Genomic DNA, 110,750 nt, shown 5'->3' with positions numbered 1-110,750 from the left:
CAAAAGCTGCTGGACTACACGCTAGAACTGACCAGCGAATTAGGTGTTAACGATCCGACTGGCTTGGCCAAGCAACTCCTTTTGATTATAGAGGGCACCATAACCGTGGCCCACGTCATGGGTGATCACACCGCGCTCGACAGTGCGCGGGAAATCGCAAAGGTCTTGCTCAAGGACGTGCAGCGCGCAAGCGCTTAAAGTTAAAGAAATACCCACCCAACTGAACCATCCAAAAGATTGGAGGCACCACCATGTCCAACGAACACACTCGTCCGCCACTTCCTCCTTTCACTCGCGAATCGGCGATTGAAAAGGTCCGACTCGCTGAGGATGGCTGGAATACCCGCGAACCCGAAAAGATTGCGCTGGCCTATACGGTGGACACCCAATGGCGTAACCGTGCCGAGTTTGCAAACAACCGTGAAGAAGCTCGGGACTTCCTAACTCGCAAGTGGAAGAAAGAACTGGACTATCGGTTGATCAAAGAGCTCTGGGCCTTCACCGACAACCGCATCGCGGTCCGTTACGCCTACGAGTGGCACGACGATTCGGGCAACTGGTTCCGCTCCTATGGCAACGAAAACTGGGAGTTTGAAGCCGATGGCTTGATGCACCGCCGTTTCGCCTGCATCAACGACATGCCCATCAAGGAAAGCGAGCGCAAGTTCCACTGGCCACTGGGTCGCCGTCCGGATGATCACCCAGGGCTGACTGAACTGGGCCTGTAAGTCAGGTTAAACCTGATCCTTTTACATAAAGGATCAGGTGTTTTGTGCAACCCAGCCCGGGGGCAGACGGCGGGGGCTATACCCAGCTGTTTGACTGGGCACGTCGCTGTGCTTAGGCATATTTCCTGGCCCCGTAAACACAGATGACAGCCCCCATCGTCACGATCAGCATCGTCCAGCTGACATGCTCGTGCAGAAGCAACGCTGCCAGCCCAAGCCCCATGAACGGCTGAAAGAGTTGCAATTGGCCCACTGCCGCAATCCCCCCCTGGACGAGCCCTCGGTACCAGAACACAAACCCGATCAGCATGCTGAACAGTGAAACGTAGCCAAAGCTGAACCACGCAGGGGCACTTACCCTGGCAAAGTCATCAGGGGCTGGAAGATTGACCACCGTCAGCAGCAGCATGAACGGCAACGCTACCAGCAACGCCCAGCTGATCACCTGCCAACCACCCAATGTCCGCGAGAGGCGCGCTCCTTCGGCATAGCCCAACCCACAGACCACAACCGCAGCCAACATCAGCAGATCGCCCACCGCCGACGCCTCGCCTCCATTCATCAACGCATAGCCAGCGACCAACCCGGCACCTGTCAACGAGAACAGCCAGAACAATGGCCGAGGTCGTTCACCGCCCCGCAGAACCGCAAATCCTGCAGTACACAATGGCAGGAGCCCGACAAAAACAATGGAGTGAGCAGAGCTTATGTGCTTAAGGGCAAATGCTGTCAGTAGCGGGAAACCGATAACAACGCCGAGCGCTGTTACGGCCAAGGGCGACAAATCCCGCCGTTTGGGTCGAGGCTGGCGTAGCACGATCAGAAAAAGTGCGCCCAGCATGGCGGCAATTGTTGCCCGGGCACAGGTGAGGAACGTCGGTTCGAAGTCGGCCACTGCCACTCGGGTTGCCGGCAACGAACCCGCAAAGATGGCGACGCCTATGAAACCGTTGATCCACCCGCTTGCTGATTTTTCCATCGGTAAGTCCTCGATAAGCCAAGGCTCAGTACATCACCGACAGGCTCACCCAGGCCATGTACAATCCAATACACTTCAACCAAACTGTTATGCATATGACTCCAGCACAGTTGAGGGTGCGATGAAACGGGACGGAACGCGAATTCGAACAGTCATGGGTGAAATCCAGTCGCGGATAGCCTCTCGAACCTACACACCTGGCGCGAGAATTCCCTCGGTGCGTGCGATGGCTCAGACCATGCAGGTGTCGGTTTCTACGGTGCTTGAGGCCTATGAAAGGTTGATGGCAGAGGGTGTACTCAATTCTCGTCCTGGCTCCGGCTTTTACGTAGCCGGGCCAGTGGCGCCCTTGGTACTCACCGAACTCGGCCCAAGGCTTGATCGTGAAGTGGACCCGCTGTGGATCTCGCGCCAGTCTCTTGACACCGCTAGCGATGCATTGAAACCAGGGTGCGGGTGGCTACCTGCCTCCTGGATGTTCGAAGCCGGCTTGCGCAAAGCGCTTCGCACCGTTGCCCGTTCCGACACGTCGAAACTGACGGAGTACGCCTCACCACTTGGGCATCTGCCGCTCAGGCAATTCTTGTCACGGAAGCTGCCAGGCATCGGGATCGAAGCCCCTCTTGAACAGATCATGCTCACTGAGTCCGGCACCCACGCCATCGACCTGATCTGCCGTTTTCTGCTGGAGCCGGGGGACACTGTGCTGGTCGACGACCCCTGCTATTTCAATTTTCACGCATTGCTGAAAGCGCACAGGGTGAACATCGTAGGCGTTCCCTACACCGCGACGGGCCCGGACATCGATGCTTTTGGCGCTGCCCTGCTCGCGCATTCTCCCCGGTTGTACATAACCAATTCAGGTATCCACAACCCGACCGGCGCTACCCTGTCTCCGGTCACGGCACACAGGTTGCTGAAGCTGGCCGACAACTCCAGCCTGGTGATTGTAGAGGACGACATTTTCGGGGATTTCGAGAATGCGCCAGCGCCACGGCTGTCTGCCTTCGATGGCCTCTCTCGTGTCATCCAGATCGGTAGCTTTTCCAAGACCATCTCTGCTTCGATTCGATGCGGCTACATCGCGGCTCGCAGTGACTGGATCGAGAGCCTGGTCGATCTCAAGATTGCGACCACATTCGGGGGTGGCCGCCTGGCCGCGGACATCATCCATCTGGCGATTACCGATAGCGGGTACCGGAAACACGTGGAAAGTGTTCGCCTCAGGCTGGCAGAGGCTATGGACAGAACGGTGGCGAGGCTTCAAGCCATTGGTATCAAGCCCTGGATAACGCCCCAGTCAGGCATGTACGTCTGGTGCCAACTTCCTCAAGGCAAGGATGCAGCAACGCTGGCTCGGGCTTGCTTGAATGAAGGTGTAGTACTGGCGCCCGGAAATGCGTTCAGCCAGTCGATGGCTGCGGGTGATTTCCTCCGTTTCAATGTCGCCCAATCGGCTGATGCCAAAATTTACGAAGTATTGAAACGGACACTGAGCGCTTAGTGGCGAAACTTCCTGTTTAACCACGTCAGCTCATTCCGCCCACCCACGATGAACGCCCTGTTTCGAGGAGGCGACGCTGTCGCTTCCTCGAAAAAGAACAAGGCGTTTCAGATAGCGCAATGAGGGCGACATCAGCACAAATCAGGACACCCAGGATTCCACTTCTTCTGCCCCGTACTGGGCTTTCCATTCCTTGAGCAGCTTGTGGTTGCCACCCTTGGTCTCGATGACCTCTCCATTATGCGGGTTCTTGTACTGCTTCACTTGCCGAGCACGGCGTGGGGCTTTCTCTGTAGCCGCAGGAGCTGCGGAACGGCGACTGGCCTGAGGATCCAGGATGTTGATGATATCGCGCAGGCTGTAACCGTATTTGCTTAGCAGGTCACGCAACTTGGTCTCGAACTCGATCTCTTTCTGAAGCTCACCGCTGCTTTTCATGGCTTCCAGTTCGGCCAACTGGGCCGCCAACTTCTGTTCAAGCTGTCTAAACTCTGCCAAACGCGACATGTGCATACTCCTGAATACGTGGATGCTGTTTAGAGAATCCTAACGCAGTTCAAGTTCAAACCAAAATTAAAAATCAGCGGCAAAGATCTACCGTCAGCTCGACGACATTGGGTATATCTCCTTCTTGGCGCTGTATGAAATACCTTGATACTCGGTAAGGCCGCGTTGAAAACAGCCTCGGAATGCTCAAATACAACCCGTAAACTCCGCTTCCTCGGCTGTTTTCGCCTTGCCTGAACTTCGTCTCAACGCTGTTCATACAGACACTAGAACTCCACCTTCCCCCGCCCCGCCTTGACAGTGCTCCGCCTGGCTTTTCCTTCGAGGCGGCGGGTCTTCGAGCCGAGGGTCGGCTTGGTGGGGCGGCGTTTCTTTTCGGTCTTGCCTGCGGTGATGATCAACTCGGCAAGACGCGCCAATGCGTCAACACGGTTCTGCTCCTGGGTGCGGTACTGCTGGCCCTTGATGATCAACACGCCGTCGCCGGTGATGCGACTGTCACGCAGCGCCAGCAGCCGCGCCTTGTAAAACTCGGGCAACGATGAGGCCTGGATGTCGAAGCGCAGGTGTACCGCGCTGGACACTTTGTTGACATTCTGCCCACCCGCGCCTTGCGCGCGGATGTATGTGAGTTCGATTTCGGCATCTGGCAGATGCACGTTATTGGAGATAGTCAGCATGATAGGGCCCTTGTCATTGCCCATTATCACAGACTGCGCCGCTCCCCCATAGCACAATGCAGGGTTCTTTGAATCAGTGCGCAAGCCGACCCAAGCGAGCCCTCCCCTCGTCGGGGCCCTGCACTTCATGCCAGCCAGCGGTAGCACGCGTGCGCCATCACAGCGTTGCGCTCTGCTTTACCGGCAGTTGTACACGAAACGTTGTTCCCACTCCGACCTGGCTTGATACGGTTATCTCCCCACCGTGTTTCTTTACAATGCCATAGGAAAGGGACAGGCCTAGCCCGGTACCTTGGCCGACGGGCTTGGTGGTGAAAAAAGGATCGAAGATTTTCTTGATGTTCTCCGGTGCTATCCCCGCGCCTGTATCTGCAACTTCGATGCACACCCAGGCGCCTTGATGAGCAGTGCCCAATGTGATGGTGCCCCGCTCGGGGCCCATGGCTTGGGCGGCGTTGAGCACCAGGTTCATTATCACTTGGTTGATCTGCGACGGCAGGCATTCGACAGGGGGTAACGGCTGGTACCGTTTTACCAGGTCGGCTTTATGTTTCAGCTCGCTCGCGACGATGTTAAGCGTGGAGTCAATGCCCTGCTGCAAATCGGCTAATTGCCACTGCTGAGCGCTATCAACGCGCGAGAAGTCTTTGAGGTCCTTGACGATATGCGCCACTCGACCGATTCCGTCCTTGGACTCCTTGATGAGGATCGGGATGTCTTCCATGAGGAACTCCAGTTCCGTCTGCTCACGAAGTCTTTGCAAGCGCCCAGTGGTTTCGTTTGCGCCGAGCATCAGTTCGGCCTCGCGATAGGCGTCGAGCATCGCTACCAGTTGCTGGAAGTACCCTCCCAGAGTGCCCAGGTTGGAGGACACGAAACCGATCGGATTGTTGATCTCGTGCGCCACGCCGGCGGCCATCTGCCCCAACGAGGCGAGCTTCTCCGATTGCACCAGTTGGCTTTCCAGCTGCTTGCGCTCCTCGATCTCCTGCTGCAGCGCCTCGCTGGCCTGGGTCAGTTGCTGGGTACGCCGCTCTACCCGCTGTTCGAGCTGGTGCATTTTCAGCGAGGCTCGTTGGGTCATTTCCCACTTGGTCAGCAAGGTGCTGGCCATTTGCTGGACCTCGATGTTGTCGAACGGTTTTTTCAGGATCAGCAAGCGATCGTGGGCCTGCAGCCGGTCGAGCAACTCATCCCAGGAATAGTCCGAGTAGGCAGTGCAGACGACTACCTGCAACAGCGGGTCCTCTTCCCACAGGTGCTCAATGGTCTGAGCGCCATCCCATCCACCTGGCATTCGCATGTCGACGAAGGCTAACGCGTAGGGCTTGCTGGCCTGCAGCGCACGCTTCAGCAGGCCGAGACCTTCCTCACCGCCATAGGCTGAATCGAGTTCGAATACCGGTCGTTCGTTCTTGACCTGCTCGCCGAACAACAACCCTTCCATCTCGTCCAGCTCAGAGTTCTGCGATCTGGCCGGGGCAAGGATCTTGCGAAAGTCCTCGTGGATAGTCGGCATGTCATCGATCAGCAGGATCCGGCGATTGATCATGTCACTCATGCAGGCTCCGTCACCGCGATCAGCGGGATCCTCAGGGTAAAGACAGCACCCAAGCCAGGGCCGTCGCTGTGTGCGGTCAGGTGACCATTCATCTCGATGGCGGCCAGGGCGCAACTGTGCAAGCCGAAGCCATGCCCGTCCTTGCGCGTGGTGAAGCCATGGGCAAAGATCTTCTGCAGGTTTTCAGGGGCAATGCCTTCGCCCTCGTCCAGCACGCTCATTTCCAGCAAGCCCCCCTCAACGATGCGCGTCCTGAGGATCATCGTCCGCGGGTCGCTGCCGGGGCCGGACATGGCGTACTTGGCGTTGCTGATCAGGTTGATCAGAATCAGCAACAGCCGATGCCGGTCGCCCATCACCAGAGGCAGATCTGCGAAGTCGCGCACTACCCTCACTTGATGCCGGGTCAACGCGCCTGCGTTCATGCGCAGCGCGTCCTCGACCAGGTCGTTGACCGACAGCGGCTCTGGCACATTTTTAGCGCCGGCATAGGATTGCTGGGTGGCCACCACTTCCTTGATGTGGTCGATGCTCTTGTTCATTCGTTCCAGCTCGATCGCCATCTCCTTCTGTTCATCGGCAATCGCCTCGGTCAGCTGGTTGAGGTAGCCGGGAAGCAACCGGCCTCGGGGATCCTCGTCGAGAAACCGACCGATGTCAGTGGCATGCTCGCGGAACAGTTGCATGGCCTTGCCCAAACCCTGGGTTTTGCTGCTGCGCAACGTTCGAGCGATGAGATCAGAGGATGTGTTCACACTGTTGAGCACGTTGCCCACATTGTGCAACACATTGGTGGCGATCTCCGCCATACCTGCCTGGCGCGCGGCGTTGAACAGCTCGCTCTGAGCGTTCCGGAGCGCCAGGGTGCGCTCCTCGACCCGCTGTTCCAGGACGTCATTGGCGCTTTGCAATGCGTTGTTGACCCGTCTCACCTCGGCGAAGCTGCGCACCAGCAGCGCAGCCAGGCAAATGACCGAGAACATCAGCAAGCCTGATAGCCATAACGTGTAGAGATGGTTTTTACGGTTGATCTTTTCAACCTGCTGTTGATCCCTGTCCAAAAGGCTGGTGATCGTATCCAGGCGCTCGGCAACCGGAATCGCCTCGATCTGTTCGAGCAGGCGGTTGACGACAGGTTGCTCGCGCAGGATCAACGCCACGTGATTGCTCAACAGATTGAGGGGCGTCTGGAATTCTTTGGGCAGGTTCTCCGTGTTAACAGCCAAGTTGCCTAACCCCACCTCTATCTCGGCAGCCCTTTCCACAGAGGTAACCTGCGCGAACTCCAGGGCACTCAGCAAGAGGTCATAGGTGTCCGTGACGAATACGTGTACCTCCTGCCGATTCGGGGCCAGCATGGTGTTGATCTGGGCCTGAATACCGTCCTCGGCGGTGGGTAGAAATGCCAACGAATTTCGCAGCAAGGCATTGTGCGACTTGAATTGCTCCACGAGCCGAGCCTTTTCCCCGAACGCAGAAAGAAAACCGTCATGGGCATCGCGCCACTGGTCTGATTCATCGCGCCCTTGCTCGGCTTCCCGGCGGTCGAATCGTGCCCATAGCCGCTTCATCTCCTTGAGAGGGATCACAAGTGGATCGTAGTTATGGGAGACGGCTACCCGGGCCTTGAGCACCTCGTTTTCCCATACAGCATCCTGTTGCTTGAGCTGACGAATGAGATCTCGGGATTCGTTGTAGGTCTGGGTCTGCTCTGACCCGGAATTCAGGTACAAGTGCAGCAGCATCGACGCCAGTACAAAGACCAACCCGCTGAATAGAATCAGGCTTGTACGCCGGGAAATCACCCTCATGGCTGACCCGCCTTTTCAGCAGTAAGGGTTTTGAGGAACAGCATGATGAGCCTGCGGTCCTCATCGCTTGGGATTCGTCCAAGCTGATACTGGAACATCACGTCGATCGCACGCTCCAGCGTAGGCGCCGAGCCATCGTGGAAATAGGGCGCGGTCATCGCCACATTGCGCAGGCTCGGCACTTTGAACACACCCCGGTCGGCCTCCTCTGCGGTCACGTTGAAGCGGCCCTGATCCGCCTCGGTGGGGTTGCCGCGGTCAGCGATGTAGTCGCCGAACACGCCAAATTTCTGGAACATGTTGCCCCCAATATTCACCCCTTGGTGGCAGGCGATGCAGCCGTAGTCCTTGAAGCGCTGATAGCCGTATTTTTCCTCCAGGGTAAGCGCCTCGGTATCGCCCTGCAGGTAGCGATCGAAACGTGCGCCAGGGGTAAGAAGCGTCCTTTGGTAATCGGCCAACGCGCTGAGGATGTTGTCCTTTGTCACCGCGTCCGGGTAGGCATCCTCGAACGCCTGGCGGTAACGCACGTCTGCGGCGATGCGCTGCTCGATCACGCGCCAGTCTCCGCCCATCTCGTGAGCGCTGGTGATCACGGCATCCCCCTGCTCCTCGAGTGACTCGACCCGGCCATCCCAGAACTGCCGGAAATTAAGGCTGGCATTGAGTACCGTTGGCGTATTGAGCGCAAGTGGCAGGCCATCTGCACCCATGGAGAACGCCCGGCCATCGACCCCGTACGTGTCCAGACGGTGACAACTGGCGCAGGACAGTGTGCCGTTGTGCGACAACCGCGGATCGTTGAACAACTGGCGGCCCAGCTCGACACGCCCAGGTGCCAGAGCGGGAATCGGAGGCAGTGGCTTGAGCGGCTCGTCCAGCAGCTCGGCCCCGCTGTCCACACTCAGAACGAGTAGCACCCACAGGCTCAGGCAACGTCGCAAGCGCTGCGGGTGAAGAACGGAACGAAAACGACAGGTTGTCTGCGCGAACATCCGGGAGAATCCTTTTCCCTGGGCTTACGGATATACAGAAAGGTGGTGCCATGCCGTCAGGTTAGATGCCTTCCAGACAATTTGCCTGCCACCCGCCACGCCTTGCTCCGACACCTGTCGCGGAAAAATGATCTAGCCTTTGACCTAAGCGCTCGTTGAGCTCGAGTGCCTCCATCGATCGACCGCGTGAGGCCTGCCATGGAAGTGCAACCGAACCCGAACCCACCCTACCGGCCGACCGTGTTGCTAGTGGACGACGAGGAGTCGATCCTTAGCAGTCTGCGTCGGCTATTGCGTGGCCAACCCTATGACGTGAAGCTGGCGACCAGCGGCGAACAGGCACTGGCGCAGATGGCCGAGGGCCCGGTAGACCTGGTGATGAGCGATGCGCGCATGCCTGGTATGGACGGCGCCACCTTGTTGGCACAGATCAATCAGCATCACCCATCGACCGTCAGGATCTTGCTGACCGGCTACGCCGACCCGAGCGCAATCATCAAGGCCGTCAATGACGGTCAGATCCACCGTTACATCAGTAAGCCCTGGAACGACGACGAATTGCTACTGACCTTGCGCCAGGCCCTGGAGCACCAGCATTCCGAACGCGAGCGCCAACGCCTGGAGCTGCTGGCACGTCGGCAGAACGCCCAGTTGAGACTGCTCAATAACGACCTGGAGAAACGCGTTGCAGCCCGTACTGCGGAGCTGCAGCAGACCGCTGACATGCTCGATCTGGCCTATGAAGAACTGAAACACAGCTATGTGACCGGGACTGAAGTGTTCTCGATGTTGGCTAATCTGCGGCTGCCTCCAGCCAAGCAGACCAATCGACAGATCATCGAACTGGTGCGTTGCTACTGTAGGGTCCACGCCTTGGACGAGGCGATCAGCCGCGATCTGGCCATGGCTGCGGCGCTGTACAACATAGGCAAATTGAGTTGGCCGGATAGCATGATCGTTGCCCCTTCGGACCAGTTGATGCACAGCGACCGCGACCGCTATCGCGACTACCCACGCCAAAGTGAAGCGCTGCTGATGACCCTTGAGCCCATGAAAGATGCCGCGCGCCTGATCCTGCATCACCAGGAGCACTGGGACGGCAGCGGTTTCCCCGACCGGCTCAAGGGTGAAGCTATCCCGTTCGGCGCTCGCTTGCTCAAGCTGGCCGTGGACTTCGTTGAGCTGCAACGGGGTTTGATTCTTGAACGGCAGATGAACAGTGACGAGGCCTTGCTCTACCTGCGCAAGTACGCCGGCCGGTTGTATGACCCAGCACTCCTTGAGGACTTCGTCCAGGTTTGCGCCTCGTTCCACAGCGATCTCACCCTGGTGGACCCTGAAGTCCAGGTGTGTACCACCCGTGACCTGGCGCCGGGAATGGTGCTTGCGCGCAACCTGAACGCCGACAACGGCATGTTGCTGCTTAACGCCGGCAAGGTTTTAAGCGCCGCGCTGGTGGAAAAGCTGGTGGCCTTTGAATCGATGGAGGGTGGTAAGTACTGCATTTTCGTTCGGGTCCCCTCGAACGAGCCTATAACGCCTGGAAGATCAGACTTGGCGCCGTGCTGAATGGCGGTGGGGCGTTCATTCAGCCCTGCACCGCCAGGACTGCGCGTACGGCACGCCGTCGCCCCTCCACACCGGCGATACACCCAAGCGCTATGCTTGCTCTGGCAGGAGGGCCGCGCATGTGTGGAAGGTTGAGTCAGTACCGAGGCATACACGACTTTGTCGAAACCCTGAGCCTGCCAGAGGCCTGGCGGAACAACGTCGGCGACCAGCCACTTGGCCGGTACAACGTCGCGCCGACCACGCCGGTGGCACTCTTGCGAGTGGATGAAGCAGGCCCGCGGGCGGACCTGGTGAGATGGGGCTGGCGACCGCATTGGGCGACCGACCGTGCCGCGCCGATCAACGCCAGGGTCGAAAAGGTGGCACACGGCCCCTTCTTCCGGGCGATCTGGCCGCACCGAGGCATAACGCCGATCGACGGCTGGTATGAATGGGTCGATGAAGGCGGACCGAAGAAACAGCCGTACTACATCCGACGCCGGGACGGGCGCCCTTCCCTTTGCGCCAGCATCGGCCAGTTCGCTGGCAGCGAGCATGACGGGTTCGTCATCATTACGGCCGATGCCCAGGGCGGAATGGTAGATGTGCACGACCGCAGGCCAGTGGTTTTGGCCCCAGACCTTGCGCGTGAGTGGATGCAACCCGCGACGCCGGGCGAACAAGCCGAGCAGATGGCGCTCAACCTGGGCGAGCCAGCCGAGGCCTTCGAGTGGTATCGAGTGAGCACAGCCATTGGCAATGTTCGCAATCAAGGCGCTGAGCTGATAGAGCCGCTTCAGTGAAGCGGCTGCACAGATTCGCAGGTGGTCGACCTGCCCGTGGTTGCGGTGGGTCCGATCAGACCTCGGCGAACTCACCTGGCAGCACAAGCTCCGCTTTTCTGACTTTCCACGTACTGTTCAGCCATAACCTTCCCTTCGAGAATGGCTTCTGTCGAAGAGGAGAATGGTCGACTCACACGCAGGGTTCGCGCCGTTGCACCCGGCTTCCCTACCTCGACCAACATCCCCGTGGGAAATTCGACGCTCGACTCCCACAGCACGTAAATCGATGCCTGGTAACCAAGGTAGGAATGCACGTAAAGGTCATGACTGGTGGACTGAAGGCTCATCACTTTCTCCAACTGGGCGCCTCAATGCGCTTTTGATGGAGATACGACTCAAGCGATCTGACGAGCGTTCCGTTTTCCCTGCATCGTTATCCGTGAAGACGCGAGCCTCTGCGCGGGAGTGGTTCAGGCCCTGGTGCTTTGGGCACAGGAAACGCCTTGGCGACCCAGTCGTGAGCACGCTCGAGCGCCCAGGCCATCGCCGCGGACAGTTTCTGTCCACGGCAGTCAGGGTGTACCTCTTCGAGCAAGAGCACGCCTTTTTTCCCGTAGATACCCAGGAAAAGTTGAGTGACGTTTTCAAGTGAGAGTCGGGCTTGGATGTTGATTAAAGTGCCGCAGGGAAGGCGCTCATCGTAGTTGCGGGAATGCAACGCAGAATTGGCCCATTCCCAATAGATTTTACCGCGATTACGCATGGAACGGACCTAGAACTCATATTCTTGACTGGAGAGACAGAATACACAGCTGTTCCAATGAATCCACTGCTTAAGGTGTGTGTTACATTTTTTTACAGCTGCTTTTCGTTTAACAGCCGTGATCGCACCACCAGCCCCCTTCATTCGACTGGAGCATGATCCGGGGAAGATGAAGGTGCGCCGCCAGACTGTTGAGCATCCTTTCGGAACGCTCAAAATCGGAATGGGAAGTACCCACTTTCGCCGACTGAGTGCTCTATACCGCCTGGCTGCAGATTTGTTCGGGCATTGGGGTATCAGGCGGCGCTAGCTGAAGGCCGTACGGCATACCAAGCCCTAATCCGAAAGTCGGTTTACTGCCTTGTACAACGTTAGGTACAATGGCTGCGTTTGCCAGCGACGGCTGGATCCATCTGGACACCTGTGGCCTGTGGCTACTGGAATGACGATTCTGATCCAGCTGAGAGAACACGGTGAGTCAATACGGAGCCGCCGTGCGGGTCGACAGGCTTCACTTTCTTAGAACTTTGGGCGTCACCTGTGGCGGTCCAAAGAGCAACCCTTACCCGGGCAGAGCCTGGAGGATGGACAAATGCACGTACTGACTTTTAGCCAGGCTCGCGCCGAACTGAAGCAGACAATGGATGATGTTTGCCGGGACCATGAGCCCGCCGTAATCACGCGACAGCGTGGCGAACCCGTAGTGATGATGTCTCTGGAGGACTACAACGGGATGAACGAGACCATTCACCTGTTGGGATCGTCCAAAAACGCTTCGCGCTTGCGCTCATCCATCGCTCAGCTCCGGGACGGCCAGGCCTTGACGAAGGAACTGGACCTCAATGAGCAAGAACCAGAAGCAGCGGAACAAGAATGAAGACCGCGACAAGGTAAGCGTGAAGTTCACCAAGGAGGGCTGGGAGGATTACTGTCACTGGCAGAATGCCGACCTCACCATCCTCGGCAACATCAACCGCCTAATTGACGTGTGCCTACGCACCCCCTTCACGGGTATTGGCAAGCCTGAGCCGCTGAAAGGCGATTTATCTGGCTTGTGGTCCCGCCGCATCACCCGTGAGCACCGCCTGGTCTACTTCTTCGAGGCCGGTATGCTCACCGTTCTGCAATGCCGCTACCACTACGACGACTAAAGCACTGTACTGTGCTGTGCGCGAGCCGCCTCCGCCCCTGGCAAAGGGGCGGTCGGTAAACGAATGGACGCGCGCGGTCCTTTTGTAACGGGGCGGCCAAGGGGTCAGCTGCGTGCTCGTTTCACGATGCGGGCAGCCATGAGCGCGGCGCCCGGTATCCAGAGCCCAGGATTTGAAGTGCCTAATCCAACGGCAAGAAGCGCAATTCCGACAGCAAACATAAGCGTTATCCCTCGCTAGGAAAATCCATTTCAACAATCGCCCATTAAAGCACAGGCCGGTCGCAAGAACGGCCAAGGAATCGTCATGCCCGAAACAATTGAGCAGGAGTGACCATGAAAGAACACCATTACGCTGTCACCGTAAATTGGATAGGTAACACGGGTGAAGGTACTGCCAGTTACACGGCGTACCAGAGAGACTTCAACGTGGAGGCTCCAGGCAAGGCACCTATCCTTGGCTCTGCCGACCCAGCCTTTCGCGGGAACCCTGAACGCTGGAACCCTGAAGACATGTTGCTGGCCTCGATCTCGGCCTGCCACAAGCTTTGGTATCTTCATCTGTGCGCAGTCAACAACGTGAACGTCTTGGAATATGTCGACTACCCGGTGGGCCGGATGCTTGAAGGGGATGGCCAGCGCAAGGGCCATTTCAAAGACGCTGAGTTAAGGCCTCTGCGTCTGTCCGAGGGTCTGGCATTGAGATGGGATGCGGTCGACACGGCCAAAAAGACCGCCCACGTTCGAAGAACGATTGCACTGGGGGTTGTGGAGGAACGGACAAAGACGGGGAAGGATAGATTTGTGCTACTCAACGACAGGGCCTTGCACGCCTTGGAGTTTGCCAAGCAGTACGCTGAGCGCCGCAGGCAGGGCAAAGGGCAATTCACTGAATCGCCGTTCGTCTTCCCGCCCGGGAAGAATGGAGAGCACGTCAAGCAGACCTCGGACCTGCACCACCAGTGGCGGCCGATCCTGAAAGGTTTAGGGATCAGGTACCGCCCCCCGTATAACTGCCGCCACACCTATGCGACAATATGCTTAATGTCTGGTCTCAATCCCGCATTTATCGCCCAACAGCTCGGGCATAGCGTGCAGATGCTCTTATCGACTTATGCGCGCTGGATTAACTCGTCCAACGACTGGCAGGAGCTGGAAAAGCTCCAAATTGGTCCGAAATTGGTCCGTAGCTGCGAAGAAGCCACGTAAGTTATTGATAGGTAAGCTCCTTGATCTCCACCGCTAACATCACCATGCAGTTCGGCTCCAAGCCGCTGTTCGAAAACGTTTCCGTCAAATTCAACAACGGCAACCGCTACGGTCTGATCGGCGCCAACGGTTGCGGCAAGTCGACCTTCATGAAAATCCTCGGCGGTGACCTGGAGCCGTCCGCAGGCCAGGTCATGCTCGAGCCGAATACCCGCCTGGGCAAGCTGCGCCAGGACCAGTTCGCCTACGAGGAATTCACCGTGATCGACACGGTGATCATGGGCCACGGCCAGCTGTGGAAAGTCAAAGCCGAGCGTGACCGTATCTACTCGCTGCCGGAAATGACCGAAGAAGACGGCATGGCCGTCGCCGAGCTGGAAACCGAATTCGCCGAAATGGACGGCTACACCGCCGAGTCCCGCGCCGGTGAACTGCTGCTGGGCCTGGGTATTCCGCTGGAGCAGCACTTCGGCCCGATGAGCGAAGTGGCACCGGGCTGGAAGCTGCGTGTCCTGCTGGCCCAGGCGCTGTTCTCGGACCCGGACGTGCTGCTGCTCGACGAACCGACCAACCACCTGGACATCAACACCATCCGCTGGCTGGAAACGATCCTCACGGCGCGTAACAGCACCATGATCATCATTTCCCACGACCGGCACTTCCTCAACAGCGTCTGCACCCACATGGCTGACCTGGATTACGGTGAGCTGCGCCTGTTCCCGGGCAACTATGACGAGTACATGACCGCGGCCACCCAGTCGCGTGAGCAGTTGCTGTCGGACAACGCCAAGAAGAAAGCCCAGATCGCCGAGCTGCAGACCTTCGTCAGCCGCTTCTCGGCCAACGCCTCCAAAGCCAAGCAGGCCACTTCTCGTGCCAAGCAGATCGACAAGATCCAGCTGGCCGAGGTCAAGCCGTCCAGCCGCGTCAGCCCGTTCATTCGTTTCGAACAGGCGAAGAAACTGCACCGCCAGGCGGTGGTGGTCGAGAAAATGGCCAAAGCCTTCGACGACAAGGTGCTGTTCAAGAACTTCGACATCACCGTCGAAGCGGGCGAGCGCGTTGCGATCATCGGCCCCAACGGTATTGGCAAGACCACCCTGCTGCGCACCCTGGTCGGCGAGATGACCCCGGATGCGGGCTCGGTGAAGTGGACCGACAGCGCCGAAGTGGGCTACTACGCCCAGGACCACGCCCACGACTTCGAAGACGACATGACCCTGTTCGACTGGATGGGCCAGTGGACCTCTGGTGAGCAGGTTATCCGCGGCACCCTGGGGCGCATGCTGTTCTCCAACGACGAGATCCTCAAGTCGGTGAAGGTGATTTCCGGTGGTGAACAAGGTCGCATGCTGTTCGGCAAGCTGATTTTGCAGAAGCCGAACGTGCTGGTGATGGACGAGCCGACCAACCACCTGGACATGGAATCGATCGAAGCGCTGAACCTGGCGCTGGAAAATTACCCGGGTACCCTGCTGTTCGTCAGCCACGACCGCGAGTTCGTGTCGTCGCTGGCCACGCGCATCATCGAGCTGTCGGCCGATGGTGTGGTGGACTTCAGCGGTACCTACGACGACTACCTGCGTAGCCAGGGTGTGCTGGTCTGATTGATCGGACGGCCTGGCCATCTCGGATGGCCGGGCCTCTTCGCGGGCTTGCCCGCTCCCACAGGGACCGCACAGGTATTGGACGCTTGTGGGGCCTTGGGAGAGCGGGCAAGCCCGCGAAGAGTACATCCCCATCCCACCTACCGGCACGGCCCGACGAATAATTCGTTAGCCTGCTGTCTTTTCCTTCGCGCAACGGCCATGATGGGACCACGCCCAACCGCCCGCCCGCGAAAGAGCCCATGACCGCGCAACAACCTGCCCCCGCCAGTAACACCCTGCACATCACCCTGCAGATCCTGTCGATCGTTTTCTATACCTTCATTGCGTTCCTCTGCATCGGCCTGCCGATCGCGGTGCTGCCCAGCTATGTGCACGACCAACTCGGCTTTGGCGCAGTGATCGCCGGTGTAACCATTGGCCTGCAGTACCTGGCCACGCTGCTGAGCCGCCCGTTTGCAGGGAGGGTGGCGGACACCTTGGGAGGGAAACAGGCCATCCGCTTTGGCCTGCTGGGGATTGCCGGTTGCGGGGTGTTGACGTTGCTGTCAGCCTGGACCCTCACCTTGCCGCTGCTGAGCCTGGCACTGCTGCTCGGTGGACGCTTGCTGCTGGGCATCGCCCAAGGGCTGATCGGCGTGGCCACCTTGAGCTGGGGCATCAGCCAGGTCGGCCCCGAACACACTGCCAGGGTCATCTCGTGGAACGGTATCGCCTCCTATGGCGCGATCGCCATCGGTGCGCCAGTTGGCGTTCTGGCCGTGGACGGGCTGGACTTCAGCGTGCTGGGGCCGGCTTTGCTGGTGCTGGCAACCCTTGCCCTGCTGGTGCTTCGCAAGCGCCCCGACGTGGTCGTGGTACGCGGCGAGCGCCTGCCCTTCTGGTCGGCGTTCGGCCGGGTTGCCCCGTGTGGCCTGGGTTTGACCCTGGCCTCGATCGGCTACGGCACCTTGACCACCTTCGTCACCCTGTATTACCTCGAGCGCGGCTGGGCCGGCGCGGCCTGGTGCCTGAGTGCGTTTGGTGTGTGCTTCATCATTTCGCGGCTGCTGTTCGTCAACGCGGTCAACCGCTTTGGTGGGTACAACGTGGCGGTCGCCTGCATGGCCACCGAAGTGCTCGGCCTGAGCCTTCTGTGGCTGGCGCCCTCGCCGCCCTGGGCGCTGGTTGGCGCCGGGCTGACCGGTTTCGGGCTGTCGCTGGTTTACCCGGCATTGGGCGTGGAAGCGATCAAGCAAGTCCCCAGCAGCAGCCGCGGCGCAGGGCTGGGTGCCTATGCTGTGTTCTTCGACATGGCCTTGGCCATTGCCGGCCCGGTGATGGGCGCCGTGGCGGTACACCTGGGGTATGCCTCGATCTTCTGCGTGGCTGCCCTGCTCGCCTTGGCCGGGGTCGGCCTAACGTTGTGGCTGGCGCGGCGCGCCCGTCGCAGCTGAACGCTCAGCCGGCGCTGGCGACCCCAGCGCCTGGCTGAAGAACGCTGCCGTTTCTCGCTGCAGCGAATGATGGATATACCGGCGGTCGACGCCGTCGGCGTCCTTGCACAGCGCCGGCATTCGCGCGTACTGCTCGGCATCGCAGTGGGCCATGAATACGAAATGCCCGGCACCGGCCAACAGGCGGTAGTCCGGTGTGACCGGCAGTTTGCGGGCCAGGGCCTCGGCATTACGGTCTACGGCCACAAGCTGATCGCTGTCGCCACTGTAGATCAGTGCGGGTACCTGCACCCCGGCCAGCGCATGGCGCCCGAACAACAGGCTCAGCGGCGCCATCAACATGACCGCCCCCACTCGCGGGTCGGTCTCGGGCGCCAGTTCGCTGCGGTCGGCAATCAGTATGCCGTGGGTCTTGCAGGCGTCTGCGTCATGCGGACGCTCCAGGCAGTACTGACGCAGACGCTCCAGGTCGGGGCGTGCGCCAGACAGGATCAACGCGGTTTCTCCGCCGGCCGAGTAGCCGATCACACCCACCTTGCCGTCATTCAGATAAGGCCCGACCACTGCATCATCACGCGCTGCGGTGATCGCCGCGCTGACTTGCAACGGCCGTCCATAAAGATTGCTCAGGGTGCCAAGGCGACTGTGGTCGCGCACGTTGTCCCCCGGGTGCACCACCGCCACCACCACGAACCCTTGCCGCGCCAGCGACGTGGCCAGGTAATGCAAGGCCAGTGGGCTGCCCGTATTGCCGTGAGACAGTACCAGCAACGGGAATCGCCCCATGGCGACGGGCGCCTCTTCGGCCACGTCGACGGGATACCCGTCTATACGGCTGATACGGGTTTTGCCAACGGCCGGGTAGAACGCCAGGGCTTGCATCGGGCGGCTATCGACCGGGTCGGTCAAGGTCATAAGGTGCAGGCCGGCAACCCACGGCGCGGCCTCGGCGCGGGCCAACAGGCCGCCGAGCAGGACCAGCGCCAACACGCAGCGTGCAAGGGTCATCGGCCAGCGGTTCCTTGCAGGACGAAGGGATAACCCAGCATAAAACCGGCCGGCGTTGTGCCGGATGAAAACTGGATGAAACCGCCGTCATGCAAGCTGCGCCTGCACCCTGTGCATTTGCGCATTGCGTCGAACCCGTGGCATAGATGCAGGTCAAGGTTTTCACGTGACCGTTTTCGCGCCTTTGAAGGAGATTCATGCATGAGCAAGCCTGCCTACGTGCCACCCAAAGTCTGGCGCAACGACGCAGCCTCCGGCGGCCAGTTCGCCAGCATCAACCGCCCGGTAGCCGGCCCGACTCACGACAAGGACCTGCCGCTGGGCAAGCACCCGCTGCAGCTGTATTCCCTGGCCACGCCCAATGGCGTCAAGGTCACCATTGCCCTTGAAGAGCTGCTTGCCCTCGGCCACGCCGGTGCCGAATACGATGCCTGGCTGATCCGCATCGGCGAGGGTGATCAGTTTTCCAGTGGCTTCGTCCAGGTCAACCCCAACTCGAAGATCCCTGCCCTGCTCGACCGCAGCGTGGAGCCGCCGGTGCGGGTGTTCGAGTCAGGCTCGATCCTGCTGTACCTGGCAGAGAAGTTCGGTGCTTTGCTGCCAAAATCGCCGGCTGCGCGCACCGAATGCCTGAACTGGTTGTTCTGGCAGATGGGGGCGGCGCCTTACCTGGGCGGTGGTTTTGGCCACTTCTACGTGTATGCACCGGAAAAGTTCGAGTACGCCATCAACCGCTTCACCATGGAGGCCAAGCGTCAACTGGACGTACTTGATCGCCGCTTGGCCGAAAGCCGTTATCTGAGCGGCGAGGAATACAGTATCGCTGATATTGCCGTGTGGCCGTGGTATGGCCAGCTGGTGCGCGGCAACCTGTATGACGCCGCGCAGTTCCTGGCGGTTGACGAGTACCCGAACGTACAGCGCTGGGCCGAGGACATCGCCCTGCGCCCTGCTGTGCAGCGCGGTACACGCGTGAACCGTACCTGGGGAGATGAACACAGCCAGGTGCCGGAGCGCCATAGCGCCGCAGACCTGGAAGGTTGACGCAAACCGTGTGGGAGCGGCCCTTGGGTGACTGAAAGGCCGCCCCCACAATGGGCCGTGCAATACCTGCGAATGCCCCCGACAATGCCCCCTTGCATAAAACCATTTGCCCCTGCGCAAACCTGCGTCCGCCAAGCCCTTCTTGTACACTCCTCGCATTAGCCCCCACCTGCACATTTTTTGGTGAACGCATGATCGAGGTAACCGAGGTTTCCATTGCCGAGCTGCGCGACGCGCTCGAGACGGGCCGCACAACGGCGGTCGAGCTGGTCAAGGCCTACCTGGCGCGCATCGACGCCTACGATGGCGCCGACACGGCCACTGCCCTTAACGCCGTAGTGGTGCGCAACCCGGAGGCGCTGAAAGAAGCCGAGGCCTCCGATGCCCGCCGCGCCAAGGGCCAGGTGCTTAGCCCGCTGGACGGCATCCCCTACACCGCCAAGGACAGCTACCTGGTCAAAGGCCTGACTGCCGCCTCCGGCAGCCCTGCCTTCAAGGACCTGGTCGCCCAGCGCGACGCCTTCACCATCGAGCGCCTGCGCGCCGCTGGTGCCGTGTGCCTGGGCAAGACCAACATGCCGCCCATGGCTAACGGTGGCATGCAGCGCGGCGTCTATGGCCGCGCCGAAAGCCCGTACAACGCCGACTACCTGACCGCGCCCTTCGCCTCGGGCTCGTCCAACGGTGCCGGTACCGCCACCGCCGCCAGCTTCAGCGCCTTTGGCCTGGCCGAAGAAACCTGGTCCAGCGGCCGTGGCCCGGCGTCCAACAACGGCCTGTGCGCCTACACCCCGTCGCGCGGGGTGATTTCGGTGCGTGGCAACTGGCCGCTGACGCCGACCATGGACGTGGTGGTGCCCTATGCCCGCACCATGGCCGACCTCCTTGAAATCCTCGACGTGGTGGTAGCCGATGACGCCGACAAGCGCGGCGACCTGTGGCGCCTGCAGCCGTGGGTGCCGATCCCCGCTGCCTCGACGGTGCGCCCAGCGTCGTACCTTGAACTGGCGGTAGATGCCAGCGCGCTCAAGGGCAAGCGCTTTGGCGTACCACGCATGTATATAAATGCCGATCCCGAAGCGGGCACCGCCGAGAAGCCAGGCATCGGCGGGCCGACCGGCCAACGCATCAACACCCGCGCCACGGTGATCGACCTGTGGCAACAAGCACGCCAGGCCCTGGAAGCGGCGGGTGCCGAAGTACTGGAAGTGGACTTCCCGCTGGTGTCCAACTGCGAAGGCGACCGCCCAGGTGCGCCGACCGTGTACAACCGTGGCATCGTCAGCAAGGCATTCCTGCATGACGAACTGTGGGAACTGTCGGGCTGGGCCTTTGACGACTTCCTGCGCGCCAACGATGACCCCAAGCTTAATCGCCTGGCCGATGTCGACGGGCTGAAGATCTTCCCCCACGACCCGGGCACCCTGCCCAACCGTGAAGACGACCTGGCTGCCGGCATGGACGAGTACGTCAACATGGCCAAACGTGGCCTGAAGACCTGGGACCAGATCGAGACCCTGCCCGACGGCCTGCGCGGCCTGGAGCAGACCCGCAAGCTGGACCTGGAAGACTGGATGGACAAGCTGGGCCTGGACGCGGTGCTGTTCCCCACCGTAGCCGACGTTGGCCCGGCCGATGCCGATATCAACCCGGTATCGGCGGACATCGCCTGGAGCAACGGTGTCTGGGTAGCCAACGGCAACCTGGCAATCCGTCACCTGGGCGTGCCGACCGTGACCGTGCCGATGGGCGTGATGGCCGATATCGGTATGCCGGTGGGGCTGACCTTTGCCGGGAAGGCCTATAGCGACAACGCGCTGCTGAGTTTTGCTGCCGCGTTCGAGGCCACCGGCTCGCGCCGGATGGTTCCGCCGCGCACGCCGGCGCTCGGCTGAGTCTTACAGGGCCCGCGAAAGCAGATCGCGAATTTCAACTATATGTGTAAAAATGCACAAACAGTTGATTTTGCGGTCTGCCATGCCTATCCCCCCCAGCGAAGAACGCCAACTCACCCTCACCGTGCTCAAGGCCGCGATCCAGGCACTGGGCAGCGTTGCCGCACGCAACATGGAAATACTCCTGCACGACCTTGACCACCCCGAACACTCGGTGGTGGCGATCGTCAACGGGCATCTTTCCGGCCGCAGCGTGGGCAGCCCGATCCTTGCCGCACCGGAGCAGGACCAGGGTTTCAAGGCACTGATGCAGGCCTCGGCCGACCAGCACGGCCGTGAGCCGGTGGTGCTGCCCGATTACCCCACTACGCTCAAAGGCCGCACGCTACGAAGTGCCACGGCAATCTTCCGTGACAGCAGCGGCCACCCGTTCGCCAGCCTGTGCGTCAACACCGACGTCACCGGCCTGGATGCTGCCATGAACTTTCTCCAGCAGCTGCAGCCGCTGGGGGCCATACCTGCGGTCAACGAACCTGCCGACATGGAGCTGCTGATGAGCGAGATCATCCAGGCCGCCCTGCAGCGCAGCGGCCAGGGGCGGATGAACAAACAGGCCAAGGTCGAGGCCGTGCGCGTCATGCAGGAGCGCGGCCTGTTCATCGTCAAGGGCGGCGTCGAGAAGGCTGCCAGCGCCCTCGGCGTGACGCGCTACACCATTTACAACTACCTCGAGCAACTACGCGGAGCCAGCCAATGACCTTGCACATTCATACCCCCCTGATCGAGTCGCGCCCGCTGTCGTTGGCGGCCGGTCGTAATATCTGGCTCAAGCTCGACGCCCTGCAACCCTGCGGTTCGTTCAAACTGCGCGGTGTAGGCCACGCCTGCGAGGTACACCACGCGCGTGGCGCCCGGCACTTTGTGTCCTCGTCAGGTGGCAATGCCGGTTTGGCAGTCGCCTATGCCGGACGCAAGCTGGGGGTGCCGGTGACCGTGGTGGTACCCGAAACCACCACCGAACGGGCCAAGCAGTTGCTGCACCTGGAAGACGCCAAGGTGGTGGTGCAAGGCAGTTCCTGGCAAGAGGCCAACGCCCTGGCAAAGACACTGGTAGGCCCGAACGATGCCTTCATCCACCCATTCGACGACCCACTGCTGTGGGCCGGGCATGCCAGCCTGGTGGATGAAGTGGCCGAGGCCGGCCTGAAGCCGGACGCGGTGGTGTTGTCAGTCGGCGGGGGCGGCTTGCTCAGTGGCGTGGTGGAGGGGCTCAAGCGCAATGGCTGGGGCGATGTGCCTGTGCTGGCGGTAGAAACCGAGGGCGCGGCGTCGCTGCATGCGGCCATGCAGGCGGGGCATTCAGTGGAGCTGGAGCGCATCGCCTCGGTGGCGACGTCGCTGGGGGCCAAGCGTGTGGCTGATCAGGCGCTGATGTGCGTGCAGCAGCATCCGGTGCACAGCCATCTGGTCAGCGATCGCGCAGCGCTGGAGGCCTGTGAGCGGTTCTTGCTGGACCACCGTGTGCTGGTCGAGCCCGCGTGCGGGGCGGCGTTGGCAGTGGCCTATGATGCCAAGGCTCTGGGCGCCTTGCGCAATGTCCTGGTGGTGGTCTGTGGTGGCGCTACCGCAACACTGGAGCAGATCCAGGCCTGGCTGCAGCAGGCAGACTGAAGCTGCCATCTGTCGGGGGTGATTACGACAGTCACATGCACCTGATCTACTAGGCTCGCCGCAACCGAAAAGGCCCTCGCAATAGCGTCAACCCTGACGAAATGCGTATCCCGCCCTTTCGGTCTGCGGCAAGTGAAGGCACAATGCGTGTCCTTTTTTTGGCCGGCCTGGCCGGGGGCCTTTAAATGATCAAGACGCCGTATTACCTCATCGATAAAACCAAGCTGCTCAGCAACATGGAGAAGATCGCCTACGTGCGCGAACACTCCGGTGCCAAGGCGCTGCTCGCCCTCAAGTGCTTCGCCACCTGGTCGGTGTTCGACCTGATGCAGCAGTACATGGACGGTACCACCTCGTCCTCCCTGTTCGAGCTCAAGCTCGGCCGCCAGAAGTTCGCCGGCGAAACCCATGCCTATAGCGTGGCCTGGGCCGACGACGAGGTCGAGGAGATGCTTGAGAACTGCGACAAGATCATCTTCAACTCGATCGGCCAGCTGCAACGCTTTGCCGAACAGTCCGAAGGCAAGGTGCGTGGTCTGCGCGTCAACCCGCAGGTCAGCAGCTCCGACTACCTGCTGGCCGACCCGGCCCGCCCGTTCAGCCGCCTGGGCGAATGGGACCCGGCGAAGATCGAACAGGTGATCGAACAGATCTCCGGCTTCATGTTCCACAACAACTGCGAGAACGGTGACTTCGGCCTGTTCGACAAGATGCTCACGCACATCGAAGAGCGTTTCGGTCACCTGCTGCACAAGGTCGAGTGGGTCAGCCTTGGTGGCGGCATTCACTTCACCGGTGAAGACTATGCAGTAGACGCCTTCTGCGCGCGCCTGAAGGCGTTCTCGGAAAAATACGGCGTGCAGGTTTACCTGGAGCCGGGCGAAGCCGCCATCACCAACAGCGCTTCGCTGGAAGTGACCGTGCTCGATACCCTGTACAACGGCAAGCACCTGGCCGTGGTCGACAGCTCGATCGAAGCGCACCTGCTCGACCTGCTGATCTACCGCCTCAACGCCAAGATGGCCCCCAATGACGGCGAGCATACCTACATGGTCTGCGGCAAGTCATGCCTGGCCGGTGACATCTTCGGCGAGTACCAATTCGACCGTCCGCTGGCCATTGGCGATCGCCTGTCGTTCATCGACACGGCGGGTTACACCATGGTCAAGAAAAACTGGTTCAACGGGCTGAAGATGCCTTCCATCGTGGTCAAGCAGCTCGACGGCAGCGTCGAAGTCGTCCGCGAGTTCGGTTTCGAAGACTACGTTTCCAGCCTGTCGTAAGACCGGCTTTCAAGTAAGGAGCAAAGGGTAAATTGAAGAAGAACGTTCTTATCATTGGTGCAGGAGGTGTCGCCAAGGTGGTGGCCCACAAGTGCGCGCAGCATAACGACGAACTGGGTCGTATCGCCATCGCGTCACGGAACATCTCCAAATGCCAGGCCATCATCGACAGCGTCAAGGCCAAGGGTAGCCTCAAGGTACCCGCCGACATCCAGGCCTTCTCGCTCAATGCCCTCGATGTCGAGGCAACCAAGGCGCTGATCCGCGAAACCGAATCGCAGATCGTGATCAATGTGGGTTCCGCCTTCCTCAACATGTCGGTGCTGCGTGCTTGCATCGATACGGGTGTCGCCTATCTGGACACCGCCATCCACGAAGAGCCGGGCAAGATCTGCGAGACCCCACCGTGGTACGGCAACTACGAGTGGAAACACCTCGAAGAGTGCCAGGCAAAGAACATTACCGCCATTCTCGGCGTCGGTTTCGACCCGGGTGTGGTGAACAGCTACGCCAAGCTGGCGCAGCAGCAGTATTTCGACAGCATTGATTCGATCGATATTCTCGACGTCAATGCCGGTTCGCATGGCAAGTACTTTGCCACCAACTTCGACCCGGAAATCAACTTCCGCGAGTTCACCGGACAAGTGTGGAGCTGGCAGAACAGCCAGTGGACCAGCAACACCATGTTCGAGGTCAAGCGTACCGACGACCTGCCAGTGGTAGGCTCGCAAAACCTGTACCTGACCGGCCACGATGAAGTTCACTCGATTTCGAAGAACCTCAACGTCCCGAACGTGCGCTTCTGGATGAGCTTCGGCGAGCACTACATCAACGTGTTCACTGTTCTGAAAAACCTGGGCCTGCTCAGCGAGCAACCGGTGAAAACCGCCGAAGGCCTGGAAGTGGTACCGCTGAAAGTGGTCAAGGCCGTACTGCCAGACCCGGCCTCGCTGGCCCCTGGCTACACCGGCAAGACCTGCATCGGCGACCTGGTCAAAGGCACCAAGGATGGCCAGCCGCGCGAAGTGTTCATCTACAACGTGGCCGACCACGAAGAAGCCTACGCCGAGACCGACAGCCAGGGCATTTCCTACACCGCCGGTGTACCGCCAGTGGCCGCTGCCCTGCTGGTCGCTCGTGGCGAGTGGGATGCCAAGCGCATGGTCAACGTCGAGGAGCTGCCAGCCGAGCCGTTCCTCAAGGCGCTGGACGTGATGGGCCTGCCGACCCGCGTCAAAGATGAAAAAGGCGATCGTCCCTGGGACGCTGAAGCCTAAGCGACAAACAGAAGGGGTGCCATGCAGGACCCCTTCTGCTTTCCAGGTCCAGGATCGCCACAGCCCTGAAACAAGCACGTAACCTGTGGGAACGGGCAAGCCCGCGAAGAGGCCGGCGCAAGATCACGCTCTACTTGCGGGCCTCCAGAATCAGGTTGAACGGCGTCTGCGTCGCGCGCCGGAAGCGGCTGAACCCCGCCTCCTCGAAGACGGCCCGCAATCGCGCCTCCCCGGCCTGCGCACCCAACCCCAGTCCCACTTCCTGCGACAACGAATTGGGCGTGCAGATAAACGTCGACGCCGCATAGAACAAGCGCCCGACCGGTGTCAGGTTACCCTCCAGCGAGTCCTCGGCATATGGCTCCACCAGCATGACCGTGCCATCAGCTTTCAAAGCATGGTAGGCATGCCTGGCTGCCCCGACCGGGTCACCCATGTCGTGCAGGCAATCGAAGAAGCACACCAGGTCATGATCATGCCCCGGGTACTCCTTGGCGCTGGCCTGCTGGAAGCTCACCCGCCCCTCCAACCCCGCTTCCCGTGCACGCGCGTTGGCGGTGACGATTGAAGGCTGATGATAGTCGTACCCCACGAAGGTCGACGCCGGAAACGCCTGCGCCATCACCAGCGTCGAGGCACCATGACCGCAGCCCACGTCCGCCACCTTGGCGCCCGCCTGCAGCTTGGCCACCACACCCTCCAGTGCCGGCAGCCAATCCGCAACCAGGAAGGTGCGATACCCCGGCCGGAAAAAGCGCTCGGTACCGCTGAACATGCACGGGTGGTGATCGCCCCAGGCCAACCCGCCATCGCCGCGCATGGCGGCTACCAGCTTGTCCTTGTCATGGAACAGCGCCGCCACCACTGCCGCGCCGCCGGCCATGTAGGCCGGGGAGTCCTCCAGCGCCAGGGCCATGGCCTGTTCTTCAGGCAGCACAAAACGGCCCTTGTCATGGACCATGTAGCCCGATGCCGCCTGGGCATTCAACCATTCTCGCACCAGCCGCGGGTGGCAGCCGGTCTTTTCCGCCAGTTGCTCAGGGGTGACCGCCTGGCTGTCGGCCATGGCCCGGTACAGCCCCAGTTCATCGCCGAGAATGACATTGGCCAGCGTCGCCGCTGCGCCCATGTCGCCCACCAGCTTGCCCATGAAATCGTGAAGCCTTGCCTCGTCCATGACCTGCCCTCCTCTGCAAGAAGGCCATCGCCAACGAGGGACGTCCGCTCCGGGAAGGCGGTGGTCGGTTCAAGGGTTTTCGTTCGCGGTACAACACGCTACCGCGAGCTGTCAGTAAGTTTAGATGCTCTGCCTGGGCGACGTGGAATAACGGCCATATGGCCCACGAGCATTTCCCTCAGGTCACAATTCCTAAACAACGATGTGACATTTTTTTTCAGCTTTCCTATCAAGGAGCTGTCAAATGAAGGTCACGGTTTTCGGAACCGGCTATGTCGGCCTGACCCAGGCAGTGTGCCTGGCCCAGGTAGGCCATTCGGTGTTGTGCATGGATGTCGATGCCGATCGGGTGGCCAGCCTGAGTGAAGGCCATTGCCCGATCTTCGAGCCCGGCCTTGCGCCGCTGCTGGAGAAGAACCTCGCCTGCGGTCGGCTGCGCTTCACCACGGATGCCGCAGCGGCTGCCAACTATGCCCGGTTGCAGTTCATTGCCGTCGGTACTCCGCCGCAAGCCGATGGTAGCGCCGACCTGAAGCACGTTTTCGCCGTGGTCGACAGCATCCTCGAACACGCTGACGGGCCCAAAGTAATCGTCAACAAGTCCACCGTGCCGGTGGGTACGGTACACCGCATCAAGGCACGCATCGCCCAGGCCGTGGCCGATACCAGCCGCTTCCAGGTGATCAGCAACCCGGAGTTTCTCAAGGAAGGGTCTGCGGTGGATGACTGCATGCGCCCCCAGCGCATCATCATCGGCGGCGCAGAAGCGGCCGAAGTGGAGTTGCTACGCGAGCTTTACCTGCCGTTCAACCGCAACCGCGAAAAGTTCATGGTCATGGACGCGCGCAGTGCCGAGCTGACCAAGTACGCAGCCAACTGCATGCTGGCCACCAAGATTTCCTTCATCAACGAAATCGCCAACCTGGCCGAGCACCTGGGGGCCGACATCGAAATGGTGCGCCGTGGCATCGGCTCGGACCCGCGCATCGGTTACGACTTCATCTACGCCGGCTGCGGTTTTGGCGGCTCGTGCTTCCCCAAAGACCTGCAAGCCCTGCGCCACAGTGCCGAGGCGGAAGGCTTCGAGACACAGTTGCTGCGGGCAGTAGAGTCGGTCAACGAGCAGCAGAAGGGCCGGCTGTTCAGCAAGATCCAGCGCCATTACCCCGGCGGCCTGCGGGGCAAGGTGTTTGCCCTGTGGGGGTTGTCGTTCAAGCCCAATACCAATGATATCCGCGAAGCTTCCAGCCGGGTCCTGCTGGAAGCACTGTGGGCCGCGGGCGCGCGGGTGCAGGCTCACGACCCTCAGGCCATGGAAGAAATCCGGCGCCACTACGGCCCGCGTGCCGACCTGCAACTGGTGCCCTGCAAGGACGATGCGTTGCGGGGCGCCGATGCCCTGGTGATCGTCACCGAATGGCAGGACTACCGTGTGCTCAACCTGGACGAGGTGCCGCAGCAGCTGGCCGACCGGGTGGTGTTCGATGGCCGCAACCTGTACGAACCCGAGCACATGGCCTCGGCAGGGCTGGCTTACTACGGCATCGGACGTGGCAAGATTGCGCCAGCTTGACGGCAATGATTACCGGCTGGCCACTCCCTGGCTGTCAGCCGGCCTTATCGACTCAGGGCGCTGCGGACTGACAGGCGGCTCAAGCTGCAGCACCTCGTTGGTATATGCCCACTCCTTCTCTAGCTGATCCGGGTGGTCGTTCAGGCGGATGCCATAGGACGGGATGATCTGTTTGATCTTGGCCTGCCACTCGGGCGACGCCACCTTGTTCTTGAACACCTTGTTCAACACATCGAGCATGATAGGCGCAGCGGTCGACGCACCGGGAGAGGCCCCCAGCAAGCCGGCGATACTGCCGTCCCTGGACGTCACCACCTCGGTACCGAGCTTGAGCACGCCGCCCAACGCTTCGTCTTTCTTGATGATTTGCACCCGCTGGCCCGCCTGCCACAGCCGCCAGTCTTCTTTCTTCGCCTCGGGGAAGTAGGTGCGCAGCGCTTCGAAGCGGTCATCGTCCGATTGCAGCACCTGCCCGATCAGGTACTGCACCAGGTCGAACTCGCGTACCCCTACCCGCACCATCGGCCAGGCATTGTGCACGCTGGTACTGGCGAGCAGGTCAAGCAATGAGCCCTGCTTGAGGAACTTGGTCGAGAAGGTGGCAAACGGCCCAAACAGGATCAGGCGCTTGCCATCAAGTACCCGGGTGTCCAAGTGCGGCACCGACATGGGCGGCGCACCGGTTGCGGCAATGCCATAGGCCTTGGCCATGTGGCGCTGGGCGATAGCCGGGTTGTCAGTGACCAGGAACGAGCCACCGACCGGGAAGCCGCCATAGTTCTTGGCCTCGTCGATACCCGACTTCTGCAGCAGCGGCAGTGCCGCCCCGCCAGCGCCGATGAACAGGAACCGGGCATCGGTGGCTGCCTTGCTGCCATTCTTCAGATTCTTGTACTCGACGTGCCAGGAACCGTCGTCGTTACGGGTGATGTCCTGCACTTCGCTCGACAGCTTGAGATCGAAGTTCGGCCGCGTCTGCAGGTAACCCACATACTGCCGGGTGATCTCGCCAAAGTTGACGTCGGTGCCGATCGGCGTCCAGGTCACGGCCAGCTTCTGGTTGGGATCGCGGCCTTCCATCATCAGCGGGACCCATTTGCGGATCTGCTCGTGGTCTTCGGAGTACTGCATGGGTTTGAACAGGGGGCTGGCCTGCAGCGCCTCGTAGCGCTTCTTCAGGAAGCGGATATTGTCATCGCCCCAGACAAAGCTCATGTGCGGGGTGGTGTTGATGAACGAATGCGGGTTTTTCAGCACGCCCTGCTTGACCTGCCAGGCGAGAAACTGGCGCGTTACCTGGAACGACTCGTTGATTTCAACTGCCTTGCTGATGTCGATCTTGCCGTCTTTTTCCGGGGTGTAGTTCAGCTCCGCCAGGGCCGAGTGGCCGGTGCCGGCGTTGTTCCAGCCGTTGGAGCTCTCCTCGGCCACCTTGTCCAGGCGCTCGACCATTTCCATCGACCAGCCGGGCTCCAGCTCGTTGAGCCACACGGCCAAGGTAGAACTCATGATGCCGCCGCCCACAAGCAGCACATCGACCTTTCGGGTTTCCGCCGCTTGGGCATTGAGCATGCCGATGGCCAAGGCCAGCCCGGCCATCGCCAGTTTTGGCTTGATGGTGATCTTCATAACCTCTCCCGCGCCTCGTTGCTGTCCGTGGTTCAGCCACAAGCTTAGCCGACGCGTTTAGTCGGGTATGACGACGCACAAACACTTGCAATCGGCCACATCTCAAAATACTGTATGAATACTCAGTATCGCAGGTCAGCCACCATGCAACTCATCGCCAAACTCGGCATCCTTGCCGACGCCGCCAAGTACGACGCCTCCTGCGCCAGCAGTGGTGCGCCCAAGCGCAATTCGCGCGGCGCTGACGGCCTGGGTGCCACCAACGGCATGGGTATCTGTCACAGCTATACCCCGGACGGCCGCTGCGTATCACTGCTCAAGGTACTGCTGACCAACTTCTGCCTGTACGACTGCCAGTACTGCGTCAACCGCCGCTCCAGCAACGTGCCGCGCGCACGCTTCAGCCCCGAGGAAGTGGTGCGCCTGACCCTGGACTTCTACCGGCGCAACTGCATCAGCGGCCTGTTCCTCAGCTCCGGCATCATCCGCTCGGCGGACTACACCATGGAGCAGTTGATCCGTGTGGCCCGGCTGTTGCGCGAAGAACACAGCTTCCGCGGCTACATCCACCTCAAGGCCATCCCCGATGCCGACCCGCTGCTGATAGAAGAGGCCGGGCGCCTGGCCGACCGCCTCAGCGTCAACATCGAACTGCCCACCGACGCCAGCCTCAAGCGCCTGGCGCCAGAAAAGCAAGGGCACACCATTCGCCAGGCCATGGGCGTGATTCATCAGGGCCAGCAGGCCGTGGCCAACGAGCCCAGGGCGCCGCGCTTTACCCCGGCCGGGCAGAGCACCCAAGTCATCGTCGGCGCCGACAGCACCGACGACAGTACCTTGCTGCGCAATGCCGAGTCGCTGTACCAGGGCTACGGCCTCAAGCGCGTGTACTACTCTGCCTTCAGCCCGATCCCCGACAGCCCCGGCAGCGTACCCCTCGCCGCACCACCGCTGCTGCGCGAACACCGCCTGTATCAAGCCGACTTCCTGCTGCGTGGCTATGGCTACAAGGCTGGCGAGCTGCTGGGCCACAGCGGTAACCTGGCACTGGACATCGACCCCAAGCTGGCCTGGGCGCTGGCCAACCGCGACGTGTTCCCGCTGGACGTGAACCGCGCCGAACCTGCGCTACTGGCGCGTATCCCCGGCATCGGCCTGCGCAGCGTACAGCGTCTGGTCGCCCTGCGCCGGGAGCGGCGCATCCGTTATGACGACCTGATCCAGCTGCGCTGCGTGCTGGACAAGGCACGGCCGTTCATCGTTACAAGCGACTACCGACCCGCCCAGGCCGAGCTGCGCAGCGGCTTGCTGCGAGCGCGCTTGAGTGAGCCGCCAGCGCCCGTGCAGATGGGGTTATGGGGGTGATCGCACTCGACTGCGACGACCTGTTCGCCACCTGGCGCGAGCAGGCCCGGGGGTTGTTGAGCCATGGCATCGACCCGTCGGAAGTCACCTGGTCGCAAGGCCCGATGGCGGACCTGCTGGCCGTGCTGGCCGTGCCGGCAGCGCCGCCTGACGGGCCGGGCCCTTTCCGGGCCAAAGTCCCGGCCGCACTGCTGAGCCAGTTGGAGCAGGCCTCTCGCTACCGTGGCGAGCAGCGCTGGAACCTGCTGTATGAAGTGCTGTGGCGCGTCGCCCATGGCGACCGCACGGCAATGCTGGCCGGTGACCGGCTGGGCAGTGAGCTGCAACGGCGCATCAAGCAGGTAACCCGCGAGGCGCATCACTTGCACGCGTTTGTACGCTTCGTGCCGTTGCCAGAGGAACTGGCTGAGCACTTGCAGCTGGATCTGGTGGCCTATCACGAGCCGGCACACGACATTCTGCACAGTGCCAGCGCCCACTTCGCCGACCGTCTGGGGCGTTTGCGCTGGTTGATTGCCACGCCACAGGATGGCATTCGCTTCGACGGCCAGTCGTTCGACTACCAGCGACAGTGCCCCGAGCCCTGGCGCCAGTGGGCCCGCAACGCCGAAGACCCCGGCGCCGAACTTTGGCGCACCTACTACCGCCACACCTTCAACCCGGCCCGCCTCAACCCGGATGCCTTGCGCCTGCACATGCCAGGGCGGTTCTGGCGGCATTTGCCGGAAGGCATGCTGATACCGCAGCTTGAAGGCCTGGCGCGCCAAGGCAAACAGCGAGACGGCCAAGCCCTTGAGGTGGCCTCGCAAACCGGCAAGACCATCAGCAAGCCTGCGCGCTCGGTGTAGCTGCGGAGCCTGTTGCGGCCCCGTCGAGACGCAAGGCAGCGGCTACAGCGAAAACATGATGCTCAGCTGAAGAGCCTGGCCAGGCAGGCCAGCTTCTTCTTGTACGAACGCCGTGCCTCCAGTGCCTGCTCCAGGCTCACCGGCAGGAACCGCGCCTGCTGGTTGGGCTGCATCTGCCCGATCAGATCGAGGTCGGCGCTGATCACCGTGCCGATCATGGCGTAGCCGCCCCCCGACACTGCATCGCGATGCAGGATGATCGGTTCCAACCCTGCCGGCACCTGGATCGATCCGATCGGGTAGCAGCTGTCGACGATATTGGAGGGGTCCGACCCCGCACCGAACGGCTGCTCGCGCGGTTGGAAACTCAAGGCGCTGCCGCCTTTGTAGCGATAACCGATGCGGTCCGCTTCGGTCAGGCGGTGGAAGTACAGCCCAGGCACCACCCGCAACACCACCTCCCCCCCCAGGGCCTGACGCAGGGCCATGGGCAAGCTTGCACCGGCACGGGTCTTGCCGCTGGGCACGCCGACCGGCAGCAGGTCGCCCGCCATCAGTTTGCGCCCATGAAAGCCACCCAACGCGCCCAGCGCGTAGGTGGACCGGCTACCCAGTACCTCGGGCACATCGATGCCTCCGGCCACTGCCAGGTAGGCCCGGGCGCCCGCTGTTGGAAAGCCGAAACGCAACACTTGCCCCGCCCGCACGGCAAACGCAGTGTCCGGGCGCTGCTCGCGGCCATCGAGCAACGCTGGCATCTGCGCACCGCACACAGCGACCAGTGCGTCCTGCTGGAACTCCAGCTCCGGCCCCACCAGCGCACACTCCAGGCCCGCAGCGCCGGCCGGGTTGCCCACCAGGTGATTGGCTGCGCTCAAGGCGTACTGGTCGAGTGCGCCGGACGGTGGGATACCCAGGTGGTAGTAACCTTCGCGGCCCAGGTCCTGTACAGAAGTGGACAGCCCCGGTTTGAGTACCTTGATCATGCCAGCACCTCCTGCAACGATTTGGGGTAGCCGACCGGGTCGGCGAGGAAGGCGTCCAGGGAAAACGCCACCGGGCGAATGCGCAGGTCGAAGCAGCCATCCTCCACTTCCGCCACCGCCTGGTCGTAGGTGCGGCGGTCGATAGGCTTAAACTGCACGATGTCACCTGGGCGGAAGAACACCATGTGCTCTTTTAGGTAATTCAAGGTCTGCTGTGGGTCGTAGATCGGTGCCGGGGTGACGCCGAACATCTGGTAGCCCCCGGCCCCGCGCACCGAGTAGATGCAACCAAAGCAGCCGCCATGGCCCAGGGTGAGCTTGGGCGTGTCGGTACGGGGGCGCAGGTACTTGGGCACCTGCAGCTGCCGCTCGCGCTCGACCATCTGGAACATGAACGGCAGGCCGGCGACAAAGCCGACCATCGATACGAACCATGGCGCGCCACTGTGGGCGGCGATGAAGGCCTCGACATCGGCCAGGCCGTTGATGCGCGCGGCGTACTCCAGGTCTGTGCTGGTCGGGTCCTGGTGGCGATCCCGAAAGCGCATCAGGGTTTCATGGGTCCAGGGGTCGTTGTACAGCACCGGGATCTCGATGATCCGCGTCTGCAACGAACGCTCGGCCACCGCCTGCGCCTCGGCGCCGCGCACGGCTTCGAGCAGTGCCTCGGGGGCGATACGGTCCGGGTCGAAGCGGACCTGGAACGACGCATTGGCCAGGCACACATCAAGCACGCCATCCAGGGCCATGCGCTCCACCGCACGGGTGACGGCCATACCCTTGAAAAAGGCCTCCAGCGACATGCTTTCGCTGACTTCGGCAAACAGGTGCTCGTCGGCGCCGAAGCTGTAACGGATCGGGGTTGTAGCAAGCGGTTCGGCCATGACAGTTCCTTTTCTTGGAATCTTTATAGAAAGGCAGGCGAAAACAAAAGGCACGGGCTCCGGCTTGTCGGTTTGCCGGATGCCTGACGGGTTCAGCGCGGTGCCCGCACCACGATGCCGGCCGCATCCAGTGCCTTGCGCGTGGCCTCGACCAGGTCCAGCGCGCCCGGGGTGTCACTGTGCAGGCAAATGGAATCGAATTCGATCGCCAGGTCCTGCCCTTCGACCGTGCGCACAACGCCTTGGCGACAAGCACGCAGTACCCGCTCGGCGACGGCTTGGGGCTCGTAGCCACGCACATTGCGGGTAAACACGATCGACCCGCTCAGGTCGTACTCGCGGTCGGCATAGAACTCGCGAATCACCGGCTGCCCCAGTTCCTGGGCAATGCGGCAGATCACCGAACCCGGCATGCAGTACAGCAGCAACTCGGGCTCGATCACCCGCAGGTTTTCCACCAGCAAGCGCGCCGCTTCTTCGTCACGCGCCAAGTGCATGTAAAGCGCCCCATGCGGCTTGATGTGCTGCAGGCGCACGCCCTGGGCACGAGCGATTTCACGCAGCGCGCCCAATTGATAGAGCATGTCGTCCACCAGTTCCTGCGCCGAGGCATTGATATGCCGGCGGCCAAAGCCGACCAGGTCACGGAACCCCGGGTGTGCCCCCACAGCGACGCCCAGTGCCTTGGCGCGCTCGACGGTGCGGCGCATGGTGCCGGGGTCGCCGGCATGGAAACCAGTGGCGATGTTGGCGCTGCTGATGTAACCCATCAGCTCATTGTCGACGCCATCGCCAATGGTCCACGGGCCAAAGCCCTCACCCATGTCCGAGTTGAAATCCACTGCTTGCATGACCGCGTCTCCTGGCACTTGTGACTGCATGCAAGCCACGTTAGATTCTCCGCACCCCCTTGGGAAGATCTATAAACAGATGGGGTACCTTCTGAAAAACAGATACCCCGGGAGCCTACCGTGTCACTCACCCTGCGCCAGGTCCGCTACTTCGTTGCCACCGCTGAAATCGGCCAGATCTCGCAAGCGGCGATCCACCTGAACATCTCCCAGTCGGCAGTCACTACGGCCATCAAGGAGCTGGAAGCGATGCTCGGCGTGCTGTTGTTCCAGCGCTCGGCCCAAGGCATGAGCCTGACCGAAGCCGGCCGGCACTTCTTGAACCGTGCCTACGTCATCCTGCGCAGTGTCGACGATGCGTTGAACAGCCCGCTTCCGGACGTGCGTGCCAGTGGCCTGTTGCGCCTGGCGGCGAGTTACACGGTGATCGGCTACTTCCTGCCGCACCACTTGCAGCGCCTGGAGCACTGGCATCCGGGCGTGACACTGGAGCTGTACGAGCAGGAGCGCAGCGCCATCGAGCAAGGCCTGCTGGAGGGGCGTTTCGACATGGCGGTGGTGCTCACCGCCAACCTCACTCACCCCGACATCGTCTCGGAAACCCTGTTCAACTCCGAGCGCCGGCTGTGGCTGCCCGGGCATCACCCACTGTGCGAGCGATCGGCCGTGAGCCTGGCCGAGGTGGCCTGTGAGCCGTTCATACTGTTGACCGTGGATGAGGCCGAGCAAAGTGCCATGCGCTACTGGGAGCAGGCCGGGCAACGGCCAAGCGTAAGGGTGCGCACCAGCTCGGTGGAGGCCGTGCGCAGCATGGTCGCCAATGGCAGCGGAGTGGCGATCCTGTCGGACCTGGTGCACCGGCCGTGGTCGCTGGAGGGCAAGCGCATCGAGACGGTGACCATCAGCGACCCGGTCACACCGATGAGCGTGGGGTTGGCCTGGCACCGGGAACGGGCATTCAGCCCGGCGATGCAGGCGGTGCGCAATTACTTCCATGATGCGTTTCTGGCACCGCAGCAGTTGTCGGCAAGGCGCTGATCCTACCTTTGCAGGCCCGGCCTCTACGCGGGCGCGCCCGCTCCCACAGGTGCAGCGCAAATCTTCAGCGGTATGTCCAGCCTGTGGGAGCGGGCAAGCCCGCGAAGAAACCAACACCCATCTTGAGCCGAACGTTCAGGCCGCAGCGCCGTCATAACCTGAGCCGGTGCCGACACGCAAAGAGGACGCGAAATGACCCAGCCCGACCCGTCATACGTCAAATGGCTCGAAGACCGCGCCATGCTCAAGGCCTCCCAGGCGCGTGCCAGCCTGTACTCAGGCCAGTCGCGACTGTGGCAACACCCCTATGCCGAGGCCCAGCCCCGCCGCGCCACCGAAATCGCCTCGGTGTGGCTGACGGTCTACCCCGACGCCATCATCGCGCCCGAGGGTTGCTCGGTGCTCGGTGCCCTGGCCCACGAAGCGTTGTGGAAGCGCCTGTCGGAGATCGGCGTACAGGGCCTGCACACCGGCCCGATCAAACTGTCCGGTGGCATCCGCGGCCGCGAACTCACCCCCAGCGTGGACGGCAACTTCGACCGCATCAGCTTCGACATCGACCCACTGTACGGCAGCGAGCAGGAACTGATCCAGATGAGCCGCATGGCCGCTGCGCACAATGCCGTGACCATCGACGACCTGATCCCCTCGCACACCGGCAAGGGCGCCGACTTCCGCCTGGCCGAGCTCGCCCATGGCCCCTACCCGGGGCTGTACCACATGGTCGAGATCCGCGAAGAAGACTGGGCGCTGCTGCCCGAGGTGCCCGCCGGGCGCGATGCGGTCAATTTACTGCCAGCGCAGTGTGACGAGCTGAAGGCGCGCCATTACATCGTTGGCCAGCTGCAACGGGTAATCTTCTTCGAGCCGGGCGTGAAGGAAACCGACTGGAGCGCCACGCCGCCGATCACAGGCGTCGACGGCAAGACCCGCCGCTGGGTGTACCTGCATTACTTCAAGGAAGGCCAGCCCTCGCTGAACTGGCTGGACCCTACCTTCGCCGCCCAACAAATGATCATTGGTGACGCACTGCACGCGCTGGACTGCCTGGGTGCACGCGGCCTGCGCCTGGACGCCAACGGCTTTCTCGGCGTGGAAACCCGCGCCAGCGGCACCGCCTGGTCGGAAAGCCACCCGCTGTCGCTCGTCGGCAACCAGCTGATCGGTGGCATGATCCGCAAGGCCGGCGGTTTCAGCTTCCAGGAGCTGAACCTGACCCTCGATGACATTGCGCAGATGTCCAAGGGTGGTGCCGACCTGTCCTACGATTTCATTACCCGGCCGGCCTACCAGCATGCGCTGCTGACGGGCGACACCGAGTTCCTGCGCCTGATGCTCAAGGAGATGCACGCCTTCGGCATCGACCCGGCCTCGCTGATCCATGCCCTGCAAAACCATGACGAGCTGACCGTGGAGCTGGTGCACTTCTGGACACTGCACGCGCACGACATGTACCTGTACAAGGGCCAAACCCTGCCTGGCAGCATCCTGCGCGAACATATTCGCGAAGAGATCTACGAACGGCTGTCGGGGGAACATGCGCCGTACAACCTGCGCTTCGTGACCAACGGCATTGCCTGCACCACCGCCAGCCTGATCGCTGCTGCACTGGGTATTCGCGACCTCGAACAGATTGGCGTAGCGGATATCGAACTGATCAAGAAGGTGCACCTGCTGCTGGTCATGTACAACGCCATGCAGCCGGGGGTGGTCGCCTTGTCCGGCTGGGACCTGGTCGGTGCCCTGCCCTTGCCCGCCGAAGCGGTTGCCGAACGCATGCTCGATGGCGATACCCGCTGGATTCACCGGGGCGGCTATGACCTGGCCGGGCTTGACCCACAGGCAGAGGCTTCTGTGCGGGGCATGCCGCGTGCCCGGGCGCTGTACGGCAGCCTGGACAGGCAGCTGGAGGAGAGTGATTCATTTGCCTGCAAGGTGAAGAAACTGCTGGCTGTGCGCCAGGCCTACGGCATCGCCACCAGCCGTCAGGTGCTGGTACCTGAGGTGAGCAGCCCGGGGCTGCTGGTGATGGTGCATGAGCTGCCAGCCGGGCGCGGTATCCAAATCACTGCGCTGAACTTCGGCCAGGACGCGATTGCCGAGGAACTGCTGTTGACCGGGTTCACACCTGGGCCGGTGGTCGACATGATCAACGAGACGGTCGAAGGCGATTTGACCGAGGACGGGCGCCTGATGGTGAACCTGGACCCGTACGAGGCGCTGTGCCTGCGGATCGTCAACAGCAGCGGGCATGTTTGAATCTGGCGTGGCCATGCCGTCGGCAAACCGGTTTCGCCCACAAGCACGCCGCCTGCTCCGCGCAGGCGCCAGACTCGCAAGCCGGCTTGCCAGCCAGCAAGCCTGGTCTTGCATTTACTGCGCTACGGGCATAGCGTTCGGAGGTTTTCTTTTCCGTGCCCAGGAGCAACTCCATGTACACCGGCATCGTCCAGGCCGTCCGCCCTCTGCTTGATGTGACCACCTACCCGGGCCACAACCAGTTCACCATCGACCTCACCCCGGAACTGCTCGACGAGCTGAAAATCGGTGCCAGCGTCAGTGTCGAAGGTACCTGCCTGTCCGTGACCGAAATCGACGGTAGCCAAGTCAGGTTCGACGCCATGACCGCTACCCTCGAACGCACCAATCTGAGCAGCTTCAAGCCTGGCCGGAGCGTGAACATCGAACGTTCGGCGAAGATGAACGCCGAAGTCGGCGGCCACCTGATGGCCGGCCACATCGCCACCACTGCCGAGATCGTCGAGCTGTCGATCAAGGAAACCGGCGCCTTCATCAAGTTCCGCATGCCGCCGCAATGGGGCAAGTACGTGTTCCCGCGTGGTTTCATCGGGGTCAATGGCTGCAGCCTGACGGTCGCTGATGTGGAGGACAACGTGATCACCATCAACCTGATCCCGGAAACCCTGCGTCAGACCACCTTCGCCAGCTACCACCCAGGTGAGCTGCTCAACATCGAGGTCGACCATCAGACCATGGTGCTGGTCGATGTGGTAGAGCGCACCATCAAAGGTACCCTGGCCCGCGAAAACCTGCTGCCCTGAGGCCTGCACATGCTCCCTAACGCCCTCCCCGCGCGCTCAGCCAGGCGTTTGCGCCTGCAGGTAATGCGTGGTCGCGTCGGCCTCGGCCTGGTCGCCGCCCTGTCGGTGCTGGCCGGCATGACCGATGCCATCGGCTTGCTGGCACTGGGCGATTTCGTGTCGTTCATGAGTGGTAACACCACACGCCTGGCGGTGGCCATCAGTGAAGCTGACCTGGCCCTTGTGCTACGCCTCAGTGGCGCCGTACTGGGTTTCGTCGCGGGCAATGCGCTGGGTGTTCTCCTGGCTCACGGATTGCGCCGTCGAGCCTGGCCGGTGCTGTTGGTGGTTGCCGCACTGCTGGCTTTCGCCGCAGCGTGGCCGTTGCCGGCCACCTTCCCTGCGCTGTTGGCGGCCACGCTGGCCATGGGCATGATCAATGCGGTCGTGGAACAGGTGAATGGCCTGCCCATCGGCCTGACTTACGTGACGGGCGCCCTGTCGCGTTTCGGCCGCGGCCTGGGGCGTTGGCTGCTGGGCGAGCGGCGCAACGGCTGGCGGGTGCAGTTGGTGCCTTGGGCCGGCATGTTGCTGGGCGCCGCGCTCGGCGCCTGGTTGCAACAACACCTGGGCCTGCAGGCGCTGGCCGGCAGCTGTGCGCTGGCCTGCGTGCTGGCGCTGATATCGCGGTTCATTCCGCGGTCCTGGCAGCGTGGCTACATGCCGCGCTGATCATTCGATACGCGGGTGCTGCAGTGCCAGTTTCTCGCGCTTGGCTTCCAGCTCGGCGATCTGCGCATCGATGTCCTCGATCTTCTGCTCGATGTTGTCGTGGTGCTCCTGTAGCAGTTCACGCGCCTCTTCGATGTCCGATGCCGCGGGTGCCGCGCCGCGCAGTGGCTTGTTGGCGGTTTCCTTCATGGTCAGGCCGGTGACCAGGCCGACAGCGGCGATCACCATCAGGTAATAGGCCGGCATGTACAGGTCGTTTGTGGTCTCCACCAGCCACGCAGCGAGGGTTGGGGTAAGGCCGGCGATCAGCACCGAGATGTTGAAAGCGCTGGCCAGGGCGCTGTAACGGATGTGCGTGGGGAACATGGCCGGCAGCGTCGAGGCCATCACACCGATGAAGAAGTTCAGCAGCACGGCAATGATCAGCAGGCCGGCGAAAATAAGCCCTAGCACCCCACTGTTGATGAGCATGAATGCCGGAATGGCCAAGGCCAGCAGGCCGACACTGCCGACAATGATGAACGGCCGTCGGCCAAACTTGTCGCTGAGCAGGCCGATGATCGGCTGCACGAACAGCATGCCGACCATGATCGCGATGATGATCAGCACGCCATGGTCTTCGCTGTAGTGCAGGTTGTGCGACAGGTAGCTGGGCATGTAGGTAAGCAGCATGTAGTAGGTGACATTGGTGGCAATTACCACGCCGATGCAGGTCACCAGGCTGCGCCAGTGCTGGGTGGCCACCTCCTTGAACGACACCTTGGGCCCGGACGCCAGGCCTTCACGATCGCCCTGCTCCAGCTTGTCGACGTGCTGCTGGAACGCAGGTGTTTCTTCCAGCGCATGGCGCAGGTAAAGGCCGATGATGCCCAGCGGCAGGGCCAGGAAGAACGGCAGGCGCCAGCCCCAGTCGAGGAATTTTTCTTCACCCAGCACCGTGGAAATGAGCACCACCACCCCTGCGCCCAATACAAAGCCGGCAATCGAACCGAAGTCCAGCCAGCTGCCGAGAAAGCCGCGCTTGCGGTCAGGCGCGTACTCGGCAACGAAGATCGAGGCACCGGTGTATTCGCCACCCACCGAAAAGCCCTGGGCCATCTTGGCGAGCAGCAACAGGATCGGCGCCCAGATACCAATGCTTGCATAGGACGGTATCAGGCCGATGGCGAAGGTGCTCAGGGACATGATCACGATGGTCGCGGCGAGGATTTTCTGCCGCCCGAACCTGTCGCCCAAGGCGCCGAAGAACAACCCGCCAAGAGGCCGGATCAGGAACGGTACCGAGAAGGTGGCCAAGGCCGCGATCATTTGCACGCTGGGGTCGGCGTTGGGGAAAAACACCTTGCCCAAGGCATAAGCGACGAAGCCATATACCCCAAAGTCGAACCACTCCATGGCGTTGCCCAGCGCGGCGGCTGTGATCGCCTTCTTCATCTTGGTGTCGTCGACGATGGTGATGTCCTTCAGGCCGATTGGCTGGACGCTTTTCTTGCGAGGTTTCATACCCGTATCCCTGTCGATGAATGCTCTAAGGGATCAGATACAACAGGACACTAAATAATTCAGCGCTTACTGTTTTTTTGTGCGTTTGCGGCACCACCCAACGGCGCACAAAGAAAAGCCGCTGCAATGGCAGCGGCTTTCATGACCAAGGCCTGGCTTCAGATACCTTCGCGCGCCAGGTCCATGGCGAAGTAGGTCAGGATCAGGTCTGCACCAGCACGCTTGATTGCGCCAATGCTTTCGCGCACCACCCGGCCTTCGTCGATGGCACCGGCCAGGCCACCGAACTTGATCATCGCATACTCGCCACTCACCTGGTACGCCGCCAGTGGCAGGCGCGAAGCGGCGCGGATGTCGGCGATCACATCAAGGTACGCACCGGCCGGCTTGACCATCAGCACGTCCGCCCCTTCCTGCTCGTCGAGCAGCGACTCACGCACCGCTTCGCGGCGGTTCATCGGGTTCATCTGGTAGCTTTTGCGGTCGCCCTTCAGTGCGGTGCCGCCGGCCTCACGGAACGGGCCATACAACGACGAGGCGAACTTGGTCGAGTAGGCCATGATCGCGGTGTCGTGGAAGCCGGCACCGTCCAAGGCACTGCGGATAGCCTGCACCTGGCCGTCCATCGCCGCCGAGGGGGCAATGAAGTCGGCACCGGCAGCAGCGGCAATGACTGCCTGCTTGCCCAGGTTGGCCAAGGTGGCGTCGTTGTCCACGCCATGGTCATGCAGCACGCCGCAGTGGCCGTGGCTGGTGTATTCGCAGAAGCAGGTGTCGGACATCACCACCATTTCCGGCACGGTGTCCTTGCAGATACGCGACATGCGCGCAACCAGGCCGTTTTCGTTCCAGGTGTCGCTGCCATCGGCATCCAGGTGGTGCGATACGCCAAAGGTCATCACCGACTTGATACCGGCGCGGGCATAGCGCTCGATTTCCTGGGCCAGCAGCTTCTCGGGGATACGGTTGACACCGGGCATGCTGGTGATCGGCACGAAATCATCGATGCCCTCTTCGACGAAGATCGGCAGGATCAGGTCTTCAAGGCGGAACTCGGTTTCCTGGAAGATCGTGCGCAGGGACTCGTTCTGCCGCAGACGGCGGGGACGAACGGAGGGGAATTGGTTGGACATGACAGCTCCAGGGAATTTGAACGGCGTATACCTTATGCCTGTCGCGCGCCAGTGAAAAGGCTAAATGACGAGATTGTGTCTTGCGTCAATGGCAACGGCCGGGGTTTGCCTGTGTTGGCCTCTTCGCGGGTAAACCCGCGAAGAGGCGGTACAGGAATAAACTACTGCAGCCAGGGCGGCGTTACCTCCTCTGCCTTGGCCGGCCCATGCTCGGCCTCGGCGCGTGCTGCACGGCGGCGAGCGTCGTCCATCCGGGCGGCGTCGATCTCGCGCATCACCCCGGTTACGTCAGCTTCATGTTCGTCATCCTCGAACACCCCGGTCAACGGGCTGTCGGGCAGCAACTCGCCGGCCTCGTACAACGCCCACATCTCCTGCGCATAGCGGGTGCTTTTCAGCTCCGGGGCAAAGCGCCCGAAATAGTGGGCCATGTTGTCCACATCGCGCTGCAGCATGCTGAAGGCATGGTTGTTGGCGGCTGCATCCACTGCCTGCGGCAGGTCGATGATCACCGGCCCGTCCGGGCCGAGCAGCACGTTGAACTCGGACAGGTCGCCATGCACCATTCCGGCGCACAGCATCAGCACGACCTGGCGAATGACGAAGGCGTGGAACGCACGGGCATCCTCCGCTTCGAGGTGTACGTCGTTCAGCCGCGGGGCCGCATCGCCATCGGCATCGGTGACCAGCTCCATCAGGAGCACGCCGTCCTGGAAGTCGTAAGGCTTGGGCACCCTCACACCTGCGGCGGCCAAACGGAACAGCGCTGCCACTTCGGCGTTCTGCCAGGCATCTTCGGCTTCTTTGCGGCCGTACTTGCTGCCCTTGGCCATGGCCCGGGCCTGACGGCTGTTGCGTACCTTGCGGCCCTCCTGGTATTCGGCGGCCTGGCGGAAACTGCGCTTGTTGGCTTCTTTATAGACCTTGGCGCAGCGTACCTCGCTGCCACAGCGCACCACGTACACAGCGGCTTCCTTGCCACTCATCAACGGCCGTAGTACTTCGTCGACAAGGCCGTCTTCGATCAACGGTTCGATTCTTTTAGGTGTCTTCATCAGGCTGCGTTCAGGGTCCTGGCTTTGTTGGCGGACATCCTCTCACAGCCTGATGCGACTTGCTCGTCTGTCTTCAGGCCAGACGAATCAGGCGCCCTGCCCTACGCCAGCCACGGCCCCGCCACGCGCCCGGCGCCGGGTCACCAGCACCCCCGAGCACACCACCAACACCGCCAGCACCATCGTCGAGACCACTTCCAGGCGATGATCCGGGCGGAACAGCATCAATACCAGTACACCGCTGATGAACAGGATCACGCCCCAGGTCAGCCACGGGAACAGCCACATGCGATAACCCAGTGTCTTTCCCTGTGCCGTCAGGCGCTGGCGCAGGCGCAGCTGGGAAATGGCGATGACCAGATACACCAGCAAGGCAATGGCGCCGGAGCTTGCCATGAGGAAGCCAAACACCTTGGCCGGCACCAGGTAGTTGGCGATCACCGCCAGGAATGCAGCCCCCGTCGACAACAAGACTGCCACCACGGGTGTACCACTGCGGCTGGTTATCTGGGCACAGGCCGGGGCATCACCCCGGCGGCTAAGCGAATAGACCATGCGCGAGGCGGTGTACAGCGACGAGTTGAGGCAGCTGGTCACCGACGTCAGCACCACGAAGTCGATGATGGCCTTGGCATTTGGCACGCCGAGGGTGTCCAGCACCGTGACATAAGAGCCTTCGGTCGCCAGGCGTGGGTCAGTCCACGGTACCAGTGCGATGACGATGAAGATCGACAGGATGTAGAACAGCGTTATCCGCCAGATCACCGAATTGGTAGCCTTGGAAATATGCTTGCCCGCCTCGTCGGATTCAGCCGCAGCAATGGTCACCACCTCGGCCCCGAGGAACGAGAACATGGTGATCAGCATCGCGCTCAGCACCGCACCAAAGCCGTTGGGCATGAAGCCCCCCGTATCCCACAAACGCGAGACGCCGCTGACGCCGGCCCCCGGCAACAGGCCGAAAATGGCGCAAACACCCAGGGCGATGAAGCTGACGATGGCCACCACCTTGACCAGTGCCAGCCAGAACTCGAACTCACCGTAATTCTTCACGCTGAACAGGTTGGTGGCCGTCAGCAACAAAGTGATCACCAACGACAACACCCAGATCTCCAGCTGCGGGACCCAGGAGTTGATGATGGTAGCGGCGATATTGGCCTCGATCGGAATGATCAGCACCCAGAACCACCAGTACAGCCAACCGATGGTGTAACCGGCCCATTTGCCGATGGCGAGGTCAGCGTAGGTTGAGAACGAGCCGGTGTCCGGGGAGGCAACCGCCATTTCGGCCAGCATGCGCATCACCAGCACCACCAGGCCGCCCGCCAGGATATAGGCCAGGATGGTGGCAGGCCCCGCTTCGGCGATGGCGCGGCCAGAGCCGACAAACAGCCCGGCGCCGATCACGCCGGCAATGGACAGCATGGTGACATGCCGTGATTTCAATCCATGACTCAAATTGTTCTTGTGGGTTTGCATGGCGCTACCTTGTTGTTTTTGTCATGCCCACGCAGGGGCCGCCGGCTGCACGTCACCGACGCAGGCGCGAAAAAGCCCGCCCTGCCCTGAATGGTGAGCAGGGCAGTACGGGTTGAGTAAAACGAAACCGCAGAAGGTGTTACCGGGCTGTCAGCTGGCAGCCCTCTGGCTAGCCGACCGGTCGGCCTTGGGGAAGTTGCCGCCCTGCAGGCCGACCTGCTCGCACACTTTCTCGACGATGTAGGCGCCGATCGGTATGGCCGAGGTCGCGGCTGGCGACGGTGCGTTGCACACATTGACAGTGCGCGCGGTGTTGACGAACAGGAAATCGTCGATCAGCTTGCCGTCGCGCGACACCGCCTGGGCACGCACGCCGGCCGGGTAAGGCGTGAGGTCGGCTTTGGTAATGCTCGGGCAGTACTTCTGCACCTGCTTGAGGTACCCGCCCTTGAACAGCGAGTTCTTCATCTCGATCAGGCCCGGGCGGAAGTTCTTCGCCAGCACCTTGAGGATGCCGGGCGTGGTCAGGGTCTGGAACAGGTCGCTGGGGCTGACATCGGTCTTGCGGTAGCCCTCGCGCTTCATCGCCAGCACAGCGTTGGGGCCAACGGTGACGGTGCCGTCGATCATGCGGGTCAGGTGCACCCCCAGGAAGGGCATCGACGGGTCGGGAATCGGGTAGATCAGGTGGTTGACGATCTGATTGTGCTGCTTGGGCAGCAGGTAGTATTCGCCACGGAACGGGCAGATCACGAACTCGGTACGCAGCCCGAGCATGCCCACCACGCGGTCAGCCATCAGCCCCGAGCAGGTCACCAGGAAACGGCTGTGCAGTTCATCACGCTGGGTGCGCACGATCACTTCATTTGCCTGCTCCTGCAGGCCGACCACTTCTGCGCCATAGCGGATTTCGCCACCGGCACGCTGGAACTCAGCGGCCATCGCAGCCGTCACCTGGGCGTAATTGACGATACCGCTGGACGGCACGAAGATGCCCCCCATACCGACGATGTTGGGCTCACGCTCGCGCAACTCGTCGGCCGACAGCCAGTAGCGTTCCAGGCCATTGGCCGCCGTCCGCTCCCACAGCGCCTTCATGCGCTGCATTTCCAGATCGTTGGTGGCTACCAGCAGCTTGCCGCACTCATCGAAGCGAATGCCGTGCTGGGTGCAGAAGGCTTTGGTCGCCTTGTTGCCTTCCAGGCAGAAGCGCGCCTTGAGACTGCCGGGGGTGTAATACACGCCGGCGTGGATCACGCCGCTGTTATGGCCGGTCTGATGGCGAGCCGGGCCAGACTCTTTCTCCAGCAGGAGCATCTTCGCGTCCGGGTAGACCTTGATCAGGTGCATGGCCGTGGACATGCCCACAATCCCGCCGCCAATAATGATGAAATCGTACACAGCCTTACCTCACACGCAGGCATTGCCTGGCAGGCTCACCATAAGCCCGCACGGGGCCTGGTGGCATAGTTTTGTGCAAAAACGCGTGGGCGGGCGCCCGCCCCGCGCCCTGTCATTATTGCCCGCGCTGGTACAGCGGCTTGGGGAAGGCGACGTAACCACGCTGGCGCATCAGTTCGCGGCGCAGGCCCTCGTGCGGGGTGAAGCGATCGCGGCCATGCAGCCAGAACAGGTTGTTGATCAGCAGGAAACTGCCTACGCCTACCGGTACCGAGACCTTCTTGCCGCTGCCTTCCAGCGACTCGGACAAGGCGTTCAGCCAGATACCTTCCTCGTAGTTTTCCGGCTGCACGAACTGGTCAATGTAGCGCATGGTCGGCCGGCCTTCGGCATCGGTGTCGAATACCGAATGGAACACATCTTCGGCAACCTTTTTGCTCGGCGGTGCGGTCCAGCGCATTTCGCGGCGGGCCAGAGGGTGACGGAAGAACGCCTCGCACTGCTCCCAGTCGTCCAGGTGCAGCAGCAGCGAGTTGCCGCCTTCCATGTTCTTTTCGTCGATCTTCAGCATCAGCACGTAGTCGGTGATCTGGTTCACGAACGTGCCGTCGTTGTGCAGCTCCATGACCCGGTGCGGCTGGCGCAGGTAGCTGTCGGAGTTGTCGCTGTTGACCACCACGAAGCGCGCATAGAACTGGCCACTCATGGCGTCATAGTTGGAACGGCCGATCAGGTGAGCGCAGGCAGTGGTGAACTTGACCATGTCCTCGGCCTGGCTCACGTCATCCAGGCCGATCGGAGTAATCAGCATACCGCCTGTGGCACGGTCGAGGATGGTGTTGAGCAGCACCGGACGCAGCGTGCCCTGGCACAGCTCGTCAAGGATTTCGCCTACACGAAAACGCAGGAACGACTTGTACTCCAATGCCTGCACCGGCCATTGGGCAACGGCCTGCACGAACGCTTCGACGGTTTCCCGGGCAAAGGTCAGTTCCAGCAGGCGCGGCGACTGTTTCGAGGGGGCGATGGTGTAGCCCTGCGGTTCGAGAGGCAGTGGCATGACAAGTTCGTCGATCTGCGTAAAGGCGTTCATGGCAGTGTCCTGGCTAAAAAAGTAGATGGCGCCGTCCGGTCATGACCTGGATCAGTGCGGGCGAGGTAAAAATATCGCCACTAACTGAAAATGTCTACATTTTTATGTTTCAACGACACTGTCGGCGTTTGTCCATTGTTTTTCGTCAGCAGAGGGTTTCGGTATGATCGGCAAAACGTTTTGAGGAACAGGATCTTGGAAGCGCTCGCCCCCCGACAAAACTCAGCATTCAGCGGGTATGAGAGGCTCAAGAAGGACATCATCCGCGGGGTGTTCAAGCCCGGTGAAAAGCTGTTGATGAGCACCCTCAAGGAACGCTACGACCTGGGTGTGGGCCCGCTGCGCGAAGCACTGTCGCAACTGGTGGCCGAGCACCTGGTCAACGCGATCAGCCAGAAAGGCTACCGGGTAGCGCCCATGTCGCTGGATGAGATGAACGACATCTACGACGCCCGCGCCAACCTGGAAGCGATGATCATTGCCTTGGCCATCGAGCGCGGCGATGACGCCTGGGAGGCATCGGTGCTGGCCCACTCGCATACATTGGCCAAGGTGGTGGAAGTAAAAACCCGCGAGCAGCGGCTGGATGTGTGGGACGAGCGGCACAAGGCGTTCCATACTGCCATTGCCTCGGGCTGCGGCTCCAAGCACCTGCTGCAGGCACGCACCTACCTGTTCGACCAGGCCGAGCGCTACCGCCACCTGTGGCTGACGCAGACGGTGTTTTCCGAAGAGGCGCTGGCGCTCAAGCGCCAGGAGCATGCGGCACTGGTCGAGGTGATCCTCGCCCGGGATGCCAAAACTGCCAGCGCCATGATGCGCTCGCACCTGATGACACCGGTACCGATCATTGCGCAGATCATGCACGCCGAAGGCATCGGTGCCCGCTAGATGAATTTTTCTTAAATCGCCGGTTGTCTATTCTTTGGCACAATCAGATCTCCATTAGATGCCCAGGAACCAGCATGCCTCGCGTACTGACCATCGAAGACGACGCCGTCACCGGCCAGGAAATCGTCGCCGAACTGACCAGCCACGGTCTGGAAGTGGATTGGGCCGACAATGGCCGTGAAGGCCTGGCCAAAGCCATTGCGGGCGGCTACGACCTGATCACCCTGGACCGCATGCTGCCCGAGGTCGACGGCCTGACCATCGTCACCACCCTGCGCAACCTCAAGATCGCTACGCCGATCCTGATGATCAGCGCCCTCTCCGACGTCGATGAGCGGGTGCGCGGCCTGCGTGCCGGCGGAGACGACTACCTGACCAAGCCGTTCGCCTCCGACGAAATGGCCGCGCGAGTCGAGGTATTGCTGCGCCGTAACAGCGTACCCACGACCCAGACCCGCTTGCAGGTTGCCGATCTGCAGCTGGACCTGATCAGCCACGAGGCGCGCCGCGGTGACAACACCCTCAACCTGTTGCCCACCGAGTACAAGCTGCTGGAGTACCTGATGCGCCACAGCGGCCAGGTGATCACGCGGATGATGATTTTCGAGGAAGTCTGGGGCTATCACTTCGATCCGGGCACCAACCTGATCGACGTGCACATCGGCCGCCTGCGCAAGAAGATCGACTCACCCGGCCAGTCGCCGCTGATCCGTACGGTACGGGGCTCCGGCTATGCCATTGCTGAACCCGTCTAAAGGCTGGAGTTCTTCTACCAGCCGCCTGCTGGCGCTGTACAGCTTTCTGTTCGTGGCCTGGAGCAGCATCCTCATGGGGGTGCTGTACTTCGAGGTCTCCAGCTACCTGAACAAACTCACCCGTCATTCCATGCTGCAGCGCCAGCACCTGTTCGCCCACATGAGCGGCAAGCAACTGGACGACGCCCTGATCGCCAGCCAGGCCTTCGAGGAGCGCAGCTTTGACGCCTACGGCCTGTTCGATAGCCAGCTCAACCCGATTGGCGGCACCGTGCGAGCCCTGCCCCCAGAGCTCAGACTGGATGGCAAGATCCATGAGCTGGAACGCTGCCTGGATGCCGACGACCCACGCATGCCCCGCGACAGCTGCGACGCGGTGGCAATCAAGGTACAGGATGGCCGGTGGCTGGTGCTGGTGCGTGACAATGGCTCGCTGTTCGTGGTTACCCGGATCATCCTGCACGCCCTGCTCTGGGGCATTTCGCTGACCCTGATCCCGGGTTTTGCCGGTTGGTACCTGCTACGGCGCAGGCCGCTCAAGCGTATACGGGCGATCCAGGCCCAGGCCGAACTGATCGTCGCCGGCGACCTGACCCACCGCCTGCCACTGTCGGCCCGCCGCGACGAGCTGGACATGCTTGCGGCGATCGTCAATGCCATGCTCGACCGTATCGAACGGCTGATGCATGAGGTCAAGGGCGTGTGCGACAACATTGCCCATGACCTGCGCACACCGCTGACCCGCCTGCGCGCCCAGCTGTACCGTATTCGCCAGCAAAGCGACGTGGATTCTGCGCAAGCCGAAGCGCTGGACCAGGCCATTGGCGAAACCGACACCTTGATGGCGCGCTTTCGCGGGTTGTTGCGCATCAGCGAGCTGGAAGACCGCCAGCGCCGCGCCGGCTTCATCCAGCTTGACCCGCATGAGCTGCTGGTAGAACTGCATGATTTTTACCTGCCATTGGCCGAGGATGGCGGCATTCAACTGCAATTGCACCAACCTGCGCAGCTACCGGCGTTGCACGGCGACCGCGAACTGCTGTTCGAGGCCTTGGCGAATCTGGTGGGTAACGCGATCAAGTTCACGCCCGAGGGTGGTCGGGTGCGCATCACCGCCACGCAGGATGACAGCGGCGTACACATGGCGATCGAGGATAGCGGGCCTGGTATTCCCGAAGCAGAGCGAACGGCTGTACTGAAACGGTTCTATCGCAGCGATGAAGGCCACCGCCATGCCGGCTTCGGGCTGGGGTTGTCGATCGTGGCGGCGATCGTCGACCTGCATGGTTTCGGGCTGGAGATTGGGGGAAGCGAGTTGGGTGGGGCCAGGCTGGTATTGCACTGCCCGCTTGCGGGTCTAAGCAAATAAAAGCTGGGGCTGCGGTGCAGCCCCAGTTACTTCAGTCAGCCAGACGCCAGGTAGTCGTGCCCTTGCTGTCCTCCAGCACTACACCCATGGCGGTCAGCTGATCGCGAATGCGGTCAGACTCAGCCCAGTTCTTGTCCGCACGCGCCTTCAGGCGCGCCTGGATCAAGCCTTCGACTTCAGCCGCATCGACCTTGCCTTCGGCACCAGCACGCAGGAAGTCATCGGCCTCCAGTTGCAGCACACCCAGTACATCACCCAGCTCGCGCAGTCGACCGGCCAGGCCAGCAGCGGCCTCCACGTCGCTGTCGCGCAGGCGGTTGATCTCGCGCACCAGGTCGAACAGGACCGCACAGGCTTCGGGGGTGCCGAAGTCGTCGTTCATCGCCACGCTGAAGCGCTCGACAAACGCTTCGCCACCCTTGGCCGCCACCCGTGGCAGGCCGCGCAGGGCGTGGTAGAAGCGCTCCAGCGCGCCCTTGGCGTCACGCAGGCTGTCTTCCGAGTAGTTGATCGCGCTGCGGTAGTGGCTGGCCACCAGCAGGTAGCGCACCACCTCCGGGTGGTACTTCTCGAGCACGTCGCGGATGGTGAAGAAGTTGTTCAACGACTTGGACATCTTCTCGCCGTTGATACGGATCATGCCGCAATGCATCCAGGCGTTGGCGTACTGCTTGCCAGTGGCCGCCTCGCTCTGGGCAATCTCGTTCTCGTGGTGCGGGAACTCCAGGTCGCTGCCGCCACCGTGAATGTCGAAGCTCTCGCCCAGGCAGCAGGTGGACATGACCGAGCACTCGATGTGCCAGCCCGGACGACCCGGGCCCCATGGCGATTCCCAGCTTGGCTCGCCCGGCTTGACGCCCTTCCACAGGACGAAGTCGAGCGGGTCCTGCTTGGCTTCGTCGACCTCGATGCGTGCACCGATACGCAGGTCTTCGATCTTCTTGCGCGACAGCTTGCCGTAGCCGACGAACTTGCCAACCCGGTAGTACACGTCGCCATTGCCTGGCGCGTAGGCGTACCCTTTGTCGATCAACGTCTGGATCATCGCGTGCATGCCGGCGATATGGTCGGTGGCACGCGGCTCCTGATCCGGCGGCAGAATGTTCAGGCGACGCTCGTCTTCGTGCATCGCGTCGATCATGCGGGCAGTGAGGGCGTCGAAGGTTTCGCCGTTCTCGTTGGCCCGGTTGATGATCTTGTCATCGATGTCGGTGATGTTGCGCACATAGGTCAACTCGTAGCCGCTCTTGCGCAGCCAGCGGGTGACCAGGTCGAACGCCACCATGCTGCGGCCATGACCAAGGTGGCAGTAGTCGTACACGGTCATGCCGCACACGTACATGCGCACCTTGTTGCCATCCAGCGGCTTGAAGGTTTCCTTCGCTTTGCTCAGGGTGTTGTAGATGGTAAGCACGGCGGTTCCTCAGCTGCCCCAGGAGTCACGCAGGGTGACAGTGCGGTTGAACACCGGGCGACCCGGCTGGCTGTCTTTCAGGTCGGCGCAGAAGTAGCCTTCGCGCTCGAACTGGAAGCGGTCCTCGGGCTGCGCCTGGGCCAGCGACGGCTCGGCACGGCAACCGCTGAGCACTTGCAGCGAAGCAGGGTTGATGTTGTCCAGGAAGCTGCCGCCCTCCTCGGTCTTTTCCGGGTTCGGCGAGCGGAACAGGCGGTCGTACAGGCGCACTTCGCACTCGACGCTGCCTTCGGCCGGCACCCAGTGGATCACGCCCTTGACCTTGCGGCCTTCAGGGTTCTTGCCCAGGGTGTCGGGGTCGTACGAGCAACGCAGTTCGACGATGTTGCCGTCGGCGTCCTTGATCGCTTCGTCAGCACGAATCACGTAGCTGCCGCGCAGGCGCACTTCACCGGCCGGTTCCAGGCGCTTGTAGCCCTTCGGCGGTTCTTCCATGAAGTCGTCGCGGTCGATGTACAGCTCGCGGGAGAACGGCAGCACACGCACGCCCATGTCTTCCTTCGGGTGACGTGGCAGCTCAAGCTGCTCGACCTGGCCTTCCGGGTAGTTGGTGATGACCACTTTCAGCGGGCGCAGCACGCACATCGCGCGTGGCGCGGTGCGGTCCAGGTCGTCACGGATGCTGAACTCGAGCATCGACATGTCGACCACACCGTCGGAACGGTTGGTGCCGATCATTTCGCAGAAGTTGCGGATAGAAGCCGGCGTGTAGCCACGGCGACGGAAGCCGGACAGGGTCGACATGCGTGGGTCGTCCCAGGCGTCGACGTGCTTCTCGTCCACAAGCTGCTTGAGCTTGCGCTTGGAGGTAATGGTGTAGTTCAGGTTCAGGCGGCTGAACTCGTACTGGCGCGGGTGTGCCGGCACCGGCAGGTTGTCGAGGAACCAGTCGTACAGCGGACGATGCCCTTCGAACTCCAGGGTGCAGATCGAGTGGGTAATGCCCTCGATGGCGTCCGACTGGCCGTGGGTGAAGTCGTAGTTGGGGTAGATGCACCACTTGTCGCCGGTCTGGTGGTGGTGAGCATGGCGAATGCGGTACAGGATAGGGTCGCGCAGGTTCATGTTTGGCGAGGCCATGTCGATCTTGGCCCGCAGCACACGCTCGCCGTCCTTGAACTCGCCGGCCTTCATGCGGGCGAACAGGTCGAGGTTTTCTTCCACGCTGCGCTCGCGGAACGGGCTGTTCTTGCCCGGCTCCTTGAGGTTGCCGCGGTATTCCTTGGCTTGCTCGGGAGTAAGGTCGCAGACGTAGGCCTTGCCGCGCTTGATCAGCTCGACCGCCCAGTCGTGCAGCTGGTCGAAGTAGTCGGAGGCGTAACGCACGTCGCCGCCCCACTCGAAGCCCAGCCATTTGACATCGCTCTGGATGGCGTCGATGTACTCCTGGTCTTCCTTGGCCGGGTTGGTATCGTCGAAACGCAGGTGGCAGACGCCGCCGAATTCCTTGGCCAGGCCGAAGTTGACGCAGATCGACTTGGCGTGGCCGATGTGCAGGTAACCATTGGGCTCCGGCGGGAAACGGGTGACGATGCTGCTGTGCTTGCCCGAGTCCAGGTCGGCCTGGATGATCGGCCGCAGGAAGTTCGCAGGGACAGCGGGGGCGCCTTTGGCAGCGGCGTTGGGCGCGTTGTCGGCAGTGGGCTTGCTCATAGGATCCTTGAATGCGTGTGTCCAGCCTGGGTAGGCCGATTGAATCAAAGGGCCTATCATAGCCGAAGCAGTCAAGCTGCTGACAGCCGCGCCCGGACAAACTGATGTGATTTATCACGGCTTTTTGCCGCAGCCTGGCAAAATGGCCAGTGCGCGCCATGTGTCGCGATCGCCTGATCCTGCGTCTGGTGATAACCCGCGCCCTGCGCACCCTAATTTCTGATTGCCTTGAAAGAGCGAGTTTCAGCATGTCCAAAGTCAAACTGAGCACCAACCACGGCGACATCGTCCTGCAACTGGACGCCGAGAAAGCGCCGCTGACTACCGAAAACTTCGTTCAGTACGTCAAGGACGGCCACTACAATGGCACCGTATTCCACCGTGTGATCAAAGGCTTCATGATCCAGGGCGGCGGCTTCGAGGCCGGCATGAGCCAGAAGAAAACCCGCGCCAGCATCCAGAACGAAGCCGACAACGGCCTGAAGAACAAGAAGTACAGCATTGCCATGGCCCGTACCATGGAGCCGCACTCCGCCTCGGCGCAGTTCTTCATCAACGCCTCCGACAACGACTTCCTCAACCACAGCGGCAAGAACGTGCAAGGCTGGGGTTATGCCGTATTCGGTGAAGTGATCGAAGGCCGTGAAGTGGTCGACGCCATCGAAAAAGTGGCCACCGGTTCCAAAGCTGGCCACCAGGACGTACCGAAGGACGACGTGATCATCGAGAAAGCCGAGATCATTGAGTGATTCTGCTGATCTCTGATCTGCACCTGCAAGAAGAACGCCCGGATATTTCCCGGGCGTTTCTTGATCTGCTCGATGGCCGCGCCCGCCATGCCAAGGCCCTGTACATCCTTGGTGACTTCTTCGAAGCGTGGATTGGCGACGATGCCATGACGCCCTTCCAGCAGTCGATCTGCCAGGCCATGCGCCGGCTGAGCGACAGTGGCACGGCCATCTACCTGATGCATGGCAACCGTGACTTCCTGATTGGCCAGGCCTTTTGCAAAGCTGCGGGCTGCACGCTGTTGAACGACCCCAGCGTGATCGAGCTGGGTGGTGAACAGGTGCTGCTGATGCATGGCGACACCCTGTGCACCCGCGACCTGGGCTACATCAAGATGCGCCGCCTGCTGCGCAATCCGCTGAGCTTGTGGATCCTGCGCCACCTGCCGCTGTCGGCCCGCTACAAGCTGGCACGCAAGCTGCGCAGCGAAAGCCGCACGCAAGTGCGGATGAAGTCCACCGAAATCGTCGACGTCACGCCGGAAGAAGTACCCAAGGTGATGGCGGCGCATGGCGTGCGCACCCTGGTGCATGGCCATACCCATCGGCCGGCGATTCACAAGCTGGTGGTCGATGGCCAGCCGGCACGGCGTATAGTGCTGGGCGACTGGGACCGCCGCGGTTGGGCCTTGCAGGTTGACGAACAGGGCTTTCAGTTGGCGCCGTTCGAGTTTTCCTGACATTACAGGGCCTCGCGGGCAAGCCCGCAGGCCCCTGTAGGAGCGGGTTTACCCGCGAATGGGCCGGCGCAGGCTGACGCCTCAGGGCTGGCTGACTACCGCCCCCTTGTCCCGCTCACTGATCACCACTTCCCGGTACTCAGGATCTGCCTTGATCTGCGCCTCGGTAAACGGAATCAGCGCCAGTTGCTTGGCCGCAAAGGCCTTGGTCTGGTCACTGGCATGCGCCGAAGCCTTTTCACTCGACTGGGAAAACGCAAGCAGGCCACGGGCTTCTGGCCCCTTGTCGGTAAAGCTGACCAGTTGCAGGTAGCTGGTGCCACTCACCACCAGCCGCTTGCCCTGCCCGTGCGGCACGCTGTAGATCGCGTTGTACACCCCTAGCGCCTGCGGGCCGCCTGGTACCGGCGTACCATCAAGGGCCTGTTGCACCTGCCCCCAGCGTGCCGCCCCGGCAACGCCGCTTTCACTGACCTGCTTGAGCGACGCCAGTGCTGCCTGATGAACCAGCCTGCTTACCGCCGCCTGCTCGACAGCCAGGCCGCGCGGGGTGTGCTGCGGATCGGCCGGGTTGAATGCCACTCGCCAGCTTTCAGGGTGCTCGGCCAGCGCATTGAACAGGTTCTGGAAGTGCACCAGGCCCATACCACTGTCGAGGTCGGCCTTGCCGTTCCAGGCGGCCAGGCTGCTGCACACGGCCTGCACATCTGCGCTGGCGCCCTTGCACCATTGCAGCAGGTCTGGCAACACCAGGCTGGCCAGGTACACCTCTTCATCGGTGACCATGCGCTGCAATTCATCTACACCTAACCGGGCTTTGCCCTGCAGGCGTTGCAAGGCAAAGCGGCCACGCATGCCCAGTGGTTGGTCATTGCGGCTGACCAGTGGCGAGTAGCCGGTCAGCGGCTGCGCCGGGTTGGCCATCCAGGCCGGGTCGTTGGAGTTCTGTACGAAGTCTTCACGCTCCAGGCTTGGCAGCAGCCGCGCCGGGAAGATGCCCGGTTGCGCCGCCTGCGCGTCAACCTTCCACTGGCATGCGCTACGCGAGCCATCCAGCACCACCAGGCGCCCTTGCGCCTGCGGGTTGCTGCAGGTATCCAACAGTTGCTGGTCGACATAGGGCACTACCGACTGGTTCAGGTACAAGGCCCGCCCTCCCTGATCCACGGCCAGCGTGTTGACCCAAGGGATACCTTGCAACTGCTCGACCGATCCCTTCAATGCCGCCAGGCTGTCGGCTCGGTTGATCTGGTACCACTGCTGCAACACCCGTGAGTTCTCGAGGTTGGCGTCTCGCACGCTGTAGGCCGCCTGCGCATCCCAGTCCAGGCGGCCTGGCCATTGCACCACCGGGCCGAACTGCGAACTGTAAACCTGCCGCTCAATCTGGCTCAGGCTGCCATCCGTGCCTTTTACCGCGACACGGATGGTTTGCCGGGCCATAGGCAGCGACTTGCCATCGAGCACATAGCGGGTCGGGTCTTTGGGGTCGAGTTGCAGGCGGTAGAGCGTGAAGTGCTTGGAGGTGTCGACGGTGTGCGTCCACGCCAGGTGCTGGTTGAAACCGATGTTGACCACCGGCAGGCCCGGTAGCGCCGCGCCCATCACATCAAGCTGGCCGGGAATGGTCAGTTGCATCTGGTAGAAGCGCATGCCGCCCATCCACGGGAAGTGCGGGTTGGCCAGCAACAGGCCGCGGCCATTGGCTGAACGCTGCGCGCCTACTGCCACCGCATTGCTGCCGCGCTCCGCGGCGAACCGCTCCTGCCGGGCCAACGCGCTGGCAAAGCCCGCTGACGATTGCGCACGGGCCAGCGTTGGCGGTTGCGCCCCTGCCAACGCCTCGACGAACTGCCCGACACCGCCCTCGGCCAGTAACCGGCGGGTCAGTTTGACCAGATCCTGGCTGCTGATGGGCCGCACCCACTCACCATCGCCACACTCGGCGGGCAGCCCTTGACGACGGCGTTCGACCAACGCCCGGTTGTAGCCGCTGGCGTATCCCGCCAGCAATGCCTGCACCGACGCGGGTTGCGCCTGCAGGAAGGCATCGACCGCCGCTGGGCTATTGAGCCAGGTGAAGAACAGGTCGCTGGCCAGGTTGTCACGCTGCTCCAGGGTCTGGCCCTTGGCGCCGAAATAGCGTGAGCGCTCACCGCTCACGGTCAGCACTTCATTGGCGAGCAGGCATAGGTTGTCCTGGGCGTAGGCATAGCCGACGCCATAGCCCAGGCCACGCTCATCCTTGGCCACGATATGCGGTACGCCGTAACGGGTATAGCGGATCTGGGCACTGGCGTCGGCTGGCGCGGGCTGCGCCTGCACACCGACGCTGAAGGCCACCAGGGCAGCGGCCAGGCCGGCGCAGGTCATGGGACGGCAAAATGGAAACACGGGCACTCCTCGGGTTCGGGGGTCATCCCGATCAGACGAATGGCCAGATGAATATTTTACGTATTACAAGGCGATGGAACGTCTTGATGAGAAACAGGCATTTTTTTTCACGAATGGGTTGCAGTTTTTGCGTGCTCATTCGTCCTAGTAAGTGAGCCACCCACATTTCGGGTTCGTCCACGAAAAGGAGCATTCGCATGTACAACCCGCAAACCTCGGTCCAGGCCGGGCGCGTCCCAGGCAAAACGTCCAAGGGACAGGACGTGTTTGCTGAAGAACGAATCGGCAACGAACAGATCCGCGAGCTGTTGCGCACCTTCGGCCTGCGCACCAGCCTGATCCGCCTCAAGGTTATTGACGCCTTGCACGCCGCCGACCGCAATGGCCGCAGTATTGGCGTGCGCGGGGTGCACGCACAACTGGAACAACTGGATATCCCGCTGTCGTTCCTCAGTGTGCGTGAAGTGCTCAAGCGCCTGTGCACCGAAGGCGTCATACAACTGGGTAGCGACAAGTGCTACAGGCTCAACCCCCAGGCGCGCGCCGTACTGGAGCAAACACCCTCGCGCTGAGCGCATGGCCGGCCATACCTGGCCGGCCCGCGCAGATCAGGGCTTGACCTTGCGCCGCAGAATGCCGTTGATCACCACGACCACCACGGCAATGGCGATGGCCAGCATCTGGAAGGTCTGCTCACTGATCGTGCCCTGCTTCTGCAGGTGGGACAGGCCCAGCATCAGGCCCAGTACCACCAGGATGATCAGAAGTGAATATTTGAGGCGCTGCACGTGTGTCATCGAATGTTCCTTGCAACATCAGGGGCAAATGGCTCGCAACGAGCCGCGGCAATGATACAACGGTCACCGCCCCCGGCGCTGGATTTCCTGCTGGGTGGGGTGACGTCAGCCTGAAAGCATGGGGCTTCCTAGCACCCACGCCGGAGGCACCATGTACAAACCCCTGCTGTTCGCATCGCTGTTACTGACCCCGCTCTCCCTTCATGCACTGGACACCCAGCAGACGCCGACCGAACACCTGCTCGAACTGGGCCGCGAGTTGGCCACCCATGCCGGTGCCAGCCAATGGCAACAACTGTGGCAACGCGTACGCCAGGCCGGCTACCTGCAGACCGACGCCGCACCGGTACATTTCAGCGGGCCCACAGCCCGCTTGCCCGACCTGGCCCGACAAACGCTGGCGCAGGCCGACCAGGCACAGCCACTGAATCAGACCCAGGTACTGTACCGCCGCCACTTTGCCGACCAGGTCATCGGCCAGCGCAACGGCCAGCCGTTGCACGCGCTGTGCCTGCTGGTCGATTGGCGCACGTTGCCGCCGAGCATGCGCGCCACCCCTCAAGCCTATCTGGGTAGCGCCAGTTTGCTGAGCAGCTACCCGTGCGATTGAGGGGTGCTGTACCCACTGCACATCATCGCGAGCGCCCCGACAGGAAACCAGGAGGCGCAGCCAGATGTCCACGCCATTTCCTACAGCGCCAGATATCGCTGCCTGCAAATCCTGTTCACCGAAGCTACAACCCCCAACCCATATGCCGCCTAGCGACGCGCCTCGGCTGTCGCACAGAATTTGCTCACACCTTCGACATAACGCCGTGGGTGATCGGGTCGCACATCCCATCCACCCCGAAGGAGCGCCATATGCAAATGCCAGATTTGAGCCAGATCGATATCAGCCAACTGCCCCACTCGCTGCAGGCCCTGATCGACTGTATCGGCATCGAAAACGCCTACCAGCTGACCTGCGCCTACGGCGGCAGGCCCAAGTACATCCCCAAGCACCGCGAGCGCACCAAGCTCGCTGACGTGCTGCCGGCCGAAGCGCTCGACGCACTGATCAAGCGCTTTGCCGGGGTCGCCCTGGAGATCCCCAAGGCTGACCACTTTCTGCGTCAGCTGCGCAACCAGCAGATCCAGAAGGAAAGCGCCAACGGTTTGTCCCGCAGCCTGCTGGCCAACAAGTACGGCCTGAGCCTGCGGCAGATCGGCAACATCCGGCGCCAGGAGCTTTGCGAGCGCTGACGCCCGACCACCTTGGCTGCTATTCGCGGCTGCCTTAACCCACTAGATAGAGCGAGCTTCCCGATATGCCGTTAGATAACAGCCTTATAGGCTCCGTGATCAATGCCCTGCCGATGGACCGCATGATCGCCGGCCCCTTGCAGGCCATGGTGCAGGCGCAGGTAACCGCCAGCAAATCGTACGCCGATTTCCTGATGCAGGTATGCGTCCAGGATGGCAAGGCAGTGGCCATCCAGTTCGACTACGACGAAACCATTGTCGACGAACAGGGCGAATACAAAGGCGTGGTCAGCAAGACCATGAAAGTGCCGCTGATGGCGGCCATTACCCACCCGAACATTTCCATCGAAGAGGGCACTGTAGAGTTCGAGCTAATTATCAACCAGATGTCGGAAGATGTTTCCAGCAAGGACATGAATGCAGAAGCCACCGGCTCACTGGGATGGGGGCCGTTCAGGCTGAACGTGAAAGGCAGCGTGAGCCACAAATCCACGCAAACCCGCAAAACAGATACCCGTGCCCGCTATGCCTTCAACACGACCCTGAAGCGTCAGGAACCGCCCGAAGCGATGATGAGGGTAATCGAGTTCCTCACTGACGCCGCAACCAAGCCAACCATTGTCCGAACCGCCGAACTGGAAAGCCCGGACGAAATATCCCAGGCGGACACCTTGAAACGGGCTGCGCCTGCAAACCTACCGACCCCGTAAAACGCTAGCGCTTGACCCATAGCCCCTCCTGCCGGTAGCGGGAGGGGCACACCCTGGCCTGAGGAGTCGAATCATTGCAAAAGCCCCCCGCCCCCATGACCTCCATTGACCTGCGTGAAATTACCCGCGGCCTGCAAGAAGCCGCCAGTGCCACCAACAGCCTGATTGCTCAGCAGTACATCAACCTGTTCGACCAGTTTTTCGAGTGCGACACAGAAGCGCTGGGCGCCCCCATGAAAGCCAAGATGGTCGAGGTGGCCATGGATGGGCAGCACATCATGCGCGTCCCCCTGTTTGCGCTGGTGTCACCTAAAGGCCTGGCCCTTGAGCGCATGCAGGTCGACCTTTCGGTAAGGGTCAAAGGCACCGAGGCGCAGCAGGCACTGCTGACCGCGAGCGAGAGCAAGGCCGCGAGCTTCAAGGTCACCATTGGTGGCCAAGGCCGTCAGGGCGAAAACCGCGACCCGGACGAAGTGCAGATCCGCATGCAGTTCCAGGCGAGCGAACCGCCAGAGGCCCTGAACCGGTTGATCGAGGAATACACCAACCTGATCGTCCCGGTACGCGCCACCACCCCACCGCCCTCACCCGACACCAACGAGTTCATCGAGGCGGCCACCGTCCGTTGATGGCCGCCACGCTGCGGGCCTAGAAGTCGCGCTTGTAGAAGATGTCCAGTGAGCTTGCCAGCCCACTGGCGGCCTCGAGGTAGACCTTCTTGCTCAGCTTGTAACGCAACGCGATCGTGTTGGCCGGTTCGAACACGCCCACCCCGTAACGAAGGCTGAGCTTCTCGGTGATGTTACCGCTGGCGACCACGCTGGTGCTGTTGCCAGAACCTTCGGTATCCAGTTGAAAGTCGTCGATCCCCAGGCTCGACGCCAGGCTGCCGGTAATGCCGGCGCTCCCGGCAAGGCCCAGGCCCAGCGCTGCCTCGGCGAGCATGTTGTTATCTTCGCCGGTATTGCCCAATGGTCGGCCCAAGACCAGGTACGAAAGCGCCTGCTCCTGGCTCATGGCCGGCTCCGAGAACACTTTGGTCGTCGGCTGCTCGGCGCTGCCGCTCAGGCGGATGCCGGCTATCACATCGTCAACCTTGCGGATCGCTTCGATGTCCAGATACGGCTGGTCGATCGGGCCGGCGAACAGCAGACGCGCCCGGCGGATGGTGAGGCGCTGGCCGTAGGCACGGTAGCGGCCGTCTGCCAGGCTCAGTTCGCCACGGGTATCGAGGTTATCGCCGATGTGCACATGACCCAGCAGGTTGGCAGTCAGCCCGAAACCGCTGAACGACAGCTTGTCGCGGCCGACTTCGACATCGATGTCCATGGCCATGGCCATGGGGGGTTTGCCTTCCTCGGTCTGATGACCGACGATTACCGTGTCATCCGACACCTTGACCGTGGACGGCGGCAGCTCACGTACAGTGATCTTGCCCTTGGGTACCTGCACCTTGCCGGTCACCGCCAGCTTGTCATCGATCAGGCGCAAAGTCAGGTCCGGGGCAACTTCCAGTGTGGCGTAGGGCTCGACCGCGACCGGCAGTTGCTGGCCTTGCAGACGCACGTCCATGCCCAGTGCCTGCCCCCAGGTGAGGTTGCCGCTCAACTGGCCACGTCCCGCCTCGCCACTGCGCCAGTTACCGTTGAGCTGCACCTGCTCGCCGGCAATCAGCGCCTGCAATGACAGGTCCTGAAGGCTGGCCGGCAGCTCGGCGCCACTGACTTCGCCTCCGCTGAGCATCAGGTTGCCGTTGACCTGAGGCGCCAGCAAGGTGCCTGAAAGCCGACCACTGCCATTGAGCTGCCCGGCCAGGCGTTCGACCATGGGCACGAATGGGCGGGCCACCGACAGGTCCAGCCCGGCCAGGCGGAAATCACCCGACAACGGTTTGTTCTTGCCCAGCGGATCGAGCCGCGCGTTGACGTTCAGCTCACCCAGGCGCTCACCGCGAAACGCCAGGCGCGTATCGATACGCCGCGGTGCCAACGTGCTGTCCAGGCGCAGGGCCTGATAAGGGAAATCGATCCAGCGGCCTTTGTCGCGCACGCGCAGGGTGCCGCCACTGGCATCGACCACGACAGTGCCCTTTGGGCCGCTGGCCGGGATGTCCAGGTTGATGTCGGCATTGAGCAGGCCTTGCCAGGCAAAGTCCTTCGGCAGCCACTGGGCCAGGCTGCCCAGCGGGAACTGCTTGAGGTGGTAGCGCAGGCGCGGTTCGGGGGCCAGTCGCTGGTCGTCGCCACACAGGCTTGCCTGGCCGGAGCGCCAGCAGTGGGCCCCGAAGTCGAGCTGGCCGCTGGCCAGCCGCTGCAGGCGTGCAGGCGCCTGCAACTGCCACTCCTGGCCACCGGCCTGGATTCGGCCAGTGGCCAGTCGGCCGCGCCAGTCACCTTTGTTCAACTGGCCATCCAGGCCAAGGTCGAGCTTGAGCTGCGGGCCGTCCAGCGCCAGGGTCAAGGCCTGTTGGCGAATGTCGCCCTTGCCGTTGGCCTGCAACGTGCCCAAGGCTGTGTCACCCAGGTGGATACCGGTTGCCTTGAGCTCGACTACACCGCGTTGGGCGTTGTCCAGGCGGGCATCCAGGTCCAACTGCTGCAGGCGGTTTTCGGCCTGGGCCAAGCGCTGGCCCTGCAGGGTGAGCGTACCTTGCGGGGCCTGCAAGGTGCCGGCGACATCCAGCCGGCCCTTGACCCGGCCTTGTAGCCTCGGCCACAGCTGGCCGAGGCGCGGCAAGTCAAGGTCGATTCGCCCAGCCAGGCGCTGTTGCAAGCTGCCACTGCCGTTGATGCGGTTGTCACCCAGCTGGATGGCCAGTGTGCCCAGGGTCCAGTTTTGCCCTGCCCCCTGGGTCTCGGCCTTGAGCATGGCTGGCTGGCCACGCAGGCGGCCCTTGAGGTCAAGCTGGGCATCCAAGGTAAGCGCATCGCCTTTGAGTTCGCCTTTGCTGCGCAGTGGCCCCGCCAGGGTACCCGGCAATTCGGCCAGCCAATAGGCCGGGTCGAGCGCGGAGAGCTGCAGGTCGACATCCCAGGCCAGGGTGTCGGCAAAACGTACGGCGACACTGCCGGCTGCCTTGCCTTGGCCGGCGGTCAGCGCCAACTGCGGCAGTTTCACCTGGGTGAGGTCACCTTCGAACGGGCTGGCGATGCTGAACGCTCCCGCCGGGCCGTCCAGGTCCCCCGTGAAAGTCCCCTGGTAATTGCCATCGCGATAATGCACCTGGGTATTGAAGCGTTTGAGGGTGACTTCGGGCGGGGTCTCCATCGGGTACAGGCGCAACCACGGGAAGTCCTGCCAGTCCAGCTGCGCATCGGCGCTCAGGCCTTGCTGCCAGTCAGCCGTGGCTTGCAGCTTGACCCGTTGGCTGTCGCTGGCGGTCAGGTCCAGGGCATCGAGCCTGGCGCCTTTGCTGTCGACCAGACCGGACAGGAGCAAGGCGATCGGTGACTGCTCGGCCGGCAGGCTGGCCTTACCGGACAGTTTATAGCCATCGAGCAGATCGCCCTTGGCATCGAGCTCGAGCGCGTTCAATTGCAGGGTGTCAGGCAACGCACCAGCCGGCTTGAACGCCTCGGAGCGGATGTGCAAGGTCGCCGGCAGGTGCTCGGCCAGTGCCTGCAACTGCCCGCTCACTGTGGCATCGAGGTAACCACTGCTGGTGCCGGCGAGTTCCAACGTCTTCTGCATTTGGCCATTGGCCGTCAGTGCCAGTTGCCAGGGTTTTTCGTCTACCGCAGGCAACTGCAATTGCGCCTGTAGTTTTACCGGCCAGTCGCCTTCGGGTTGCAGGTCGCCCTGTAGGCTCAATTGCAGGTCGTCGCGCAGCAGCCGCAGGCTGTCGATGCGTATCCCGCTGTTGGTCCAGTGCGCAGCCAGATGCAAATCGCCAAGCAGATCGCTGCCATCCAGGCGCAGCTGCCCGACCTTGACCTCGCCCAGTTCGATGGCCAGCGGCAAGCGCAGAGTCGGCAATTGCAGCGGGGCGCTCTCGGTGGGTTCGGTGCTTGGCGCAAAGGCCATGTCAATGCGGTCTGCCTGCAACTGGTCAATGCACAAGGTCGCGCGCAGCAAGCAGGCAGGCGACCAGGCCAGCAACGGCGCCTGCATCTCTACCGTGCTGCCGCCGTCGGCCCAGGTTAGCCGGCTGGCCTGCCAACTGCCCGCCAGGCGCCCCTGGAAGTCGGCCACTTCAAGCCCAGGCACCTTGCCCAGTACCCAGCGGCTGCCGGCCTGGGTACCCAGCAGCAAGCCGAGCACCAGGCCCACGCTCGCAACACCCCCCAGCAGGCCCAGTGAAGTAAATTTGATTACGCGTTTCACAGCTCGGGCCCCATGGAAAAGTGCAGGCGAATGCCCCCTTCGTCATCCAGCGCCTTGGCCAGGTCCAGGCGCAGCGGCCCGACTGGCGATACCCAGCGCACACCAAAGCCGACACCGGTCTTGAGGCTGGGCAGCTCCAGGTCGTTGAACGAGTTGCCTTGGTCGACGAACGTCGCGACCCGCCATTTTTCGGTCAGCGAATACTGGTACTCGACACTGCCTGCCACCAAGTAGCGCCCGCCGATACGGTCACCGTCGCTGTTCTTCGGCGACAGGGTCTGGTAGTCGTAACCGCGCACACTCTGGTCGCCACCCGCGAAGAAACGCAGCGACGGCGGAATGTTGTTCTTGAAGCCATTGGTTGCACTGCCACCAAACTGTACGCGTCCGAGAAAGCGGTGGTTGTGGCCGAGTGTGGTCAGGCCTTTGAGCAATACGTTGCCGTGCAGCAGGTTGGTGTCGGACACCAGCCCTTCCTTGGCACCTTGAACATCGAACTGCAGGCGATAGCCGTTGTGCGGATCGATACGGTTGTCACTGCGCAGGAAGGAAAAGCTGACGCCCGGCATCAGCAGGTTGCTCAAACCGGAGTCGTCACCCAGGCGATATTCTTCGCGTTGGTACTTGAGCGAAATCACCCGCTGCCAGCCACTGGGCAGCTTGCTGTGCCACTCGGGGCCGACCGTCAACAGCTTGCTGAGCGTGTCGGTGCCGGCAAGCTCCTCGTTCTGGTAGCCGCCGGCAAAGCGCAACTTGTCGGTCAGCGGCGGGTCGAGGGGAATGTCATACCACAGGCCGACGTTCTGGCGCGGGGCCGACAGTTCGGTTTCCCAGCCATAGCTGTGGCCTTGTGGGTTGACCCAGTGGCGGGTCCAGTTGGCCTTGCCGCGCGGCCCGACGTCGGTCGAGAAGCCCAGGCCAAGGCCCATGGTGCGTGGTTTACGGGTTTCCAGATGAACATCCACCGGGACTTCTTCGCCCACAGCAGCAGTGGGCGCCGCATCCACGCGCACGCCTTCGAAATAGCCGCTCGATTGCAGGTCGTTGTTCAGCTCTGCGACCAGTTCCGAGTCGTAAGGGGTACCCGGCTTGAACGACACCATGCGCTGCAGCAGGTCCTCGTCCAGCGGTGTGTCGCCACCGAAGGTGACGGCGCCCAGGCGATAACGCGGGCCACTCTGGTAGACCAGTTCGATATCCGCCACACCGGCTTGCGGGTCGACGGCCAGGCGCTGGCTACTGAAGCGCCCACTGAAGAAGCCATAGCGCGACGCCTGGTTCTGGATCAACCGCTTGGCATCCTCGTAATGGCCGTGATTGAGTTGTTCACCCGGCCGCAGCGCCTTGCTGTCAGGCACGCGGAAGGCCTTCATCTCGCTGGCTGGGCCCTCGATGCGCACGGTCACGTTGCGCAGGCGAATCGGTTCGCCCGGGTTGATGCTGATGATCAGTTGTGGGGGATGGTCTGCGTCGCTGGCGGGCTTGACCTCGGTATCGATCTGCGCCTGATAGTAGCCGAGTGCCTGCGCCGCTTTGCGCGCCTGCTCCTCTGCCCCGCGACTGAAGCGTAAAAGTGCTTCTTCGTCGCGGTCACCCAATGTGCCTATATAGCCTTCGACATTGGCCTTGAGCGCCTTGTTGGCCGGTTTCACCTTCACCAACAACTCGCTCTGGCCCCATGCTGCGAAACTGGCGACCCAGAATACCAGGCCCCAGGTCAATCTTCCTGAATACGTCATGCGGCGCATGCTACCAGAGCCGGGCGCTCAAGGGAGCCGCCTGGCGGCCTGTTCAGGCAAAAGCGGGTTTTGAAGAGACTGGATTAGGATGAAAGAACACCCTCTCTCGGATTGGTCCTACAGCTACTTCGCCAATTTCCTCGTAACCCTGACGCTGGTAAAAAGCCAGGTAGTGCTCGTTACCGGTGTCCAGCACCACCCCTTGGGTGCCTGGGTCTTCCGCGCACCAGTCGTGCACAGCTTGTAACAATTGCTCGCCGTAGTGCTTGCCCTGAAACTGCGGATGCACCCCCAGCAAAGGCAACACATGCACCTGGTCAGTGGGCAGACAGCTGGCCAATGCAGCCTGGTAGTCCATGTAGCGCCGCGTACAGCGCAGGCCGGTACCCAGCATCATGCGCAGGCGCCAGGCCCAGCTGTCGGCCACGCCCAGCCGGCGCTGCGGCGGCACGATCAGGGCCAGGGCAATCAGGCGGTCCTCGACCAGCAGGCCGATGGCGGGCAGTTGCAGGTAGAAGTGCTGGCGCACCCATTCGCGCACCATCACCCGCAGGCGCCGCTCATACCCCGGGCGCTGGGCTTCGAAGATATAGGCGAAGGTGGGCTCGTGGCGGTAGGCGTTGTACAGCAGCGAACGTGCCTCGCGGCTGTAACCGTCGTCGAGCAGGCAGACACGGGCCGGGGCGGCTGTGGTTTCGGGCATTGCGGGCAGACCTCCTGGAATGGGCATTCAGTGCCTTGGAGGTGCCCCAGCGCGCTTCGTTCACCCCCAACAGCACGTTAGCAGCAGGCTCGCCTGGCCGCCATGCTGGTGATGCAGGTCGATGTCGGCTAGCATCGCGCCTTTTACCGGGATTGTCTTTCCATGAAGATCGTCTGTTTCAACATCAACGGCCTGCGGGCCCGCCCGCATCAGCTGGCGGTGCTGATCGAAAAGCACCAGCCGGACGTGATCGGCCTGCAGGAAACCAAGGTCAGCGACGATCAGTTCCCGCTGGCCGACGTGCAGGCACTGGGTTACCACGTGCACTACCATGGCCAGAAAGGCCACTACGGCGTGGCCCTGCTGTCGCGCCAGGCGCCGCTGAGCCTGCACAAGGGCTTTGCCACCGACGAAGAGGATGCCCAGCGCCGCTTCATCTGGGGTACCTTCGCCGATACCGAGGGCAGCCCGATCACCATCATGAACGGCTATTTCCCCCAGGGTGAAAGCCGCGACCACCCCACCAAGTTCCCGGCCAAGCAGCGCTTCTACAGCGACCTGCAGGCACTGCTGGAAAGCCAGTTCCGCAACGACCAGCCAGTGCTGGTGATGGGCGACATGAACATCTCGCCGCAAGACTGTGATATCGGCATTGGCCCGGACAACGCCAAACGCTGGCTGAAGACCGGCAAGTGCAGCTTCCTGCCGGAAGAGCGTGAGTGGATGGAACGTTTGAAAGGCTGGGGGTTGGTAGACAGCTTCCGCCACCTGTACCCGGACGTGACCGACCGTTTCAGCTGGTTCGACTACCGAAGCCGCGGCTTCGAGGACGAGCCCAAGCGCGGCCTGCGCATCGACCTGATCATGGCCTCACAGCAGCTGGTGCCGCGCATCAAGGCAGCGGGCGTGGACTATGAGCTGCGCGGGATGGAAAAGCCGTCGGACCATGCGCCGATCTGGCTGGAGTTGAGCTGATTCTGGTGACGGGCCCAAGGTGCACGCCTTGGGCCCACACTCACAACCCCAACCTCAACGCCTCCCCCACCCCCGCCCCACGCACATCGTCCGCCGCGCTGACCAAGGCAAAGTTATAAGCCCCATGCGACCAGTACCGCGCCTCCAGCTGGCCATCGACCCGCTGCCCGTCCGGCATGCGCCGATAAAGGTTGCCCGGCGAGCGCAGGAACAGGCTGATGCGCTGGCCCTTGCCATCTTCGAATACCAGTAATGCAGCCGGCCCCTGCTCGTTGCTGAGCAAGCGCGCGCCCACCGGTTTGAAGCCATACCCCGCCAGGTCCGGTAACTGGCCCACCCGGCTGAAATGGCGGCCCAGCCAGTCGCGCAACTGCCCAGGATCACTGGCCTGGATATCCAGGGCTTCACTGCCGGCGAACAAACGGTGCGCCTGAACAGCATCAGCCATGGGCAGGTCGACCCGCGCCAGGGTTGCATCGCGCACTTGCCAGCCGCCCAAGCCCCCCACACCCAACGCCAGCATCACTACCGCCGCCGCAGCCCAGCGCCGCTGCCGACGCTGGCGCAATTGCCGACGCAACTGGCCAAGGTCCAGCTGCGCCGCACCGGGCAGCTCGCCCAACCCGGCCAGCGCTGTGCGCAGCCTTCGGGCATCGGCGCGCCAGCCTTCCACCCGTGCCGCAGCTTGCGGGTTGGCCGCCAGCCAGGCCTGCACCTCGGCCCGGCGCACAGGTTCCAGGCGTTCATCGACGAAAGCGTGCAATTCATCATCGCTGGGGATCAGCCGCGTCATTTCAGTCTCCGCAAGGCCGGGGGTTGGGGGTTGCCCTCGGTCAATTCGCGCAAGGCATTGCGCGCGCGCGACAGGCGCGACATCACAGTGCCGATGGGGATGCCCAAGGCCTGGGCGGCCTCCTTGTAACTCAAGCCTTCGATGCTGACCAGCAACAACAAGGCACGCTGCTCCGCCGTCAGCCGGGCAAAGGCCTGCAGGTCGGCCTGTGCCAGGACGATGGTTTCGAGGTTGTCACCGACCGGCTCATCGTCGTGCTCGTTACGGCCGAACCAGGACAACCAGCGCGCATGCAATCGCTCACGGCGCTTACCGTCGAGGAACTGTCGATACAGGATGGTGAACAGCCAGGCACGCAGGGCATCGGCGTCCCGTTGCTGGTCGCGACGGCTCAGGGCCCGCTCGACCGTAGCCTGCACCAGGTCGTCGGCGCTGCCCGGCTCGCGGGTCAGCCACACGGCAAAGCGGCGCAGGCGGGCCAGCAGCTCGCGCCACTGGTGGTCGTCCAAATCATGCATGGCTAGGTCCCGGCCTCTGGGGTTGTCAGTGTAAAGGGCAGACGCCTGTGAACAAATTCTATTCCCGATCAGGGAATAACTTTTTCTCTGACACGTCGTACTGGCACCTTCACTGAACCGGACGATGACCATGAACACACCCTTGCACGGCCCGGCCAAAGCCTTGCGCCTGGCCGCCATTGGCGGCGTGCTGCTGGCCGCAGGTGCCGGCTTTGCCTATGCCGCTGGCTGGCTCGGCGCCCCCCGACTGACGCCACAGCGCATCATCGACACCTTCGAAGCCCAGGCCGGGCATTACCCAGGCTATCGCAAGAACCACGCCAAGGGCTTGTGCGTGAGCGGCTACTTCCAGGCCAGCGGGCAGGCCGCCAACCTGTCCACGGCGCGCGCCTTCAGCCAGCAACGGGTGCCGGTGGTTGGCCGTTTTGCCATCGGCGGTGCCAACCCGTTCGCCCCGGATACGGGTATACCGGTACGCAGCCTGGCGATTGAGCTGAGCACCGATGACGGCCAGATCTGGCGGACGGGCATGAACAACCCACCGGTGCTGGCAGTCAGCACGCCGCAAGCGTTCTACCAGCAAGTACTGGCGAGTGCACCAGACCCGGCGACCGGCAAACCGGACCCTGGCAAGCTGCAGGCGTTCTTCGCCGCCCACCCGGAAAGCGCGGCGTTTCGCCAATGGGCGGCGGGTTACAAACCCAGCGACAGCTTCGCCAACACGCAATACCACAGTATCAATGCCTTCCGCCTGATCGACGCAGCTGGCGCGGCCCACCCGGTGCGTTGGCAGCTCGAGCCACAAACTGCATTTGCAGCATTACCCGCGCAAGTTGATGACAAGCAATTCCTGCAACACGACTTGCAGCAGCGCCTTGCCCAAGGCCCATTGCGCTGGACGCTGCGCCTGGTACTGGCCGAACCAGGCGATGACGTGGACGACCCTGCCCGGCCGTGGCCCGCCGAGCGGCGCAGCGTGGACGCCGGCACCCTGGTGCTGGAACAGGTAGACGCCCCCGAGCAAGGGGCCTGCCGCGACCTCAACTTCGACCCACTGATCCTGCCGCGCGGTATAGAGGCATCGGCCGACCCGATCCTCGCCGCCCGCTCGGCCGCCTATTCGGAATCCTTCAACCGCCGTAGCCGCGAATCGCTCAGCACCGGAGCCAAGCCATGAAACCTCAAGCCTTCCACCCTTTCGCCCGCTTGTTGCACTGGCTGATGGCCGTGCTGATTCTGGCCATGCTGTTCATCGGCGTGAGCATGGTCGCCGACCTGTCGCTACGCCACCCGGTGCTGATCAGCCTGCACAAGGCCACCGGGCTGGCCCTGCTGGTGCTGGTGGTACTGCGCATCGCTGTGCGCCTGACCCTACCTCACCCGCCCCTGCCGAACGACCTGCCAAAACTGCAGCGCTGGGCCGCCGGAGCCTCGCATCTGCTGCTCTATGGCCTGATGCTGGCCATGCCGCTGCTGGGCTGGGCCATGCTGTCGGCAGGCGATTACCCGCGCCCGCTCGGCTTGCCCGCCATCGCCCCCCACAACCTGCAGCTATATGCCGTGTTGCGCCAGGCCCATGGCTGGGCCGGCTACCTGCTGTTTGCCACGGTGCTGGTGCATGTGGGGGCAGCCTTGATGCATGCATGGGTGCGTCGCGACGGTGTGTTGCGTAGCATGTGGCCTGGCCCCTTGCACCGCAGCGAATGAACGGTAGCAGCACGGGGTTCGACAATCGATAATGATTCCTAATAATATCGATTTTGTTTGCCACTCTGCCCTGGACTGCCCATGAACGTCGCAAAGGATCCTGCAACCCTTCTGCCTGCCAGCACCCTGAACCTGCGCCCGCTGTTGCTGGCCAACATGGCCTGCACCATGTCGATGATGGCCTTCGTCGCCCTGATCGGCCCGATAGCCCGTCAGCTTGGCATGGCCACCTGGCAAGCCGGCGCCGCCGTGACCGTGGCTGGCGTGGTCTGGGTGCTGCTGGCCCGGCCCTGGGGCCGCGCGGCAGACCGCCTGGGCCGCCGGCGCATCCTGCTGCTGGGCAGCGCCGGCTTTACCCTGGCCTACTGGCTGCTGTGCCTGTTCGTCGAAGGCGCCCTGCGCTGGATGCCGGGGGCGACCTTGGCGTTCATCGGCCTGATGATCGCGCGCGGTTGCATCGGCGCCTTTTATGCCGCCATCCCGGTAGGCTGCAATGCGCTGATCGCCGACCATGTGGAGCCGCAACGCCGGGCGCGGGCCATGGCCTCACTGGGAGCAGCCAACGCCGTCGGTCTGGTGGTCGGGCCGGCGCTGGCCGCACTGCTGGCGCGGCACAGCCTGAGCCTGCCGTTCCATATCATGTCGCTGCTGCCGGCCACTGCCTTCCTCGTGCTGTTTTTCACCCTCAAACCACAGGCGCTGCCGCACAGCCACGCCCCCAGCCCGGTGCGGCTGAACGACCCGCGCCTGCGCCGGCCGCTGCTGGTGGCATTCAGCGCCATGCTCAGCGTGACCGTGTCACAGATCATCGTCGGTTTCTTTGCCCTTGACCGCTTGCATCTGGGCCCTGCCGAAGCGGCCCAGGCGGCTGGCATCGCCCTGACCACCGTGGGTGTGGCACTGATGCTGGCCCAGGTGATACTGCGCCAACTGGAGTGGCCACCGCTGAAGATGATCCGGGTGGGTGCCACGGTATCGGCACTGGGCTTTGCCTGTGGCTCGCTGGCCACCACGGCGCCGTGGCTGTGGGCTTGCTATTTTGTTGCGGCGGCCGGCATGGGCTTCGTGTTCCCGGCGTTTTCGGCACTGGCGGCCAATGCCATGCAGGCCTCCGAACAAGGCGCCACGGCCGGTTCCATTGGCGCCGCCCAAGGCATGGGCGCGGTGATCGGGCCGCTCGCCGGTACCTTGGTGTATGCCCTTGATCCGCGCTTGCCATTCCTGGCCGTGGCCGTGCTGTTGCTGCTGGTCGGGCTGTGGCCAATGCCGCGTGAGCAGCGGGTTTGAGAAGCACAGCGCGCAAGGGCGCAGAGTGTGTTTTAATGCGCATCGCTCATTATTATTGACACCTCTGATTACAAGGCGGCTATGGACACGGGGACGCGACTCAAACTGGTGCGTGAACGCAACAACCTCTCCCAACGGGAACTGGCCCGTCGCAGCGGGCTGACCAATTCGACGATCTCGCAGATCGAGCAGAATCGCGTCAGCCCTTCGGTCAGCTCCCTGAAAAAACTGCTCGAAGGCATTCCCATGAGCCTGGCGGAGTTTTTCAGCTTCGACGAGCCGGTGCGTGAGGAACGCTACGTATTCCGTGGTGGCGAACAACCCGACCTGGGCCGCAATGGCCTGCGCATGCTGCTGGTCGGCGCCAGCGTCGAAGGCCGCCAAATGCGCATGCTGCGTGAGCTGTACGCACCCGGCGCCGACTCTGGCGAGCCGATCGTGCACGCTGAAGGCGAAGAATGCGGGTTGGTCACCCGTGGCACCGTCGAGCTGTGGGTCGACGGCCAGGTCAGCGTGCTCAATTCGGGCGACGGCTACTACATCCCCACGACCCTGCCGCACAGCTTCAAGAACATCGGCCCGGATGAGGCCGAGATCATCAGCGCCAACACGCCGGCGAATTTCTGATCTTGACCCACAGACGTTCACCGAACGCCCGGGATGTCTACCAGTGCCTGCGCAATGTGGCCCTTGGCGTGCACCACCTTGAGGTGGCTGCACGCCGCGATGGCGGCCTGATCGATGTCGGCATCCAGGGCTGGCAACTGACGTTGGCCCTGGATACCGAAGGCCTGGCGCATTGCGTTCATTGCCAAGCCCCCGACGGCGAACAGGCCGGCCTCGAACACTGGCAGCGCTATGGCACCAACCCCGCCGACCTGCTCAGCCTGTGGGAGCGCACTCAGCTGGAGAGGCTGCTGGCCCCCTGACGTAGCGCCTCCTCGACAAAGTCCAGGCGGTCCTGGCCGAAGAACATCCCGTCACCGACAAAACAGGTGGGCGCGCCAAACACCCCGCGCGCCACAGCGGCCTCGGTCGCGTGCTTTAGCGCTGCTTTTACTTCGCTGTCAGCGGCCAGGGCATGAAAAACCTGTGGGTCGAAGCCTGCCTGCGCGAGTGTTTCATTCAGCACAGCGCTGTCGCTCAGGTTGCGGCGCTGTACCCATAGCCCAGTGAACAGCACCGATAGCAATGCCTCGAACCGATCCGGTGAACGCAACTGGGTCCCTGTCACGCCGCGCATCAACGTCAGGGTATTGACCGGGAAGCCCGGCGGCATCCCGAACGGCACACCGTAGCGTTCGGCAAAGCGGGCCAGGTCGGTGAACATGTAGCGCCCTTTGGCCGGGATCATGGCCGGCGAAGCATTGCCGGTAGCCTGGAAAACCCCGCCAAGCAGCATTGGCCGGTAGCGCAGCGTAGCGCCGTGGCGGGCACACAGGTTCGGCAGTTGGGTCCAGGCCAGGTAGCTGGCCGGGCTACCCAGGTCAAAAAAGAAATCGACAGACGTTTGCATGGTGACGGTCCTTGCATGTTAACGGGGGTTACCAGCGTTCCATCCAGGGGCGCAGGTCCAGCTCGAAGGTCCAGGCGTCGCGGGGCTGGGCGTGCAGGAACCAGTAACTGTCGGCAATGTGCGCCGGGTCAAGGATGCCATCCTGGTCCTTGAGGGCATAGCGCTCGGGGAAGCTGTCGCGGATGAAGGCCGTGTCGATGGCACCGTCCACCACCACATGGGCGACATGGATGTTGCGTGGCCCCAACTCGCGCGCCATGCTCTGTGCCAGGGCACGCAAGCCATGCTTGGCCCCGGCGAAGGCGGCAAAACCGGCTGCGCCGCGGGTACCGGCTGTAGCGCCGGTGAACAGGATTGTGCCGCGCTCACGCTGAACCATGCGCCGGGCCACCGCCTGCGCGGTGAGGAAACCGGCAAAGCAGGCCATTTCCCAGATCTTGAAGTACTTGCGTGGGGTTTCCTCGAGAATGCTGCACGGCACATTCGCACCGATATTGAAGACAAATGCCTCAATCGGACCTATATCACGCTCGATAGTCTCTACCAGTTCGGCCACCTCCTCTTCCTTGCGCGCATCAGAGCCAAAACCGTAGGCCTGGCCGCCAGCGGCGTGTATTTCCTCCAGCAGCGGCTGCAGTTTGTCGGCCTGGCGACGGGTTACGCAGGCAATATAGCCCTCACGCGCAAAACGCTTGGCGATCTCGCCGCCAGTGGCGTCGCCCGCCCCGATCACCAGCACGACTTTTTGTTGTTCTGACATGCCTGCCTCCATTGGTAAATGATCGTTTAGTAAACGAACGCTATGTTATGATCGCGGTCATCGTCAAGCCTGTTTGCCGAGGCATGTGAATGCGCTACTCCAACGAACACAAACAGCAAACCCGCGAGCGGTTGCTGGCCAGCAGCGGCGCGCTGGCCAAGCGCGGGGGTTTTGCCAGTACCGGCGTGGCCGGGTTGATGAAAGCGATCGGCCTGACCGGCGGTGCCTTCTACAACCACTTCCCGTCCAAGGACGACCTGTTTACCGAGGTGGTACGCCAGGAGCTGAGCAACAGCCCCCTGGCACGCCTGGCCAGCAAGGGAGCCAACCGTGAACGCCTGGGCCGCTGCCTGCAGCAGTACCTGAGCCTGGTCCACCTGCGCAATGCCGAAGGTGGATGCCCGTTGCCGCCGCTGGGTGTGGAAATCGCCCGGGCCGACACGCCGGTGCGTGAAGTGGCTGAGCACTGGCTGGTAGAACTGCACCGGGCCTGGAGCACAACCCTGGAGGATGAGCAGCTGGCCTGGGTGCTGATCAGCCAGTGCGTAGGGGCATTGCTGGTCGGGCGCATGCTGGCCAGTGAAAGCGTGCAAGCGCAGGTACTGGGCGCCAGCCGCCAGTTTGTCGAACAGGCCCTGCATGAGGCGGATTAGTGCCCTGCTGGGTTTGCTATTGGCCCTCCCTGCGCTTGCCGAACAGGCCTGCCCGCCTGGGCAGTATCAAGTGTGCCTGATGGGCTGCTTCTGCGCCCCGATCGACCCAGGCCAGGCCGGGCAGATCCTCAAGGATGTGGAGGTCATGGCCTCGTCCAGCCTGGCATACGCCTTGCGCCAGGCCCGCGACGAAGCCACGGCCAGCGGTGTGCAGCCGATTCCGTTGCATATTCGGGCGCAGCTGGAACCCTGGTATGACTTTGCCGTGCTCGACGCGGCGCGCTTCCGGGTGGGGGATGAGCAACAGATCAGCGCAGCCAATGCGCTAATGCAGAACCCCGATGTGAACGCCGTTACACTGATCGACACGATCATCTTCCGCCGGGCCGCCGATGCCGAGGACAACGTGGCCTTGTGGGCGCACGAGCTCAAGCATGTGCAGCAGTATCAGGAGCTGGGCGTGGAGGAATTTGCCCGACGCTATACGCGCAACTTCGACGACCTGGAGGGGCCGGCCTACAAGATCGAGGCCGAAGTCGACAAGGCGCTGCGCGAGCGTCGTTCAGGCCTGGCCCGCTGATCGCTGCCATTGCGCTCCACATCTACAGCGCCTGTCTTGCCCGGCGCAAAATTCAGCCGTTAGCGCGAACCAAGGTAGGAGCGGGTTTACCCGCGAATACGGTGGCGGCGGCAACGATGAACGACGGGTGGAGATTGGCCAGAAGGCCCGGCCTCTTCGCGGCTATCAACCCTTTGATACGACCAAGCTTTTCAGCTCTCAGCACCGCAGAAAAGCTTGACCGCCAACACAGCATCTACATGGGAACGTAAAGGCGCTCAAGACACCGCCGAAGCCTCCACCGCCTGCTCACGGCTGGCATAACGCTGCGCCAGCACAGCACACACCATCAGCTGTATCTGGTGGAACAGCATCAGCGGCAGGATCATCGCGCCAATGCCACTGCCCACGAACAACACCTGGGCCATGGGCACACCCGTAGCCAGGCTTTTCTTGGAGCCGGCAAACAGGATGGTGATGCGATCCTCAAGGTCAAAGCCCAGCGCCTTGCCAAGCAAGCGGGTGCCAAACAGCACCACTGCCAGCAGAATTGCGCACACCACGAACAACCCCGCCAAGTGCTGCGGCGATACGGTGTGCCACAAACCGGTAACCACGGCCTCACTGAAGGCGGTGTACACCACCAGCAGGATCGAACCCTGGTCCACCACCTTGAGCCAGCGCGCATTGCGCTTGACCCAGGCGCCGATCCAGCGCCGCGCGACCTGCCCGGCAACGAACGGCACCAGCAGCTGCAAAGTGATCTTCAACACCGCATCCAGGCCGGAACCTGTATCACCACCGGCGCCCAGTAGCAGCATCACCAGCAACGGGGTGAGGAAGATACCCAGCAGGCTGGAGGCCGCCGCGCTGCAGATGGCCGCTGGCACGTTACCGCGGGCCAGCGAGGTAAAGGCAATGGCCGACTGCACGGTTGCAGGCAAGGCACACAGGTACAGGATGCCCAGATAAAGCTCGTTACCCACCAGCGGTACGAACAGAGGTTTGAACGCCAGGCCCAGCAGCGGGAACAATACGAAAGTACAGGAGAACACCAGTAGGTGCAGGCGCCAGTGCCCGGCACCGGCAATGATGGCTTCACGGGACAGTTTGGCGCCATGCAGGAAGAACAACAGGCCAATGGCCAGGTTGGTCAGCCAGCCGAAATACACCGCGCCATCGCCCGAGCAAGGCAGTACGGTGGCGATGAGTACCACACCGAGCAAGGCCAGGGTGAAATTGTCAAATAACATGCGCAAATACTTCATCACTGTATCCATCTTGTCATGGTGGGTGGGCAGACGATAAGGTCTTTGGCTCCCCGTCGCTAACGCCGGAACCCCGAGTGGTATCGCTCAACGGACACGCTCCACAAAAGGACTCACCATGCTCCGCCCACGTCTGGCTGCACTTGCAGCCGCCATTACCCTTGCCTTAGGCCCTGCCAGCGCTCAGGCCGACGACCAGTTACAGGCCAAGGTCGACCAGATCATCCGCCCGCTCATGCAGGAACAAGGCATCACCGGCATGGCTGTGGCCATCTATGCACGCGACCACGCGCATTACTTCAGCTACGGTGTGGCCAGCAAGGCCGACAACGTACCGGTCAGCCGCGATACGCTGTTCGAGATCGGTTCGCTGAGCAAGACCTACACGGCCACCCTGGCCGCGCTTGCCAGCGCCGAGGGCAAGCTTGACCTCGAAGCCCCGGCCAAGCGCTATCACCCGGCATTGGCCGGCGTCCCCATCGGCGACGCGACGGTGCTGGAACTGGGCGCCTATAGCGCCGACTGCCTGCCACTGCAGTTCCCCGACACCGTACAAACACCGCAACAGGTAGTCGATTTCTTCCGCCACTGGCAACCTCGTGCCAAACCTGGCACCCAGCGCTGCTACTCCAACCCCAGCCTGGGTTTGTTCGGTGACCTGGCCGCCCGTGCGCAGCACCAACCGTTTTCCACGCTGATGAGTGAGGGCCTGCTGACGAAGATGGGCCTGAAAAACACCTACCTTCAGGTTCCGGCCAGCGCCCAGGGGCTTTATGCCCAAGGGTATGACGCCGACGACAAGCCGGTGCGTGTAGGGCCCGGCCCTTACGCCGATGAGGCCTACGGCATCAAAACCAGCGCCAGCGACCTGCTGCGCTATGTGCGGTTGCACATGCAGCCGCAGGGCCTGCCACCGGCCCTGGCGAAAGCCACCGCCATTACCCAGCAGGGCTACTTCCAGGTTGGCGCCATGACGCAAGGCCTGGGCTGGGAACGCTACCCCTACCCGGTCACGCTGAGCACACTGATCGATGGCAACAGCCCACAGCTGATCCGCGAACCGCAGGCCACCACTCGCTTGCAACCGGCCCTGCCCGCGCTACCGGCAGCCTGGTACAACAAGACCGGCGCCACCAACGGCTTCGGCGCGTACGCCGCGTTCGTGCCGGCAGAACAGCTGGCAGTCGTGCTGCTGGCCAATCGGAATTACCCCAACCAGGCGCGGGTTCAAGCCGCCTTCGACATCCTTTCCGGCTTATAACGCTCGCGTTGATTGTCGGACAAAACGACAGAATGTAGTGAGCAAAAATATTCACTACAAAATGGTTGACGCCGTTCATCGCGCTTGGGCATGATGAAGCCGTCTCCCCGATCGGGAGCGGTGGCAAGGGTGTTCCAGACGGCCTGCGCGGTAACGCAGGCCGTCCGTGGAGAGGGAAACTGTCCAAAAGGCAGCGTGAGAAAGCCCCTGTTGCGATGCTGCTGTAGCAGCCTTGGTAGTGCGCTACACCGTGATAGCGCCAACTGTGAAAATCACCTATGAATGGGTAATGGGGGCTTTATGATGAACTTGAACAACAATCCGACTATCGACCAATTGGCCCAGCTGTTCGCCGTGCGCAAGGACAGCCTTGACGACCATTTGCTGTGGGTTAGCCAAACCGGTGAAGTGCGCCTCGACCGCCTGCCACCGAACACCGTCGAAGATGAATTTGAAGAGCACCTGCCCAGCATGCGTGCCCGCTTCAAGGTCTACCGCCGTGGCCAAGGCTACGTCGGCAAGAAAGCCGCCGCCGACACTGAATTCGTTGGCCGCGTGCTGCAGACCCTGCAACAAGAATGGCCCGCTGCCCGTGAGCAGCAGGCAGTCAAGGTGATCGAACCGCTGAATTGAGGGTTCGCACCCTTACCAGAGCCCGGCCTGCATAGGCCGGGCTTTTTCATGCCTGGCGCCGCTGCAGACGGGTTTCCGGCAGAGGCAAGGCGCCTGTTGCCATCGCCCGGGCGCGGTCGACACCCCACACCAGCGCACGGGTCATGGTCTCGCCCGGCAGCGCGGGGTAATACTCTTCCAGCAACGCCCGCCCATCCCCGGCGTACAACCCCAGAAACAGCTGCGTCGCCCCCAGGCGCGACAAGCGCACCTGCACGTCCAGTGTGGTGCCGTCGCTGAGTGCTTCGTCGTGGCAGCGGCTGTGCAGCTGTGCGTCGGCCCACTGCCAATAGGTTTCTTCCCTGACTCGCATGAGCATTCAATCCTCCGTTGCTGGAATGCCGCGTCAGAAAACCACAGGCCGGGCCATCCGGCGAGCGCTACCGGGCAATACCATGAGGCGGATCAACGAATGGCAATAAAAACCCCGCCGTTGGGCGGGGTGTGTGCAGACGCGGGATCACTTCTTGAGCGGTACCCGCGGCATGAAGCGGCCTTTTTTGCTGCGCTGCAAATGTGCAGGCTGGAGCTGTTCGGAATCATCCAGCGTCATGTGGGCGAAACCCAGGCGAAATGCCGCCTGGCCGCAACGCACCTGGCTGTTGATCGGGAACGCATCGTTCAGGTCTTCGAAAAAGGATTCGCTCATGCCCAGTCTCCCTCCAGTGGCGGTCGCGTCGGCAACCAGACAAGTTGCCCAGGAAACGCGGCCTGTGAAAGTGAGACTAGCTGGTCATTTGCGGACCGACCGGACAAGAACCTTGTAGCCGACCAATGGCAAAGGGCTTTACTTCAGGCGCACTGCCGTACCGGTGGCAAATACCACGACCATGCCGCCCTGTACCGACGGCATGCTGATCTCAAAATCCACCCCCACTACCGCATCGGCTTGCAACTGTCGTGCCCGGGCCTTGAGTTCTTCAGTGGCCTGCTCCCGGGCCTCGCGCAGCGCGCTTTCCAGGGTTTGCGAACGGCCACCGAAGAAGTCGCGAAACCGTGCAAAGAAATCGCGCACGAAGTTGATGCCCTGCACCGATTCAGAACTGACCACGCCCAGGTATTCGGCAATCGGGCGGCCTTCGAGCTGGCTGGTGGTGGAAATGATCATGGATGCGCTCCGTTGGCCTGGCAGAAAGAGGCCGATTCTAACAGAGCGCAGGTCGGTAGATTTAAGCGCTTTACGCGTTGGCAGCCCGCAAACGCTGACCGATGCGCGCACCGAATACATTCACCAGCAGGCCGGCCATCACCAGCAATGCGCCCCAGCCCTGCGTAGCGGTCAGGCGCTCTCCCAGCAGCAACGCCGACGAACTCAGGCCAATCACCGGTACCAGCAGCGAGAACGGCGCCACTTTGCCTGCCGGGTGACGCGACAGCAACTTGCTCCACAGGCTGTAGCCGAGCATGGTGGCCACAAAGGCCAAATACGCCAGGGCCAGCACCGAACTCCAACTGATATTGGCCAAGGCATGGCCAATGCGCTCGGGGCCTTCCAGCCACCAGGACAGTGCCAGGAATGGAAGTGGCGGTATCAGCCCACCCCAGATCACCAACGCGACCAGGTCGACCGAGCCGAACCGTCGGGTAATGATGTTGCCCAGGCCCCACATCGCACCGCCACACAGGGTCAGCACCAACGCCAGCATGGGCACATGGCCGCCGTCTTCGCTGCCGATCAGTGCCAGGCCGCCGGCCGCCACCAGCAGCCCCAGCACGCTGGCCAGGCGCAGCCGCTCACCGAGAAACAACGCAGCAAAACCGAGGGTGAAGAAGGCTTGCGACTGCAGGATCAACGAAGCCAACCCTGGCGGCATGCCGCTGTACATGGCCTGAAACAGGAACGCGAACTGGCCCAGTGAAATGGTCGCACCGTAAGCGATCAGCCAGCGCCACGGCAGTTTGGGCCGCCTGACCAGCAAGATCGCCGGGAACGCCACCAGCAAGAAACGCAATGCCCCCAGCAACATCGGTGGCAGCCCGTCGAGGCCAACCTTGATGACCACAAAGTTGACGCCCCAGGCGACAATCACCACCAGGGCGATAAGCAGGTCCTTGAGTGGCATTGCGACTTCCTTCTGCAGGCTTTTTAGACATATTTCGTTACAGCATAACGGTATTCCTTGAGAAGGGACCAGCACAGTTGAAACCAATGGTTGCACTACAGTGACTGTTCCGTCCGCCCGCTGTCGGCTGGACGACTAACTGCCAAATCAGCAAGCACAGGTTCAATCCAGATAACCAGGCGCCACCTTTTCCAACATTCGCAACAACGCCGCCCACGCCAAGTGCAGCGCATCCGGGTCGGTCAGTTCCCCCTGCTTCAACCCTCTCCCCGGCGCGTTGAACTGCCGTTCGGTACGCACGCACACTTCGGTCGACGGCAATATCAGTTGCCCAGCACTTTGTGCCGCCAACTGGATCTCGCAAGCCTTCTCCAGGTAGTACATGCGCAAGAAGGCTTCAGCCACACTGCGCCCCGTGGTCAACAGCCCATGGTTGCGCAGCATCATCACCGGCTTGTTGCCCAGGTCGGCCACCAGCCGTTGCTGTTCATCCATGTCCAGCGCGACGCCCTCATAGGCGTGGTAAGCCACATTGCCGTAAAACTCCATGGACATCTGGTTGACCGGCAGCAGGCCACATTCCAATGCGGCCACCGCGCAGCCTGCGCGGGTGTGGGTGTGCAGCACGCACCGGGCATCCTCGCGGGCAGCGTGAATGGCACTGTGAATGACGAACCCGGCCGGGTTGACCGGGTGACGGGCAGCCCCCACCGGCCGCCCCTGCAGGTCGATCTTCACCAGGCTGGACGCTGTGATCTCCTCGAAGAGCAGGCCGTACGGGTTGATCAGGAAATGGTGCTCCGGCCCAGGCAGGCGCAGAGAGATATGCGTGAAGATGAGATCGCTCATGCGAAAGTGCGCGATCAGCCGGTAGCAGGCAGCCAGCTCCCGACGCAGGCTTAGTTCCGTTTCAGTCATCTTGTTGCCCCTTTACTGAACGCTATTTGCTGGCCCAGGCATTGAAGCGTTGCTCCAGTTCTTCGCCATGATCGACCCAGAATTCCACGTTCATGGCCAGCGCCCCTTGCAGGTTCTGTGGCGAAGTGGGTACCCAGTTGGCCAGCGCCGGGTCAAGCCTGGCCGCGGCTTGGGTATTGGTTGGCCCATAGGGTATCTGCTGCACATACCGCACCTGGGTATCCGGCTGATTGGCATAGGCAATCAGCCGCTTGGCCTGGTCGACATGCCGCGAGCCTTTGATGATCGCCCAATAGTCCATACCGTACAGGCTGCCAGGCCATACCACGGCCAACGGGCTGCCCTGCTGCGCCGCCACCGCAATTCGTCCGCTGTAGGTGGAGGTCATGACCACGTCACCGGCTGCCAGCCATTGCGCGGGTTGAGCGCCGGCGTCCCACCACTGGATATGGGGTTTGAGTTCGCTGAGTTTGGCGAAGGCCCGTTCGACACCTGCCGGGGTGGACAATACCCGGTAAACGTCCTCGACCTTGACCCCGTCAGCCAACAGTGCAAATTCCAGGTTGTACACGGCACGCTTGCGCAGGCCGCGCTTGCCAGGGTACTTGTCGACGTCCCAGAAGTCGGCCCACGACGCCGGCGCCTGGGCCAGTTTGCTGCGGTCGTAGGCAATAGCCACGCTCCAGACCAGCGCGGCCGACCCACAATCTTGTGCGGCTGCCGGGATCAGTTCGGCTGCATGGCCCAGGCGCTGCCAATCCAGGCGCTCGTAAATCCCCTCGTCGCAGCCGCGCATCAAGTCAGGGCCTTCGATCTGCACCACGTCCCAATCGACATTCCCGGTGTCGGCCATGACCTGGATCCGTGCCATTTCGCCGTTGTATTCACTCTGGATCAGCTGGCTGCCGTCCTGGGCAACGAAGGGCTTGAAGATCGCCTCATCCTGGGCCTTCTGGCCCGCACCGCCATAACCGACCACGACCATCTGCTGCGCAGCTTGCGCATTGCTCAGGCCAAGGGCCAACAAGGCTGCACAAAGGCCGGTCACACGTGGATATAGCTGCATCGTAGTTTCCTCCTGGCGGTGCCCGACGGGCCCGTTTTCTTGTTGTTCTGAGGTCACACCCTCGCCATGCGAGTGAGGAAAACCTAGACAGACGCAAGTAAAAAAACAAGTTGATTTTTTACTATCGCTACACTTTTATAAGTAAAAATAACAACACCGCACCGGAGCCGCCTGATGCAGACCGCCTTCCCACTCCTGTTCGAGCCCTTGCAGATCCGCGGCAAACGCTTGAAAAACCGCATCATGTCCACCGGTCACGACACCTGCCTGCCCACCGACAACCTGGTCAACGACAAGCTGATCGCCTACCAGCGCGACCGCGCTGCCGGCGGCGTCGGCCTGATCGTGCTGCAGGTCGCCGGGGTGCACGACAGTGCCCGCTACACCTCGCATGTGCTAATGGCCACTGACGATGCCTGCATCGAGGGCTACCGCCAGCTTGCCGAGGCCTGCCATGCGCACGGCACCGTGGTGCTGTCGCAACTGTTTCACCCTGGGCGGGAGATCATGGAGTCGGCAGACGGCCTGTTGGCGGTAGCCTACTCGGCGTCTGCGGTGCCCAATGAGCGCTTCCGGGTGATGCCACGGGCGCTGGACCAGGCAATGATCGACGAAATCGTCCAGGGCTACGCCAGCGCCGCCCGCCGCCTGCACCAGGCCGGCCTGGATGGCGTCGAGGTGGTGGCCAGCCATGGCTACCTGCCCGCGCAGTTTCTCAACCCGCGGGTGAACGTACGCAGTGATGGCTACAACGGTGACCTGGATCAGCGCCTGAGGTTCTTGCGCGAAGTGCTGGCCGCAGTGCGCGCGGCCACCGATGAGCAATTCATCATTGGCCTGCGCATCAGCGCTGACGAGCGCGACAGCCAGGGCCTGAGTGAGGACGAGTCACTGGCTGCTGCCATGGCCTTGCAGGGCCAGCTCGACTACCTGCATATCGTCGCCGGTACCTCGGCCTCGCTGGGTGGCGCGGTCCATATCGTGCCACCGATGGCCATCGAACCGGCGTACCTGGCCCGCGAGGCTGGCACCTTCAAGCAACAGCTGGCTATCCCCCTGTTCGTCACCGGGCGCATCAACCAGCCCCAGGAAGCCGAGCTGATCCTGGCCCGCGGCCAGGCTGATGTGTGCGGCATGACCCGGGCGCTGATCTGCGATCCGTCGATGCCAGCCAAGACCGAACGCGGCCAGGTCGAAGACGTGCGCGCCTGCATCGCCTGCAACCAGGCATGCATCGGCCATTTCCATCGTGGCTTGCCCATTTCCTGCATCCAGCGCCCGGAAACCGGGCGTGAGTTGCAGTACGGGCACCTCACGCCCACTTCCTCGCCCAAACGCATAATGATCGCCGGCGGCGGGCCGGCCGGCATGAAGGCCGCCGCCGTGGCCGCCGCGCGCGGGCACCAGGTCACGCTGTACGAGGCGGGCCCGCAGCTCGGTGGGCAGGTGCTACTGGCCCAGCTACTGCCACGGCGTAGCGAGTTCGGGGGTGCCAGTACCAACCTGCAACGGGAAATGGCCCTGGCAGGTGTAGAAGTGGTGCGCAACACCCGGGTCGACCGCGCACTGGTCGAACGTGAGCGCCCTGATCTGGTCATTGCTGCTACCGGAGCCACCCCCTACTGGCCGGCGTTCGAGCGTACCGGCGAGCTTCAGGTAGTGGACGCCTGGCAACTGCTGCGCAATGAAGTGAAACCGGGGCGTTCGGTGCTGGTGATCGACTGGCGCTGTGACTGGATCGGCCCCGGTATCGCCGAACGCCTGGTGCGCGAAGGCCATCAGGTCCAGTTGGCGGTCAACGGCACTCATTGCGGCGAGAGCCTGCCGCTTTACGTACGTGACCAACTGGCCGGCGAGCTGCATCGCCTGGGTATCCCTGTCACCCCATACGCACGCCTGTACGGCAGCGACGACAACACGGTGTACCTGCAGCACACCGCCAGCGGCGATCCGATGATCTTCGAAGGCATCGACACCTTGGTGCTGTGCATGGGGCATCAACCGCAAGACCGCCTGGCCACTGAACTGGCAGGTGTGGTGGACGTACGGCGGATTGGCGACTGCCTGGCGCCGCGCACGGCCGAAGAAGCGATTCACGATGGCCTGACGGTTGCCTGGGCGCTCTGAGGCTGTACATACTGCGGCTTTTGCGATGGACCGACGCGCATGAGCCAACCCCCCCAGCCCCCCGCCAGCGAACCCGGGGGCGCCGCGCCGCAGTTCCTCGGCACCCGCATCCGCGGCCTGCGCAAGCGCCGCGGCATGACCCTGGCGGAGCTGGCCGCACACAGTGAACTGACCGCAGGCTACATCAGCCAGCTGGAGCGCAACCTCTCCTACCCGTCGATCCCGGCGCTGTTCAACATCGCCCGCAGCCTGGGCGTGACCATCCAGTGGTTCTTCGCCAGCGAGGCCACCACCGCGCCCGAAGACCAAGGCTATGTGGTGCGGCGCAACAGCCGCCTGAGCGTGCATTACGAAGATGGCATCGTCGATCAACTGCTCACCCCCCAGCCCAACCGCCAGCTGGAGATGCTGCACTCACGTTTCCCGCCAGGTACCTACAGCCAGCAAAGCTACAGCCACGACGGCGAAGAAGCCGGTTACCTGCTCAGCGGCACGTTTGAGCTGTGGGTAGGCGAGCGGCATTTCCAGCTGAGTGAAGGCGACAGCTTCAGCTTCTCGAGCCAGGAACCTCACCGCTACGGCAACCCCGGTGAAGTGGATGCCGTGGTGATCTGGGTGATCACGCCGCCAACATTCTGAAGCACTCCAGCAAGCCCTGGTAACACCGTTGACCGGCAATACGGTCTACCTTGTCCACCGAACTTCAAAGGAGCACAACCATGAAGCAGATCCTGATCATTGGTGCGGGCTTTGCCGGCCTGTGGAGCGCACTCAGCGCCATCCGCCAGCTTGACCTCAACGGCAGCAAGGGCGTCGAGGTCACCTTGCTCGCGCCCCAGGCTGAACTGCATGTGCGTCCGCGCTTCTACGAGCCAGACGTGCATACCATGGCCGCACCACTGCAGGCGCTGTTCGACGCTGTCAATGTCCGTTTCGTGCAGGGCACGGCCTACCACATCGATGAAGCGGCCCGCCGCGTGGGCTATCGCACTCGCAGCGGCACTCGCTGCACCCTGCCCTACGACCGTCTGATCATGGCCTGCGGCAGTGAGCTCGAGCGCCCTGACATGGTCGGCATCGAGCATGCCTTCGACGTCGACAAGCTCGACAGCGCCGCACGCCTGGAAGCCCACCTGAAGTCACTGGCCAGCCTGCCGAACACGCCGGCACGCAATACCGTGGTGGTAGCCGGGGGCGGTTTTACCGGCATCGAGACGGCCACCGAATTGCCGGCCCGCTTGCGCGCGATACTGGGTGAAGACGCCGCGTTGCGCATAGTGGTAATCGACCGCGGCGCCAGGATTGGCGCAGCCCTGGGTGACGGCATTCGCCCAGCCATCGAGCAGGCATGCGAGGCACTGGGCGTGGAGTGGGTTTGCGGTGCCACAGTAGTTTCGGTAGACCCTGCCGGTGTGCAGCTGGACAACGGCCAGCGGATCGACGCCAGCACGGTGGTCTGGACGGTTGGCTTCAAGGCCAACCCGCTCACCGAACAGATCAGCGGCGAGCGCGACAACCGCGGCCGCTTGCATGTCGATGGCAACCTGAAGGTCAAGGGCAATGATGCCGTGTATGCAGCTGGAGACGTGGCCTACGCCACCTGTGACGAGCTTGGCAATCATGCCGTGATGTCGTGCCAACATGCGATTGCGCTGGGGCGCCATGCGGGCAACAATGCCGCTGCCGAGTTGCTTGGCGTAGCACCAACGGCTTACAGCCAGCCCAAGTACGTGACGTGCCTGGACCTGGGGGCCTGGGGCGCGGTGTACACCGAAGGATGGGACCGTGAGGTTTCGCCACCGGAGGACAAGGCCGAAGCCAAGGCGCTGAAGCGCCAGATCAATTCAGTGTGGATTTATCCGCCAGCGGCTGACCGGGCATCGGCCCTGGCGGCAGCTGATCCGCTCATCCCGGTGGCCTGAACGCTTCTACAGGTTGGAGTGGCCTTGTGTTTCGACAGGGCCACGCTTGCAACCAAACGCTCCCTTGATCAGGCAGCCGCAAACAGCTCGCTGGCAATCTGCGCCTGTGCAGCATCGATCGCCTGGCTGCGCTGCTCCGGGCCATAGGCCAGGCCGTGGGCCCGGACGATTTCCAGGTCAGTAATCCCGATGAAGCCCAGGAACACTTTCAGGAAGTCTTCATGCCCGGCGCCAGTCGGCTGGCCAGCGTGCAGGCCACCCGCAGTGGAAACCAGCACCACTTTCTTGTTGCCGCACAGGCCTTGCGGGCCGGCTTCGGTGTAGCGGAAGGTCTTGCCGGCGACGGCTACGCGGTCAATCCAGGCTTTGAGCTGGGTCGGCACGGTGAAGTTGTACATGGGCGCACCAATCACCACGGCATCGGCAGCCAGGAACTCTTCGAGCGTCTCGGCGCTCAGCTTGGCTTCGAAAGCCTGGGCCGCGTCGCGTACGTCTTCAGGGGTGCCTGCAGCGACCAGGGTGGCAGCGGAGAAGTGGGCGATGGCATCGGCAGCCAGGTCGCGATAAACCACTTCAACGCTTGGGTCTGCAGCCTTCCAGGCTTCGACCACTTCACGGCTCAGCTGACGCGAGGCGGAATTGTCGCCCAGGATGCTCGAATCGATGTGCAACAGTTTCATGGGACTCTCCTGTGAGTGAAGACCGCAGCTGTGGGCGATCACGATGGGGAGAATCCTACCGAGATGATCAATAGCTGATAAGTAAGCAAAAATGCGTTAGTTTGTCCCACAGATGGAACAGTGAGACTTTCCCATGCAAGACCTTAACGACCTCTTCTACTTCGCGCGCGTCGTCGAAGCCGGCGGATTTGCCGCCGCCGGGCGCCAGCTGGGCATCCCCAAGTCGCGCCTGTCGCGGCGTATCGCTGAGCTTGAAGAGCGCCTGGGCACACGCCTGTTGCAGCGCACCACACGGCAACTCAAGCTCACCGCAGTAGGTGAACGTTACTTGCATCATTGCCAGGCCATGTTGCTGGAGGCCGAAGCCGCCGACGAGACCGTGGCCAGCATGAGCAGTGAGCCGCGCGGGCGTTTACGGGTATCGTGCCCGGTGGCACTGGCACACGCCTTCCTGCCGGATGTGATCAGCCGCTTTCTCGAGCAGTACCCGCTGGTGCAACTGGACATGGTATTGCTCAACCGCCGGGTCGACCTGATTTCCGAAGGCATTGATGTGGCGTTGCGCGTACGCGACCTGGGCGACGAAGACCCGGCCCTGGTCACCCGCCGCCTGCGCCAGGCGCAAATGCAACTGGTGGCCGCACCCGGTTTTGCCGACCACATTCGCGAACCGGGCGAGTTGGCATCATTGCCCGTACTGGGCGCAGCCGAAGCAGACCGGCTGGTACACTTCCGCCTGTTCGGCCCCCATGGCAAACAGCAGGAAATAGCGCTGGAGCCACGCTTGGCGATCGACGATTTCGTAGTACGTAACGCTGCTGTACGTGCCGGCCTGGGGTTCACTGCGCTGCCCAGCATGTTCTGTGAAGAGGAACTGGAACGCGGCGAACTGGTGCGCCTGCTGCCAGACTGGTCGCTGCCGGGTGGCTACCTGCAGGCCGTTTACCCACACAGGCGCGGCCTGCTGCCTGCGGTCCGGGTGTGGATCGACCACCTGGCGGCGTCATTCGAGGCTTGTGGAGAGCGGTATGTCTGAACGGAAGATGAGCGAGGCCCAGGTGGCGGCATTTTGCCTGAGCCTGCCGGGTGCGCGGGAAGACTACAAATGGGGCGGCATCCGAGTGTTTTCGGTGGCAGAAAACAAGATGTTCGCGGTGCTCGACCTGGCGGGTGCCGGGTTGTCGTTCAAGGTAGCCGACGAGCTGTTTCTGGGTTATTGCGATCGACCCGGGATACGGCCGGCGCCGTACCTGGCGCGGGCGCGGTGGGTCAGCATGGCGCCGCCCTACCCCATGGGGCGTGATGAACTGTGTGAGGTGTTGCAGCGGTCGCACCAGCTGGTAGTGCGTCGGTTGCCCAAGCGGTTGCAGGTGGGGTTGGTCATGTGATCGACCTGTTCCGGCCCTTTCGCGGCTTTACCCGCGAAGAGGCCGGTACAACTGCACATCAACCAAGGGGCAGATAACGCCCGTCAAGAAACAGCCAGTCTGCCCAGAACACCTGGTGCAGCAGCACAATCCCCCAGCACACCACCTGGAACGAAACCTTGCGGGTCTTGTGCCGAAACAGCTGCTGCGCCAACAGCGCCCCCGGCCAACCACCGAGCAGCTCACTGGCATGCAGCACTTTCTCGGGTGTACGCCAGGCCTGGTTACGTGCCTGCCGCTTGTCCTGCCAATACAGCAACAGGCTGATCAGGCTCATGGCCGGGTACAACGCCAATGGCCACCAGGCCTGATCGTTCCAGGCCATGCGCGCCGCCCCCAGGCCGGGCAACAGGCAAAGCACGCCCAACAGCAGCAGCTTCAGGCGCACGTTGCGCAAGCCTTCAGCCCGTTGCCCACGCAGCGCCTCAGCCATGTGCCGTGGACCAGTCGACCCAACCGAACTGCCAGGTCGCCAGAATGAACAGGCCGAACACAATGCGATACCAGGCAAATGCCGCGTAGCTATGGTTGGCAATGAACTTGAGCAACGCCCGTACGGCAATCATGGCGAAGATGAACGAGGTCACGAAGCCGAGCGCGAACACCGGCAGATCGCCGGGCTGGAACAAGTCGCGGTATTTGTAGCCCGAATACACCGCCGCACCGACCATGGTCGGCATTGCCAGGAAGAACGAGAACTCGGTCGCTGCCTTGCGCGACAGGCCGAACAGCAAGCCACCGATAATGGTCGAACCGGAGCGCGACGTGCCCGGGATCATCGCCAGGCACTGGATGAAGCCTATTTTCAGCGCATGGCTCCAGCGCATGTCGTCCACATGGTCCACCTCCACGCGGTGCTCACGGCGCTCGGCCCAGAGCATGATGACGCCCCCCACCACCAAAGCCGCCGCCACGGTGACGGGGTTGAACAGGTATTCGTGAATAAGGTCGGCGAACAGCACACCCAGTACCACCGCCGGCATGAACGCCAACAGCAGGTTGCCCGTGAAGCGGCGCGCCTTGGGCTGGTGGGTCAGGCCGAAGACCACTTCGAAAATCTTGCTGCGAAACTCCCACACCACCGCCAGGATCGCCGCCAGCTGAATGATGATGTTGAAAGCCATGGCCCGTTCGCCGCCAAAACCGATCAGGTCGGCGACGATAATCTGGTGACCGGTACTGGAGATCGGCAGAAACTCCGTCAGCCCTTCGACCACGCCTAAGATGATTGCCTGGAAGGCAGTCCAAAAATCCATCATTCCCCCGGATGGAGCGCTGCTTGTTGCAGGCCCCTTGTTCTTGATTTGCTTGAAATTGCCTTACACGGCCCGGCTGTTTTACAGCGACTGTTGGGCGCAACGCCAGTAGAAAAGTTCACGCCTGTTAAAGGTTTCATCTTGCGCGGCCGAAATCCTGACAGGGCCCCTTGGCAATCGCTCTACCTGACCCGTTGCAGACTATCACCAACATAGCACTTAGCCATTAGTCGGGTGTGGGCTCACTGCAAAGCATGCTTCGATGCACCTCAATAAAAAGAACAATGCGGGAGCTGATGGATGAACACTCTGAGATCGATGTCAATCAGTCGGCGCCTGTGGCTGATCCTTGTGGTGGCGGTGGCCATGCTGGTGGTACTGGGCCTACTGATGCTGCGGCAGATCCATGGTGACCTGTACCAGGCCAAGGCGGAGAAAACCCGCCACGTGGTGCAGACCGCCGCGGGTGTGTTGGCCTATTACCAAGGCCTGGAAGCTGCCGGCACGCTCAGCCGCGAAGCCGCCCAGCAACAGGCGCTGCAGGTAGTGCGCGCGCTGCGCTACGACCATGACGACTATTTCTGGATCAACGACCTGGGGCCGAAGATGATCATGCATCCGGCCAACCCCAAGCTCGACGGCCAGGACCTTTCCGCCATCCGCGACCCCGATGGTTTCGCCGTGTTCAACGAAATGGTCGCCCTCGCCCGCCAGCAGGACGCCGGCCCGGTCAACTATCGCTGGCCCAAGCCCGGCGCCAGTGAGCCGGTAGCCAAGACCTCGTATATTCAGCTGTTCAAGCCGTGGGGCTGGATCATCGGTTCGGGCGTGTACGTCGATGACGTACAGGCCGAATTCGCTCGCCAGTTGCGCGACGCTTCGCTGGTTGGCGTGGGCATTGCCCTGCTGATGGCGCTGGTGGTCATGCTGATTGCCCGCAGCATCGCCCGCCCGCTGCAGGAAGCAGTGCAGGCGATGGGCAACATCGCCAGCGGCGAAAGCGACCTGACCCGGCGCCTGGACACCCATGGCAGCGACGAGATCACCCACCTTGGCGAGCACTTCAACCGTTTCAACGGCAAACTGCAAGGTGTCGTCGGCCAACTGCAAGGCGCGGCCCACGCATTGGCCCAGTCCGCCGGGCACGTCGGTGACAATGCAGGTGCCGCACAACAGCGCAGTGCCCAGCAATCGTTACAGATGGACCAGGTGGCCACTGCAGTCAATGAGGTGACCTACGCCGTGCAGGACGTGGCCAAGACCGCTGAACAGGCCGCCGGAGAAATGCGTACGGCACAACAACAGGTGACGCACGGCCAGCAGGCTATCCACGGCAGCCTGGCGCAGATCGACCGCCTGTCGCTGACCATCGATGAGGCCGTACAGGTAATCCGCGACCTGGCCGGCCACAGCACGCGCATCGGCGGCGTGCTGGACGTGATTCGTTCCATTGCCGAACAGACCAACCTGCTGGCGCTGAATGCCGCCATCGAGGCGGCACGGGCTGGCGAGCAAGGCCGGGGCTTTGCCGTGGTCGCCGACGAGGTGCGACTGTTGGCTCAGCGTACAGCACAATCGACGGCCGAGATTCATACCATGATCGAGCACCTGCAGAGTCAGTCGGACGCTGCGGTCAAGGCCATAGACACCAGCAGCGAGGCATCGCGCCAGACCGTCGAACAAGCCCGCGAGGCCGGCGCCAGCCTGGACGCCATCAACCAGGTGCTGAACAACCTCACCGCATTGAACGCCTCCATTGCCAGCGCCACCTTGCAGCAGTCGCATGTGGTCGAAGAGATCAACCGCAATGTGCTGGATACTGCCGGGTTGTCGCAGCAGACCGCCGATGCGGCGCGTCAGTCCAGCGATGCCGGGGTGGCATTGGGGCGGTTGAGCGAAGAGCTGGAGCAGTTGTTGCGGCAGTTCCGGGTCTGAGAACAAGCCCTTGGTGGGAGCGGGCAGGCCTGCTCCAGCAGGTATCGAGTGACCTTGAAGCCTGCGCTGCACCTGTGGGAGCGGGCATGCCCGCGAAGGAAACAACGCGGTGGATGGCACCGGCGCTGCCGGTGTTCGCGGGTAAACCCGCTCCTACAACCGGGTATCCCACCGCTGCGCCCTACACCTTCACCGGCCGACCCGCTACAATCTCGCCCCTTCCCCGTAGCCTCCAAGGATCGCCGATGTCCGGCCTTGAACTCATTGCCGCCCTCCTCGGCGTTACCGCTGTCTGGCTCACGGTCAAGCAGAACGCCTGGTGCTGGCCGATCGGCCTGGTCATGGTGCTGATCTATGGCTGGCTGTTCTACGAAGTAAAGCTCTACTCGGGCATGTTGCTGCAAGTGGCCTACGCCATCCTGCAACTGTACGGCTGGTGGCAATGGAAGCGCCCCGACCACGCTGAAGACGCCCGCCAGGTCTCCCGTCTGCCACGCCCGGCACTGCTCACCGGCCTGGCCGCCGGGGTGCTGCTGAGCGCCGCCCTGGGCGCGGCCATGGCCAACTGGACCGATGCCGCCCTGCCCTGGCTGGATGCCACCCTGACCGGATTCAGCCTGGTCGCGCAACTGTGGATGGCGCAGAAACGCCTGCAGTGCTGGCCACTGTGGATCGTGGTCGACATCGTCTATGTGGGCCAATACCTGCATCAGCAGCTGTATTTCACCGCAGGCTTCTTCGCCGTGCTCACCCTGATTGCCGTACGCGGCTGGCTGGAATGGCGGCGCGACCCGGCGGTGGTACAGCCATGAGTGCGCCGCAAGCAATGAAAGTGCTGGTACTGTGCGGCCCAGAATCCAGTGGCAAAAGCTGGCTTAGCGGGGTGATCCAGGCACATTTTGGTGGCCTGGTGGTGGGCGAATACGTGCGTCATTTCATCGACCAGCAATGCCGCGACACCTGCTACGCCGATATTCCCGCCATCGCCCGCGGACAACTGGCATGGGAGGACCGTGCGCGTGAGCAGGCGCCCCCGCTGCTAATCCTGGACACCCACCTGCTAAGCAACATGCTCTGGAGCCACGCACTGTTCGGCGACTGCCCAACCTGGCTGGAAGAGGCACTGCTGGCACGGCGTTACGACCTCCACCTGTTGCTCAGCCCGCAAGGGGTGGACTGGATTGCCGATGGGCAGCGTTGCCAACCCGACCTCAGTGATCGTCAGCGCTTTTTCGACGACAGCCAGGCGTGGCTGAGGCGGCACAATCAACCGCACCAAATACTTGATGGCAATTGGCCGCAACGCCAATTGCTGGCCCTGCAATCGGTTGCTAAGCTGCTTAATAGCGATGCGCCATCATGCCCGACAGAGTGTTAAACCACTGACACACCCCGGTGGGGCAAAGCCCCCGAAATTGCGGGGCTTCCCCCCGTCCTGGGGGCAGTGTCAAGCCCGTGAAACACACTTGCAAAAACCCTTCCCATCAAGGCCACAGCTGACTTTGCCGGCAACGCGCAGGGCAAGCTGTTTCAAGCCTGAGACAGCATGCGCCGCATTTTATCAACCTCTTTTCCTAACTATCTGATCTGAAACGTATTCTAAAAAGCGGCACACCTTCTGCTCTATCGTTCGCATCGCTGAACAGGGCCAGCGCTCAAAGAAGGAGTTGCCGTCGTGAGGAAACGTGACAAACGCCTCTATCACCTATTACTGGTGGGTTGTGTACTGGGGTCACTCAGCCTGACGGCTCAGGCGGACAAGGGGATCATCATCATCAAGCGCGATGTGCAGGTGCGCAACGCGACCATCCCCCCTCTGATCCCAGACCCGAGCCCTACCACCGTCAATGCCAACCCTTCTGCCCACGTGCTCAAGCAAACCAACGAGCTGAGCGATGGCGACTTCGCCGGCATCAGCAGCGGTGCAGGCATCAGCAACCTGGTCACCCAGCAGACCAATAACCTGGGTGGCAACCTCGGCAACCAGAACCAGCTTCCCAACTTGGCGGGCGGACGCGGCACCGGGTCGGGTAACGGTATCTCGAACATGGTCAACTCGAGCGTGCAGCGTGGTCTCGCGCCACTGCAGATTCTGACCGGCGGGGGCAAGTGAGATGAAGCGCACACTGCTGATGCTGGCCGCCCTTTGCACTGCACCGGCCTTTGCGCAATCCCTGGTTCCGGTCATCAACAACGCCGATATCGACAGCTCCGGCAGCCGCTATCAGGGCAACCTCTCTGTCAACCAGGCCGCAGGTGACAAACAGCAGCAGGTCAATGCGCGCGCCATCGCCGTCGGCCCCGAAGCCAATGCAAGCACCCAGATCCGACAACGGCTCGACACGCCCGCCGACCCCGCGATGGACGCCCGCTCAACCATCCAGGGCAACGCTTTCAGCAACGGCAGCGGCGCCCTGGGCGTCAACCAGAGCGCAGGTGCCAACACCCAGCAAGCCAACGCACTGAGCATCAGCATTGGTGCACAACCGCAAAGCATCGACGACAGCGTCCTCATGCAACAGAACGTGGCGCTGATCAACAACTCAGGAGCAACTGACATTCCAGCAGGCTATCGCCAGGTCACTACCAGTGACCAGGCCTTCACCGGTAGCCGAGGGGTGATCCAGTTGAACCAGAGTGCCGGGGTGGGAAACCGAATGGCCAACACCTTGAGCATCCGGGTCGCGGATTGACCCTGCAGTTAAGAACGACACTTAACCTAATAGCGTACGGAGAATCACCATGAAACCCTCGATGGCAATCAAGCCTCTGGTTTTCGCAATTGCTGCGGTCATGGCTGTTGCTGTACAAGCTGGGCAAAATGATCGGCGTAATGACCACCATAACAATGGTCATCACAATCCTCCACCCACCAAGATCCCTGTGTATGCAACGGCCAATGCCTGGGATACCCAAACCAGTACCCGCAACCGCATCTCCAATCAAGGCACCATCAACGAAGCCGAGATGAGTGACTCTGGCACCGGCTCCAGCGGCAACGTTGGCATAAACGTGGCGGCCGGTAACGGCAACCAGCAAGACAACGCCGCTGCCATTGCCAACGCAGGCTCCGACTCGAGCCTGGACAACAGCTTCGTGTTCGGCATGGCCAGTGCCACAGCTGACGTTGTGCAAACCAGCAGAAACAACCGGGTCGACAACTATTCGACCCAGTCTTCGGCGGTGATGAGCGGCTCAGCCAGCGGGGCTGAGGGCAACATCGGCATCAACGTTGCCGGTGGCGACCTCAACCAGCAGAAAAACACCATGGCCATCGCCAACACCGGTGCTCCGCTGGGTAACGCCACTGCCACGGCTTCGGCCAATCAGGACGGCCCAGGCCTGATTGTAAACAACAGTGCCGACCGCACCTATCGGGTGGATACGATTACCATCACCAAGTCGGCCAGCGGTTCAAGCTCGAAGGAAGGCAGCTTCAACTCGACCGACGACCGCAGCTCGTCTTCGAGCTTCAGCGTCGCCGGTGCGCAAAGCGCCAGTTCCAGCGGCTCCAGTGGCTGGAACGCCAGCGGCTCGCAATCCAGCAATGCCAGCGGCTCCCACAACTCGAGCGCAAGTGGCTCGTTCGGCTGGGGTGCCAGTGGCTCTGCCAGCGGCAGCCACAGCGCGTCGAGCAGCGCCAGCCTGGCAGCTTCGCTGGACGCTGACGTTAGCGCCTCGCGTACCCGTACCACCGACTTTGGTCGTTTCGAGCGTACCGATTCCAGCTCCTTCGATGGCTCGCTGAATGCGTCGCTGGATGTGTCGGTCGACAAGTCGCACGAAAGTGCATACGACTCGTCGTTCGAGAAAGCATTCGACTCCAACTACGACAAGGCGCATCAGTCGTCGTACGACAAGTCCAAAGAGTCTTCGTACACCAAGTCTCACGACTCTTCGTACGAGAATGCTTCGGCGTCCGAGTTCTCGAAGTCTGGCGAGCAATCAAAACAATCCTCGAACGACGTTTCGAAGAGCTACAGCGAAAGCAGCGCCTACGACTTGAGCAATACTGTGTCCTTCCAAGTGCTGACCCCGACCGGCTGGGCCAACCCAGTTACCAACACTGCAACCCTTAGCGGTTCGGTGAACGGTGGCAGCGGTAACCTGGGCGTGAACGTAGCAGCCGGTGTGGGCAACCAGCAAAGCAACTCGCTGGCCATCTCCAACACTTCGTTCTGACCGCTGTGCTTGAGGCCCCCTTCGGGGGGCCTTTCTTCAACACACCGTAAGGCATCCGATCATGCGTATTTTCGCCTTGGCGTTTTTGCTGTGCCTGGCCAGCGTGAGCGAAGCTGCACAAATGCCGCTGTCCGTCCTGCCGGGCGGGGCCGTGGTGTTCAAACCGATCCAGAGCTTGCGCGAACGCAAGTTCGCCGACCTGGTGCAACAAAAGACCGACTTCAGCTGCGGCGCGGCCGCGCTGGCGACCATCCTGCGCCAGGCCTACTGGCTGGATGTGGACGAACATCAGATCATCGAAGGCATGCTGGCCCACGCCGACCAGGACCTTGTGCGCACGCAAGGCTTCTCGATGCTCGACATGAAGCGCTACGTCGAAAGCCTCGGGATGCGTGCCCGCGGTTACCGGGTGGCGCCCGAAACCCTGCACAGTGTGCGCATTCCCGTCGTAGTGCTGATGGATGTGCGCGGCTACAAGCACTTCGTGGTCATGCAGAAAGTCGACAAAGGTTGGGTGTACATCGGTGATCCGGTGCTGGGCCACAAACGATACAAGGTCGACGATTTCCTCAAGGGCTGGAACGGCATCATCTTCGCGGTGATCGGCCAGGGTTACGACAAGAACAACATCCTGCTCGACCCGCCCCTGCCACTGACCGCCAAGGGCCGGGTGAACAACTTCACCCCCGTGCAGGACTCAGAGCTGCTGGACTTCGGCTTCATCAGAAGCGACTTCTTCTAACGACTGTTCTAATGACAAGGAGCATGAGGCTCCAGGGAGCATTTCATGAAGACTTCATTGTGGTTGGCCATCGCCTGCCTGGCAGCCAGCTTGCCCAGTCACGCAGAGGCGTTGAAACCCATTGAACTGAAGGACCAGGAGCTGGCGAACCTGCGAGGCCGCTATGTGATGCCCGGACGAATCGTGAGCTTCGGCATCGTCATGTCCAGTACTTGGCAAAATACAAAAGGGGATGTGATCGGGGCAACGTCCACGCTGCAGGTTCAGCAATCGACCATCAAACCCCAGTTCTATGTCTCGATGATTGACAAAAAAGGCGCAGGTCCGGCGCCGAGCAACGCTTCTGCTGCCGGGACTGGCGTGGTAACGGGCGGCAACGGCCTGACCACCACCGAAGGTGTAACCCAGGTGGTCCGTGCAGCCGGTGACAACAACGCCGCTTACAACAACGTCGATATCAACGTGACCAAAGCCAACCAGGCACCCGCCGTACAACAGCAAGGCCAGGTACTGGCCGCCGGCCAGACCCTGGTCGGGGAAAATGGCGCCGGCGCGCTCAGTGTGTCTTCCAGCGGTGTGGGTGTGCAGCTCAACATCAATGCCAGCAACAACCAGGGCAGCAGCGTGCAACGCCTGGCCCAAGGTGGCCTGCTGCAGAACTCGACGCTGCTTGGCAACGGCAACCTGGTCAACAACGTCACCACCCTGAACGTTGTCATGCGCGAGAGCGTGCCGACAGCGGCTTCCCTCAACGGTAGCCTCGACCAGCTCAAAGGTCTTCGCACCTTCGGATACTGATCTACGCTCAGTCTCATCAAAAGTAGTTGGAAGGGACGGCAACTCCATGTACCGATCTTTTACGCTCAGAGCTTTTGTGTGCTTGACGACCTTGGCCCCCGCCACCGCACTTTACGCAGCCGCCGACCCACAAGTCGAAGCGCTGAAACAGGAACTGATTGAACTCAAACGCCGCTATGAGGCACAGCAACAGGCACTGATGGTGCTGGAGCAACGTGTGCGCCAGGTCGAGGAGGCCCCTGCTGCCGCGCAACCCAAACGCTTGGTCAAGTCTCCGGCCGAGGGGGTGAAAGGTGCTCAGACCGTCGCTTCTGGCGCACCGGGCACTACAGGGAGCTCCTACGGCCAGGCGCTGACAGCCGATTCCGAGCCGGCGCAAAGCGTTTCCAACCTGTATGACGAAGCCAGCGGATTCTTTGGCGGGGGCAAGTTCAGCTTCGAAACCGGCGTCACCTATACCCATTACGATACCCGTGCGCTAACCCTCAATGGCTTTCTGGCACTGGACTCGATCTTCCTCGGCAGCATCAACCTCGACCGGATCAAGGCTGACAACTGGACCTTGGACATGACTGCCCGCTATAACCTGGCGCAGCGCTGGCAGTTCGACATCAACGTCCCCGTGGTTTACCGCGAGTCCACCTACTCGTCCGGTGGTGCGGGGGGGGCCGGGGCAACCACTTCCGATGCCAGCGTGACCCGCGACCCGGAAATCGGCGATATCAACGTCGGGGTGGCCTACAAATTCCTCGACGAGGACGAAACCTGGCCTGACGCAGTGGCCACCCTGCGCATCAAGGCACCGACCGGCAAAGACCCCTACGGCATCAAACTGCGCGAGGTGGACGGCAACAACAACCTCGCGGTACCGGAAAGCCTACCGACCGGCAACGGTGTATGGTCGATCACACCGGGCATCTCGCTGGTCAAGACCTTCGACCCGGCCGTGCTGTTCGGCAGCCTGTCCTACACCTACAACATGCAAGACTCGTTCAGCGACATCAGTCCGCAGGTGAACAGCAAGGTGCCGGGTGACGTCAAGCTTGGCGACTCGTGGCAGATCGGCGGGGGCATCGCCTTTGCCCTTAACGAAAAGATGAGCATGTCGTTCTCGGTATCCGACCAGTTCGCCCGCAAGAGCAAGATCAAACCTGATGGCGGCGACTGGCAATCGATCTCCAACAGTGACTACAACGCCGCCAACTTCAATATTGGCCTGACCTTCGCCGCCACCGACAACCTGACCATCGTGCCCAACCTGTCCATTGGTCTGACCGATGACGCACCTGACTTTTCTTTCAGCCTGAAATTCCCTTATTACTTCTGATAGTTGCCATCGGCCGGGCCTGTGCGAACGGGCCCGGCTTTGGTTACAAGCCTTGTAACCGGCCGCCTTCCCTGCCCTGGCCTGATATCATCAAGCACAGATGCATGACGATTTAATGGCAAAAGGGAAGTTTTTGTGAAGAACCTGTCCGACCACCCAAGCACCCGGCTTGCCACTTTGGCGGCTCTGGTGCTGGTGATCCCACTGGGTACGCGCGCCATGCTGGGTTGGTCCAACCCGTTCGGTTACCTGTCCGATCTCGCCCTCGGCAGCCTGTTGATAGTGCTGCTACACCGCAGGCCGTGGTGGCTGGCGCTGCCGGTGCTACTGGCCTGGGCGGCGCTGTGGGTGGCCTCGGCCGAACTGGTGAGCGCAGTGGGCCGACTGCCCACCAGCGCCGACCTGAACTACCTGACCGACCCGCAATTCATGGAGAATTCGACCGGTGGCGGCCTGGCCCATGCCTGGCTCCCCTGGGCCCTGGGTGGCGGCCTGCTGGCCTGGCTGGCCTTTGCGTGGCGCAGCCGTGCTCGGCGTAGCCAGCCACTGCCGCGCAAAGCCTGGGCCATACCCGTACTGCTGTTCGGCGCGCATTGGGGCAGCCAGCAGTTGCTACCTTCCGATGCCGACCAGTGGCGGCAATACAACCTCCCCCACCAGTTGATGTCTGCCGGGGTCGGTAACCTGCAACGCCAGGTCGAAGGCTGGATGGGCCACACGCAAACCTTCACCCCGCTGGCCAGCAGCGGCCTGACTCAATCCGACCTGCATGGGCAAAGGCTGCTTGCCGGCCCGGGAAGCGCCCGCAACTTGCTGGTGATTACCCTGGAAGGCATCCCGGGCGCCTACCTGCGGCCTAACCGCCAGGCGCTGAACAGCCATTTCAACGAAGACTTGATGCCCAAGCTCAGCAAATGGGCCGAGCGCGGCATGAACACCCCAGACTACGTGCTGCACACCCACCAGACCATCCGTGGCCTGTATGCGATGCTGTGCGGCGATTACGACAAGCTGGCCAACGGCACGCCCAAGGGCGTGGAACTGCTGACCCAGAACCAACGCAACCAGGCCTGTCTGCCGGCACAATTACGCCAGGCCGGTTTCACCACCCACTACCTGCAAGGCGCAGGCCTGCGCTTCATGGCCAAGGACCGCATCATGCCGCACATCGGTTTCGATGCGGTGCATGGCCAGGAGTGGTTCAGCAACAAGAACTACCTGCACTTCCCATGGGGCAAGGATGACCGCGCTTTCTTCGAAGGCGCCCTGGGCTATGTGGGCCAGTTGCAGAAGCAGGACAAGCCATGGATGCTGACGCTGCTCACCGTGGGCACCCACCAGCCCTATTCGGCGCCGGCCGAGTACCTCGAGCGCTTCGACACACCGAAACAGGCAGCCGTCGCCTACCTGGATGACGCAGTCGGGGCATTTCTTGACAATCTCGAGCGCCAGGGCGTCCTCAAGGACACACTGGTGGTGGTGACTTCCGACGAGTCTCACGGCATCGATGGCGTGCGCCTGGCCTCGTCCTGGGGCTTCAACCTTACATTGGCGCCGGAGCAGGCCCAACTGCCAACCATCAAGCGCGGCACTTACGGCCATATCGACCTGGCCACCTCGCTGCTCGACTACTTCGCACTGCCCATTCCCGTCGCGCTTGGCGGTCGCTCGCTGTACCGCGACTACGACAGCGGCCGCGAGATGATCTCCTACACCAACGGCATGCTGCGCTACCACAACGGCCAGGGCCTGTTCACCGAATGTGACTTCCAACAGCGCTGCCGGCGTTATGCCAGTGAGGGCTTCATCGCCGACCAGGCCCGCTACCTTGGGCCGGCCGACAGCCTGCTGGGCCAACAGATCGGTGCCTTGGCCGTGGTACTCGACCAATCCTTGCTGCAAACCCCGCTCAACCTGCGCTACCAGTTCGGCGGCCCTTCGCCGATCAAGTTGCGCAAGCGCATTGACGATGACTGGGCCGACAACCTCATTGGCGCCCAGTATCTGGAAATGCCCGGAGGCTCGCACACCCGCGTGCGGGTCAAGGTCCGCTCGCTGGACCCCAAACGTGCGGCCTACATCCGGCTCAAGGCCAAGCAGTTGGAACAGGACGTGCCGCTGGGCCTGCCAGAAGAGGTAAAGGTCACCACCGACGCGCCACTGGAGATGGAGTTCAGCTTCGACAACCCGACCGAGCGCAAGGCGTTTTCCTTCCACTTGCTGGGCTATGGCGGCGGCAAGGTAGAAGTCAGCGACTTCAGCGTGATCACCGCCCTGCCTGGTGAGGATGACGGCGCCGATGAACGGGCCGAGGGGCATATCGCCCAATCGGGCTGAGCAGATACCGCTCATCGCCCGGCCACCGGTGCTTGTCGAATCGACCTGGTCGTACTCGACCAAGGTGTGAATTCCCCAGCGAGGAGACAGCACCATGAGCACACGCGAAAGCAGGCACCCGGTGGTTTCCCGCAGCCAGTGGCTGGCGGCTCGCCAGCAACTGTGGCTGCACGAAAAAGCGTTTACCCACCACCGCGACGCGCTAACTGCAGCCCGTCGCGCCCTGCCTTGGGTAAAGGTCGAGCAGGATTACCGCTTCTTCGGGCCAAATGGCGCGTTGAGTCTGGCCGACCTGTTCGCAGGCCGCAGCCAGTTGCTGCTTTACCACTTCATGTTCGCCGAAGGCTGGAGCGAGGGCTGCCCCGGCTGCTCTTTTCTGGCCGACCACTTTGACGGCGCCAATCTGCACCTGGCCCACCACGATGTGTCGCTGGTGGCGGTGTCACGGGCGCCGTATGCCGAATTCCAGGCATTTCGCCAGCGCATGGGCTGGCAGTTCCCGTGGTATTCGTCGCATGGCAGCGACTTCAACGAGGACTTTGGCGTCAGTGTCGGCAGCGAAGGCCAGCGGCAGTACAACTATGAGCCGTATGAGGGCAATGAAAGCGAGCTGCCCGGCTTGAGTGCGTTTTTCCGCGAAGGCGACGGCAGCGTGTACCACACCTACTCAACCTACGCCCGCGGGTTGGACATTCTGGTCAACACCTACAACTTCCTCGACATTGCGCCACTGGGGCGTAACGAAGGTGGGACCATGGACTGGGTGCGGCACCATGACCGCTATGAAGGGCAACCGGACAAGCCTCACTGCTGTCACAGATGATGCTGGCAACACGCACACCTGTGGGGGGCAACTGTCCTGCTCAACATTCGACGGCCTGCGCGGTCGCCCCGTAGGAGCGGGTTTACCCGCGAAGAGGCCGGCCCTGCTGGCCAATTTCCACCCGCCGTTCACTGTTGCGGCCGCTACCGTATTCGCGGGTAAACCCGCGAACACCGGCAGAGCCGGTGCCATCCACCGCGTTGGTCTATGTGCGGACATGCCCGCACAGAGACCTCGATCTGTCAGCCTCGCACCCCCAGCATCCCGCGCTCGACGATAAAATCGATCACGGCCTGCAACCCCTCGCCCTTCTTCAGGTTGCTGAAGGTCCAGGGCCGCTGCGGCCGCATGCGCTGGGTGTCGCGCTCCATCACCTCCAGTGACGCCCCTACATAAGGCGCCAGGTCGGTCTTGTTGATCACCAGGAAATCAGACTTGGTAATGCCTGGGCCGCCCTTGCGCGGGATCTTTTCGCCCTCGGCCACGTCGATCACGTAAATGGTCAAGTCAGCCAGCTCCGGGCTGAACGTGGCGCTGAGGTTGTCACCGCCGCTTTCCACGAAAATGACTTCAAGATTACCGAACTTGCGCGCCAGCGCTTCGACCGCCGCCAGGTTCATCGAGGCGTCTTCACGGATGGCCGTGTGCGGGCAGCCGCCGGTTTCAACGCCAACGATGCGCTCCGGCTCAAGGGCGCCGGCCTCAGTGAGGATGCGCTGGTCTTCCTTGGTGTAGATGTCGTTGGTAACCACGGCGATCTGGTAGTGATCGCGCATGGCCTTGCACAGCGCTTCCAGCAGTGCGGTCTTGCCAGAGCCGACCGGGCCGCCGACACCGACGCGCAGGGGTTGTTGATAGCTTTGCATGCAGGCAGTCCTCAGGAACGGAACAAACGGGTGTATTGGGTTTCGTGACGCGATGAAGCGATGGCCAGCAGCGGCAGGCCGCCGCCGAGCTGGTCATCGCCCAGGACCAGCGCCTGGTCCAATGCAGCGGGCAAGTCGGCGCCAAGGTCGCGCAGCAAGGTCTGGGCAGCCTGCTGGCCGAACGGCACCAGCTTGACCCCGGCCATGACCGCGCCCTCCAGCCAGGCAAAGCCATGGCCCAATGCCAGCTGGCGCAGCGGGATGGCCCAGTGCACAGCCAGCCAGGCCATGCCGCCCAACTGGGTCAGCTCAAGGCTGGTGCGCCAGGCCGGTGCCTGGCCCAGTTGCCAGCCGTCAAGCAACCGCGCCAGCGCTGCGCCGCGCTGCTGTTCTTCCAGGCGCAGCTCGGCGGTTTCGCGGTTGGCCAGCAAGAACCGACTCCAGTGGCCGAACGCTTCGGCGTCTTCAGCCTGGCAGGCGTGGTACAGACGCGCCAGCACCGGCCAGTCGAGGCAGGCCAATGTGTCGTGAACCTGCTCACGCTGCCAGCCGGCAAAACTGTCCACGCCCCGAACCCAGCCGGCCTCGACCGCCCACTCCAGGCCTTGCGAATAGGTAAAACCACCCACCGGCAAGCCGGGGCTGGCCAACTGCAGCAGGCGCAGCAGCGCCAGGTCGCTGTTCATCAACCGGCCAGTACCAGCGCGGCGCCGGCCAACAGGCCACCGCCAAAGGCCTTCTGCAGGCCGCTGTGGCGGCGCAGCAGGCAACCGACTGCAAAGCCCGCCGCCAGCAGCAAGCCGCTGACCACGACAAACCCCGCGCTGAATTGCCAGAACGCGCTCGGCGTGGCTTCTACGCCATGTGCCCAACCATGGAACAAGGCGAACACAGGCATGGCCATGGCCAGCAGCGACTGGCGGCTCGGCAGCAGCACCGCCCCGGCAGCCACCAGCAGCGACACGGCAATCAGGGTTTCCATGCCCAGCACATCGCCGAACAGGTGACCGCACACGGCACCACCGAACATGGCCGCCAGGGTAGCCAGGGGCAATGTCAGGTTGCGACGGGTCAACGCGGCGAGCACGCCGGTACCCAGCAGCATCAGCAGGTGATCGAGCCCGGTCAGCGGGTGCAGCAGGCCGTCCTGCAGCGGGTTGCTGTCATGGCCCGGATGGGCAAAGGCTGGCAGTGCCAGCATCAACAGAAACAAGGCGAAAGTCTTTTTCATCGGTTGCTCCAGGGCAGTTCAGGAATGGGCAGGCAGGCGTACGAACGGGTGATCGTGGCCATGGGCATGACTGTGGCTGTGGCCATGCGGTGCACTTTGGTAAGCGCCCGCTTCAGGCTCGAACGGGGCCTGTTCCGCCTCTACCGTCAGGCCCAGCCCCCGCAGCATGTCGTCCAGCACATGGTCGTGCTGGAAGCGCAACAGCCCGGGTTCGATCTGCAGCGGCACATGGCGGTTACCCAGGTGGTAGGCGGCGCGTGCCAACAGGTGTGGATCGGCACAGCGCACCGTCGACACCGCCTCGGGCGCAGCCAGCACGCGGATCAGCTGGGTGCCCTCGGCATCGGCCAGCAGTTCACCTCCGCGCAGCAGGTGGCCGCGCTCCAGCATCAGCCCGGCTTCGCGGCCATCGTCCAGGGTTACTCGCAGGCGGCTCTTGATACGGCTGTCCACGTCAAGGGTGACAGTGCCACTGACAACCCGCGTACCGGGTTCGGATATACGGCGGCTCAAGACAATCATTTGTGCTCCTCAGAACAGGAAATAGCGCTGGGCCAGCGGCAGTTCGCTGGCCGGTTCGCAGACCAGCAGTTCGCCATCGGCACGCACCTGATAGGTCTGCGCATCGACTTCGATCAGCGGCTGCAGGGTGTTGTGGACCATGTCCGGCTTGCGTACCCGCCGGCAACCGTTGACCACGCCAATCAGGCTGCGCAGGTTCAGCTCCTCGGCCAGCCCGCGGTCCATTGCCGCCTGGGGCAGGAATGTCATGCGTGTGGCATGCCGCGCCGCACCCAGCGCGCCGAACATCGGCCGATAGTGCACCGGCTGGGGGGTGGGTATGGAGCCGTTGATGTCGCCCATGGGCGCGGTGACGATCATCCCGCCCTTGAGCACCAGGGCCGGCTTGACCGCAAAGAACGCTGGCGACCACAGCACCAGGTCGGCCAGCTTGCCGACCTCCACCGAGCCCACTTCGTGACCGATGCCATGGGTGAGTGCCGGGTTGATGGTGTACTTGGCGATGTAGCGCTTGACCCGGAAGTTGTCGCTGTACGGGGTGTCCGGTGCCAGCGGCCCGCGACGCAGCTTCATCTGGTGCGCCACCTGCCAGGTGCGCAGCACCACCTCGCCAACCCGGCCCATGGCCTGGGAGTCGGACGAGGTCATGGCAAAGGCGCCCATGTCGTGGAGGATGTCTTCGGCAGCGATGGTTTCGCGGCGAATGCGTGACTCGGCGAAGGCCACGTCCTCGGCGATGCTCGGGTCCAGGTGGTGACAGACCATGAGCATGTCCAGGTGCTCGTCCACGGTGTTGATCGTGTAAGGCAGGGTCGGGTTGGTCGAGGATGGCAGCACGTTGGCCTGCCCCGCCGCACGGATGATGTCCGGGGCATGGCCGCCACCGGCACCTTCGGTATGGAAGGTGTGGATGGTGCGGTCGCCGATGGCCGCCAACGTGTCTTCGATACAGCCCGACTCGTTGAGGGTGTCGGTGTGAATTGCCACCTGGATATCCATTTCCTCGGCCACGCCCAGGCAACAGTCGATGGCTGCTGGCGTAGAGCCCCAGTCTTCATGCAGCTTGAGCCCGACAGCGCCTGCGGCAATCTGCTCGCGCAGCGCGTCCGGCCGCGAGGCATTGCCCTTGCCCAGCAGCCCGATGTTGATCGGCAAGCTGTCGGCAGCCTGCAACATGCGCGCAAGGTACCAGGGGCCGGGCGTGCAGGTGGTGGCATTGGTGCCAGTGGCCGGCCCGGTCCCACCGCCGATGAACGTGGTGACACCGCTGTTCAATGCCTCGTCCACCTGCTGTGGGCAAATGAAGTGGATATGCGAATCGACACCACCGGCGGTGACGATCTTGCCCTCGGCCGCGATCACCTCGGTCCCTGGCCCGACCGGCACGTTCACGCCCGGCTGCACATCGGGGTTGCCGGCCTTGCCGATCACCGCGATGCGTCCATGCTTGATGCCGATGTCGGCCTTGACGATGCCCCAGTGGTCGATGATCAGCGCATTGGTCAACACCAGGTCCATGGCCTCGGCCGCCAGCATCTGGCCCTGCCCCATGCCATCGCGAATGACCTTGCCGCCGCCGAACTTCACCTCCTCGCCGTAGATCGTGAAGTCTTTCTCGACCTCCACCCATAGCGCAGTGTCGGCCAGGCGCACGCGGTCGCCAACAGTGGGCCCGAACATGTCGGCATAGGCCCGACGGGAAATACGGCTCATGCCCTGCCCTCCAGCGCGCCCATCACCTTGCCCTGAAAACCATAGACCTCACGCTTGCCGGCGTAAGCCACCAGTTGCACGGTACGCGCCTGACCCGGCTCGAAGCGCACGGCAGTGCCGGCCGGGATGTCCAGGCGAAAGCCCAGGGTGGGCGCCCGGTCGAACACCAGCGCGTCGTTGACTTCATAGAAGTGGTAGTGCGAGCCGACCTGCACCGGCCGGTCGCCATGGTTGGCCACACTGACGCTGACCGTTTCCCGGCCACTGTTCAACTCGATGTCGCCCGCGGCGACCTGGATTTCACCTGGGATCATGCGACGCTCCTTGGCGGTTTCAGACGATGGGGTCATGCACGGTCACCAACTTGGTGCCATCCGGGAAGGTCGCTTCGACCTGCACGTCGTGAAGCATTTCAGCGATACCGGGCATCACCTGCTCACGGGTCAGCACTTCACGCCCCAGGCTCATCAGTTCGGCGACTGTGCGGCCATCGCGGGCGCCTTCGAGCACCGCGGCACTGATCAGCGCCACGGCCTCCGGGTAGTTGAGCTTCAGGCCACGGGCCAGCCGCCGCTCCGCCAGCAGCGCGGCAGTGAACAGCAGCAGTTTGTCTTTCTCTCTCGGGGTAAGCTCCATGGTGCTCTCTCAGGTAGCCCAGATACGCGGTGGGCAGGCTGGCAGGCCGAGGATGGCCGGGCGCAGCACATGCCACAGGCGTTGCAGGGTGCGTTGCAGGTGTTGGTTGTCATGGTCGAGCACCCGGATCACCAGCAACGACCCGAGCAGGGTCGCACCGGCCGGGTTGCCCAGTTCATCGAGTAGCGGGCGAACCTGCTCCAGCACGGCCTGATTGGCAGGTGCGGCGCAGAAGGTGGCGAGTAGCGGGTGCCCACCCAGCTTGCCCAGGTGCCCGCCTTCGAGACGCAGGCGCTCATGCAGGCCAACCTCGTCAGGCAGTTCGATGTGCAAAAGGCTGTCGAGGGCGCCGTGGTCGAAACGCTCGTGCATGACCGGACGGCCCAGGCACAGGGTTTCCCAGGCCAGCAGGCGGGCGCCCGGCTCGAGGGTAAAACGGCTGGCGAGGCTGGCGCGGGCGCCGGAGAAGAAGATGCTGTCCTGCGGCAGCCACTCCAGGGTGCTGCCCGCGGCCATGTGGAAGCGTTGGGTCAACCGCGCGGTCGGGCCAATGCTTCGGTAGAACTTGCTGGCGCCGGGCATGGTCAGCAGCGCGTGGCTACCCGGCTCCAGGTGAATGTCCAGTTCCAGGCGGTCGCCGGCGACGATACCGCCTGGCGGGTGCAGGACATAGACATGGCACGGCGCACCTTCAGGATAGAAAGGCCGCTGCACCAAAAGAGGTCCGAAATGCTTCCACGCACCAAGGCGGGTCACGCCGCCACGCTGGACAAAGCGCAACTGCAGGTGAGCACTCCAGCCCGCATCGTCTTGCTGTTGTTCGATCTGCTCCGCGAGCGACATCCTGCGGCCCCTGAAATCCGTGGCCTGCTGGCCGTTTAGAGGGTCCGGCGCGGGCGCCTGCTAGCGCGCTCGGCCTGACCACTCGATCAAATTCGCAGGCTGGATATAGCAGGTTGCGGGCCAACTTCGCAGGTGAACGATGATGAAACCTGTGCAGTGCCCGCTCTGGCATCGGGCATGCGGGGCAATGGCGCACAAAGCAGGGGCGTGTATCGGCCCTGTTTCGGTGCCGGCATACGTGAAAATGGGGCTGCGTTGAGCCCCACAATATCAAGCCTCAGTAATCGAAGCGGTCCACGGCACGCCGACGCTCGTTGTCATCACGCCGGTCATAGATGGCCGTAGTCTGGATATTGGCATGGTGCGCCAGCTTCTGCGCAATCGACAGGTCGTGCTCTTCGATCACCCGGGTAATGAATGCCCGGCGAAAATCGTGCGGCATGATCTTCACCCCCACCTGCGCGCCGCGCTGGCGGGCAATGTAGTAGATCGCATGCTTGGTAATGCGTGCCCGGGTAATGTGGTTGCCGCGACGGATGCGGTTGAACAGGAACGGGTCATCTTCCGCCCCGGCAGGCAGGTCCTGGCGGCGCAGTTCAAGCCAGGCCTGCAGCTTCTCGAACGCCCACGGCGGTGCGTACTTGACCAGCTGGTGGTTGCCCTTGCCCACTACCTGCAGGCTGCGCGCCTCGAAGTCGACCTGGTCGAGGTCGATGTCGACCGACTCCGACTTGCGCATGCCGGTGCCGTACAGCAAGGCAATGATCGCAGCATCACGTACCCCCTGTGGCCGCGGGTCGGCGGCGCACACATCCATCAGCTCGCGGATCAGGCTGCGGCGCAGGTTGCGCCCTGGCGGCAGGCGGCTGCCCGTGGCGGGCTTGACCTCGCGAATACGCAACAGCTGCTCGTGGTCGATCAGGCCCTGACGCCAGGCCTCGTTCATCACCCCGCGAATCGCGTTGACGTACAGCGACGAGCTGTTGGGCGCGTAGCCGTCGGCACGCAGGGCAGCCACCAGTGCAATCACATGGCCCGGCTCGAGCCGATGCCAAGGCACATCGACAATGTTGCAGTCGACAAAACCTAGCCGGTCGGCGGCGTCCTGAAGAATGTAGCGCATGGTTTGCTGGCTGGATGGGGCCAGACGGGCCATGTACTGCAGCAGCGGATTTTTCGAGAGGTCGGACAAAACGTGAATCCTGTAGCGAAGCGTCAGCCGGCACTGAACCAGGCAAACCCTGAAGCAAGTCAAAACGACATACAAGCCAGTCTGAATGACCGCAATACGCGCGTGTCATTCGGACCCTGAGAAGTGCCATCACCTTGATATTCAAGGGCTTTGCGACTGGCACGGATCGTGATCTTACCCCAATTGCAGCTTATTGAACGAACCTGCCGACCCTGCCGCAGCCCCGGGCAGACGAAATGCCCGGTTAATACAGCCAAGAGCGGCCTGGTGTCGGGACAGGGCCGCCAAGCGGCCCTAACGATCTCTGCAGCACAGGGAAGTTATTGGCGCGACTTTGCAGCCGTTGCGACATGCGGAAGAGCCCCCCAAAATGCTGATGAGACTTGCAATGTATCTATCTCAATTTCGAAAGACCAACGAGGGCATAAGCAACAATCATCCAAACACAACCGAACAGTGTTAGCCACGCCGAAAGCACCAACTTGAACTTGAGCCTCGGAGGAAAACGCCTTAACTCTTCAGGATCCAGCTTACCTCTATGCAGCGCCAATTGTGGGAATGTTATCAACCCAGCAACCATGCACATCAGCATCCAGCGCCACTTGAATCGTCGCCCATCACACGCCTGTTTCATGGATTCAAGGTAGGGATTACTCTGAATCGCCGAGCATGCAACATCGTAATCTTTCCTTAATACAAGAAAGGCAAGGATGGCCGGGCCAGGCAATCCAATGACAAATGGCCCTAATACCAATAGTAGCTTCGCTAATATCGGCCAATCGTTAACGTCCATCACTTGTAGCCTCGTAGATAAATTCACCCGCCTTCTGACCAAGCTCCTCCCCAACGAGACTACCTGCGGCCCCACCCGCTCCGACCAGAAGAATCCCACACACCGGAACGCTGACTCCTCCGGTCCCAATCGCAAAAGCTGCACACAACGTCCCGGCGGCTAATCCAGCTCCCGTGGAAACGAGCGTACTTAAGCCAAGGCTACCGGCAAAACTACCCGCCTCTGTCATTCGGATTTTTTTGCACGCCTCTGTCTCACCAGCCCGGCAAACCTCCTGAACTTTTACATAAGATGAAGTACCTCCGAGCCCAACTGCAGCGTAACCACCATACTTCAAGTACTTTCCAAGCGTCGCCACCTTATCTAAATGTGTTGCATAACCCGGGATCTGACTTGGCCCGCCCGCTTTCGACCAGTGGTGCACGAGGCTCTTGGTGGATATCTTCAAGCTCTTCCTCAGACGTTCATAGTTCCCAAGATTCAACTGTTTGTTCAGAAATGCTGTTTTCAACTGTCCATCCAGTTGCCGCAGAAGCCGCCGCCGCTCAGCGAAGAAGCCAGGGCTGTTCAGATGACCGTGGCGCATGAACTCTCGCTGGTGCAAATGTTCGATACTGGTCAAGGTATGACTC

112 protein-coding genes (2 of these 112 cut by a window edge) are annotated in these 110,750 nt (G+C 62.2%); 60 read left to right on the top strand and 52 right to left on the bottom strand.

Translation table 11 applies throughout. The features are described 5' to 3' along the window. Together ACF8FB_RS19140 and ACF8FB_RS19135 are read left to right on the top strand one after the other, a co-directional pair. Positions 1-198, top strand: partial view of a TetR/AcrR family transcriptional regulator gene (locus tag ACF8FB_RS19140; protein ID WP_010953851.1) — the end only. It extends 369 nt beyond the left edge of the window; only the last 198 of its 567 coding nucleotides appear in the window; its start codon lies beyond the left edge, outside the window; its stop codon occupies positions 196-198. 53 nt (positions 199-251) lie between these two features. Further along, positions 252-728, top strand: coding sequence for a nuclear transport factor 2 family protein (locus ACF8FB_RS19135; RefSeq protein ID WP_010953850.1), 477 nt, complete (start codon positions 252-254; stop codon positions 726-728). A 112-nt stretch (positions 729-840) separates the two neighbouring features. On the opposite strand, the gene ACF8FB_RS19130 is transcribed toward ACF8FB_RS19135, so the two are convergent. Further along, positions 841-1,707 (bottom strand): DMT family transporter, encoded by an 867-nt coding sequence (locus tag ACF8FB_RS19130; protein WP_392511676.1) that lies wholly within the window; start codon positions 1,705-1,707, stop codon positions 841-843. Positions 1,708-1,828: 121 nt separating this feature from the next. Between ACF8FB_RS19130 and ACF8FB_RS19125 the strand changes: the two genes are divergently transcribed. Then, positions 1,829-3,211, top strand: a complete 1,383-nt coding sequence (locus tag ACF8FB_RS19125) for a PLP-dependent aminotransferase family protein (protein WP_392511675.1) — start codon at positions 1,829-1,831, stop codon at positions 3,209-3,211. Positions 3,212-3,352: 141 nt separating this feature from the next. On the opposite strand, the gene ACF8FB_RS19120 is transcribed toward ACF8FB_RS19125, so the two are convergent. From ACF8FB_RS19120 to ACF8FB_RS19100, 5 genes are all read right to left on the bottom strand, one after another. Beyond that, positions 3,353-3,718, bottom strand: coding sequence for a histone-like nucleoid-structuring protein, MvaT/MvaU family (locus ACF8FB_RS19120; protein WP_014591145.1), 366 nt, complete (start codon positions 3,716-3,718; stop codon positions 3,353-3,355). A gap of 266 nt (positions 3,719-3,984) precedes the next feature. Further along, positions 3,985-4,398, bottom strand: a complete 414-nt coding sequence (gene arfB, locus ACF8FB_RS19115) for an alternative ribosome rescue aminoacyl-tRNA hydrolase ArfB (protein ID WP_104962882.1) — start codon at positions 4,396-4,398, stop codon at positions 3,985-3,987. 157 nt (positions 4,399-4,555) lie between these two features. Beyond that, the gene (locus ACF8FB_RS19110; protein ID WP_049586148.1) at positions 4,556-5,959 is read right to left on the bottom strand and encodes an ATP-binding protein; all 1,404 of its coding nucleotides are present in this window, start codon (positions 5,957-5,959) and stop codon (positions 4,556-4,558) included. Next, on the bottom strand, positions 5,956-7,770 hold the full coding sequence (locus ACF8FB_RS19105; protein ID WP_392511674.1) for a DAHL domain-containing protein: 1,815 nt from the start codon (positions 7,768-7,770) through the stop codon (positions 5,956-5,958). Before ACF8FB_RS19105 ends, ACF8FB_RS19110 begins: the two co-directional genes overlap by 4 nt. After that, positions 7,767-8,765, bottom strand: coding sequence for a cytochrome-c peroxidase (locus ACF8FB_RS19100; RefSeq protein WP_010953843.1), 999 nt, complete (start codon positions 8,763-8,765; stop codon positions 7,767-7,769). Before ACF8FB_RS19100 ends, ACF8FB_RS19105 begins: the two co-directional genes overlap by 4 nt. A 198-nt stretch (positions 8,766-8,963) precedes the next feature. Here ACF8FB_RS19100 and ACF8FB_RS19095 point away from each other — a divergent pair, with 198 nt between their 5' ends. Together ACF8FB_RS19095 and ACF8FB_RS19090 are read left to right on the top strand one after the other, a co-directional pair. Continuing rightward, the gene (locus ACF8FB_RS19095) at positions 8,964-10,334 is read left to right on the top strand and encodes an HD domain-containing phosphohydrolase (protein ID WP_198747055.1); all 1,371 of its coding nucleotides are present in this window, start codon (positions 8,964-8,966) and stop codon (positions 10,332-10,334) included. Positions 10,335-10,453: 119 nt separating this feature from the next. Next, complete coding sequence (locus tag ACF8FB_RS19090) at positions 10,454-11,119, top strand: SOS response-associated peptidase (protein WP_392511673.1); 666 nt, start codon at positions 10,454-10,456, stop codon at positions 11,117-11,119. A 71-nt stretch (positions 11,120-11,190) separates the two neighbouring features. Here ACF8FB_RS19090 and ACF8FB_RS19085 read toward each other — a convergent pair whose 3' ends face one another. Then, positions 11,191-11,448: a hypothetical protein gene (locus ACF8FB_RS19085; RefSeq protein WP_020189883.1), complete on the bottom strand. Its 258-nt coding sequence runs from the start codon at positions 11,446-11,448 to the stop codon at positions 11,191-11,193. A gap of 86 nt (positions 11,449-11,534) precedes the next feature. Further along, positions 11,535-11,864, bottom strand: coding sequence for a hypothetical protein (locus tag ACF8FB_RS19080; protein WP_061405633.1), 330 nt, complete (start codon positions 11,862-11,864; stop codon positions 11,535-11,537). 592 nt (positions 11,865-12,456) lie between these two features. Here ACF8FB_RS19080 and ACF8FB_RS19075 point away from each other — a divergent pair. From ACF8FB_RS19075 to ACF8FB_RS19055, 5 genes are all read left to right on the top strand, one after another. Continuing rightward, a complete protein-coding gene (locus ACF8FB_RS19075; protein ID WP_010953840.1) occupies positions 12,457-12,741 on the top strand; it encodes a type II toxin-antitoxin system Phd/YefM family antitoxin in 285 nt (94 codons plus the stop codon). Further along, a complete protein-coding gene (locus tag ACF8FB_RS19070) occupies positions 12,707-13,015 on the top strand; it encodes a Txe/YoeB family addiction module toxin (RefSeq protein WP_392511672.1) in 309 nt (102 codons plus the stop codon). Before ACF8FB_RS19075 ends, ACF8FB_RS19070 begins: the two co-directional genes overlap by 35 nt. Positions 13,016-13,350: 335 nt before the next feature. Beyond that, on the top strand, positions 13,351-14,223 hold the full coding sequence (locus ACF8FB_RS19065) for a tyrosine-type recombinase/integrase (RefSeq protein ID WP_392511671.1): 873 nt from the start codon (positions 13,351-13,353) through the stop codon (positions 14,221-14,223). Between the two features lie 20 nt (positions 14,224-14,243). Beyond that, a complete protein-coding gene (locus ACF8FB_RS19060) occupies positions 14,244-15,830 on the top strand; it encodes an ABC-F family ATPase (protein ID WP_010953836.1) in 1,587 nt (528 codons plus the stop codon). Between the two features lie 242 nt (positions 15,831-16,072). Then, positions 16,073-17,266: an MFS transporter gene (locus tag ACF8FB_RS19055; RefSeq protein WP_350297784.1), complete on the top strand. Its 1,194-nt coding sequence runs from the start codon at positions 16,073-16,075 to the stop codon at positions 17,264-17,266. On the opposite strand, the gene ACF8FB_RS19050 is transcribed toward ACF8FB_RS19055, so the two are convergent. Further along, positions 17,228-18,274 (bottom strand): dienelactone hydrolase, encoded by a 1,047-nt coding sequence (locus tag ACF8FB_RS19050; RefSeq protein ID WP_010953834.1) that lies wholly within the window; start codon positions 18,272-18,274, stop codon positions 17,228-17,230. The genes ACF8FB_RS19055 and ACF8FB_RS19050 overlap by 39 nt on opposite strands. Before the next feature lie 201 nt (positions 18,275-18,475). Between ACF8FB_RS19050 and yghU the strand changes: the two genes are divergently transcribed. The 6 genes from yghU (at position 18,476) to ACF8FB_RS19020 (ending at position 25,444) form a co-directional block, all read left to right on the top strand. Next, on the top strand, positions 18,476-19,318 hold the full coding sequence (yghU, locus tag ACF8FB_RS19045) for a glutathione-dependent disulfide-bond oxidoreductase (RefSeq protein WP_010953833.1): 843 nt from the start codon (positions 18,476-18,478) through the stop codon (positions 19,316-19,318). Positions 19,319-19,509: 191 nt separating this feature from the next. Continuing rightward, complete coding sequence (locus tag ACF8FB_RS19040; protein ID WP_010953832.1) at positions 19,510-21,213, top strand: amidase; 1,704 nt, start codon at positions 19,510-19,512, stop codon at positions 21,211-21,213. Between the two features lie 82 nt (positions 21,214-21,295). Then, on the top strand, positions 21,296-21,970 hold the full coding sequence (locus ACF8FB_RS19035) for a transcriptional regulator (RefSeq protein WP_049586315.1): 675 nt from the start codon (positions 21,296-21,298) through the stop codon (positions 21,968-21,970). Continuing rightward, positions 21,967-22,884 carry a pyridoxal-phosphate dependent enzyme gene (locus ACF8FB_RS19030; RefSeq protein ID WP_392511670.1) on the top strand — a complete coding sequence of 306 codons (918 nt, stop codon included), beginning with the start codon at positions 21,967-21,969 and terminating at the stop codon, positions 22,882-22,884. The genes ACF8FB_RS19035 and ACF8FB_RS19030 overlap by 4 nt, the downstream gene beginning before the upstream one ends. Positions 22,885-23,069: 185 nt before the next feature. Then, positions 23,070-24,167: a carboxynorspermidine decarboxylase gene (nspC, locus tag ACF8FB_RS19025; RefSeq protein WP_003248125.1), complete on the top strand. Its 1,098-nt coding sequence runs from the start codon at positions 23,070-23,072 to the stop codon at positions 24,165-24,167. Positions 24,168-24,199: 32 nt separating this feature from the next. Beyond that, positions 24,200-25,444: a saccharopine dehydrogenase family protein gene (locus ACF8FB_RS19020; RefSeq protein WP_003248123.1), complete on the top strand. Its 1,245-nt coding sequence runs from the start codon at positions 24,200-24,202 to the stop codon at positions 25,442-25,444. 130 nt (positions 25,445-25,574) lie between these two features. Here the strand turns inward: ACF8FB_RS19020 and ACF8FB_RS19015 are convergent, their stop codons facing one another. After that, positions 25,575-26,621, bottom strand: coding sequence for a class I SAM-dependent methyltransferase (locus ACF8FB_RS19015; RefSeq protein ID WP_010953829.1), 1,047 nt, complete (start codon positions 26,619-26,621; stop codon positions 25,575-25,577). A 244-nt stretch (positions 26,622-26,865) separates the two neighbouring features. On the opposite strand from ACF8FB_RS19015, the gene ACF8FB_RS19010 reads away from it, so the two are divergent. Next, a complete protein-coding gene (locus ACF8FB_RS19010) occupies positions 26,866-28,194 on the top strand; it encodes a UDP-glucose/GDP-mannose dehydrogenase family protein (protein WP_010953828.1) in 1,329 nt (442 codons plus the stop codon). A gap of 9 nt (positions 28,195-28,203) precedes the next feature. On the opposite strand, the gene mqo is transcribed toward ACF8FB_RS19010, so the two are convergent. After that, on the bottom strand, positions 28,204-29,823 hold the full coding sequence (mqo, locus tag ACF8FB_RS19005) for a malate dehydrogenase (quinone) (protein ID WP_010953827.1): 1,620 nt from the start codon (positions 29,821-29,823) through the stop codon (positions 28,204-28,206). A gap of 144 nt (positions 29,824-29,967) precedes the next feature. Between mqo and ACF8FB_RS19000 the strand changes: the two genes are divergently transcribed. Both ACF8FB_RS19000 and ACF8FB_RS18995 read left to right on the top strand, forming a co-directional pair. After that, the gene (locus ACF8FB_RS19000; protein ID WP_020191325.1) at positions 29,968-31,188 is read left to right on the top strand and encodes a putative DNA modification/repair radical SAM protein; all 1,221 of its coding nucleotides are present in this window, start codon (positions 29,968-29,970) and stop codon (positions 31,186-31,188) included. Further along, positions 31,179-32,036 carry a TIGR03915 family putative DNA repair protein gene (locus ACF8FB_RS18995; RefSeq protein ID WP_010953825.1) on the top strand — a complete coding sequence of 286 codons (858 nt, stop codon included), beginning with the start codon at positions 31,179-31,181 and terminating at the stop codon, positions 32,034-32,036. Before ACF8FB_RS19000 ends, ACF8FB_RS18995 begins: the two co-directional genes overlap by 10 nt. A gap of 62 nt (positions 32,037-32,098) precedes the next feature. Here the strand turns inward: ACF8FB_RS18995 and ACF8FB_RS18990 are convergent, their stop codons facing one another. The 3 genes from ACF8FB_RS18990 to ACF8FB_RS18980 all read right to left on the bottom strand — a co-directional run bounded on the left by ACF8FB_RS18990 (position 32,099) and on the right by ACF8FB_RS18980 (position 34,757). Then, complete coding sequence (locus ACF8FB_RS18990; RefSeq protein WP_392511669.1) at positions 32,099-33,022, bottom strand: biotin-dependent carboxyltransferase family protein; 924 nt, start codon at positions 33,020-33,022, stop codon at positions 32,099-32,101. Further along, on the bottom strand, positions 33,019-33,906 hold the full coding sequence (locus ACF8FB_RS18985; protein ID WP_049586156.1) for an allophanate hydrolase subunit 1: 888 nt from the start codon (positions 33,904-33,906) through the stop codon (positions 33,019-33,021). Before ACF8FB_RS18985 ends, ACF8FB_RS18990 begins: the two co-directional genes overlap by 4 nt. A 92-nt stretch (positions 33,907-33,998) precedes the next feature. Continuing rightward, positions 33,999-34,757 carry a 5-oxoprolinase subunit PxpA gene (locus ACF8FB_RS18980; RefSeq protein ID WP_010953822.1) on the bottom strand — a complete coding sequence of 253 codons (759 nt, stop codon included), beginning with the start codon at positions 34,755-34,757 and terminating at the stop codon, positions 33,999-34,001. Positions 34,758-34,877: 120 nt separating this feature from the next. On the opposite strand from ACF8FB_RS18980, the gene ACF8FB_RS18975 reads away from it, so the two are divergent. The 4 genes from ACF8FB_RS18975 (at position 34,878) to ACF8FB_RS18960 (ending at position 39,568) form a co-directional block, all read left to right on the top strand. After that, complete coding sequence (locus tag ACF8FB_RS18975) at positions 34,878-35,795, top strand: LysR family transcriptional regulator (RefSeq protein WP_010953821.1); 918 nt, start codon at positions 34,878-34,880, stop codon at positions 35,793-35,795. A 192-nt stretch (positions 35,796-35,987) separates the two neighbouring features. Beyond that, complete coding sequence (treS, locus tag ACF8FB_RS18970; RefSeq protein ID WP_392511668.1) at positions 35,988-38,054, top strand: maltose alpha-D-glucosyltransferase; 2,067 nt, start codon at positions 35,988-35,990, stop codon at positions 38,052-38,054. 173 nt (positions 38,055-38,227) lie between these two features. Continuing rightward, positions 38,228-38,857, top strand: a complete 630-nt coding sequence (locus ACF8FB_RS18965) for a riboflavin synthase (protein WP_010953818.1) — start codon at positions 38,228-38,230, stop codon at positions 38,855-38,857. Positions 38,858-38,866: 9 nt separating this feature from the next. Then, positions 38,867-39,568 (top strand): YoaK family protein, encoded by a 702-nt coding sequence (locus tag ACF8FB_RS18960; protein WP_010953817.1) that lies wholly within the window; start codon positions 38,867-38,869, stop codon positions 39,566-39,568. Here ACF8FB_RS18960 and proP read toward each other — a convergent pair whose 3' ends face one another. The 6 genes from proP to glaH form a co-directional block, all read right to left on the bottom strand. Continuing rightward, positions 39,569-41,071 (bottom strand): glycine betaine/L-proline transporter ProP, encoded by a 1,503-nt coding sequence (gene proP / locus ACF8FB_RS18955; RefSeq protein ID WP_392510642.1) that lies wholly within the window; start codon positions 41,069-41,071, stop codon positions 39,569-39,571. It lies immediately after the preceding gene. Positions 41,072-41,229: 158 nt separating this feature from the next. Then, positions 41,230-42,204, bottom strand: coding sequence for a porphobilinogen synthase (gene hemB, locus ACF8FB_RS18950; RefSeq protein WP_010953815.1), 975 nt, complete (start codon positions 42,202-42,204; stop codon positions 41,230-41,232). A 161-nt stretch (positions 42,205-42,365) separates the two neighbouring features. After that, positions 42,366-43,259 carry a PA4780 family RIO1-like protein kinase gene (locus ACF8FB_RS18945; RefSeq protein ID WP_019437052.1) on the bottom strand — a complete coding sequence of 298 codons (894 nt, stop codon included), beginning with the start codon at positions 43,257-43,259 and terminating at the stop codon, positions 42,366-42,368. Positions 43,260-43,346: 87 nt separating this feature from the next. Beyond that, the gene (gabP, locus tag ACF8FB_RS18940; protein ID WP_010953813.1) at positions 43,347-44,738 is read right to left on the bottom strand and encodes a GABA permease; all 1,392 of its coding nucleotides are present in this window, start codon (positions 44,736-44,738) and stop codon (positions 43,347-43,349) included. A gap of 150 nt (positions 44,739-44,888) precedes the next feature. Further along, on the bottom strand, positions 44,889-46,139 hold the full coding sequence (gene lhgO, locus ACF8FB_RS18935) for an L-2-hydroxyglutarate oxidase (RefSeq protein WP_392511667.1): 1,251 nt from the start codon (positions 46,137-46,139) through the stop codon (positions 44,889-44,891). Positions 46,140-46,254: 115 nt separating this feature from the next. Continuing rightward, positions 46,255-47,232, bottom strand: coding sequence for a glutarate dioxygenase GlaH (gene glaH / locus ACF8FB_RS18930; protein WP_010953811.1), 978 nt, complete (start codon positions 47,230-47,232; stop codon positions 46,255-46,257). 195 nt (positions 47,233-47,427) lie between these two features. On the opposite strand from glaH, the gene csiR reads away from it, so the two are divergent. From csiR to ACF8FB_RS18915, 3 genes are all read left to right on the top strand, one after another. Then, a complete protein-coding gene (gene csiR, locus ACF8FB_RS18925; RefSeq protein WP_010953810.1) occupies positions 47,428-48,123 on the top strand; it encodes a DNA-binding transcriptional regulator CsiR in 696 nt (231 codons plus the stop codon). 74 nt (positions 48,124-48,197) lie between these two features. Next, a complete protein-coding gene (locus ACF8FB_RS18920; RefSeq protein WP_010953809.1) occupies positions 48,198-48,878 on the top strand; it encodes a response regulator transcription factor in 681 nt (226 codons plus the stop codon). Then, positions 48,856-50,247 carry a HAMP domain-containing sensor histidine kinase gene (locus ACF8FB_RS18915; RefSeq protein ID WP_010953808.1) on the top strand — a complete coding sequence of 464 codons (1,392 nt, stop codon included), beginning with the start codon at positions 48,856-48,858 and terminating at the stop codon, positions 50,245-50,247. The genes ACF8FB_RS18920 and ACF8FB_RS18915 overlap by 23 nt, the downstream gene beginning before the upstream one ends. 31 nt (positions 50,248-50,278) lie before the next feature. Here the strand turns inward: ACF8FB_RS18915 and cysS are convergent, their stop codons facing one another. Next, positions 50,279-51,661, bottom strand: coding sequence for a cysteine--tRNA ligase (cysS, locus tag ACF8FB_RS18910; RefSeq protein WP_392510639.1), 1,383 nt, complete (start codon positions 51,659-51,661; stop codon positions 50,279-50,281). 9 nt (positions 51,662-51,670) lie between these two features. Next, positions 51,671-53,374 (bottom strand): glutamine--tRNA ligase/YqeY domain fusion protein, encoded by a 1,704-nt coding sequence (locus ACF8FB_RS18905; protein WP_010953806.1) that lies wholly within the window; start codon positions 53,372-53,374, stop codon positions 51,671-51,673. A gap of 248 nt (positions 53,375-53,622) precedes the next feature. Here ACF8FB_RS18905 and ACF8FB_RS18900 point away from each other — a divergent pair, with 248 nt between their 5' ends. Continuing rightward, positions 53,623-54,123 carry a peptidylprolyl isomerase gene (locus tag ACF8FB_RS18900; RefSeq protein ID WP_010953805.1) on the top strand — a complete coding sequence of 167 codons (501 nt, stop codon included), beginning with the start codon at positions 53,623-53,625 and terminating at the stop codon, positions 54,121-54,123. Continuing rightward, positions 54,120-54,842 (top strand): UDP-2,3-diacylglucosamine diphosphatase, encoded by a 723-nt coding sequence (locus ACF8FB_RS18895; protein WP_392510638.1) that lies wholly within the window; start codon positions 54,120-54,122, stop codon positions 54,840-54,842. The genes ACF8FB_RS18900 and ACF8FB_RS18895 overlap by 4 nt, the downstream gene beginning before the upstream one ends. A gap of 81 nt (positions 54,843-54,923) precedes the next feature. Here the strand turns inward: ACF8FB_RS18895 and ACF8FB_RS18890 are convergent, their stop codons facing one another. Then, positions 54,924-57,236 carry an acylase gene (locus ACF8FB_RS18890; protein WP_049586158.1) on the bottom strand — a complete coding sequence of 771 codons (2,313 nt, stop codon included), beginning with the start codon at positions 57,234-57,236 and terminating at the stop codon, positions 54,924-54,926. 197 nt (positions 57,237-57,433) lie between these two features. Here ACF8FB_RS18890 and ACF8FB_RS18885 point away from each other — a divergent pair, with 197 nt between their 5' ends. Beyond that, positions 57,434-57,808 (top strand): hypothetical protein, encoded by a 375-nt coding sequence (locus ACF8FB_RS18885; protein WP_010953802.1) that lies wholly within the window; start codon positions 57,434-57,436, stop codon positions 57,806-57,808. A gap of 36 nt (positions 57,809-57,844) precedes the next feature. Here the strand turns inward: ACF8FB_RS18885 and ACF8FB_RS18880 are convergent, their stop codons facing one another. Beyond that, positions 57,845-58,033 carry a hypothetical protein gene (locus tag ACF8FB_RS18880; RefSeq protein WP_003248064.1) on the bottom strand — a complete coding sequence of 63 codons (189 nt, stop codon included), beginning with the start codon at positions 58,031-58,033 and terminating at the stop codon, positions 57,845-57,847. A 151-nt stretch (positions 58,034-58,184) separates the two neighbouring features. Between ACF8FB_RS18880 and ACF8FB_RS18875 the strand changes: the two genes are divergently transcribed. The 4 genes from ACF8FB_RS18875 (at position 58,185) to ACF8FB_RS18860 (ending at position 60,614) form a co-directional block, all read left to right on the top strand. Beyond that, positions 58,185-58,643 carry a hypothetical protein gene (locus ACF8FB_RS18875; RefSeq protein ID WP_049586159.1) on the top strand — a complete coding sequence of 153 codons (459 nt, stop codon included), beginning with the start codon at positions 58,185-58,187 and terminating at the stop codon, positions 58,641-58,643. 251 nt (positions 58,644-58,894) lie between these two features. Continuing rightward, positions 58,895-59,275, top strand: coding sequence for a Mor transcription activator family protein (locus tag ACF8FB_RS18870; protein ID WP_010953799.1), 381 nt, complete (start codon positions 58,895-58,897; stop codon positions 59,273-59,275). A 65-nt stretch (positions 59,276-59,340) separates the two neighbouring features. Then, on the top strand, positions 59,341-59,985 hold the full coding sequence (locus ACF8FB_RS18865; protein WP_392511666.1) for a DUF2589 domain-containing protein: 645 nt from the start codon (positions 59,341-59,343) through the stop codon (positions 59,983-59,985). Positions 59,986-60,059: 74 nt separating this feature from the next. Further along, positions 60,060-60,614, top strand: coding sequence for a DUF2589 domain-containing protein (locus tag ACF8FB_RS18860; protein ID WP_010953797.1), 555 nt, complete (start codon positions 60,060-60,062; stop codon positions 60,612-60,614). Between the two features lie 19 nt (positions 60,615-60,633). Here ACF8FB_RS18860 and ACF8FB_RS18855 read toward each other — a convergent pair whose 3' ends face one another. From ACF8FB_RS18855 to ACF8FB_RS18845, 3 genes are read right to left on the bottom strand one after another with little or no spacing between them, the layout of a single operon-like run. Next, the gene (locus ACF8FB_RS18855) at positions 60,634-64,308 is read right to left on the bottom strand and encodes a translocation/assembly module TamB domain-containing protein (RefSeq protein WP_392510636.1); all 3,675 of its coding nucleotides are present in this window, start codon (positions 64,306-64,308) and stop codon (positions 60,634-60,636) included. After that, the gene (locus ACF8FB_RS18850; protein WP_104887882.1) at positions 64,305-66,047 is read right to left on the bottom strand and encodes an autotransporter assembly complex family protein; all 1,743 of its coding nucleotides are present in this window, start codon (positions 66,045-66,047) and stop codon (positions 64,305-64,307) included. The genes ACF8FB_RS18855 and ACF8FB_RS18850 overlap by 4 nt, the downstream gene beginning before the upstream one ends. Before the next feature lie 52 nt (positions 66,048-66,099). Further along, on the bottom strand, positions 66,100-66,750 hold the full coding sequence (locus ACF8FB_RS18845; protein ID WP_004576713.1) for an N-acetyltransferase: 651 nt from the start codon (positions 66,748-66,750) through the stop codon (positions 66,100-66,102). Positions 66,751-66,912: 162 nt separating this feature from the next. On the opposite strand from ACF8FB_RS18845, the gene xthA reads away from it, so the two are divergent. Continuing rightward, entirely contained in the window at positions 66,913-67,725 is an 813-nt protein-coding gene (gene xthA / locus ACF8FB_RS18840; RefSeq protein WP_392511665.1) for an exodeoxyribonuclease III, read from the top strand. A gap of 40 nt (positions 67,726-67,765) precedes the next feature. Here the strand turns inward: xthA and ACF8FB_RS18835 are convergent, their stop codons facing one another. Both ACF8FB_RS18835 and ACF8FB_RS18830 read right to left on the bottom strand, forming a co-directional pair. Beyond that, positions 67,766-68,518, bottom strand: coding sequence for an anti-sigma factor (locus ACF8FB_RS18835; RefSeq protein ID WP_010953792.1), 753 nt, complete (start codon positions 68,516-68,518; stop codon positions 67,766-67,768). Then, on the bottom strand, positions 68,515-69,036 hold the full coding sequence (locus tag ACF8FB_RS18830; protein ID WP_004577197.1) for a sigma-70 family RNA polymerase sigma factor: 522 nt from the start codon (positions 69,034-69,036) through the stop codon (positions 68,515-68,517). The genes ACF8FB_RS18835 and ACF8FB_RS18830 overlap by 4 nt, the downstream gene beginning before the upstream one ends. Positions 69,037-69,160: 124 nt before the next feature. Here ACF8FB_RS18830 and ACF8FB_RS18825 point away from each other — a divergent pair, with 124 nt between their 5' ends. From ACF8FB_RS18825 to ACF8FB_RS18805, 5 genes are all read left to right on the top strand, one after another. Further along, positions 69,161-70,213, top strand: coding sequence for a catalase family peroxidase (locus ACF8FB_RS18825; protein ID WP_392511664.1), 1,053 nt, complete (start codon positions 69,161-69,163; stop codon positions 70,211-70,213). After that, positions 70,210-70,743, top strand: a complete 534-nt coding sequence (locus tag ACF8FB_RS18820) for a cytochrome b (RefSeq protein WP_064491068.1) — start codon at positions 70,210-70,212, stop codon at positions 70,741-70,743. The genes ACF8FB_RS18825 and ACF8FB_RS18820 overlap by 4 nt, the downstream gene beginning before the upstream one ends. Positions 70,744-70,824: 81 nt before the next feature. After that, positions 70,825-72,030: an MFS transporter gene (locus tag ACF8FB_RS18815; RefSeq protein ID WP_003248036.1), complete on the top strand. Its 1,206-nt coding sequence runs from the start codon at positions 70,825-70,827 to the stop codon at positions 72,028-72,030. 81 nt (positions 72,031-72,111) lie between these two features. Beyond that, positions 72,112-72,657, top strand: coding sequence for a cupin domain-containing protein (locus tag ACF8FB_RS18810; RefSeq protein WP_003248033.1), 546 nt, complete (start codon positions 72,112-72,114; stop codon positions 72,655-72,657). A gap of 2 nt (positions 72,658-72,659) precedes the next feature. After that, positions 72,660-72,959, top strand: coding sequence for a hypothetical protein (locus ACF8FB_RS18805; RefSeq protein WP_350297773.1), 300 nt, complete (start codon positions 72,660-72,662; stop codon positions 72,957-72,959). Here ACF8FB_RS18805 and ACF8FB_RS18800 read toward each other — a convergent pair. Both ACF8FB_RS18800 and ACF8FB_RS18795 read right to left on the bottom strand, forming a co-directional pair. Beyond that, the gene (locus tag ACF8FB_RS18800) at positions 72,932-73,546 is read right to left on the bottom strand and encodes a 2-hydroxychromene-2-carboxylate isomerase (protein ID WP_104961848.1); all 615 of its coding nucleotides are present in this window, start codon (positions 73,544-73,546) and stop codon (positions 72,932-72,934) included. The two genes, ACF8FB_RS18805 and ACF8FB_RS18800, sit on opposite strands and share 28 nt — an antisense overlap. Before the next feature lie 28 nt (positions 73,547-73,574). After that, on the bottom strand, positions 73,575-74,306 hold the full coding sequence (locus ACF8FB_RS18795; RefSeq protein WP_010953786.1) for an SDR family oxidoreductase: 732 nt from the start codon (positions 74,304-74,306) through the stop codon (positions 73,575-73,577). An 89-nt stretch (positions 74,307-74,395) separates the two neighbouring features. On the opposite strand from ACF8FB_RS18795, the gene ACF8FB_RS18790 reads away from it, so the two are divergent. Next, complete coding sequence (locus tag ACF8FB_RS18790; protein WP_010953785.1) at positions 74,396-74,959, top strand: TetR/AcrR family transcriptional regulator; 564 nt, start codon at positions 74,396-74,398, stop codon at positions 74,957-74,959. Beyond that, entirely contained in the window at positions 74,946-75,539 is a 594-nt protein-coding gene (locus ACF8FB_RS18785; protein ID WP_010953784.1) for a DUF4157 domain-containing protein, read from the top strand. The genes ACF8FB_RS18790 and ACF8FB_RS18785 overlap by 14 nt, the downstream gene beginning before the upstream one ends. A gap of 257 nt (positions 75,540-75,796) precedes the next feature. Here the strand turns inward: ACF8FB_RS18785 and ACF8FB_RS18780 are convergent, their stop codons facing one another. Further along, positions 75,797-76,798, bottom strand: coding sequence for a bile acid:sodium symporter family protein (locus ACF8FB_RS18780; protein WP_010953782.1), 1,002 nt, complete (start codon positions 76,796-76,798; stop codon positions 75,797-75,799). A 106-nt stretch (positions 76,799-76,904) separates the two neighbouring features. Between ACF8FB_RS18780 and ampC the strand changes: the two genes are divergently transcribed. Together ampC and ACF8FB_RS18770 are read left to right on the top strand one after the other, a co-directional pair. Next, the gene (gene ampC / locus ACF8FB_RS18775; RefSeq protein WP_010953781.1) at positions 76,905-78,047 is read left to right on the top strand and encodes a class C beta-lactamase; all 1,143 of its coding nucleotides are present in this window, start codon (positions 76,905-76,907) and stop codon (positions 78,045-78,047) included. Between the two features lie 300 nt (positions 78,048-78,347). Continuing rightward, entirely contained in the window at positions 78,348-78,680 is a 333-nt protein-coding gene (locus ACF8FB_RS18770) for a hypothetical protein (protein ID WP_003253895.1), read from the top strand. 46 nt (positions 78,681-78,726) lie between these two features. On the opposite strand, the gene ACF8FB_RS18765 is transcribed toward ACF8FB_RS18770, so the two are convergent. From ACF8FB_RS18765 to ACF8FB_RS18740, 6 genes are all read right to left on the bottom strand, one after another. Then, positions 78,727-79,038, bottom strand: coding sequence for a hypothetical protein (locus ACF8FB_RS18765; protein WP_010953779.1), 312 nt, complete (start codon positions 79,036-79,038; stop codon positions 78,727-78,729). A 141-nt stretch (positions 79,039-79,179) separates the two neighbouring features. Next, positions 79,180-79,368, bottom strand: a complete 189-nt coding sequence (locus tag ACF8FB_RS18760) for a hypothetical protein (RefSeq protein WP_003253897.1) — start codon at positions 79,366-79,368, stop codon at positions 79,180-79,182. A 138-nt stretch (positions 79,369-79,506) separates the two neighbouring features. Then, positions 79,507-79,827, bottom strand: a complete 321-nt coding sequence (locus tag ACF8FB_RS18755; RefSeq protein WP_003258990.1) for a YbjQ family protein — start codon at positions 79,825-79,827, stop codon at positions 79,507-79,509. Positions 79,828-79,897: 70 nt separating this feature from the next. Continuing rightward, positions 79,898-80,782 carry an EamA family transporter gene (locus tag ACF8FB_RS18750; protein ID WP_003253899.1) on the bottom strand — a complete coding sequence of 295 codons (885 nt, stop codon included), beginning with the start codon at positions 80,780-80,782 and terminating at the stop codon, positions 79,898-79,900. A 162-nt stretch (positions 80,783-80,944) separates the two neighbouring features. After that, positions 80,945-81,700 (bottom strand): class II aldolase/adducin family protein, encoded by a 756-nt coding sequence (locus ACF8FB_RS18745; protein ID WP_392511663.1) that lies wholly within the window; start codon positions 81,698-81,700, stop codon positions 80,945-80,947. A gap of 22 nt (positions 81,701-81,722) precedes the next feature. After that, positions 81,723-82,766, bottom strand: a complete 1,044-nt coding sequence (locus ACF8FB_RS18740; RefSeq protein ID WP_049586164.1) for an ABC transporter substrate-binding protein — start codon at positions 82,764-82,766, stop codon at positions 81,723-81,725. Between the two features lie 174 nt (positions 82,767-82,940). Here ACF8FB_RS18740 and ACF8FB_RS18735 point away from each other — a divergent pair, with 174 nt between their 5' ends. From ACF8FB_RS18735 to ACF8FB_RS18725, 3 genes are all read left to right on the top strand, one after another. Further along, positions 82,941-84,893, top strand: a complete 1,953-nt coding sequence (locus ACF8FB_RS18735; protein ID WP_392511662.1) for an FAD-dependent oxidoreductase — start codon at positions 82,941-82,943, stop codon at positions 84,891-84,893. Between the two features lie 39 nt (positions 84,894-84,932). Further along, entirely contained in the window at positions 84,933-85,532 is a 600-nt protein-coding gene (locus ACF8FB_RS18730) for a helix-turn-helix domain-containing protein (protein WP_014591264.1), read from the top strand. Between the two features lie 80 nt (positions 85,533-85,612). Beyond that, positions 85,613-86,815, top strand: coding sequence for an NAD(P)/FAD-dependent oxidoreductase (locus ACF8FB_RS18725; protein WP_010953772.1), 1,203 nt, complete (start codon positions 85,613-85,615; stop codon positions 86,813-86,815). Positions 86,816-86,883: 68 nt separating this feature from the next. Here ACF8FB_RS18725 and ACF8FB_RS18720 read toward each other — a convergent pair whose 3' ends face one another. Further along, on the bottom strand, positions 86,884-87,495 hold the full coding sequence (locus tag ACF8FB_RS18720; RefSeq protein WP_010953771.1) for an FMN-dependent NADH-azoreductase: 612 nt from the start codon (positions 87,493-87,495) through the stop codon (positions 86,884-86,886). A gap of 133 nt (positions 87,496-87,628) precedes the next feature. Between ACF8FB_RS18720 and ACF8FB_RS18715 the strand changes: the two genes are divergently transcribed. Both ACF8FB_RS18715 and ACF8FB_RS18710 read left to right on the top strand, forming a co-directional pair. Continuing rightward, entirely contained in the window at positions 87,629-88,531 is a 903-nt protein-coding gene (locus ACF8FB_RS18715; protein WP_003253907.1) for a LysR substrate-binding domain-containing protein, read from the top strand. Further along, on the top strand, positions 88,524-88,883 hold the full coding sequence (locus ACF8FB_RS18710) for an MmcQ/YjbR family DNA-binding protein (RefSeq protein WP_047605158.1): 360 nt from the start codon (positions 88,524-88,526) through the stop codon (positions 88,881-88,883). Before ACF8FB_RS18715 ends, ACF8FB_RS18710 begins: the two co-directional genes overlap by 8 nt. Positions 88,884-88,941: 58 nt before the next feature. Here the strand turns inward: ACF8FB_RS18710 and ACF8FB_RS18705 are convergent, their stop codons facing one another. Further along, on the bottom strand, positions 88,942-89,355 hold the full coding sequence (locus ACF8FB_RS18705; RefSeq protein ID WP_392511661.1) for a DUF1294 domain-containing protein: 414 nt from the start codon (positions 89,353-89,355) through the stop codon (positions 88,942-88,944). Then, the gene (locus tag ACF8FB_RS18700) at positions 89,348-90,178 is read right to left on the bottom strand and encodes an undecaprenyl-diphosphate phosphatase (RefSeq protein WP_003253910.1); all 831 of its coding nucleotides are present in this window, start codon (positions 90,176-90,178) and stop codon (positions 89,348-89,350) included. Before ACF8FB_RS18700 ends, ACF8FB_RS18705 begins: the two co-directional genes overlap by 8 nt. A 300-nt stretch (positions 90,179-90,478) precedes the next feature. On the opposite strand from ACF8FB_RS18700, the gene mcpP reads away from it, so the two are divergent. The 11 genes from mcpP (at position 90,479) to ACF8FB_RS18645 (ending at position 102,322) form a co-directional block, all read left to right on the top strand. Beyond that, the gene (gene mcpP / locus ACF8FB_RS18695) at positions 90,479-92,113 is read left to right on the top strand and encodes a methyl-accepting chemotaxis protein McpP (protein WP_064491056.1); all 1,635 of its coding nucleotides are present in this window, start codon (positions 90,479-90,481) and stop codon (positions 92,111-92,113) included. 245 nt (positions 92,114-92,358) lie between these two features. Continuing rightward, positions 92,359-92,925 (top strand): nicotinamide riboside transporter PnuC, encoded by a 567-nt coding sequence (pnuC, locus tag ACF8FB_RS18690; protein ID WP_010953766.1) that lies wholly within the window; start codon positions 92,359-92,361, stop codon positions 92,923-92,925. Then, positions 92,922-93,491, top strand: coding sequence for an AAA family ATPase (locus tag ACF8FB_RS18685; RefSeq protein WP_010953765.1), 570 nt, complete (start codon positions 92,922-92,924; stop codon positions 93,489-93,491). The genes pnuC and ACF8FB_RS18685 overlap by 4 nt, the downstream gene beginning before the upstream one ends. A 297-nt stretch (positions 93,492-93,788) precedes the next feature. Further along, positions 93,789-94,226 (top strand): hypothetical protein, encoded by a 438-nt coding sequence (locus ACF8FB_RS18680; RefSeq protein ID WP_003253914.1) that lies wholly within the window; start codon positions 93,789-93,791, stop codon positions 94,224-94,226. A 1-nt stretch (position 94,227) separates the two neighbouring features. Then, positions 94,228-94,806: a hypothetical protein gene (locus ACF8FB_RS18675; RefSeq protein WP_010953763.1), complete on the top strand. Its 579-nt coding sequence runs from the start codon at positions 94,228-94,230 to the stop codon at positions 94,804-94,806. 49 nt (positions 94,807-94,855) lie between these two features. Continuing rightward, complete coding sequence (locus tag ACF8FB_RS18670) at positions 94,856-96,295, top strand: heme utilization protein (protein WP_392510628.1); 1,440 nt, start codon at positions 94,856-94,858, stop codon at positions 96,293-96,295. 61 nt (positions 96,296-96,356) lie between these two features. Beyond that, positions 96,357-97,037 (top strand): C39 family peptidase, encoded by a 681-nt coding sequence (locus ACF8FB_RS18665; RefSeq protein ID WP_010953761.1) that lies wholly within the window; start codon positions 96,357-96,359, stop codon positions 97,035-97,037. Positions 97,038-97,082: 45 nt separating this feature from the next. Next, positions 97,083-97,835 carry a hypothetical protein gene (locus tag ACF8FB_RS18660; RefSeq protein WP_010953760.1) on the top strand — a complete coding sequence of 251 codons (753 nt, stop codon included), beginning with the start codon at positions 97,083-97,085 and terminating at the stop codon, positions 97,833-97,835. Positions 97,836-97,881: 46 nt separating this feature from the next. Then, positions 97,882-99,162, top strand: coding sequence for a hypothetical protein (locus tag ACF8FB_RS18655; protein ID WP_004577464.1), 1,281 nt, complete (start codon positions 97,882-97,884; stop codon positions 99,160-99,162). 135 nt (positions 99,163-99,297) lie between these two features. Next, positions 99,298-101,499: an LTA synthase family protein gene (locus ACF8FB_RS18650; protein WP_010953758.1), complete on the top strand. Its 2,202-nt coding sequence runs from the start codon at positions 99,298-99,300 to the stop codon at positions 101,497-101,499. 94 nt (positions 101,500-101,593) lie between these two features. Further along, on the top strand, positions 101,594-102,322 hold the full coding sequence (locus ACF8FB_RS18645; protein ID WP_210172162.1) for a thioredoxin family protein: 729 nt from the start codon (positions 101,594-101,596) through the stop codon (positions 102,320-102,322). A 242-nt stretch (positions 102,323-102,564) separates the two neighbouring features. Here ACF8FB_RS18645 and ureG read toward each other — a convergent pair whose 3' ends face one another. From ureG to ACF8FB_RS18605, 8 genes are read right to left on the bottom strand one after another with little or no spacing between them, the layout of a single operon-like run. Beyond that, positions 102,565-103,188, bottom strand: a complete 624-nt coding sequence (gene ureG, locus ACF8FB_RS18640; protein ID WP_010953755.1) for an urease accessory protein UreG — start codon at positions 103,186-103,188, stop codon at positions 102,565-102,567. Between the two features lie 11 nt (positions 103,189-103,199). Next, positions 103,200-103,874: an urease accessory protein UreF gene (locus tag ACF8FB_RS18635; RefSeq protein ID WP_392511660.1), complete on the bottom strand. Its 675-nt coding sequence runs from the start codon at positions 103,872-103,874 to the stop codon at positions 103,200-103,202. Further along, on the bottom strand, positions 103,874-104,419 hold the full coding sequence (locus ACF8FB_RS18630; RefSeq protein WP_003253925.1) for a HupE/UreJ family protein: 546 nt from the start codon (positions 104,417-104,419) through the stop codon (positions 103,874-103,876). Before ACF8FB_RS18630 ends, ACF8FB_RS18635 begins: the two co-directional genes overlap by 1 nt. Positions 104,420-104,437: 18 nt before the next feature. Next, positions 104,438-104,941 (bottom strand): urease accessory protein UreE, encoded by a 504-nt coding sequence (gene ureE, locus ACF8FB_RS18625; protein WP_003253926.1) that lies wholly within the window; start codon positions 104,939-104,941, stop codon positions 104,438-104,440. A 9-nt stretch (positions 104,942-104,950) separates the two neighbouring features. Further along, a complete protein-coding gene (gene ureC / locus ACF8FB_RS18620) occupies positions 104,951-106,654 on the bottom strand; it encodes an urease subunit alpha (RefSeq protein ID WP_392511659.1) in 1,704 nt (567 codons plus the stop codon). Next, positions 106,651-106,968 (bottom strand): urease subunit beta, encoded by a 318-nt coding sequence (locus ACF8FB_RS18615; protein ID WP_010953752.1) that lies wholly within the window; start codon positions 106,966-106,968, stop codon positions 106,651-106,653. The genes ureC and ACF8FB_RS18615 overlap by 4 nt, the downstream gene beginning before the upstream one ends. A 19-nt stretch (positions 106,969-106,987) precedes the next feature. Further along, positions 106,988-107,290 carry an urease subunit gamma gene (locus tag ACF8FB_RS18610; RefSeq protein WP_003253929.1) on the bottom strand — a complete coding sequence of 101 codons (303 nt, stop codon included), beginning with the start codon at positions 107,288-107,290 and terminating at the stop codon, positions 106,988-106,990. A 9-nt stretch (positions 107,291-107,299) separates the two neighbouring features. Then, on the bottom strand, positions 107,300-108,070 hold the full coding sequence (locus ACF8FB_RS18605; protein ID WP_392509722.1) for an urease accessory protein UreD: 771 nt from the start codon (positions 108,068-108,070) through the stop codon (positions 107,300-107,302). On the opposite strand from ACF8FB_RS18605, the gene ACF8FB_RS18600 reads away from it, so the two are divergent. Next, a complete protein-coding gene (locus ACF8FB_RS18600) occupies positions 108,020-108,172 on the top strand; it encodes a hypothetical protein (protein ID WP_392509723.1) in 153 nt (50 codons plus the stop codon). The two genes, ACF8FB_RS18605 and ACF8FB_RS18600, sit on opposite strands and share 51 nt — an antisense overlap. Before the next feature lie 238 nt (positions 108,173-108,410). Here ACF8FB_RS18600 and xerC read toward each other — a convergent pair whose 3' ends face one another. The 3 genes from xerC to ACF8FB_RS18585 all read right to left on the bottom strand — a co-directional run. Continuing rightward, positions 108,411-109,325: a tyrosine recombinase XerC gene (gene xerC / locus ACF8FB_RS18595; RefSeq protein WP_004576552.1), complete on the bottom strand. Its 915-nt coding sequence runs from the start codon at positions 109,323-109,325 to the stop codon at positions 108,411-108,413. Between the two features lie 394 nt (positions 109,326-109,719). Next, the gene (locus ACF8FB_RS18590) at positions 109,720-110,118 is read right to left on the bottom strand and encodes a hypothetical protein (RefSeq protein ID WP_392509718.1); all 399 of its coding nucleotides are present in this window, start codon (positions 110,116-110,118) and stop codon (positions 109,720-109,722) included. After that, positions 110,108-110,750, bottom strand: partial view of a PAAR domain-containing protein gene (locus ACF8FB_RS18585; RefSeq protein ID WP_392509717.1) — the 3' end only. Its footprint extends 764 nt past the window's final position; 643 of the gene's 1,407 nt are visible here — the last part of the coding sequence; its start codon lies off the right edge, out of view — the gene reads right to left on this strand; the stop codon is at positions 110,108-110,110. The genes ACF8FB_RS18590 and ACF8FB_RS18585 overlap by 11 nt, the downstream gene beginning before the upstream one ends.

It is taken from the genome of Pseudomonas sp. yb_2, assembly GCF_043103905.1.
Taxonomy (GTDB): domain Bacteria; phylum Pseudomonadota; class Gammaproteobacteria; order Pseudomonadales; family Pseudomonadaceae; genus Aquipseudomonas; species Aquipseudomonas alloputida.
The sequence above is the reverse complement of the archived record's forward strand: the minus strand, read 5'-3'. Positions and strand labels throughout refer to the sequence as shown.

What these genes read in the sequence shown, in the direction of transcription:
- ACF8FB_RS18795 (WP_010953786.1), bottom strand. Translation starts at nt 74,306, where the DNA reads ATGTCAGAACAACAAAAAGTCGTGCTGGTGATCGGGGCGGGCGACGCC.
- ACF8FB_RS19030 (WP_392511670.1), top strand. Translation starts at nt 21,967, where the DNA reads ATGACCTTGCACATTCATACCCCCCTGATCGAGTCGCGCCCGCTGTCG.
- ACF8FB_RS18590 (WP_392509718.1), bottom strand. Translation starts at nt 110,118, where the DNA reads ATGGACGTTAACGATTGGCCGATATTAGCGAAGCTACTATTGGTATTA.
- ACF8FB_RS19135 (WP_010953850.1), top strand. Translation starts at nt 252, where the DNA reads ATGTCCAACGAACACACTCGTCCGCCACTTCCTCCTTTCACTCGCGAA.
- ACF8FB_RS18885 (WP_010953802.1), top strand. Translation starts at nt 57,434, where the DNA reads ATGTACAACCCGCAAACCTCGGTCCAGGCCGGGCGCGTCCCAGGCAAA.
- ACF8FB_RS18865 (WP_392511666.1), top strand. Translation starts at nt 59,341, where the DNA reads ATGCCGTTAGATAACAGCCTTATAGGCTCCGTGATCAATGCCCTGCCG.
- ACF8FB_RS18870 (WP_010953799.1), top strand. Translation starts at nt 58,895, where the DNA reads ATGCAAATGCCAGATTTGAGCCAGATCGATATCAGCCAACTGCCCCAC.
- ACF8FB_RS18825 (WP_392511664.1), top strand. Translation starts at nt 69,161, where the DNA reads ATGACCATGAACACACCCTTGCACGGCCCGGCCAAAGCCTTGCGCCTG.
- pnuC (WP_010953766.1), top strand. Translation starts at nt 92,359, where the DNA reads ATGTCCGGCCTTGAACTCATTGCCGCCCTCCTCGGCGTTACCGCTGTC.
- ACF8FB_RS18610 (WP_003253929.1), bottom strand. Translation starts at nt 107,290, where the DNA reads ATGGAGCTTACCCCGAGAGAGAAAGACAAACTGCTGCTGTTCACTGCC.
- ACF8FB_RS19075 (WP_010953840.1), top strand. Translation starts at nt 12,457, where the DNA reads ATGCACGTACTGACTTTTAGCCAGGCTCGCGCCGAACTGAAGCAGACA.
- treS (WP_392511668.1), top strand. Translation starts at nt 35,988, where the DNA reads ATGACCCAGCCCGACCCGTCATACGTCAAATGGCTCGAAGACCGCGCC.
- ACF8FB_RS19015 (WP_010953829.1), bottom strand. Translation starts at nt 26,621, where the DNA reads ATGGACGAGGCAAGGCTTCACGATTTCATGGGCAAGCTGGTGGGCGAC.
- ACF8FB_RS18700 (WP_003253910.1), bottom strand. Translation starts at nt 90,178, where the DNA reads ATGGATTTTTGGACTGCCTTCCAGGCAATCATCTTAGGCGTGGTCGAA.
- ACF8FB_RS18820 (WP_064491068.1), top strand. Translation starts at nt 70,210, where the DNA reads ATGAAACCTCAAGCCTTCCACCCTTTCGCCCGCTTGTTGCACTGGCTG.
- ACF8FB_RS18735 (WP_392511662.1), top strand. Translation starts at nt 82,941, where the DNA reads ATGCAGACCGCCTTCCCACTCCTGTTCGAGCCCTTGCAGATCCGCGGC.
- ACF8FB_RS18835 (WP_010953792.1), bottom strand. Translation starts at nt 68,518, where the DNA reads ATGACGCGGCTGATCCCCAGCGATGATGAATTGCACGCTTTCGTCGAT.
- ACF8FB_RS19110 (WP_049586148.1), bottom strand. Translation starts at nt 5,959, where the DNA reads ATGAGTGACATGATCAATCGCCGGATCCTGCTGATCGATGACATGCCG.
- ACF8FB_RS18960 (WP_010953817.1), top strand. Translation starts at nt 38,867, where the DNA reads ATGCTCCCTAACGCCCTCCCCGCGCGCTCAGCCAGGCGTTTGCGCCTG.
- ACF8FB_RS18845 (WP_004576713.1), bottom strand. Translation starts at nt 66,750, where the DNA reads ATGCCCGAAACCACAGCCGCCCCGGCCCGTGTCTGCCTGCTCGACGAC.
- ACF8FB_RS19070 (WP_392511672.1), top strand. Translation starts at nt 12,707, where the DNA reads ATGAGCAAGAACCAGAAGCAGCGGAACAAGAATGAAGACCGCGACAAG.
- gabP (WP_010953813.1), bottom strand. Translation starts at nt 44,738, where the DNA reads ATGCAAACCCACAAGAACAATTTGAGTCATGGATTGAAATCACGGCAT.
- ACF8FB_RS18995 (WP_010953825.1), top strand. Translation starts at nt 31,179, where the DNA reads ATGGGGGTGATCGCACTCGACTGCGACGACCTGTTCGCCACCTGGCGC.
- ACF8FB_RS18800 (WP_104961848.1), bottom strand. Translation starts at nt 73,546, where the DNA reads ATGCAAACGTCTGTCGATTTCTTTTTTGACCTGGGTAGCCCGGCCAGC.
- ACF8FB_RS18750 (WP_003253899.1), bottom strand. Translation starts at nt 80,782, where the DNA reads ATGCCACTCAAGGACCTGCTTATCGCCCTGGTGGTGATTGTCGCCTGG.
- mqo (WP_010953827.1), bottom strand. Translation starts at nt 29,823, where the DNA reads ATGAAGATCACCATCAAGCCAAAACTGGCGATGGCCGGGCTGGCCTTG.
- ACF8FB_RS18705 (WP_392511661.1), bottom strand. Translation starts at nt 89,355, where the DNA reads ATGGCTGAGGCGCTGCGTGGGCAACGGGCTGAAGGCTTGCGCAACGTG.
- ACF8FB_RS18945 (WP_019437052.1), bottom strand. Translation starts at nt 43,259, where the DNA reads ATGAAGACACCTAAAAGAATCGAACCGTTGATCGAAGACGGCCTTGTC.
- ACF8FB_RS18850 (WP_104887882.1), bottom strand. Translation starts at nt 66,047, where the DNA reads ATGACGTATTCAGGAAGATTGACCTGGGGCCTGGTATTCTGGGTCGCC.
- nspC (WP_003248125.1), top strand. Translation starts at nt 23,070, where the DNA reads ATGATCAAGACGCCGTATTACCTCATCGATAAAACCAAGCTGCTCAGC.
- ACF8FB_RS18655 (WP_004577464.1), top strand. Translation starts at nt 97,882, where the DNA reads ATGTACCGATCTTTTACGCTCAGAGCTTTTGTGTGCTTGACGACCTTG.
- ACF8FB_RS18990 (WP_392511669.1), bottom strand. Translation starts at nt 33,022, where the DNA reads ATGATCAAGGTACTCAAACCGGGGCTGTCCACTTCTGTACAGGACCTG.
- ACF8FB_RS18720 (WP_010953771.1), bottom strand. Translation starts at nt 87,495, where the DNA reads ATGAAACTGTTGCACATCGATTCGAGCATCCTGGGCGACAATTCCGCC.
- ACF8FB_RS18905 (WP_010953806.1), bottom strand. Translation starts at nt 53,374, where the DNA reads ATGAGCAAGCCCACTGCCGACAACGCGCCCAACGCCGCTGCCAAAGGC.
- ACF8FB_RS18660 (WP_010953760.1), top strand. Translation starts at nt 97,083, where the DNA reads ATGAAGACTTCATTGTGGTTGGCCATCGCCTGCCTGGCAGCCAGCTTG.
- ACF8FB_RS18985 (WP_049586156.1), bottom strand. Translation starts at nt 33,906, where the DNA reads ATGGCCGAACCGCTTGCTACAACCCCGATCCGTTACAGCTTCGGCGCC.
- ACF8FB_RS18965 (WP_010953818.1), top strand. Translation starts at nt 38,228, where the DNA reads ATGTACACCGGCATCGTCCAGGCCGTCCGCCCTCTGCTTGATGTGACC.
- ACF8FB_RS18725 (WP_010953772.1), top strand. Translation starts at nt 85,613, where the DNA reads ATGAAGCAGATCCTGATCATTGGTGCGGGCTTTGCCGGCCTGTGGAGC.
- ACF8FB_RS19090 (WP_392511673.1), top strand. Translation starts at nt 10,454, where the DNA reads ATGTGTGGAAGGTTGAGTCAGTACCGAGGCATACACGACTTTGTCGAA.
- ACF8FB_RS18685 (WP_010953765.1), top strand. Translation starts at nt 92,922, where the DNA reads ATGAGTGCGCCGCAAGCAATGAAAGTGCTGGTACTGTGCGGCCCAGAA.
- ACF8FB_RS18665 (WP_010953761.1), top strand. Translation starts at nt 96,357, where the DNA reads ATGCGTATTTTCGCCTTGGCGTTTTTGCTGTGCCTGGCCAGCGTGAGC.
- ACF8FB_RS18645 (WP_210172162.1), top strand. Translation starts at nt 101,594, where the DNA reads ATGAGCACACGCGAAAGCAGGCACCCGGTGGTTTCCCGCAGCCAGTGG.
- ACF8FB_RS18630 (WP_003253925.1), bottom strand. Translation starts at nt 104,419, where the DNA reads ATGAAAAAGACTTTCGCCTTGTTTCTGTTGATGCTGGCACTGCCAGCC.
- ACF8FB_RS18980 (WP_010953822.1), bottom strand. Translation starts at nt 34,757, where the DNA reads ATGCAAGCAGTGGATTTCAACTCGGACATGGGTGAGGGCTTTGGCCCG.
- ACF8FB_RS18740 (WP_049586164.1), bottom strand. Translation starts at nt 82,766, where the DNA reads ATGCAGCTATATCCACGTGTGACCGGCCTTTGTGCAGCCTTGTTGGCC.
- ACF8FB_RS18815 (WP_003248036.1), top strand. Translation starts at nt 70,825, where the DNA reads ATGAACGTCGCAAAGGATCCTGCAACCCTTCTGCCTGCCAGCACCCTG.
- ACF8FB_RS19055 (WP_350297784.1), top strand. Translation starts at nt 16,073, where the DNA reads ATGACCGCGCAACAACCTGCCCCCGCCAGTAACACCCTGCACATCACC.
- ACF8FB_RS19080 (WP_061405633.1), bottom strand. Translation starts at nt 11,864, where the DNA reads ATGCGTAATCGCGGTAAAATCTATTGGGAATGGGCCAATTCTGCGTTG.
- ACF8FB_RS19050 (WP_010953834.1), bottom strand. Translation starts at nt 18,274, where the DNA reads ATGACCCTTGCACGCTGCGTGTTGGCGCTGGTCCTGCTCGGCGGCCTG.
- ACF8FB_RS19120 (WP_014591145.1), bottom strand. Translation starts at nt 3,718, where the DNA reads ATGTCGCGTTTGGCAGAGTTTAGACAGCTTGAACAGAAGTTGGCGGCC.
- ACF8FB_RS19010 (WP_010953828.1), top strand. Translation starts at nt 26,866, where the DNA reads ATGAAGGTCACGGTTTTCGGAACCGGCTATGTCGGCCTGACCCAGGCA.
- ACF8FB_RS18900 (WP_010953805.1), top strand. Translation starts at nt 53,623, where the DNA reads ATGTCCAAAGTCAAACTGAGCACCAACCACGGCGACATCGTCCTGCAA.
- ACF8FB_RS19000 (WP_020191325.1), top strand. Translation starts at nt 29,968, where the DNA reads ATGCAACTCATCGCCAAACTCGGCATCCTTGCCGACGCCGCCAAGTAC.
- mcpP (WP_064491056.1), top strand. Translation starts at nt 90,479, where the DNA reads ATGAACACTCTGAGATCGATGTCAATCAGTCGGCGCCTGTGGCTGATC.
- arfB (WP_104962882.1), bottom strand. Translation starts at nt 4,398, where the DNA reads ATGCTGACTATCTCCAATAACGTGCATCTGCCAGATGCCGAAATCGAA.
- ACF8FB_RS18780 (WP_010953782.1), bottom strand. Translation starts at nt 76,798, where the DNA reads ATGGATACAGTGATGAAGTATTTGCGCATGTTATTTGACAATTTCACC.
- ACF8FB_RS18830 (WP_004577197.1), bottom strand. Translation starts at nt 69,036, where the DNA reads ATGCATGATTTGGACGACCACCAGTGGCGCGAGCTGCTGGCCCGCCTG.
- ACF8FB_RS19130 (WP_392511676.1), bottom strand. Translation starts at nt 1,707, where the DNA reads ATGGAAAAATCAGCAAGCGGGTGGATCAACGGTTTCATAGGCGTCGCC.
- ACF8FB_RS18875 (WP_049586159.1), top strand. Translation starts at nt 58,185, where the DNA reads ATGTACAAACCCCTGCTGTTCGCATCGCTGTTACTGACCCCGCTCTCC.
- ACF8FB_RS18785 (WP_010953784.1), top strand. Translation starts at nt 74,946, where the DNA reads ATGAGGCGGATTAGTGCCCTGCTGGGTTTGCTATTGGCCCTCCCTGCG.
- ACF8FB_RS18760 (WP_003253897.1), bottom strand. Translation starts at nt 79,368, where the DNA reads ATGAGCGAATCCTTTTTCGAAGACCTGAACGATGCGTTCCCGATCAAC.
- ACF8FB_RS18715 (WP_003253907.1), top strand. Translation starts at nt 87,629, where the DNA reads ATGCAAGACCTTAACGACCTCTTCTACTTCGCGCGCGTCGTCGAAGCC.
- hemB (WP_010953815.1), bottom strand. Translation starts at nt 42,204, where the DNA reads ATGTCCAACCAATTCCCCTCCGTTCGTCCCCGCCGTCTGCGGCAGAAC.
- ACF8FB_RS18670 (WP_392510628.1), top strand. Translation starts at nt 94,856, where the DNA reads ATGAAACCCTCGATGGCAATCAAGCCTCTGGTTTTCGCAATTGCTGCG.
- ACF8FB_RS19105 (WP_392511674.1), bottom strand. Translation starts at nt 7,770, where the DNA reads ATGAGGGTGATTTCCCGGCGTACAAGCCTGATTCTATTCAGCGGGTTG.
- ACF8FB_RS18600 (WP_392509723.1), top strand. Translation starts at nt 108,020, where the DNA reads ATGCTTCCACGCACCAAGGCGGGTCACGCCGCCACGCTGGACAAAGCG.
- ampC (WP_010953781.1), top strand. Translation starts at nt 76,905, where the DNA reads ATGCTCCGCCCACGTCTGGCTGCACTTGCAGCCGCCATTACCCTTGCC.
- ACF8FB_RS18755 (WP_003258990.1), bottom strand. Translation starts at nt 79,827, where the DNA reads ATGATCATTTCCACCACCAGCCAGCTCGAAGGCCGCCCGATTGCCGAA.
- ACF8FB_RS19065 (WP_392511671.1), top strand. Translation starts at nt 13,351, where the DNA reads ATGAAAGAACACCATTACGCTGTCACCGTAAATTGGATAGGTAACACG.
- ACF8FB_RS18615 (WP_010953752.1), bottom strand. Translation starts at nt 106,968, where the DNA reads ATGATCCCAGGTGAAATCCAGGTCGCCGCGGGCGACATCGAGTTGAAC.
- proP (WP_392510642.1), bottom strand. Translation starts at nt 41,071, where the DNA reads ATGAAACCTCGCAAGAAAAGCGTCCAGCCAATCGGCCTGAAGGACATC.
- ACF8FB_RS19100 (WP_010953843.1), bottom strand. Translation starts at nt 8,765, where the DNA reads ATGTTCGCGCAGACAACCTGTCGTTTTCGTTCCGTTCTTCACCCGCAG.
- ureC (WP_392511659.1), bottom strand. Translation starts at nt 106,654, where the DNA reads ATGAGCCGTATTTCCCGTCGGGCCTATGCCGACATGTTCGGGCCCACT.
- ACF8FB_RS18675 (WP_010953763.1), top strand. Translation starts at nt 94,228, where the DNA reads ATGAAGCGCACACTGCTGATGCTGGCCGCCCTTTGCACTGCACCGGCC.
- ACF8FB_RS18745 (WP_392511663.1), bottom strand. Translation starts at nt 81,700, where the DNA reads ATGACTGAAACGGAACTAAGCCTGCGTCGGGAGCTGGCTGCCTGCTAC.
- ACF8FB_RS19085 (WP_020189883.1), bottom strand. Translation starts at nt 11,448, where the DNA reads ATGAGCCTTCAGTCCACCAGTCATGACCTTTACGTGCATTCCTACCTT.
- ACF8FB_RS18920 (WP_010953809.1), top strand. Translation starts at nt 48,198, where the DNA reads ATGCCTCGCGTACTGACCATCGAAGACGACGCCGTCACCGGCCAGGAA.
- ACF8FB_RS18915 (WP_010953808.1), top strand. Translation starts at nt 48,856, where the DNA reads ATGCCATTGCTGAACCCGTCTAAAGGCTGGAGTTCTTCTACCAGCCGC.
- ACF8FB_RS19095 (WP_198747055.1), top strand. Translation starts at nt 8,964, where the DNA reads ATGGAAGTGCAACCGAACCCGAACCCACCCTACCGGCCGACCGTGTTG.
- ACF8FB_RS18710 (WP_047605158.1), top strand. Translation starts at nt 88,524, where the DNA reads ATGTCTGAACGGAAGATGAGCGAGGCCCAGGTGGCGGCATTTTGCCTG.
- ACF8FB_RS18635 (WP_392511660.1), bottom strand. Translation starts at nt 103,874, where the DNA reads ATGAACAGCGACCTGGCGCTGCTGCGCCTGCTGCAGTTGGCCAGCCCC.
- xthA (WP_392511665.1), top strand. Translation starts at nt 66,913, where the DNA reads ATGAAGATCGTCTGTTTCAACATCAACGGCCTGCGGGCCCGCCCGCAT.
- glaH (WP_010953811.1), bottom strand. Translation starts at nt 47,232, where the DNA reads ATGAACGCCTTTACGCAGATCGACGAACTTGTCATGCCACTGCCTCTC.
- ACF8FB_RS19125 (WP_392511675.1), top strand. Translation starts at nt 1,829, where the DNA reads ATGAAACGGGACGGAACGCGAATTCGAACAGTCATGGGTGAAATCCAG.
- ACF8FB_RS18810 (WP_003248033.1), top strand. Translation starts at nt 72,112, where the DNA reads ATGGACACGGGGACGCGACTCAAACTGGTGCGTGAACGCAACAACCTC.
- ACF8FB_RS18730 (WP_014591264.1), top strand. Translation starts at nt 84,933, where the DNA reads ATGAGCCAACCCCCCCAGCCCCCCGCCAGCGAACCCGGGGGCGCCGCG.
- ACF8FB_RS18790 (WP_010953785.1), top strand. Translation starts at nt 74,396, where the DNA reads ATGCGCTACTCCAACGAACACAAACAGCAAACCCGCGAGCGGTTGCTG.
- ACF8FB_RS18880 (WP_003248064.1), bottom strand. Translation starts at nt 58,033, where the DNA reads ATGACACACGTGCAGCGCCTCAAATATTCACTTCTGATCATCCTGGTG.
- ureE (WP_003253926.1), bottom strand. Translation starts at nt 104,941, where the DNA reads ATGATTGTCTTGAGCCGCCGTATATCCGAACCCGGTACGCGGGTTGTC.
- yghU (WP_010953833.1), top strand. Translation starts at nt 18,476, where the DNA reads ATGAGCAAGCCTGCCTACGTGCCACCCAAAGTCTGGCGCAACGACGCA.
- ACF8FB_RS18770 (WP_003253895.1), top strand. Translation starts at nt 78,348, where the DNA reads ATGATGAACTTGAACAACAATCCGACTATCGACCAATTGGCCCAGCTG.
- ACF8FB_RS18765 (WP_010953779.1), bottom strand. Translation starts at nt 79,038, where the DNA reads ATGCTCATGCGAGTCAGGGAAGAAACCTATTGGCAGTGGGCCGACGCA.
- ACF8FB_RS19040 (WP_010953832.1), top strand. Translation starts at nt 19,510, where the DNA reads ATGATCGAGGTAACCGAGGTTTCCATTGCCGAGCTGCGCGACGCGCTC.
- ACF8FB_RS19035 (WP_049586315.1), top strand. Translation starts at nt 21,296, where the DNA reads ATGCCTATCCCCCCCAGCGAAGAACGCCAACTCACCCTCACCGTGCTC.
- ureG (WP_010953755.1), bottom strand. Translation starts at nt 103,188, where the DNA reads ATGCAAAGCTATCAACAACCCCTGCGCGTCGGTGTCGGCGGCCCGGTC.